General features: G+C 61.3%; 92 protein-coding genes, 1 tRNA gene, 1 other RNA gene and 2 pseudogenes (2 of these 96 only partly in view). 58 read left to right on the top strand and 38 right to left on the bottom strand.

The features are described 5' to 3' along the window. From I6L36_RS03895 to I6L36_RS03880, 4 genes are all read left to right on the top strand, one after another. The gene (locus tag I6L36_RS03895; protein ID WP_216986972.1) for an IS5 family transposase occupies window positions 1-307 on the top strand; it begins 493 nt to the left of the window's first position. Within the gene, window positions 1-307 belong to an annotated coding region that runs on past the window's edge; the region does not span the whole gene. Between the two features lie 381 nt (window positions 308-688). Then, a complete protein-coding gene (locus I6L36_RS03890; RefSeq protein ID WP_216986971.1) occupies window positions 689-1,204 on the top strand; it encodes a hypothetical protein in 516 nt (171 codons plus the stop codon). Between the two features lie 238 nt (window positions 1,205-1,442). After that, a tRNA-OTHER gene (locus I6L36_RS03885) sits at window positions 1,443-1,531 on the top strand. A 52-nt stretch (window positions 1,532-1,583) separates the two neighbouring features. After that, window positions 1,584-1,713: non-coding RNA, RtT sRNA (locus I6L36_RS03880), on the top strand. A gap of 91 nt (window positions 1,714-1,804) precedes the next feature. Here the strand turns inward: I6L36_RS03880 and alr are convergent. Further along, window positions 1,805-2,917, bottom strand: a complete 1,113-nt coding sequence (alr, locus tag I6L36_RS03875; protein ID WP_175429500.1) for an alanine racemase — start codon at window positions 2,915-2,917, stop codon at window positions 1,805-1,807. 1,064 nt (window positions 2,918-3,981) lie between these two features. Here alr and hybO point away from each other — a divergent pair. The 11 genes from hybO (at window position 3,982) to I6L36_RS03820 (ending at window position 15,029) form a co-directional block, all read left to right on the top strand. Beyond that, window positions 3,982-5,115 carry a hydrogenase 2 small subunit gene (gene hybO, locus I6L36_RS03870; protein ID WP_109112820.1) on the top strand — a complete coding sequence of 378 codons (1,134 nt, stop codon included), beginning with the start codon at window positions 3,982-3,984 and terminating at the stop codon, window positions 5,113-5,115. A gap of 2 nt (window positions 5,116-5,117) precedes the next feature. Continuing rightward, a complete protein-coding gene (gene hybA / locus I6L36_RS03865) occupies window positions 5,118-6,155 on the top strand; it encodes a hydrogenase 2 operon protein HybA (protein WP_109112819.1) in 1,038 nt (345 codons plus the stop codon). Continuing rightward, window positions 6,148-7,335 carry a Ni/Fe-hydrogenase cytochrome b subunit gene (hybB, locus tag I6L36_RS03860; protein ID WP_109112818.1) on the top strand — a complete coding sequence of 396 codons (1,188 nt, stop codon included), beginning with the start codon at window positions 6,148-6,150 and terminating at the stop codon, window positions 7,333-7,335. Before hybA ends, hybB begins: the two co-directional genes overlap by 8 nt. Then, window positions 7,332-9,035 carry a hydrogenase 2 large subunit gene (hybC, locus tag I6L36_RS03855; protein ID WP_109112817.1) on the top strand — a complete coding sequence of 568 codons (1,704 nt, stop codon included), beginning with the start codon at window positions 7,332-7,334 and terminating at the stop codon, window positions 9,033-9,035. Before hybB ends, hybC begins: the two co-directional genes overlap by 4 nt. Further along, entirely contained in the window at window positions 9,035-9,565 is a 531-nt protein-coding gene (locus tag I6L36_RS03850) for a HyaD/HybD family hydrogenase maturation endopeptidase (protein ID WP_109112816.1), read from the top strand. Before hybC ends, I6L36_RS03850 begins: the two co-directional genes overlap by 1 nt. After that, window positions 9,547-10,071: a hydrogenase-2 assembly chaperone gene (gene hybE / locus I6L36_RS03845; RefSeq protein ID WP_109112815.1), complete on the top strand. Its 525-nt coding sequence runs from the start codon at window positions 9,547-9,549 to the stop codon at window positions 10,069-10,071. Before I6L36_RS03850 ends, hybE begins: the two co-directional genes overlap by 19 nt. Window positions 10,072-10,192: 121 nt before the next feature. Beyond that, window positions 10,193-11,812 carry an ABC transporter substrate-binding protein gene (locus I6L36_RS03840; protein ID WP_201920259.1) on the top strand — a complete coding sequence of 540 codons (1,620 nt, stop codon included), beginning with the start codon at window positions 10,193-10,195 and terminating at the stop codon, window positions 11,810-11,812. A gap of 11 nt (window positions 11,813-11,823) precedes the next feature. Beyond that, window positions 11,824-12,801, top strand: a complete 978-nt coding sequence (locus I6L36_RS03835; protein WP_162540612.1) for an ABC transporter permease — start codon at window positions 11,824-11,826, stop codon at window positions 12,799-12,801. After that, a complete protein-coding gene (locus I6L36_RS03830; RefSeq protein ID WP_109112794.1) occupies window positions 12,791-13,606 on the top strand; it encodes an ABC transporter permease in 816 nt (271 codons plus the stop codon). The genes I6L36_RS03835 and I6L36_RS03830 overlap by 11 nt, the downstream gene beginning before the upstream one ends. After that, window positions 13,600-14,388: an ATP-binding cassette domain-containing protein gene (locus tag I6L36_RS03825; protein WP_109112793.1), complete on the top strand. Its 789-nt coding sequence runs from the start codon at window positions 13,600-13,602 to the stop codon at window positions 14,386-14,388. Before I6L36_RS03830 ends, I6L36_RS03825 begins: the two co-directional genes overlap by 7 nt. Continuing rightward, window positions 14,388-15,029 (top strand): ATP-binding cassette domain-containing protein, encoded by a 642-nt coding sequence (locus tag I6L36_RS03820; RefSeq protein WP_109112792.1) that lies wholly within the window; start codon window positions 14,388-14,390, stop codon window positions 15,027-15,029. Before I6L36_RS03825 ends, I6L36_RS03820 begins: the two co-directional genes overlap by 1 nt. A 340-nt stretch (window positions 15,030-15,369) precedes the next feature. Here the strand turns inward: I6L36_RS03820 and hypB are convergent, their stop codons facing one another. Further along, on the bottom strand, window positions 15,370-16,254 hold the full coding sequence (gene hypB, locus I6L36_RS03815) for a hydrogenase nickel incorporation protein HypB (protein WP_254052410.1): 885 nt from the start codon (window positions 16,252-16,254) through the stop codon (window positions 15,370-15,372). On the opposite strand from hypB, the gene I6L36_RS21875 reads away from it, so the two are divergent. Next, on the top strand, window positions 16,141-16,491 hold the full coding sequence (locus I6L36_RS21875) for a hypothetical protein (protein ID WP_254052409.1): 351 nt from the start codon (window positions 16,141-16,143) through the stop codon (window positions 16,489-16,491). The genes hypB and I6L36_RS21875 overlap by 114 nt on opposite strands. Here I6L36_RS21875 and hypA read toward each other — a convergent pair. The 5 genes from hypA to hypF form a co-directional block, all read right to left on the bottom strand. Then, on the bottom strand, window positions 16,469-16,810 hold the full coding sequence (gene hypA, locus I6L36_RS03810; RefSeq protein WP_109112790.1) for a hydrogenase maturation nickel metallochaperone HypA: 342 nt from the start codon (window positions 16,808-16,810) through the stop codon (window positions 16,469-16,471). The two genes, I6L36_RS21875 and hypA, sit on opposite strands and share 23 nt — an antisense overlap. A gap of 69 nt (window positions 16,811-16,879) precedes the next feature. Beyond that, on the bottom strand, window positions 16,880-17,884 hold the full coding sequence (hypE, locus tag I6L36_RS03805; RefSeq protein ID WP_109112789.1) for a hydrogenase expression/formation protein HypE: 1,005 nt from the start codon (window positions 17,882-17,884) through the stop codon (window positions 16,880-16,882). Further along, entirely contained in the window at window positions 17,881-18,999 is a 1,119-nt protein-coding gene (gene hypD, locus I6L36_RS03800; RefSeq protein ID WP_109112788.1) for a hydrogenase formation protein HypD, read from the bottom strand. Before hypD ends, hypE begins: the two co-directional genes overlap by 4 nt. Next, window positions 18,993-19,244: a HypC/HybG/HupF family hydrogenase formation chaperone gene (locus tag I6L36_RS03795; RefSeq protein ID WP_042648489.1), complete on the bottom strand. Its 252-nt coding sequence runs from the start codon at window positions 19,242-19,244 to the stop codon at window positions 18,993-18,995. Before I6L36_RS03795 ends, hypD begins: the two co-directional genes overlap by 7 nt. 5 nt (window positions 19,245-19,249) lie before the next feature. Then, window positions 19,250-21,661, bottom strand: coding sequence for a carbamoyltransferase HypF (gene hypF / locus I6L36_RS03790; RefSeq protein WP_109112787.1), 2,412 nt, complete (start codon window positions 21,659-21,661; stop codon window positions 19,250-19,252). 753 nt (window positions 21,662-22,414) lie between these two features. Here hypF and recR point away from each other — a divergent pair. From recR to I6L36_RS03745, 9 genes are all read left to right on the top strand, one after another. Continuing rightward, a complete protein-coding gene (recR, locus tag I6L36_RS03785; protein WP_010674419.1) occupies window positions 22,415-23,017 on the top strand; it encodes a recombination mediator RecR in 603 nt (200 codons plus the stop codon). Between the two features lie 498 nt (window positions 23,018-23,515). After that, window positions 23,516-25,429 carry a molecular chaperone HtpG gene (gene htpG / locus I6L36_RS03780; protein WP_039038912.1) on the top strand — a complete coding sequence of 638 codons (1,914 nt, stop codon included), beginning with the start codon at window positions 23,516-23,518 and terminating at the stop codon, window positions 25,427-25,429. A 238-nt stretch (window positions 25,430-25,667) separates the two neighbouring features. Next, window positions 25,668-26,312: an adenylate kinase gene (adk, locus tag I6L36_RS03775; RefSeq protein WP_010674422.1), complete on the top strand. Its 645-nt coding sequence runs from the start codon at window positions 25,668-25,670 to the stop codon at window positions 26,310-26,312. Window positions 26,313-26,431: 119 nt separating this feature from the next. Next, window positions 26,432-27,406: a ferrochelatase gene (gene hemH, locus I6L36_RS03770; protein WP_042017278.1), complete on the top strand. Its 975-nt coding sequence runs from the start codon at window positions 26,432-26,434 to the stop codon at window positions 27,404-27,406. A 64-nt stretch (window positions 27,407-27,470) separates the two neighbouring features. Next, window positions 27,471-27,863 (top strand): MAPEG family protein, encoded by a 393-nt coding sequence (locus I6L36_RS03765; protein WP_109112961.1) that lies wholly within the window; start codon window positions 27,471-27,473, stop codon window positions 27,861-27,863. A gap of 175 nt (window positions 27,864-28,038) precedes the next feature. Then, entirely contained in the window at window positions 28,039-29,343 is a 1,305-nt protein-coding gene (locus tag I6L36_RS03760) for an inosine/guanosine kinase (RefSeq protein WP_109112960.1), read from the top strand. A 162-nt stretch (window positions 29,344-29,505) separates the two neighbouring features. After that, window positions 29,506-31,134, top strand: coding sequence for a methyl-accepting chemotaxis protein (locus tag I6L36_RS03755; protein WP_039038910.1), 1,629 nt, complete (start codon window positions 29,506-29,508; stop codon window positions 31,132-31,134). 123 nt (window positions 31,135-31,257) lie between these two features. Continuing rightward, on the top strand, window positions 31,258-31,620 hold the full coding sequence (locus I6L36_RS03750) for a DUF2750 domain-containing protein (RefSeq protein WP_010674427.1): 363 nt from the start codon (window positions 31,258-31,260) through the stop codon (window positions 31,618-31,620). A gap of 147 nt (window positions 31,621-31,767) precedes the next feature. Then, entirely contained in the window at window positions 31,768-32,262 is a 495-nt protein-coding gene (locus I6L36_RS03745) for a hypothetical protein (RefSeq protein ID WP_010674428.1), read from the top strand. Here I6L36_RS03745 and I6L36_RS03740 read toward each other — a convergent pair. Then, on the bottom strand, window positions 32,225-33,862 hold the full coding sequence (locus I6L36_RS03740; protein WP_109112690.1) for an EAL domain-containing protein: 1,638 nt from the start codon (window positions 33,860-33,862) through the stop codon (window positions 32,225-32,227). The two genes, I6L36_RS03745 and I6L36_RS03740, sit on opposite strands and share 38 nt — an antisense overlap. Before the next feature lie 188 nt (window positions 33,863-34,050). On the opposite strand from I6L36_RS03740, the gene glgC reads away from it, so the two are divergent. After that, window positions 34,051-35,325: a glucose-1-phosphate adenylyltransferase gene (glgC, locus tag I6L36_RS03735; protein ID WP_039038908.1), complete on the top strand. Its 1,275-nt coding sequence runs from the start codon at window positions 34,051-34,053 to the stop codon at window positions 35,323-35,325. 58 nt (window positions 35,326-35,383) lie between these two features. Here glgC and I6L36_RS03730 read toward each other — a convergent pair whose 3' ends face one another. Together I6L36_RS03730 and I6L36_RS03725 are read right to left on the bottom strand one after the other, a co-directional pair. Continuing rightward, window positions 35,384-37,384, bottom strand: coding sequence for a hypothetical protein (locus I6L36_RS03730; RefSeq protein WP_109112691.1), 2,001 nt, complete (start codon window positions 37,382-37,384; stop codon window positions 35,384-35,386). A gap of 146 nt (window positions 37,385-37,530) precedes the next feature. Beyond that, complete coding sequence (locus I6L36_RS03725) at window positions 37,531-38,082, bottom strand: lipoprotein (RefSeq protein ID WP_039038906.1); 552 nt, start codon at window positions 38,080-38,082, stop codon at window positions 37,531-37,533. A 320-nt stretch (window positions 38,083-38,402) separates the two neighbouring features. Here I6L36_RS03725 and I6L36_RS03720 point away from each other — a divergent pair, with 320 nt between their 5' ends. Genes I6L36_RS03720 through amoH form a run of 7 tightly spaced genes read left to right on the top strand, consistent with a single transcriptional unit; the run spans window position 38,403 to window position 53,866 of the window. Next, window positions 38,403-39,596 carry an isochorismate synthase MenF gene (locus tag I6L36_RS03720; RefSeq protein ID WP_109112692.1) on the top strand — a complete coding sequence of 398 codons (1,194 nt, stop codon included), beginning with the start codon at window positions 38,403-38,405 and terminating at the stop codon, window positions 39,594-39,596. Then, window positions 39,593-41,269: an amonabactin biosynthesis (2,3-dihydroxybenzoyl)adenylate synthase AmoE gene (gene amoE, locus I6L36_RS03715; RefSeq protein ID WP_109112693.1), complete on the top strand. Its 1,677-nt coding sequence runs from the start codon at window positions 39,593-39,595 to the stop codon at window positions 41,267-41,269. Before I6L36_RS03720 ends, amoE begins: the two co-directional genes overlap by 4 nt. Window positions 41,270-41,273: 4 nt before the next feature. After that, complete coding sequence (gene amoB, locus I6L36_RS03710; RefSeq protein WP_216986970.1) at window positions 41,274-42,182, top strand: amonabactin biosynthesis bifunctional protein AmoB; 909 nt, start codon at window positions 41,274-41,276, stop codon at window positions 42,180-42,182. Further along, a complete protein-coding gene (amoF, locus tag I6L36_RS03705) occupies window positions 42,179-45,268 on the top strand; it encodes an amonabactin biosynthesis non-ribosomal peptide synthetase AmoF (protein WP_216986969.1) in 3,090 nt (1,029 codons plus the stop codon). Before amoB ends, amoF begins: the two co-directional genes overlap by 4 nt. Window positions 45,269-45,288: 20 nt before the next feature. Beyond that, window positions 45,289-46,038 carry an amonabactin biosynthesis protein AmoA gene (gene amoA / locus I6L36_RS03700; protein ID WP_109113223.1) on the top strand — a complete coding sequence of 250 codons (750 nt, stop codon included), beginning with the start codon at window positions 45,289-45,291 and terminating at the stop codon, window positions 46,036-46,038. Between the two features lie 14 nt (window positions 46,039-46,052). After that, window positions 46,053-52,325 carry an amonabactin biosynthesis non-ribosomal peptide synthetase AmoG gene (amoG, locus tag I6L36_RS03695; RefSeq protein ID WP_216986968.1) on the top strand — a complete coding sequence of 2,091 codons (6,273 nt, stop codon included), beginning with the start codon at window positions 46,053-46,055 and terminating at the stop codon, window positions 52,323-52,325. After that, entirely contained in the window at window positions 52,322-53,866 is a 1,545-nt protein-coding gene (gene amoH, locus I6L36_RS03690) for an amonabactin biosynthesis glycine adenylation protein AmoH (RefSeq protein WP_201920121.1), read from the top strand. Before amoG ends, amoH begins: the two co-directional genes overlap by 4 nt. Before the next feature lie 82 nt (window positions 53,867-53,948). Here the strand turns inward: amoH and I6L36_RS03685 are convergent, their stop codons facing one another. Beyond that, window positions 53,949-54,887 carry an iron-siderophore ABC transporter substrate-binding protein gene (locus I6L36_RS03685; RefSeq protein ID WP_069652597.1) on the bottom strand — a complete coding sequence of 313 codons (939 nt, stop codon included), beginning with the start codon at window positions 54,885-54,887 and terminating at the stop codon, window positions 53,949-53,951. Between the two features lie 185 nt (window positions 54,888-55,072). Here I6L36_RS03685 and I6L36_RS03680 point away from each other — a divergent pair, with 185 nt between their 5' ends. Further along, window positions 55,073-55,804: a 4'-phosphopantetheinyl transferase gene (locus tag I6L36_RS03680; RefSeq protein ID WP_109112708.1), complete on the top strand. Its 732-nt coding sequence runs from the start codon at window positions 55,073-55,075 to the stop codon at window positions 55,802-55,804. A gap of 90 nt (window positions 55,805-55,894) precedes the next feature. Here I6L36_RS03680 and I6L36_RS03675 read toward each other — a convergent pair whose 3' ends face one another. From I6L36_RS03675 to I6L36_RS03655, 5 genes are all read right to left on the bottom strand, one after another. Next, complete coding sequence (locus I6L36_RS03675; protein WP_010674442.1) at window positions 55,895-56,713, bottom strand: amonabactin ABC transporter ATP-binding protein; 819 nt, start codon at window positions 56,711-56,713, stop codon at window positions 55,895-55,897. A gap of 43 nt (window positions 56,714-56,756) precedes the next feature. Continuing rightward, window positions 56,757-57,806 (bottom strand): amonabactin ABC transporter permease subunit 1, encoded by a 1,050-nt coding sequence (locus tag I6L36_RS03670; RefSeq protein WP_109112707.1) that lies wholly within the window; start codon window positions 57,804-57,806, stop codon window positions 56,757-56,759. A gap of 12 nt (window positions 57,807-57,818) precedes the next feature. After that, window positions 57,819-58,835 (bottom strand): amonabactin ABC transporter permease subunit 2, encoded by a 1,017-nt coding sequence (locus I6L36_RS03665; RefSeq protein WP_010674444.1) that lies wholly within the window; start codon window positions 58,833-58,835, stop codon window positions 57,819-57,821. Between the two features lie 78 nt (window positions 58,836-58,913). Next, window positions 58,914-60,887, bottom strand: coding sequence for a siderophore amonabactin TonB-dependent receptor (locus I6L36_RS03660; RefSeq protein ID WP_109112706.1), 1,974 nt, complete (start codon window positions 60,885-60,887; stop codon window positions 58,914-58,916). Between the two features lie 60 nt (window positions 60,888-60,947). After that, window positions 60,948-62,183 (bottom strand): MFS transporter, encoded by a 1,236-nt coding sequence (locus tag I6L36_RS03655; protein WP_109112705.1) that lies wholly within the window; start codon window positions 62,181-62,183, stop codon window positions 60,948-60,950. A 215-nt stretch (window positions 62,184-62,398) separates the two neighbouring features. Between I6L36_RS03655 and I6L36_RS03650 the strand changes: the two genes are divergently transcribed. Then, a complete protein-coding gene (locus I6L36_RS03650) occupies window positions 62,399-63,148 on the top strand; it encodes a hypothetical protein (RefSeq protein ID WP_109112704.1) in 750 nt (249 codons plus the stop codon). Window positions 63,149-63,157: 9 nt separating this feature from the next. Here the strand turns inward: I6L36_RS03650 and I6L36_RS03645 are convergent, their stop codons facing one another. The 3 genes from I6L36_RS03645 to I6L36_RS03635 form a co-directional block, all read right to left on the bottom strand. Beyond that, a complete protein-coding gene (locus tag I6L36_RS03645; RefSeq protein ID WP_043155869.1) occupies window positions 63,158-63,619 on the bottom strand; it encodes a DUF2919 domain-containing protein in 462 nt (153 codons plus the stop codon). Between the two features lie 144 nt (window positions 63,620-63,763). Continuing rightward, window positions 63,764-64,711: a magnesium/cobalt transporter CorA gene (corA, locus tag I6L36_RS03640; protein ID WP_005301617.1), complete on the bottom strand. Its 948-nt coding sequence runs from the start codon at window positions 64,709-64,711 to the stop codon at window positions 63,764-63,766. A gap of 415 nt (window positions 64,712-65,126) precedes the next feature. Next, complete coding sequence (locus I6L36_RS03635; protein WP_042863730.1) at window positions 65,127-66,770, bottom strand: electron transfer flavoprotein-ubiquinone oxidoreductase; 1,644 nt, start codon at window positions 66,768-66,770, stop codon at window positions 65,127-65,129. Between the two features lie 126 nt (window positions 66,771-66,896). On the opposite strand from I6L36_RS03635, the gene I6L36_RS03630 reads away from it, so the two are divergent. The 5 genes from I6L36_RS03630 (at window position 66,897) to aroG (ending at window position 72,696) form a co-directional block, all read left to right on the top strand. Beyond that, a complete protein-coding gene (locus I6L36_RS03630) occupies window positions 66,897-67,646 on the top strand; it encodes an electron transfer flavoprotein subunit beta/FixA family protein (protein ID WP_216986967.1) in 750 nt (249 codons plus the stop codon). 103 nt (window positions 67,647-67,749) lie between these two features. Further along, a complete protein-coding gene (locus I6L36_RS03625; RefSeq protein ID WP_216986966.1) occupies window positions 67,750-68,679 on the top strand; it encodes an electron transfer flavoprotein subunit alpha/FixB family protein in 930 nt (309 codons plus the stop codon). 224 nt (window positions 68,680-68,903) lie between these two features. Then, window positions 68,904-69,992, top strand: a complete 1,089-nt coding sequence (gene serC / locus I6L36_RS03620) for a 3-phosphoserine/phosphohydroxythreonine transaminase (RefSeq protein ID WP_109112919.1) — start codon at window positions 68,904-68,906, stop codon at window positions 69,990-69,992. Window positions 69,993-70,162: 170 nt separating this feature from the next. Then, window positions 70,163-71,443, top strand: a complete 1,281-nt coding sequence (gene aroA / locus I6L36_RS03615; protein WP_162540634.1) for a 3-phosphoshikimate 1-carboxyvinyltransferase — start codon at window positions 70,163-70,165, stop codon at window positions 71,441-71,443. A gap of 197 nt (window positions 71,444-71,640) precedes the next feature. Next, complete coding sequence (gene aroG / locus I6L36_RS03610; protein ID WP_041212942.1) at window positions 71,641-72,696, top strand: 3-deoxy-7-phosphoheptulonate synthase AroG; 1,056 nt, start codon at window positions 71,641-71,643, stop codon at window positions 72,694-72,696. A gap of 86 nt (window positions 72,697-72,782) precedes the next feature. On the opposite strand, the gene I6L36_RS03605 is transcribed toward aroG, so the two are convergent. Beyond that, window positions 72,783-73,505, bottom strand: a complete 723-nt coding sequence (locus I6L36_RS03605) for a TerC family protein (RefSeq protein WP_010674455.1) — start codon at window positions 73,503-73,505, stop codon at window positions 72,783-72,785. 117 nt (window positions 73,506-73,622) lie between these two features. On the opposite strand from I6L36_RS03605, the gene I6L36_RS03600 reads away from it, so the two are divergent. The 3 genes from I6L36_RS03600 (at window position 73,623) to I6L36_RS03590 (ending at window position 76,888) form a co-directional block, all read left to right on the top strand. Then, the gene (locus tag I6L36_RS03600) at window positions 73,623-74,738 is read left to right on the top strand and encodes an ATP-NAD kinase family protein (protein ID WP_109112921.1); all 1,116 of its coding nucleotides are present in this window, start codon (window positions 73,623-73,625) and stop codon (window positions 74,736-74,738) included. A 107-nt stretch (window positions 74,739-74,845) separates the two neighbouring features. After that, a complete protein-coding gene (locus tag I6L36_RS03595; protein ID WP_010674457.1) occupies window positions 74,846-75,124 on the top strand; it encodes a YfcL family protein in 279 nt (92 codons plus the stop codon). A gap of 99 nt (window positions 75,125-75,223) precedes the next feature. Beyond that, window positions 75,224-76,888, top strand: coding sequence for an AMP-binding protein (locus I6L36_RS03590; protein ID WP_109112922.1), 1,665 nt, complete (start codon window positions 75,224-75,226; stop codon window positions 76,886-76,888). A 795-nt stretch (window positions 76,889-77,683) separates the two neighbouring features. On the opposite strand, the gene cdd is transcribed toward I6L36_RS03590, so the two are convergent. The 3 genes from cdd to I6L36_RS03575 all read right to left on the bottom strand — a co-directional run bounded on the left by cdd (window position 77,684) and on the right by I6L36_RS03575 (window position 79,834). Beyond that, on the bottom strand, window positions 77,684-78,565 hold the full coding sequence (cdd, locus tag I6L36_RS03585) for a cytidine deaminase (RefSeq protein WP_010674459.1): 882 nt from the start codon (window positions 78,563-78,565) through the stop codon (window positions 77,684-77,686). A 226-nt stretch (window positions 78,566-78,791) separates the two neighbouring features. Next, on the bottom strand, window positions 78,792-79,478 hold the full coding sequence (locus I6L36_RS03580; RefSeq protein ID WP_109113256.1) for an LrgB family protein: 687 nt from the start codon (window positions 79,476-79,478) through the stop codon (window positions 78,792-78,794). After that, window positions 79,475-79,834 (bottom strand): CidA/LrgA family protein, encoded by a 360-nt coding sequence (locus tag I6L36_RS03575; protein ID WP_010674461.1) that lies wholly within the window; start codon window positions 79,832-79,834, stop codon window positions 79,475-79,477. Before I6L36_RS03575 ends, I6L36_RS03580 begins: the two co-directional genes overlap by 4 nt. 130 nt (window positions 79,835-79,964) lie before the next feature. Between I6L36_RS03575 and I6L36_RS03570 the strand changes: the two genes are divergently transcribed. After that, complete coding sequence (locus I6L36_RS03570) at window positions 79,965-81,680, top strand: glycoside hydrolase family 36 protein (RefSeq protein WP_201920133.1); 1,716 nt, start codon at window positions 79,965-79,967, stop codon at window positions 81,678-81,680. A 57-nt stretch (window positions 81,681-81,737) separates the two neighbouring features. Here the strand turns inward: I6L36_RS03570 and I6L36_RS03565 are convergent, their stop codons facing one another. Beyond that, window positions 81,738-82,244 carry a hypothetical protein gene (locus tag I6L36_RS03565; protein ID WP_010674463.1) on the bottom strand — a complete coding sequence of 169 codons (507 nt, stop codon included), beginning with the start codon at window positions 82,242-82,244 and terminating at the stop codon, window positions 81,738-81,740. Window positions 82,245-82,392: 148 nt separating this feature from the next. Then, window positions 82,393-83,808 carry an exodeoxyribonuclease I gene (gene sbcB, locus I6L36_RS03560; protein ID WP_109113198.1) on the bottom strand — a complete coding sequence of 472 codons (1,416 nt, stop codon included), beginning with the start codon at window positions 83,806-83,808 and terminating at the stop codon, window positions 82,393-82,395. 188 nt (window positions 83,809-83,996) lie between these two features. On the opposite strand from sbcB, the gene I6L36_RS03555 reads away from it, so the two are divergent. After that, window positions 83,997-85,190 (top strand): site-specific integrase, encoded by a 1,194-nt coding sequence (locus I6L36_RS03555; protein WP_109113199.1) that lies wholly within the window; start codon window positions 83,997-83,999, stop codon window positions 85,188-85,190. Window positions 85,191-85,225: 35 nt separating this feature from the next. Here I6L36_RS03555 and I6L36_RS22235 read toward each other — a convergent pair whose 3' ends face one another. Beyond that, window positions 85,226-85,405 (bottom strand): AlpA family transcriptional regulator, encoded by a 180-nt coding sequence (locus I6L36_RS22235; protein WP_109113200.1) that lies wholly within the window; start codon window positions 85,403-85,405, stop codon window positions 85,226-85,228. An 815-nt stretch (window positions 85,406-86,220) separates the two neighbouring features. Here I6L36_RS22235 and I6L36_RS03545 point away from each other — a divergent pair. Beyond that, complete coding sequence (locus I6L36_RS03545; RefSeq protein ID WP_026141181.1) at window positions 86,221-87,201, top strand: IS5-like element IS5 family transposase; 981 nt, start codon at window positions 86,221-86,223, stop codon at window positions 87,199-87,201. Between the two features lie 186 nt (window positions 87,202-87,387). Here I6L36_RS03545 and I6L36_RS03540 read toward each other — a convergent pair whose 3' ends face one another. The 3 genes and pseudogenes from I6L36_RS03540 to I6L36_RS03530 form a co-directional block, all read right to left on the bottom strand. Then, window positions 87,388-88,419 (bottom strand): IS630-like element ISAhy2 family transposase, encoded by a 1,032-nt coding sequence (locus tag I6L36_RS03540; protein WP_001809438.1) that lies wholly within the window; start codon window positions 88,417-88,419, stop codon window positions 87,388-87,390. A 115-nt stretch (window positions 88,420-88,534) separates the two neighbouring features. After that, window positions 88,535-89,200: pseudogene (locus I6L36_RS03535) on the bottom strand (efflux RND transporter periplasmic adaptor subunit); the annotation flags it as partial. Window positions 89,201-90,094: 894 nt separating this feature from the next. Continuing rightward, complete coding sequence (locus I6L36_RS03530; RefSeq protein WP_109113171.1) at window positions 90,095-91,135, bottom strand: IS481-like element ISAs19 family transposase; 1,041 nt, start codon at window positions 91,133-91,135, stop codon at window positions 90,095-90,097. 92 nt (window positions 91,136-91,227) lie between these two features. Between I6L36_RS03530 and I6L36_RS03525 the strand changes: the two genes are divergently transcribed. The 6 genes from I6L36_RS03525 to I6L36_RS03500 all read left to right on the top strand — a co-directional run bounded on the left by I6L36_RS03525 (window position 91,228) and on the right by I6L36_RS03500 (window position 99,216). Further along, window positions 91,228-92,306 (top strand): IS3-like element ISAs22 family transposase gene (locus tag I6L36_RS03525; RefSeq protein WP_216987131.1). Its coding sequence is split into 2 segments (ribosomal slippage): window positions 91,228-91,468 and window positions 91,468-92,306, totalling 1,080 coding nucleotides; the frame shifts between segments, so codons are not numbered across the junction. A 595-nt stretch (window positions 92,307-92,901) separates the two neighbouring features. Next, complete coding sequence (locus I6L36_RS03520; protein WP_161653399.1) at window positions 92,902-94,086, top strand: TolC family protein; 1,185 nt, start codon at window positions 92,902-92,904, stop codon at window positions 94,084-94,086. Continuing rightward, window positions 94,086-94,613 (top strand): hypothetical protein, encoded by a 528-nt coding sequence (locus I6L36_RS03515; protein ID WP_161653398.1) that lies wholly within the window; start codon window positions 94,086-94,088, stop codon window positions 94,611-94,613. The genes I6L36_RS03520 and I6L36_RS03515 overlap by 1 nt, the downstream gene beginning before the upstream one ends. Beyond that, window positions 94,610-95,689 carry an efflux RND transporter periplasmic adaptor subunit gene (locus I6L36_RS03510; protein WP_161653397.1) on the top strand — a complete coding sequence of 360 codons (1,080 nt, stop codon included), beginning with the start codon at window positions 94,610-94,612 and terminating at the stop codon, window positions 95,687-95,689. Before I6L36_RS03515 ends, I6L36_RS03510 begins: the two co-directional genes overlap by 4 nt. Before the next feature lie 11 nt (window positions 95,690-95,700). Further along, window positions 95,701-98,802, top strand: coding sequence for an efflux RND transporter permease subunit (locus tag I6L36_RS03505; RefSeq protein WP_161653396.1), 3,102 nt, complete (start codon window positions 95,701-95,703; stop codon window positions 98,800-98,802). A gap of 39 nt (window positions 98,803-98,841) precedes the next feature. Further along, window positions 98,842-99,216 (top strand): hypothetical protein, encoded by a 375-nt coding sequence (locus I6L36_RS03500; RefSeq protein ID WP_161653395.1) that lies wholly within the window; start codon window positions 98,842-98,844, stop codon window positions 99,214-99,216. A gap of 70 nt (window positions 99,217-99,286) precedes the next feature. On the opposite strand, the gene I6L36_RS03495 is transcribed toward I6L36_RS03500, so the two are convergent. Both I6L36_RS03495 and cueP read right to left on the bottom strand, forming a co-directional pair. Beyond that, complete coding sequence (locus tag I6L36_RS03495) at window positions 99,287-100,195, bottom strand: HNH endonuclease signature motif containing protein (RefSeq protein WP_216986965.1); 909 nt, start codon at window positions 100,193-100,195, stop codon at window positions 99,287-99,289. Window positions 100,196-100,526: 331 nt separating this feature from the next. Further along, window positions 100,527-101,066 (bottom strand): copper-binding periplasmic metallochaperone CueP, encoded by a 540-nt coding sequence (gene cueP / locus I6L36_RS03490; protein WP_161653393.1) that lies wholly within the window; start codon window positions 101,064-101,066, stop codon window positions 100,527-100,529. A gap of 409 nt (window positions 101,067-101,475) precedes the next feature. On the opposite strand from cueP, the gene I6L36_RS03485 reads away from it, so the two are divergent. Continuing rightward, window positions 101,476-102,521, top strand: a protein-coding gene (locus I6L36_RS03485; protein ID WP_216986964.1) for an IS3-like element ISAs22 family transposase whose coding sequence is annotated in 2 segments (ribosomal slippage) — window positions 101,476-101,728 and window positions 101,728-102,521 — 1,047 coding nt in all. Because the reading frame shifts where the segments join, the coding sequence is not laid out codon by codon here. 36 nt (window positions 102,522-102,557) lie between these two features. Here the strand turns inward: I6L36_RS03485 and I6L36_RS03480 are convergent. Beyond that, window positions 102,558-103,598, bottom strand: a complete 1,041-nt coding sequence (locus I6L36_RS03480; RefSeq protein WP_216986963.1) for an IS481-like element ISAs19 family transposase — start codon at window positions 103,596-103,598, stop codon at window positions 102,558-102,560. Between the two features lie 128 nt (window positions 103,599-103,726). Further along, window positions 103,727-104,023 (bottom strand): annotated as a pseudogene (locus tag I6L36_RS03475) (helix-turn-helix domain-containing protein); the annotation flags it as partial. A 184-nt stretch (window positions 104,024-104,207) separates the two neighbouring features. On the opposite strand from I6L36_RS03475, the gene I6L36_RS03470 reads away from it, so the two are divergent. Together I6L36_RS03470 and I6L36_RS21870 are read left to right on the top strand one after the other, a co-directional pair. Next, a complete protein-coding gene (locus I6L36_RS03470) occupies window positions 104,208-104,498 on the top strand; it encodes a DUF4258 domain-containing protein (protein WP_109113170.1) in 291 nt (96 codons plus the stop codon). Window positions 104,499-104,504: 6 nt separating this feature from the next. Then, window positions 104,505-104,948 carry a hypothetical protein gene (locus I6L36_RS21870; protein ID WP_234887545.1) on the top strand — a complete coding sequence of 148 codons (444 nt, stop codon included), beginning with the start codon at window positions 104,505-104,507 and terminating at the stop codon, window positions 104,946-104,948. Window positions 104,949-105,628: 680 nt separating this feature from the next. Here the strand turns inward: I6L36_RS21870 and I6L36_RS03460 are convergent. Next, window positions 105,629-106,339 carry a metallophosphoesterase gene (locus I6L36_RS03460; RefSeq protein WP_109113168.1) on the bottom strand — a complete coding sequence of 237 codons (711 nt, stop codon included), beginning with the start codon at window positions 106,337-106,339 and terminating at the stop codon, window positions 105,629-105,631. A 219-nt stretch (window positions 106,340-106,558) separates the two neighbouring features. Here I6L36_RS03460 and mprF point away from each other — a divergent pair, with 219 nt between their 5' ends. Both mprF and I6L36_RS03450 read left to right on the top strand, forming a co-directional pair. Further along, a complete protein-coding gene (mprF, locus tag I6L36_RS03455) occupies window positions 106,559-109,114 on the top strand; it encodes a bifunctional lysylphosphatidylglycerol flippase/synthetase MprF (protein WP_041211343.1) in 2,556 nt (851 codons plus the stop codon). Window positions 109,115-109,124: 10 nt separating this feature from the next. Further along, window positions 109,125-109,838: an AcvB/VirJ family lysyl-phosphatidylglycerol hydrolase gene (locus I6L36_RS03450; RefSeq protein ID WP_109113102.1), complete on the top strand. Its 714-nt coding sequence runs from the start codon at window positions 109,125-109,127 to the stop codon at window positions 109,836-109,838. A 92-nt stretch (window positions 109,839-109,930) separates the two neighbouring features. Here the strand turns inward: I6L36_RS03450 and I6L36_RS03445 are convergent, their stop codons facing one another. Genes I6L36_RS03445 through I6L36_RS03435 form a run of 3 tightly spaced genes read right to left on the bottom strand, consistent with a single transcriptional unit; the run spans window position 109,931 to window position 112,730 of the window. After that, a complete protein-coding gene (locus I6L36_RS03445; protein ID WP_041211345.1) occupies window positions 109,931-110,701 on the bottom strand; it encodes an ABC transporter substrate-binding protein in 771 nt (256 codons plus the stop codon). A gap of 53 nt (window positions 110,702-110,754) precedes the next feature. Then, the gene (locus I6L36_RS03440; protein WP_041211571.1) at window positions 110,755-111,570 is read right to left on the bottom strand and encodes a carbon-nitrogen hydrolase family protein; all 816 of its coding nucleotides are present in this window, start codon (window positions 111,568-111,570) and stop codon (window positions 110,755-110,757) included. 8 nt (window positions 111,571-111,578) lie between these two features. Beyond that, window positions 111,579-112,730, bottom strand: coding sequence for a methionine aminotransferase (locus I6L36_RS03435; RefSeq protein WP_041211346.1), 1,152 nt, complete (start codon window positions 112,728-112,730; stop codon window positions 111,579-111,581). Between the two features lie 115 nt (window positions 112,731-112,845). On the opposite strand from I6L36_RS03435, the gene I6L36_RS03430 reads away from it, so the two are divergent. Further along, a complete protein-coding gene (locus I6L36_RS03430) occupies window positions 112,846-113,736 on the top strand; it encodes a LysR family transcriptional regulator (protein ID WP_041211347.1) in 891 nt (296 codons plus the stop codon). A 71-nt stretch (window positions 113,737-113,807) separates the two neighbouring features. Here I6L36_RS03430 and araA read toward each other — a convergent pair whose 3' ends face one another. Further along, window positions 113,808-114,681: the 3' portion of an L-arabinose isomerase gene (gene araA / locus I6L36_RS03425; RefSeq protein WP_041211348.1), read on the bottom strand. The gene runs 626 nt beyond the window's last position; 874 of the gene's 1,500 nt are visible here — the last part of the coding sequence; its start codon lies off the right edge, out of view; its stop codon occupies window positions 113,808-113,810.

Here is a 114,681-nt window from a genome sequence, read left to right as displayed (position 1 = left end):
GTTAGCAGGCAAGAGAGGGCGACCACGATGTCGACCTGACAAGCTACACGCAGACAAAGGGTATGATTTTCGCCGTTGCCGAGATTATCTGAGGCGACGGGATATCAAGGTTCGTATTGCCCGGCGAGGTATCGATAGCAATGAGCGATTGGGTTGCCATCGCTGGGTTGTAGAACGCACTCATGGTTGGCTAGCAGGCTTTGGGAAGCTACGAATACGTTTCGAGCGACGGCTGGATATCCATCTCGCCTTGTTGACGCTGGCGTGTGCCGTTATCTGCCTGCGTTTTGTTGAACGGTTTTGCTAGCGGCTCTAAGTACCACGTGTATTTCAATGACGGCAAGGTTGTTAGATATGGAAACTAGGTTGCGCAAGGTGCTTGCGTCATTATTTGAGGTAAGCGAGGGCGGCACCCTTTCGGCCGACGAGACAGAAGGACTCAACATTGCACTCGCGCAAGTGGAAACTTCAGACGTACCCGAGTCACAGACACAGAACGTAAAAGACTACATAGATGCACAACTCCTACAGAATCAGGTAGATCCGCAGGTGCGTCATGCGTTGGAGAGGCTATACGAACGGCTGCAAGCTCGATAGCGTATCGCATAACCGTTCGGTCAACCGGATGCAAACCCGCCACGCGGGTTTGCATCCGGTTACCTCAAGCGTTATGAACTAGGAGAATAGATTGGACTACGCACAAGGCTTCATCATCGCGATAGTCACCTCGCTATCGACAGTTTCTGTCTTAGGAGCTATCGCTTTTATTTTGCGTTCATGGTTAATCGAACGACTGAAAGCTTCGATAAAACATGAATATGATTTGAAAGTCATAGAGATTGAGCGTCAGAAAGAAATTCGCCTAAAAGGGGAGATAGTGGCGGATTTACTTGCGCAGTGGATCAGAAAAAACGGCAAACTGGATTACCATGAGCTTAATCGGCTTTCCTTTCAGGCGTTCATCTGGCTTCCAAAAGGTCTCGCGGAAGAACTTTCTAATTCCTTAGCTCATAAGCCTGGAGCTAAAGATGTACGCGAAATATTGAAAAACGTTCGTACTTACCTTCAAGGGTCGGATGATCTGTTTCAGTCCAGAGATGTTATTGTGTTCAACGAGCCAGACATACATTCGCCAAACAATTTTAGTCAAGTTACAAGCGATGCTTTCGTCAAACCAAAACCGATACAGCAAGAGCGTTCATAACAAGCGCATGTTGTCGGTCTGGTTTTCCGCTACGCTCCAAACCAGCCGCAAATGCGGGCGTTACCGCAAAGTAGGAGTTCACGGGGACGTGAATCGACTTGTCATTCAGAGGAAACGACAACATGATTCAGATAGTCAGAAAGCATACTCATTTTCTTGACATTCCAGATTTTCTCTTTATAAAAGATGTAGAAAACTCATGGCAATAGCGTGAGTCAATCATACTGTTTTTATAATCGTCGATAACGGCGTAAGTCATTGAATGTAAAAGTTATATTTGTGTCGTGATATACAAAAGTGAGGGTTCGAATCCCTCCCTCACCGCCAAATTGCAAAAAACCGACCTTATGGTCGGTTTTTTGCTTTGGGGAAGTGTCATCAGCTCATCTCGAAGAGGGGGGTGAGAACCCTCGCCGGGTTCGAGCAGAGCAGCTTGCTGCGATGAACGGCCGCAGGCCGCCCCGAAGGGGTGAGCCACGCAGTGGCGAATCATCCCTCCCTCACCGCCAAATAAAACAAAAGGCCCCGTCGAAAGACGGGGCCTTTTGTTTATCAAGGGCTGGTTTGACACTTCTCTGTGGCCGGTCTCAGACCGCTTGCTCAGGCCAGCTTCAACATCGGCATCTGTTCGCGTTTGTCACAGTGCGTCAGATGGACCCGGCTGGTCAGGCGGGTCAGCAGCTCGTAGGGGATGGTGCCTATCTTTTCGGCCACCTGTTCCACCGGCAACCCTTCCCCCCACAGCGTCACCTCGTCTCCCACCTTGTCGCTGGCCGCCGGCCCCAGATCGACGGTGATCATGTCCATGGAAACCCGACCCACGATGGGCACCCGGCGGCCATTGATCAGCATGGGGGTACCTTCGGGCGCCATGCGGGGGTAACCATCGCCATATCCCGCGGCCACCACGCCGAGGGTAGTATTTCGATCCGCCACCCAGTGTCCTCCATAGCCGACCGCCTCGCCCTGCTGGCAGGCGCGGGTGGCGATGAGCTGGCTCTTGAGATTCATGACTGGGCGCAGGTCATGGTCGGCGGCAAGCTGACCGGTAAACGGGGAGGCGCCGTAGAGCATGAGGCCGGGTCGGATCCAGTCGCTGCGCGATGCCGGCCAGGCGAGGATGCCGGCGGAGTTGGCCATGGTCCGCTCGCCCGGCAGATGAGCAGAGAGGCGGTTGAATTCCTCGATCTGCAGCCGGGTGGCCTGGGTATCCTGCTCATCGGACTGGCTGAAGTGCGTCATCAGATGGAACGGCTGCACCACGTTGCGACAATGGCTCAGCCGCTCGATGAAGGCGGGCAGCTCCAGGGTGCGCAGCCCGAGCCGGTTCATTCCGGTATCGAGCTTGAGCCACACCTTGATGGGGGCGGGCAGACTGGCCTGCTCGAGCAGTGCCAGCTGCTCCCAGGTATGCAAGGTGGTTTGCAATTCGTGTTTCGCCAGCAGCGGCAGCGCCTCGGCACTGAAGAAGCCTCCCAGCACCAGAATGGGCTTGGTGATGGCGTTGGCACGCAGCACCAGCGCCTCCTCGACCCTTGCCACCGCATAGGCATCGGCCTGGGCGAGGGCGTGGGCCACCTGCAGCAGCCCATGGCCATAGGCATTGGCCTTGAGTACCGCGATGATCTTGCTGTGGGGGGCATGGCGGCGCACCACGGTGAAATTGTGCTGGAGTGCATCGATATCGATGCTGGCCGTAACTGTGTTCATCATGGGTCGGGTGTCTGCTCGATGAGTAGTTGGCTGATGGTTTCAATCCCGATCCGGTGATCCTGGCTGCCGGGACGAGCAAACGGGGGTCACTGAATCATGTTTTTTTATATGCTTTAAAATGTAAAAAGATGTTATCAGTTGTTTTTTTGTTGGTAAATTATGTGGCGAATAGGAATGCGTAAATGCGCAAAATACGGAATATTCCTCGGTATAAATTTCCCTGCCAACGCTTTCTCTGGCTCCCTATCGGGCAATATTTATCACTGGTTTTTCCCCTTAAAACGGGAGGGGGATCGAGCCGTTTTCGCACATTGTTGGCGGTTTTTCGCACCGGCTGCGTGCAGGTGGGGTTGCCGACCTCTGGCCAAGGTGCGGGGAGGGGCAGGTGCATGGCAGAGGAGAAAAGCAGGCTACCAGCTCCATGGGGGGTGAAGGTGGAACTGCCGGATTAAAGAGGGCATCTCGTCGAACCGGCGAGTGGTGTACGCCACCAAGAAAGCTTGTGGCCGGCTTGGTGGCGCACGCGGCCGGAGAGACAGGTCATCCGTGGCCAGGGATGGTGAAGCATGGATGTGGGCCGGTTAATTAATCAAGCGGCGAAGATCAGCCTTGAACAGCAGGGCGGGTTATTTCTTAAAAGCTGATAATAAATATCGTTTGCGCGTTCATTTTGGTTGGTGACATATAATTAAATAAAATTTAAAGGTATATATTTTTAGCTACTTTTGACGCGGAAAAAAGCCTGTAACTGGTAGCATAAATATTGGATCAAATAGTGTGACAACGCTTTCATTCTGATTATTTAACATCACGAACTAACGGGTAATTTAAATGAATTAAATTCAATAACATGCAAAAATACCCCCTAGTGGGTATTTTGGTAGCCCGCACCATGCTTTCTAAGTCTATGCTATATATGGAGTTTTTAAATCCATGATGATGAGTTTTCTATTTGAATAATGTTCCGTCACTTGATGGAGATCAACATAAAGGGGGAAGGGGAGGCATAGCATTCCCGCAATTAAGCATTTGTCAAACAATGCTCACTGACGGGAATAAGAAGAATGGTCGAGGATACTTTTTTATCGGCTCATGGAATTAATCGCCGTGACTTTATGAAATTGTGCGCCGGGATGGCCGCAACCCTTGGATTAAGCCAAAACGCCGTCGCCAAGATGGCCACCGCGCTCACCAGCCCCGAGCGGCCGCCGGTGATCTGGATAGGGGCGCAGGAGTGTACCGGTTGCACCGAGTCGCTGCTGCGCGCCACCCACCCCACCATCGAGAACCTGATCCTCAACAACATTTCGCTGGAGTACCACGAGGTGCTCTCGGCGGCCTTCGGCCATCAGGCCGAAGAGAACAAGCACAACGCCATCGAACGCTACAAGGGCAAGTATGTGCTGGTGGTGGATGGCTCCATCCCGCTTAAAGATGGCGGCATCTACTGCATGGTGGCCGGTGAACCCATCGTCGACCATATTCGCCGCGCGGCTGCCGATGCGGCCGCCGTCATCGCCATCGGCTCCTGCGCCGCCTGGGGCGGGGTGCCCGCCAGCGGCGGCAACCCGACCGGTGCCGTCAGCCTGGAGGAGGCCCTCGGCAACCTCGGCACGCCGATTATCAATATCCCGGGCTGCCCGCCCAATCCCCACAACTTCCTCACCACGGTCGCCTACTACATCACCTACGGCAAGCTGCCGGCGCTCGATGCCAAGAAGCGGCCGCTGTTTGCCTATGAACGGCTCATCCACGAAAACTGCGAGCGCCGTCCGCACTTCGATGCCGGTCGCTTCGCCAAGGAGTTCGGCGACGAGGGCCACCGTCAGGGCTGGTGTCTCTACCACCTGGGCTGCAAGGGGCCGGAGACCTACGGCAACTGCTCGACTCTGGAGTTCTGCGACGTGGGCGGCGGCATCTGGCCGGTGGGCATCGGCCATCCCTGCTACGGCTGCAACGAGCAGGGAGTGGGTTTCAGCAAGGGGATCTTCCAGCTCGCCAAGGTGGAGAATCCCACCCCGCGGGTGAACAAGCCCGACGTGGCCATCCAGGAGGGAGGACACATGTCACCCACCGCCACCGGCCTTATCGGTGGGGCGCTCGGGGTGCTGGTCGGGGTGAGTCTGATGACGGTGCGCGAGCTAGGTCGCCAGCAGAAGCGCCATGAAGCCGGGCAGCACACCTCACGGGAGGAGTGACCGTGAACAGACGCAACTTCCTCAAATTCGCCTCCGTCGGTGCGCTGGCGGCGGGCACCACCGTCTCCGGCACTGCCCTGGCGGCGGCCGAGAACAAGCCGCCCATTCCCGGCGCCCTCGGCATGCTCTACGACTCCACCCTCTGCATCGGCTGCCAGGCCTGCGTGGCGGAGTGCCAGCGCCTCAACGGCAACCCGGCCAATCCGGCCGGGGAAGCGACCTGGTCCAACAACGACAAGCTGAGCCCCTACACCAACAACATCATTCAGGTGTGGAAGAGCGGCACGGGTGAGCACAAGGATCAGCTGGTGGATGGCTATGCCTACATCAAGAAGCAGTGCATGCACTGCGTCGATCCCAACTGCGTCTCCGTCTGCCCGGTGCAGGCGCTGACCAAGGATCCCAGGACCGGCATCGTCCATTACGACCCGGACGTCTGCACCGGCTGCCGCTACTGCATGGTGGGCTGCCCGTTCGACGTGCCCAAATATGACTACGACAACCCGTTCGGGGCGATCCACAAGTGCGAGCTCTGCAACCAGAAAGGGCTTGAGCGGATTGATCAGGGGAAATTGCCCGGCTGCGTCGAGGTGTGCCCCACCGGCGCCGTCATCTTCGGCACCCGCGAGGCGCTGATGGCCGAAGCCAAGCGCCGGCTGCTGGCCACCCCGGGCAGCGAATATGCCTACCCGCGCCAGACCTTCAGCGCCAACGATCCCTACCTGCACGAAGTGCCCAACTACCAGCCTTACGTCTATGGCGAGAAGGAGGGGGGCGGTACTCAGGTGCTGGTGCTGGCCGGGGTGCCCTACACCAAGCTCGACATGCCCGATCTGCCGGAGCTCTCCTCCGGGGCGCGCTCCGAGCATATCCAGCACACCCTCTACAAGGGGATGGTGCTGCCGCTGGTGGTGCTGACCGGGCTCTCGGTACTCATTCGCCGCAATGCCAAGCAGCATGGCGGGGGAGAGGGGGATGATGCCAGCCATGGCCAGAGCAAGGGTCATGGCCAGAATACGGGAGGCAAGGACCATGAGTAATCACAAGGCACATCCGCTAGGGGGCAGGCTGGTCAGCTGGCCGGTCATGGTGCTGGCGCCGTTCGCCATCCTGTGCGGCATGCTTATTCTCAAGCGCCTCTTCTTCGGGCTGGGTTCGGTCACCGATCTGAACGGGGGTTATCCCTGGGGTCTCTGGATCTCCTTTGACCTCTTGATTGGCACCGGTTTCGCCTGTGGTGGCTGGGCGCTGGCCTGGGCGGTCTACGTCTTCAACCGGGGCGAGTATCACCCCCTGGTAAGGCCGGCCTTGCTGGCGAGCCTATTCGGCTATTCCCTGGGCGGCCTCTCCATCACCATCGACGTCGGCCGTTACTGGAACCTGCCCTATTTCTACCTGCCCGGTCACTTCAACACCTCTTCGGTGCTGTTCGAGACGGCGGTCTGCATGACCATCTACATCGGGGTGATGGCGCTGGAGTTTGCCCCCGTACTGTTGGAGAAGTTCGGCTGGAAGAGCTCCATGGCACGGCTCAACAAGATCATGTTCTTCATCCTGGCGCTGGGGGCCCTGTTGCCCACCATGCACCAATCCTCGATGGGCTCGTTGATGATAGTGGCGGGGCAGAAGATCCATCCGCTCTGGCAAAGCTACGAGCTGCTGCCGGTCTTTTCGCTTCTGACCGCCTTCATCATGGGCTTCTCCATCGTGGTATTTGAGGGCTCTTTGGTGCAGGCCGGATTGGCGGGGCGCGGCCCCAACGAGAAGTCGCTCTTCTACAAGCTGACCCAGGTGATCGACATCTTCCTGGTCCTGTTCGTGGCGCTGCGCTTTGCCGAGATCGTCATCCACGACAAGTCGGAGTACCTCTCCCAGTGGAATCGCTACGCCTTGATGTTCTGGAGCGAGATCGCGCTGATGATCTTCCCGCTGCTGGTGTTCCACTGGGACAAGAGCCGCCGGGATTCCCGCATGTTGTTCTTGGGGGCCCTCAGCATGCTGCTGGGCGCCGCCCTCTGGCGACTGGACTACTCCCTGCTCGCCTTCAACCCCGGCAATGGCTACCACTACTTCCCCTCCGCGGCGGAAGTGCTGATCTCCTTGGGCTTCGTCGCCATCGAGGTGTGTGCCTATTTGCTGCTGATCCGGCTGCTGCCGGTACTGCCATCACTTGAACGTGTTCACCAAGATTATCAGGCCCGAGGGAAAGCCAACGTATGAGCCAACGTATCACCATAGACCCCATCACCCGCATCGAGGGTCACCTGCGTATCGACTGTGAAATCGAAGGCGGCGTCGTCACCAAGGCCTGGTCGTCCGGCACCATGTGGCGCGGGATGGAGGAGATCGTCAAGGGCAACGACCCGCGCGATGCCTGGATGATAGTGCAGCGCATCTGCGGGGTGTGCACCTCCATTCACGCCATCGCCTCGGTGCGGGCGGTGGAGAACGCCATCGGCGCCAAGGTGCCGGTCAATGCCCAGTTTATCCGCAACCTCATCATCGCGGCCCACAACATCCACGATCACATCGTCCACTTCTATCAGCTCTCCGCGCTGGATTGGGTGGACATCACCGCGGCCCTCGAGGCCAATCCGCAAAAAGCGGCGGACATGCTCAAGGGGGTATCGGCCTGGTCCCTCAACAGCGCCGAGGAGCTCGCCAAGGTGCAGGAGAAGATCCGCGCCCTGGTGGCGAGCGGCCAGCTCGGCATCTTTGCCAACGGCTATTGGGGCCACAAGGCGATGAAACTGAGCCCGGAGGTGAACCTCATCGCCGTGGCCCACTATCTGCAGGCACTGGAGTGCCAGCGCGATGCCAACCGCATCGTCGCCATCCTCGGCGGCAAGACTCCCCACATCCAGAACCTGGCGGTGGGCGGGGTGGCCAACCCCATCAACCTGGATGCGCCGAGCGTGCTCAACCTGGAGCGCCTCATGTATGTGAAGAACTTTATCGATCGGCTCGGCGAGTTTATCGAGCAGGTCTACAAGGTGGATGCCGCCATCATAGCCGCCCACTACCCCGAGTGGCTGAACCTGGGGCAGGGGGCCAAGCACTACCTGAGCGTGCCGGAGCTGCCCACCGACGGTGACGGCGGCAGCTTCCTGATGCCCGGTGGCTACATCGAGAACGGCGATCTGGCCGGCTATCGCCCCATCGAGAGCCATCAGGATGCCTGGCTGATGGATGGCATTGCCGAGAGCAACAAGCACGCCTGGTACAAGGATGACGCCCCCCTCAAGCCATGGGAGGGCAAGACCGAGCCCAACTACACCGGCTGGCAGGATGACGGCAAGTACTCCTGGGTCAAATCCCCCACCTTCTACGGCAAGGTGGTGGAGGTGGGGCCGCTCGCAGACCTCTTGGTCAAGCTCGCCGCCAAGCACCCGGAGACGGTGGCGCACTTCGATCAGTTGAACGGCCTCTACAAAACGCTCACCGGCTCTGCCATCAAGACTGAACAGCTGCACTCCACCCTGGGCCGCATCATCGGCCGGGCGGTGCGCTGTTGCGTGCTCAAAGACACCCTGTCTCACCAGTGGCAGGCGCTGGTGGACAACATCGGCAAGGGGGATGTCAGCGCCTACATCAAGGCTGAGATCCCGGCGGACAAGGAGTTTCGCGGGGTGGGCTTTGAAGAGGCGCCGCGGGGCATGCTCTCCCACTGGGTAGTCATCAAGGGCGGCAAGATCGCCAACTATCAGGCGGTGGTGCCATCGACCTGGAACTCGGGCCCACGCAACTTCAACGACGAGCCCGGCCCCTACGAGCAATCCCTGGTGGGCACCCCGGTGGCCGACCCCGCCAAGCCGCTGGAGGTGGTGCGCACCATCCACTCGTTCGACCCCTGCATGTCCTGCGCGGTGCACGTGGTGGACACCCAGAGCGGTGAAACAACCCAGGTGAAGGTACTGTGATGAACACCCTGATCCTGGGCGTGGGCAACCTGCTCTTGAGCGATGAGGCCGTCGGCGTGCGGATCGTCGAGGGGCTGGAGCGCGACTACCGCTTCGCCCCCGGCATCGAGCTGCTCGATGGCGGCACCGCCGGCATGGAGCTGCTCGAAGCGATGGCCAGTCGCGACCACATCATACTGGCGGACGCGGTGCGCAGCGGCAATCCGCCGGGCACCGTGATGACCCTGAAGGATGAGGAGATCCCGACCCTGTTTGGTCGCAAGATCTCCCCCCATCAGCTGGGGCTGGCGGACGTGCTCTCGGCGCTGCACATGACGGGGGAGTCGCCAAAGCGGCTCACCCTGATCGGGGTCGAGCCCGAATCCCTCGAGCCCCGCATCGGCCTGACCCCCGTGGTGGCGGCGGCGTTGGGGGAGGCGACGGATCGGATCCTGACCCTGTTGGTCAGTCTGGGAGCTCCGGCCATTCCGCTCTCTGAGCAGGAGAAGGCCGAGCGAGCGCGGGGGGGCCTATGGCGCAATCCATTGTGAATGAGGCAGTGAACGAAGCCGCGACAGAGTCGGCGCAGGAGTTTAGCGGTTTTGCCGCGAACCCTGCCCCGCGCCTGGTGGCCCAGTACGAGCGGATCGCTCGCGAAGAGATGCAGGCGCTGCCCTTCTATCACCCGGCCATGCCCATCGTGGCCGAGTGCACCCTGTTTGAAGGGCAGTGGCTCGGCTGCGTGCTCACCCCCTGGATGCTGAGCGTGGTGGTGCTGCCGGGGCCGGATCAGCTCTGGCCGGTGCGCAGCAGTAGCGATCGGCTCGCCCTGCAGCTCCCCTGCGGCAACCTGACCTTTATGGTGGGGGAATTGCCCGAGACGGGGCAGTTGCTGGCCTGCTCGCTCATGTCCCCCATCGACCCGCATCTGGGGGCCGAGGAGGGGCGCGCGCTGGTGAGCAGCACCCTCAAGATGCTGCTTTCGCTTCCGGTGCAGCAGGGGGAGGGCGGCGTGGATCTGGGGCGCCGACGACTGTTCGGGGGACGAAAGTCCTGAGACCAAGGCGTGCCGACAACCGGGCGCGTCAGTTTGAGATAGGGGCCGGCATGGGCCCCTCACTCGCCTCATTGAGGTGGCGTTGCATCTCTGCGAGTGAATCCTGGGAACAAGAATCATGATGAAGATTGAACATGGCCGCATCGATGGCCTGCTGGGTGCGCCAGTCCTGGTGCGGGCACTGCCCCTGCTGGCCCTGCTATCGGGCGGTTTCTCTACCATGGCGCTGGCGGCCCAGCCCGTCCCCGCCGAACTCAAGCTCGCCATTGGCAGTGAGCCCACCGAAGGGTTTGACCCGCTGCTTGGCTGGAGCCACGGCAGCTACCTGCTGCTGCACAGTCCGCTGCTCAAGCAAAACGCCGACCTCAGCTGGCAGAATGTGCTCACCCAATCGGTGACCCCGAGCAAGGATGGCAAGGGGTGGCTTATCCGCCTCAAGCCGAACCTGACATTCTCCAACGGCGCGCCCCTCACCGCCGAAGACGTGGCCTTTACCTACAACAGCGCAGCCCAGGGTGGCGGCAAGATCGATATGGGCAACTTTGTCTCGGCCAAGGTGCTCTCGCCTACCGAGGTTGCCATCACTCTTAGCGCCCCCCAGAGCACCTTCGTCAACGTGTTGGGATCCTTGGGGATAGTGTCGAAGCGGGATTACGATCCCAAGGCTTACGCCCGCCATCCGGTCGGCGCAGGCCCTTACCGGCTGGTGAGCTTCCTACCCGGTCAACAACTGGTGGTGGAGGCCAACCCCTATTACGCCGGTGGCAACAATGACTTCAAACGGCTGGTGTTCGTCTTTATCGATGAAGAGAGCGCCTACGCCGCGGCCCAGAGTAGCCAGCTCGATGTGGTGCGCATTGCTCCGTCGCTGGCGCCTACCGTGCCTGCTTCCCTCAAACTCTGGGTGCGCCCGAGTGTGGAGAACCGCGGCATCGTCTTCCCCATCCCGCCAGCAGGCGGTAAGGATGCCAAGGGTTATCCCATCGGCAACGACGTGACCTCGGACGTGGCGGTGCGCCGTGCCATCAACTACGCCATCGACCGCAAGTTGCTGGCCGACCAGCTGCTGGAGGGGCACGCCATCCCCGCCTACAGCGTGGTAGAAGGCCTGCCCTGGCTAAACAAAGCCACCGCCTTCAAGGATGGCGACGCCGCCCACGCCAATGCCCTGCTAGACGAGGCGGGCTGGAAAATGGGCAGTGACGGCGTTCGCCACAAGGGCGACCTGCGCGCCGCCTTTACCCTCTGGTACACCAGTGGCGACAGCACCCGCCGGGATTTGGCGGAAGCGGTGCGCGCCATGCTCAAACCCATTGGCCTTGAGGTGAGCCTCAAGTCCGGCAGCTGGGAGCAGGTGGAGCGGGAGATGCACGCCAATCCGGTGCTGATGGGGTGGGGGAGTCTGGATCCCATGGAGCTCTATCACCACTACCAGAGCGGCTCCGGTGGGGTGGAGTTCTACAATCCGGGCTACTACAGCAACCCTGTGGTGGATGGCCACCTCAAGCAGGCGCTGGATGCCCCGAACTGGCAGGCGGCCGTGCCGTTCTGGCAGCAGGTGGAGTGGGATGGCAAGACCGGCGCCGGAGTGCAGGGAGATGCGGCCTGGGCCTGGCTGCTCAACGTGCAGCACACTTATCTGGCCAATCGCTGCATCGACCTTGGCAAGGGGGCGCCGGAAATCCACGGTAGCTGGTCACTGCTCAACAACCTGCAGGATTGGCGGTGGACGTGCCGTTAAGTTCGTCCACTATGATGACTGCCACTCTAAAAGCCCTGCTGCGTCTGGCAGGGCTGTTATGTCTGGTCTCGGTCGCCACCTTTGTGCTGCTGAGTTACTCCCCCATCGACCCCATCAAGGCCTATATCGGCAACGATCTGCTGCACGTGCCGCCCGAGCAGTACGCCCGCATCGCCGCCCGCTGGGGGCTGGATCAGCCGCTCTGGCTGCGCTATTGGCACTGGTTTAGCCAGGTGCTGCGGGGGGATCTCGGTTACTCCATGCTCTACAACGCACCGGTGGGGGAAGTCATAGGCCAGCGCTTTGCTGCCTCTTTCCTGCTGCTGGCGGGCGCCTGGCTGCTCTCCGGCTTTTTCGGGATTTTGCTGGGCCTCTGCGCCGGTCGCTATCTCAATCACTGGCCCGATCGCCTGATTTGCCGGTTTGCCTACCTGCTCGCCTCCCTGCCCACCTTCTGGGTCGGCCTGTTGCTGCTCGCCCTGTTTGCGGTGCACTGGCCTTGGCTTCCGGTCTGCTGCGCCTGGACGCCGGGGCTTGCTGCCGATGAGGTGGACTGGGCCATGCGGCTGCGTCATCTATTGTTGCCGGTGACTACCCTGGCGCTGCTCGGGGTGGGCAATATTGCCCTGCATACTCGGGGGCGGGTGGCCGAGGTGCTGGAGAGCGACTTTATCCGCTACGCCCGCGCTCAGGGGGATGGCGGCTGGCCCATGCTGCGTTTTCATGTGCTGCGCCACGCCCTGACCCCGGCGCTCTGCCTGCAGTTTGCCTCCCTCGGTGAGCTGATTGGTGGATCGCTCTTGGCCGAGAAGGTCTTCTCCTATCCGGGGCTCGGCCAGGCCACCGTGGATGCGGGGCTGCGGGGGGATATCCCCTTGCTGATGGGAATCGTGCTCTTCTGTACCCTGCTGGTCTTTATTGGCAACACGGTGGCCAGTTTGCTGCTGGCCCGCATCAATCGGGGCTGGGAGGGTAAGCATGCTGTTTAATCCGCTTCCCTCCATACTGCGGTTGGGTTTTGCCCTGCTCGGATTGGCGCTGCTGGCCGCCTATGGCTGGAACCTCTCTCATCAGGATGTGCCGATGGATCTGCTGGCGCGCCAGCAGCCCCCCTCGCTGGCTCACTGGTTCGGCACCGATCAGATGGGGCGGGATCTCTGGTTGCGGGCCTTTCAGGGCACCCTCACCAGTCTGGAACTTGGGCTAGGCACGGCTCTCTGCAGTGGCCTGCTGGCCATGGTGGCGGCAAGCGTGTCGCTCATTCACCCCAGATGTGATGCGGCGGTGCGAATGGTGATCGACGCCATGCTGGCGCTGCCCCATATGCTGCTGCTGATCCTGATCTGTTTTACCGTGGGGGGCGGCATGCGCGGGGTGATCCTGGCGGTGGCGCTCACCCACTGGCCCAAGCTGGCGCTCATTCTCTGCGCCGAGGCGCGGCGGATCGCCTGCAGTGACTATGTGGTGCTGGCCCGCTGTCAGGGGATGGGGGCGCTGCGTCGCTGGCGCATCCACCTGCTGCCGGGGCTGTTGCCCCAGTGGTTTATCGGCACCTTGTTGATGTTTCCCCATGCGGTGCTGCACAGCGCGGCCTTGAGCTTTCTCGGCTTTGGTCTGGCGGCCCACGAGGCCTCCCTTGGCCTGCTGCTGGCCGATGCCCTGCGTTATCTGGCCGGTGGCGGTTGGTGGCTGGCCCTCTTCCCGGGGCTGATGTTGCTGCTGTTGGTGTTGCTCTTTGATCAGGCTACCCGCGCGTTGCAACAGCTGTTGTGGCACAGGAGTGAACCATGCTGAGTTTTGATCAGGTGACCATAGAGGCGGCCCACTACTCCTGGCTGGGGCGGCGCAGCTGGCAGCCTTTGCTGACCGATATCAGCCTGCAACTGGCGCCGGGGGAGATAGTGGCGCTGGTGGGGGGGAGCGGTGAGGGCAAGAGCCTGCTGCTGCAAAGCGCCCTGACATTGTTGCCGGACAACCTGCGCATGCGCGGCTCCATCTCCCTCGATGGCTCGCCTCTGTGTGATGCCAGCCGGGCCCGTCTGCGCGGCCACACCCTCTGCTATGTGCCGCAGGGGGTGAGCGCCCTCAATCCGCTGCTGACGGTGGAGCGCCAGCTGGGCCGTGCGGCACGCCTCTGCGGCCAGAGCGGTTCTCGCGAGCGGCTCGGCCAGCAGCTGCTGCGCTACCAGCTGCCCGCGACCACCCTGGACAGATTCCCGCGCCAGCTCTCCGGCGGCATGGCCAAGCGCATTCTGGCCTGCACTGCGGCCCTCGGCGGTGCCCGCTACATTCTGGCAGACGAGATCACCGCCTGGCTCGACGAAGGACTTGCCTGCCTGCTGCTCGGCCAGTTGCGTGAATTGGCCAATCAGGGCAGCGGTATCCTCTGGGTGACCCACGATCTGGCGCTGGCGGCCCGCTTTGCCGATCGCATCGTGGCGCTGCATCAGGGGCAGGTGAGCGATACCTTGAGCTGCCACCATCTGCGCCAGGGGCAGGGGAGCGAGATGCTCCGCGCCCACTGGCAGGCGCTGCCGGAGTTCAACGCGCTCTTCTCTGTGCCGGAGGTTTCCTGATGTTTGAAGTACGAAATCTCACCATCGCTCAAGGGGAACGCCCTCTCTGGCAGGGGTTATCGCTGACGGTGAAAGCGGGCGAACGGCTCGGCATCTCTGCGCCGAGTGGCCATGGCAAGACCACCCTGGGGCGGGTATTGGCGAGTTGGCAACCGGTTGGGGCCGGCGGGCAGATCCTGCTGGATGGGCAGCCTGTGCCTGAACAGGTAAAAGGCTATAACCCCATCCAGCTGGTGCCCCAGCACCCGGAGCTCACCTTCAATCCCTATCGCACTACCGGCCAAGCGCTGTGGGATGTATGGCGCCCCGATGACACCATGCTGGCCCGCTTTATGGTCAAGCCTGAATGGCTCGGTCGTAAACCCGGCCAGCTCTCCGGTGGCGAGCTGGCCCGCATCGCGCTGCTGCGTGCCCTCGATCCCCGCACCCGGTTGCTGATTGCCGACGAGGTGACCGCCCAGCTGGATCCGCAGATTCAGCGCCAGCTCTGGCGGGAGTTGATGGTTGAATGCGAGCAGCGCGGGCTTGGCATGGTCATCTTCAGTCACCAGCAGGCATTATTGCGCCAGATCTGCCATCGGGTGCTGCGCTTTGGTGAGGAGACGGCTGAGCAGGAGGCGATGGCCCGTAGCGTGGCCTGAGGATTGGCTTCCCCCTCATCCCCAGCCCTTCTCCCGCAAGGGGAGAAGGGAGCAGACGGTGCCATTTCGCCAGGCTCGGGGTTTAGGGTTTGGAGAACCTCTGGGTTTGAAAATATGGCTGGTTGTTATGCTCGAAGCTCCCCTGAGGGGTTTGAGGGCGTCGTATAGTCGCGGCATCCACAAACCGGTTCCCTCTCCCTGGGGAGAGGGTCAGGGTGAGGGGACGCTGGCTACTCCGAACAGATAGCACGGCCGACAGGTTCATAGATAAAAGAAGAGGGAGGCATTAGCCTCCCTCTCTTGTTTTCTACCGTTATCAGCGGCGTTTAACCGGTTGATTTCAAGCACTGGCCAGCCAGTTCAGCCAGGCATCCATCCCTTCGCCTGTGGTGGCGCTGACCTGGATCACCTGGATATAGGGGTTGACCCGTTTGGCGTTCTCGATGCAGCGGGCCACGTCAAAGCTGACATAGGGCAGCAGATCGATCTTGTTGATCACCATCAGCTGGGCGGCGGCAAACATATCCGGGTATTTCAGCGGCTTCTCTTCCCCCTCGGTGACGGAGAGGATCGCCACCTTGTACTTCTCGCCGAGATCGAAGCTGGCGGGGCAGACCAGATTGCCCACGTTCTCGATAAAGAGGATGCCCCCTTGATTGGCGGGCAGCTGGTGGCAGGCGTCGTGAACCATTTTGGCGTCCAGATGGCAGCCCTTGCCGGTGTTGATCTGCACGGCAGGGACGCCGGTGGCACGAATGCGATCCGCATCTCTGCTTGTCTGCTGATCCCCTTCGATCACCGCGCAGGGGCGTTTGTCGGCCAGTTGGCGCAGGGTTTCGCACAGCAAAGTGGTTTTGCCTGAACCCGGGCTAGAGACCAGGTTAAGCACCAGCTGGTCTGCGGCAGTGAAGTGTTCGCGGTTGTGGGCCGCCAGCGCGTTGTTCTTGGCCAGCACATCCATCTCGATGGCGATCAGCTGGCGCTGCCCCATACCGGGCACCGACAATCCCGCTTCCCCTTTGCCATAGTGCAGATCACCCTGCTGATGGTGATGGTGATGGTGATGGTGATGGTGATGGTGATGGTCATGGTCATGGTCATGGCAGTGATCATGGGGATGCGTGTGGGAATGGCCGTGCTCATGAGATTGGGCATGATCATGATGATGGTCGTGGGGGTGATCATGGTGGTGCTCATGGGGGTGATCATGACCCTCGTGGCTTATGGGAGCTCGCACCCCGTGGTAGTGGTGATGGACATCCCCCTGATGGTGATAGTGGTGGTGAATGATCAGGGTGCGCGGCGCACTCTGCTCGTGGTCATGATGGTGATGGACGTCATGACCATGATGATGGTCGTGCTTATGGCCATGTTCATGGTCGTGCTCATCTTTATGGCCGGCGATCCGCGCCTGGCCGCATCCGCATACGCTACACATATCAACTTACCTCGATGTCGGTGATGCGCAGGCTATCACCCTGCGCGACGCGTAATTTGTATCCGCCACACTCGGGACAGGCCTGCCCGCGCTCGGTGAGGGTGACCGTCTTGTTGCAGTCGTAACACCAGGCCTCTGCCGCCTGGTGCTGAAAGTGAAGCTGGGCGCCTTGGGCCACGGTGCCCTTGGCGGCGGCCTCGAAACAGAAGGCAATGGTGTCCGGGTCGACGCAGGAGAAGCTGCCGACCTCGAGCCAGAGGGCGGTCACCCTGGTAAAGCCCCGCTGGGTGGCCTGTTCAGCCGCCAGATCGATGGCGGCCATGGCCAGAGACATTTCGTGCATGGTGGCTCCTTAACCGATATGGGGAGGAGCCGTGACTCCCCCCTGTAATTGACGGAACGGCATGGTTGCTCAACAGATCCGCGGCAGCAGCTCCCCTTGCGGCAGCTCCAGATAACGGCGGCTGCCCCAGGGGTTGTTGAGGATCACCTTGTGGCGATCGCTCGCCTGCACCACGCCGATTTGGCTGGCGGCGGGGTTGAATTGCCGCAAGATGCCCAGTGCGTCCTGCGCCTGTTCGGCAGGCAGGGCCAGCACCATGGTTCCCTCGTTGGCGAGATCATGGGGCTCGAAGCCGTAGAGCTCGCACAGGCCGCGCACCGGATCGCACACCGGAATGGCGGACTCCTCCAGTCCGATGGCCACCTGGGAGGCGCAACTCCACTCGTTGAGCACGGCGGCGAGGCCACCGCGGGTGGCATCGCGCAGGGCATGAGGGGTAATACCCGCTTTTAGCAGCGCTTCAACCTGCGGCCAGAGGGTGGTGCAGTCGCTCTTGAGATCGGAGCCCAGTTGCAGGGCGTCACGGGCCATCAGGATGCAGGCGCCGTGGCTGCCGATATCCCGCGACACCAGAATGGCGTCACCGGCCTTGAGGCTCCGCACCGAAATGCCCCTGCTCTGTTCAGGCAGCGGGAAGCTGCCGACCCCGCTGGTGTTGATAAAGATCTTGTCGGCCGCTCCCTTGGGCACCACCTTGGTGTCGCCGCAGACGATGCGGGCGCCGCTCTTGGCAAGCTCTGCTGCCATCGACTCGACGATTCGGGCCAGATCGGCGTAGGGGAAGCCCTCCTCGATGATAAAGCTGGCGCTCAGATACTCGGGCTTGGCACCCATCATGGCGAGATCGTTGACCGTGCCGGCGATGGCCAGCTTGCCGATATCACCCCCCTCGAAGAAGAGCGGCGAGACGGTAAAGCTGTCGGTGGTAAAGGCGACGGGGCCCTCTACCGGCAACAGGGCGGCATCTTCACCGCGCAGAAGGATCTCGTTACCAAAGTGGCGAAAGAAGAGCTGGTTGATCAGCTGATTCATCTCGACGCCACCGCCGCCGTGGCTAAGTTGGATTTCTCTCATTGTTCCTGGATCCCCATATATCGGTAGTAGGCATTACAGGCCCCTTCGGAGCTGACCATGCAGCTGCCCATGGGCTGGGTCGGGGTGCAGCCCCGGCCAAAGACCTTGCACTGGTTCGGCTTGGCCAAGCCGCGCAGGATGTCGGCGCACTGGCACGCCTTGTGGTCATCGATGGGGGTCTGATCAAGCTGGAAGTAGCGCTCCGCATCGCGGGCGGCGAAGGCATCGCGCAGGCGCAGGGCGGAGGCGTTGATATCCCCCAGACCCCGCCAGCGAAAGTGCTCGCGGGTCTCGAAAAAGCGCTCGACCAGCCGCTGGGCGGCTTTATTGCCGCTGGCGGTGACGGCGCGGCTGTACTGCACCTCCAGCGCGTAGCGACCCTCCACCTTCTGGCGCACCATCATCAAGAGCGCCTCCATCACGTCCACCGGCTCGAAACCGCTCACCACCACAGGCACCTGATAGCGATCGACGATGGGCAGGTAGATATCGGCGCCGGTGATGACGCTGACGTGAGAGGGGCCGATAAAGGCGTTCACCTTGGCAACGCCGTCGGCCATCACCGCATGAATGGCGGGCGGCACCAACACATGGTTGATATGAAACAGGAGGTTCAGGGCCCCTTGCTCTTCAGCGGCAGCCAGCAAGGCGGCCGTCATCGGGGTGGAGGTCTCAAAACCGATGGCGAAGAAGACCACGGATTTCTCAGGGTTCTCACGGGCGATACGCAGGGTATCGAGGGGGTCATAGACCGGGCGGATATCGCTCCCCTTAGCCCGCTGCTGGGCCAGCGTGCCTTTGGAACCCGGCACCCGGATCATGTCCCCCAGGGTGACCAGAATGACATTCGGTTGACTCGCCAGCTCGATGGCCTGATCGATGCGTTCTTTCGGCATGATGCAGACCGGGCAGCCGGGGCCGTGGACAAACTCGATGCTGGCCGGCAGCAGCTGGTGCAGGCCGTACTTCATGATGGTGTGGGTATGGCCGCCGCACACCTCCATCACCCGCAGCGGTTCGGGGAGTAACTTGGCCAGTTCGGTGATCTGGGCGGCAAGGGCGCGGATCACCCGGGGCTCACGAAAGCCCTGAAACAGATCATTCAAGGTCAGCATGGCAAGATATCCTGCGCAGGGATAAGGGCCACCATCTGGCGGAAGCTCTCGAGGCTGGCCTGCGCCTCCTCTTCGTCAATCTTGCTCATCACAAAGCCGATGTGGAGCAGCACATAGTCGCCCACCTGGAGAGGCTCTTCGAGCAGCATGCAGCTGACGCGCCGCTGCACCCCCAGGGTGTCGACGGTGACGCAGTTATCTTCGGGGTGCAGCTGCACCACCTGAGAGGGGATGGATAGACACATGGATTTCAGGACTCCGACAAGGTGGTACAACCGGCTGTGGCAGGCTGGTGCGTAGCAAGATGGTGGATGGCAAACCAGAGCTGACCGGCGGCGATGCCGCCGTCATTGAGCGGCAGGGTTTCGCTGGTCAATACCTGCCGGCCGGCGGCTTCGAGAGCGGGCACCAGCTGGTCCATCAGCACCCGGTTTTGAAAAACGCCCCCCCCGAGCGCCACCGGATAGCCGGGGAAGCGCTCGGCCAGGGCGATGACCAGATTGCTGATAGCGCGGATAAAACCGGCGGCCAGGCGGGCGGTGGAGGTGCCTTGGCGCCGCTCGATGACAAGGGTATGGATGAGCTCGGCCCACTCGATCTGCAGCGGCCCTTCCGCTGATTGGCTGAGATCAAAGGCAAGGGGTAAGGGCTGTTCATCGGGAGCAAGCTGCAAGGCGGCTGCCTCCAGCAGGAGTCCGGCCTCGCCTTCGTAATCGGGGGTGTCGATCACCCCCAAGAGCGCCGCCACCGCATCGAACAGTCGACCGATGGAGCTGGTATGGGGGGCGTTGCGACCCAGCTGCCAGAGCTGGTGCAGGTTGCTGATCCGCTCAAGGGGCAGTTGCTTGATCAGCGGAATATCGAGGGCGCAGATCTGCTCAGGGCTGTGCGATTCAAACAGCAGCCCCAGCAACTGGCGCACCGGCTCGCGAATGGCCGCCTCGCCGCCGACAAGCTTGAAGGGTTTGAGGTGGGCAACCCGCTCAAATCCCTGAACATCGGCCAGCAGCAGCTCGCCGCCCCAGAGGGTGCCGTCATCCCCAAGGCCTGTGCCATCGAAGGCAACCCCCAGCACCGGGCCCGTGATGTCGTGCTCGGCCATCACCCCCAGCAGGTGGGCGTGATGGTGCTGCACCTCGAGATGGGTGGCACCCTGATCCTGGCAATAGCTTTTGGCCCACTGATGGCTGAGGTAGCCCGGGTGGCGATCCGACACCAGCACTTCGGGCTTGAGATCGTAGAGATCGCGAAAGGTCGCCAGGGTCTGCTCGAAGTGCTCCTGCATCGGCAGGCTGTGCAGATCGCCGATATAGGGGCTGTAGATGCGCTGGCAGCTGAAGGCGAGCGCCAGCTGGTTCTTCTGCTGCGCGCCGACTGCCAGCACGGGGGCATTGATCGCTGTTTTCAGGCTGGGAGTACAGGGGGCGTAACCGCGGGCCAGCCGCAGGGTCTGGCGCCGCCCGCCGGCCCACTGCACCAGACTGTCGTCGCACGGGTGCAGGATGGGGCGGTTGTGATCCAGGATGCCGTCAATCTCGCCCCCGAGTTCCCTGACTACTGCCTCACAGTCGATGAGGATTGGGCTGCCGCGACCATTGGCGCTGGTGGCCACCAGCGGCATGGCGCAGGCATCCAGCAGCAGCTGATGGAGCGGGGTATAGGGGAGCATGACCCCAAGGTAGGGGATGCCGGGGGCGATCCCCTCGGCCAGCGGCGCGGTTGTCAGTTGGGATTCTGAGTGCCGATCATCGTTTTTTCGCTTGCGCAGCAGGGTAATGGGTCTGGCCTGAGAGGCGAGCAGCGTCCACTCTGCCTCGCAGCCGGTGACATGCAATTTGGCCTCGGCAAGGGAGCCCATCATCACCGCCAGTGGCTTGCGCGCGCGCCGCTTGAGTGTTCGCAATCTAGCAACACTCTGTTCATTGCGGGCATCGCATATCAGGTGATAACCCCCCATCCCCTTGACCGCGATAAGCTTGCCCGCTTGCAGGGCGCGGGCAGCTGCTTGCAGGGCATCCTCGTGCTCGGCCAGCGCCTCGCCATGGCCGCTGCGCCAGCTGAGATGGGGCCCGCACTCGGGGCAGCTCACCGGCTGGGCGTGGTAGCGTCTGTCCAGCGGGTTTTCATAGGCCGCAGCGCAGGTCGGGCACATGGCAAAGCCCGCCATGGCGGTATGGGGTCTGTCGTAGGGGAGGCGGCGGACAATGGTGTAGCGCGGGCCGCAGTGGGTGCAGTTGGTAAAGGGGTAGCGATGGTGGCGATCCGAAGGGTTGGCCACATCCGTGGCACACGCCTCGCACATCCCCTGATCCGGCGAGATGGCCACTGTAGCTGCGCTCTGCTGCTGGCTCGCTTTAATTCGAAACTGGCCATGAAATTGGCCATCGAAGTCGGGATCCTGATCTCGGGGCAGTTCCCGCTCGCTGAAATGATCTATACGGCTCAGCGGCGGCGCCAAGTCGCGCAGTTCGCGGGCAAAGCTGGCGAGCTGCTCAGGGGAGCCTTCGGCGCCGATTGTGACTCCATTGGCATCGTTCAAGACATAACCGGCAAGGCCGTGGCGCAGTGCCAGCCCATAGACGAAGGGGCGAAAGCCGACCCCCTGCACGATACCGTCTATATGAAATTCCCGGCGTAGTCGAAGGCGTGTCGACGTGGTCATGGCGCCATCCAAAGAGGGGCCAGCGCCCCTCCCTGATAAACGGGGGGCAGGGAACCCTCCCTCATGACAGGGGGGCTGGGGAGGGCCGACAGGGGCGGCCATCCGGCGATCATCCTGGGGGATGTCATGCGATATCGAACTCCCATCTGCAGGCCTGCCACCACGGCATGGGCCATCGGGTGCAACGAACGGGGGGCAACGGGCTGCGTCGCGATAGAAGGGGCGTAGCCTGGGCAGGGGAGGGAAGCGGGCCTCTCATCCTGCCGCGGGGGCCAAGTTTACCGGGGCCCTGTCCCCCAATACCTTGATCTCGCCCCTGTTTGAGTGCCAGATGCGGCGCTTCTTTGCGATCCTGTGAGCCTGCTCCGCCAGCGATCGGCGTGTGAGAACTGGCGGCGCCGCGCCCCCGGGGCGCTGAACCGGCCCCTGAAGGGGGCAAATCGAGGATGGCGGGGCCAACACGCAGGTTTTTTTGTTTGGTTTTATTTAACGATTGCGGACAATCGAGTAGAAAAATTGAACACCTTGGGGGCTGTTTTACCCCTTGCGGGGGCTGGCGGGGTCTGCCGGCCCTGAAAAACGGAGGTCAGCCCGGTTTCCCGGTGCGTCTCGGCGGCGAGGCGCCAGCGGGCGGGATCTGCCATTGGCGGCCCTGGGCTGGTATAGTCCTGCGCCAACAAAAGAGGTTGGAGAGACGGCTTGCCGATGCCCCTGGGGGCGGCGGCTCTCTTCGCGGCATCAAAGGATATCCCCATGAAATTCAGTCCCCTGCTCGATGAGATGATGAAGGCGCTGCAGGTCTTGCCGGGCGTGGGCCCCAAGTCCGCCCAGCGCATGGCGTTCACCCTGCTGGAGCGCGAGCGCAGCGGCGGTCTGCGTCTGGCCTCCCTGCTCAACCGGGCGCTCACCGAAATCGGTCATTGCAGCCACTGCCGCACCTTTACCGAGAACGATCGCTGCGAGATCTGCGCCAATCCCAAGCGCGAGGAGAACGGCTTGCTCTGCGTGGTGGAGAGCCCGGCGGACGTGGCCGCCATCGAGCAGACCGGCCAGTTCTCCGGCCGTTACTTCGTGCTGATGGGCCACCTGTCGCCCCTTGACGGCATCGGCCCCGAGGAGCTGGGGCTCGATATCCTGGAGCGCCGCCTGCAAGAGGAGCAGATCAAGGAGCTGATCCTCGCCACCAACCCCACCATAGAGGGGGATGCCACCGCCTGGTACATCGCCGACATGGCCCGCACCGCCGGGGTGGAGGTGAGCCGCATCGCCCACGGTGTGCCGGTGGGCGGGGAGCTGGAGCTGGTGGATGGCACCACGCTCTCCCACTCCCTGATGGGGCGCCAGCGTCTGAGCTAAAGAGGCCACGGACCCCACCCCGGCCCTCCCCTTGGCAGGGGAGGGCGCAATGGATCTTGCCTCACTCCTCTCTTTAGCAGGGGAGAAAGCAACGAACCCCACCCCGGCCCTCCCCTTGGCAGGGGAGGGAGCAATGGATCTTGCCTCACTCCTCTCTTTGGCAGGGGAGAAAGCAACGAACCCCACCCCGGCCCTCCCCTTGATAGGGGAGGGAGCAATGGATCTTGCCCCACTCCTCCCTTTGGCAGGGGAGAGCAAGGCTGACCCCGCTATTGGCTCCACGCTCGATCCCAATCTGACCCTCCTCGCCAGACAGGGGACGACGGTGCACCTCCCCCTTGTGAAGGGGGAGGCCGGGAGGGGGTTGCCTGTGTGGGCCAAGCGAGGGGCCGGTGTGCAAATTTGCTCTCAAGTTTGCACGCAAGCCCCTTGATATTTGAAAGGCCAACCCCATCTAGTTTGGGAATCTGTTCAACCCGACGTTTTGAGGACTGGTCGATGACCCAAAGTGTTCACGCCGAAACCCACGGCTTTCAGACTGAAGTCAAACAACTGCTGAGCCTGATGGCTCACAGCCTCTACTCCAACAAAGAAGTATTCCTGCGCGAGCTGATTTCCAACGCCTCCGATGCGGCGGACAAGCTGCGCTTCAAGGCGCTTTCCGATGCCTCTTTGTTCGAAAACGACGGCCAGTTGCGCGTGCGCCTGGTGGTGGACAAAGAGAACAAGACCCTGACCATTTCGGACAACGGCATCGGCATGACCCGTGACCAGGTGATCGAGCACCTGGGCACCATCGCCAAGTCCGGCACCGCCGAGTTCTTCAAGCACCTCTCCGGTGACCAGGGCAAGGATTCCCAGCTGATCGGCCAGTTCGGGGTGGGCTTCTACTCCGCCTTCATCGTGGCCGACAAGGTGACCGTGGTCTCCCGCGCCGCCGGTACCGCGCCGGAGCAGGGCGTGCAGTGGGAATCACAAGGGGAAGGCTCCTTCACCGTGGCTGACGTGACCAAAGCCGGTCGCGGCACCGACGTCATCCTGCACCTGCGCAGCGATGAAGAGGAGTTCCTGGACGACTGGCGCCTGCGCTCCGTGGTCAGCAAATATTCCGACCACATCAGCGTGCCGGTAGAGATGTTCAAGGAGGGCACGCCGGATCGGGAAGAAGACGGTGAAACCATCGTCGGCACCCCGGGGGAGTGGGAGCAGGTCAACCGCGCCACTGCGCTCTGGACCCGCAACCCGAAGGACATCAAGGACGAGGAGTACCAAGAGTTCTACAAGCACGTCGCCCACGACTTCGAAGATCCGCTCCTGTGGGGTCACAACCGGGTGGAAGGGGCCCAGGAGTACACCAGCCTGCTCTACATCCCGGCCCGTGCGCCGTTCGATCTCTACAACCGCGAACAGAAGCACGGTCTGAAACTCTATGTGCAGCGCGTCTTCATCATGGACGATGCCGAGCAGTTCATGCCGACCTACCTGCGCTTCGTGAAAGGGGTGCTGGACTCCAATGATCTGCCGCTCAACGTCAGCCGTGAAATCCTGCAGGACAACAAGGTGACCGCCTCCCTGCGCAAGGCCTGCTCCAAGCGCGTGCTCACCATGCTCAACAAGCTGGCGAAAGAGGATGGCGAGAAGTACGCCAAGTTCTGGAGCGAGTTCGGCAATGTGCTCAAAGAGGGTCCGGCCGAGGATTACGCCAACCGGGAAGAGATCGCGAAGCTCTTGCGCTTTGCCAGCACCGCCGGCGAGGGCGAAGCCCAGACCGTCTCTCTCGAGGATTACGTTGGCCGCATGAAGGAAGGTCAGCAGAAGATTTACTACATCACCGCCGACTCTTATGCCGCTGCCAAGAACAGCCCGCACCTCGAGATCTTCCGCAAGAAGGGCGTCGAAGTGCTGCTGATGTGGGAGCGGGTGGACGAGTGGCTGATGAGCCACCTGACCGAGTTCGACGGCAAGCAGCTGGTCTCCGTCACCCGTGGCGAACTGGATCTCGGGGATCTGGAAGACGACGCCTCCAAGCAGGCGCAGGAAGAGGCCGAAAAAGCCAACGCCGGTCTGGTGGAGCGGGTCAAGAAGAGCCTCGGGGAGGCGGTGAAAGAGGTGCGCGTCACCCACCGTCTGACCGACTCGCCGTCCTGCATCGTCACCGACGCCCACGGCATGAGCACCCAGATGATCAAGCTGATGCGCGCCGCCGGTCAGCCGGTGCCGGAGCAGAAGTACATCCTGGAGCTCAACCCCGACCATGCCCTGGTGAAGAAGCTCGGCACCATCGAGGATGAGAGCCTGTTTGGCGAGTGGGTCTCCCTCCTGCACGAGCAGGCCCAGCTGGCGGAGCAGGGTGGCCTCAATGATCCGGCGAGCTTCGTCTCCCGTATCAACCGTCTGCTACTCCAGGCGTGATGTGATTGTGATTGGCCCACTGCATGACAGTGGGCTTTTTTTTGGCCGTTCCCCTCTGGTGCGCTGCTGCATTTTCAATCATTTTTCGTGGTCGTCGTCTGCGTCTTTGGTCGCAGAGACGGGGCGGGAGTGTGGTGATAATCTGGCCACTCACACGGGGCGAGCTTGTTAATACGGGCGAAAACGTGTAGTTTTTTGCCTTCTCAAGAATTGAATAACCAATCAACTAGGAGCGTGTATGCGCATTGTTCTGTTGGGAGCTCCGGGCGCCGGCAAGGGTACCCAGGCTCAGTTCATCATGGAAAAACACGGTATTCCGCAGATCTCCACCGGCGACATGCTGCGTGCGGCGATCAAGGCGGGTACCGAGCTGGGCCTCAAGGCCAAAGCCGTGATGGACGCAGGTCAGCTCGTCTCCGACGACATCATCATCGGCCTGGTCAAAGAACGCATCGCGCAACCGGATTGCGCCAACGGCTTCCTGCTGGACGGCTTCCCCCGCACCATTCCCCAGGCGCAAGCCATGAAGGATGCCGGTGTGACCGTGGACTTCGTGCTGGAATTCGACGTGCCGGACGAAGAGATTGTCAAGCGCATGAGCGGCCGCCGCGTGCACTCCGGCTCCGGCCGTACCTACCACGTGGTGTTCAACCCGCCGAAAGTGGAAGGCAAGGATGACGTGACCGGTGAAGATCTGGTGATTCGTGCCGACGACGAAGAGACCACAGTGCGCAAGCGTCTGGATGTCTACCATCAGCAGACCGCGCCGCTCATCGGTTTCTACGGCAAGGAAGCGGAAGCGGGCAACACCCGTTACGTCAAGATCGACGGCACCCAGCCGGTGGATCTGGTCAGCCAGCAACTGGCCGCCATTCTCGGTTAAGCCATTCAGGGCCGGCAGGACGCAGCCGTTCGCCGGCTGGCTACGAGGGTGAGAAAAGGGTCCATACCGGGCCCTTTCTTGCATTCCATTCCCATGACACAGAACGACAGGATGCTAACGTGACCACGAAAACCGGGATCTTGCTGGTCAATCTGGGTACCCCGGCCGCGCCGACCACGGCGGCGGTCAAGGCATTTCTCAGCCAGTTTCTGCACGATCAGCGGGTCGTCGACCTGCCGCGCTACCTCTGGTGCCCCCTGCTTCACTTCATCATCCTGCCGACCCGCTCCCCCAAGGTGGCCAAGCTCTATCAGCAGGTGTGGACCGAGCAGGGTTCCCCCCTGATGGTCATCAGCCAGCAGCAGCGCGCGGCCCTGGAGCACGAGCTCAAGCGGGAAGGGGTCGAGGTGCCGGTGGCGCTCGCCATGACCTATGGCGCCCCGTCGCTGGCCGATGGCTGGCAGGCCCTCAAGGCCCAGGGGGTCAACCGGGTGATCCTGCTGCCGCTCTATCCCCAGTATTCGGTCAGCACCACCGCCTCGGTGTTCGACGCCTGGGCCAGGGCGATGAAAACCGAGCGCAATCTGCCGGTGGTGCGGCTCATCCGCGATTACCATGCCCACCCGGAGTACATCCAGGCGCTGGCCATGAGCGTGCGTCGCCACTGGGAGCAGCACGGCCAGGGGGAGCATCTGCTGATGTCCTTCCACGGCATTCCCGAGCGCTACGAGCGGGAAGGGGATCCTTATGGTCATCAATGCAGGCGCACCGCCGCCCTGCTGGCGGAGGCGCTGGGGCTGGCCCCGGAGCAGTGGACCGCGAGCTTCCAGTCCCGCTTTGGCAAGGAGGAGTGGCTCAAGCCCTACACGGACCTGACCGTGGGCGAATTGCCCTCTCGCGGCGTCAAGCGGCTCGATGTGATCTGCCCGGCCTTCTCGGCGGATTGCCTCGAGACCCTGGAGGAGATCCAGGTGCAGAACCGGGAGATCTTCATGGCCGCCGGTGGCGAGCAGTTTGAATACATCCCGGCCCTCAACAGCGATCAGGCCCATATCCGCATGATGGTTTCCCTCATCTGTCGCGAGCTGGCATGATGGCCGTTCTCATCCGGTGCCCGACGTGGCGGACGTTCGGATTCAACGATAAAGGAGTGTCCTGATGATGCATATCACGCTGATTTACGCCGGCCTGCTCGGGCTCTTGTTCCTGCTGCTCTCCTTCTGGGTGGTCAAGCGCCGCGCCCAGTTCAGGGTGATGATAGGGGAGGGGGAAGCCCCCGAGATGCTGGCCGCGATCCGCGCCCACGGCAACTTTGCCGAGTACGTGCCCCTCACTCTGCTGCTGATGGCCCTGTGCGAACTGGTGGAGGTCGGGTCGCTCTGGCTGCACCTGGGCGGTGTGCTGCTGCTGGTGGGTCGCATCCTGCATGCCATCGGCATCCAGATCCCCCGGGCTCCCAACATGCCGCGCCTCTTCGGCACCCTCTTCTTCTGGCTGTCGCTGGGGATGTTTTCGGTGCTGGCCCTGGTGCAGGGGCTCTCGGCAAGCTGAATGTCATCCCGCAACACCACCCCGCCACGGGGTGGTTTTTTGTGGTAGCCAAGTCAAACGTTTTCCTCGCAAACCCTTGTCTATACTGACCTCAAAATTCAATCGTGCGACTTTTCGGCGTGGTGGATTGTGTTAAAATCCCGCCCCTCTTTTCCCCAGAGCACAGAAGATTGCCATGAAATTTCCCGGTCAGCGCAAGTCCAAACACTACTTCCCGGTCGACAGACGTGATCCCCTGATCCCGCAGAACTCCCAGCTCACTGAACTGGGCAAGGCCTATGTAGTGGGCATCGATCAGACTCTGGTGGATATCGAAGCCCATGTGGACGAAGACTTCCTGAACCGGTACGGCCTGAGCAAGGGCCACTCCATGCTCATCTCCGACGAGGTGGCGGAGCTGGTCTACGACGAGCTCAAGGCCAACAACATGGTGGTGAGCGAATTTGCCGGCGGCACCATCGGTAACACCATGCACAACTACTCCGTGCTGGCGGACTCCCACTCCATCCTGCTTGGCGTCATGAGCCAGGACATCCGCATCGGCAGCTATGCCTACCGCTATCTGTGCAACACCTCCTCCCGGGTCAACCTCGACTACCTGCAGCCGGTGGACGGCCCGGTCGGGCGCTGTTTCACCTTCATCACCGAAGAGGGAGAGCGCAGCTTTGGCATCAACGCCGGCAAGATGGATCACCTGGATGTGGACCACATCCCCGAGACCATCATCAAGGAGGCCTCGGCCCTGGTGATCACCGCCTACCTGGTGCGCGGCGCCGACGGCACCCCCATGAAGGAGGCCGCCATGGCCGCGGTGCGCTATGCCCGCGAGGCCGGGGTGCCCGTGGTGCTGACTCTGGGCACCCGCTTCGTCATCGACGAGAATCCCCAGTGGTGGCGCGATTTCATCAGCGAGAACGTGACCGTGCTCGCCATGAACGAGGACGAGGCGGAGGCCCTGACCGGGATAAAGGATCCCCTCGGCGCGGCTGACAAGGCGCTGGACTGGGCGGACATGGTGCTCTGCACCGCCGGCCCCATCGGCCTCTACATGGCGAGCTACACCGACGAGGACTACAAGCGCGAGACCACCCACACCCTGCTGCCCGGCGTCATCCCCGAGTTCAACATGTACGAGTTCAGCCGCCCCATGGCCCGGGACAAGTGCCGCAAGCCTGCGCGTATCTACTCCCACATCTCCCCCTACATGGGCGGCCCGGAGAAGATCAAGAACACCAACGGGGCAGGGGACGGGGCGCTGTCCGCCGTGCTGCACGACATGGTGGCGAACGCCTATCACCGCATGAACGTGCCGAACTCCGCTAAGCATCTCTCGGAATTCCTGACCTACTCCTCTCTGGCCCAGGTGTGCAAGTACGCCAACCGGGTGAGCTACGAGGTGCTGGCCCAGAGCAGCCCGCGCCTCTCCCGCGGGTTGCCGGAGAAGGAAGACAGCCTGGAAGAGGTGTACTGGGAGCGGTGATACCTCTTCCTGTCGACCACAAGAAAGGGTGCCACTGGGCACCCTTTCTTGTTTTTGGGGCTGGATCATGTTTTTGGCATCGCTTTTGCTGACATCGTGGACAGCCCGCGTCGCGGCGGCATACCTTGTGTTAAGGATATGTAGCTGCTGCGGGGCGAGGGTATGTTGAGACAATGGAGTATCGGTCGGCGTCTGTCGCTGGTGACCCTGATGGTGCTGGCGCTGCTGGGACTGCTGCTGTTCTTCTGCCTGCAGATCTATCAGCAGGGGCTGATGGGTGAGAAGAGCCGCCAGACCCAGGCCCAGGTGGAGACCGCCTACAGCCTGGTGGCGGGGCTGGAAGCCAGGGTGCGCAAGGGGGAGCTGGACGAGGCGAGCGCCAAGGCCGAGGCGCTGGCGCTGATCAAGGGGTTGCGTTACGGCAACGATGACTACTTCTGGATCAACGACAGCCACCCCACCATGGTGATGCACCCCATGAAACCCGAGCTGGACGGCAAGGATCTCTCCGGGGTGGAGGACAAGCAGGGGCTCAGGCTGTTCGTCGCCTTCGCCGATCTGGCCCGGGCCCAGGGCGCGGGGGAGGTGGCCTACTACTGGCCCAAGCCGGGGGTGGACGAACCGGTACGCAAGATCTCCTACATCAAGCGCTTCGCCCCCTGGGACTGGATCATCGGCACCGGCGTCTATGTGGACGACGTCGAGGCCCAGTACCGGGAGGTGCTGCACACCCTGCTGGGGATCGGGCTGGTGCTGGCCCTCCTGCTGTTTGCCGTGGTTGGCCTCATTGTGCGCAGCATCGTCGTGCCCCTCTCCCGCTCGGTCTCGGCCCTTGGCAACATCGCCAGGGGGGAGGGGGATCTGCGGGTACGTCTGCCGGAGTCGGGGCGTGACGAGCTGAGCCAGCTCAGCATCAACTTCAACCTCTTCGCCAGCCAGATGGCGCAGCTGGTGGCCCGCAGCCAGCAGATAGCGGATCAAAACCGGGTGCATGCCCACCAGCTGGCCGAGGTGGTGGAGCGTACCGGCGCCATCGTCACCGGCCAGGAGCAGGATACCCTGCGGGTGGCCAGCGCCATGGAGCAGATGACGGTGAGCAGCCGCGAAGTGGGCCAGCACGCGGCCCAGGCCGCCGACGCGGCGGATTCGGCCCTCAATCTGGCCCAGCATGGCCGCGAGGTGGTGGTCCAGACCCGGGAGTCCATCAGCCAGTTGGCGGACGAGATGGTGGAGACGGTACAGGCGGTGAGCCGCCTCGAGCAGGAGACTCAGCAGATTGGCTCCGTGCTCGACGTCATTCGCGGGGTGGCGGAGCAGACCAACCTGCTGGCCCTCAACGCCGCCATTGAAGCGGCACGGGCCGGGGAGCAGGGGCGCGGCTTTGCGGTGGTCGCCGATGAGGTGCGTACCCTGGCGACCCGCACCCACAGCTCCACCGACGAGATCCGGCAGATGATCCAGCGGCTGCAGGAGGGGGCCGGCAAGGTGGTCAGCGGCATCAGCCAGTTGCAGCAGCTCTCCCGCGCGACGGCGGACAGGGCCGGCGATGCGGATGTCGCCATCAATGCCATCGATGGATCCGTCCACACCATTACTGCCATGAATGGGCAGATTGCCACGGCGGCGGCGGAGCAGAGCCGGGCGGCGGAGGAGATCAACCAGCGGCTGGTGGCCATCACCCAGCTGGCGGCGGATGCCCTGGCCCAGAACCGGCTGACCGAGCAGGCATCCGGGCAACTGGCGCTGGCCTGCGACGAGCTGGGGGCCCTGGTGGCGAAATATCGCATCTGACGGCCTTTATCCCCGCTTTTTCGGGATAAGGCTTGAGTCTGGGGGGCTTTTGGGACACCATCTGCCCCATTCTCGGCCAGCCCTGGCCGACAGCCTGCCATTGCTTTGCAAGAGAGAGACCCCATGAGCAAACTAACTGACAATCTTGACGCCAATTTCCAGCTGTTCATCGAAGAAGTCCGCGAGTCGGGTCAGGTGTGGGGTCTGCGCTACGGTGAAGACTGGGTGGTGTGCCGCTCCGCCGAGTTCGAAGATGCGGACGTGATGCCGCTCTGGTCTGCCGAAGGGGATGCCCGCCTGCACTGCGTGGACGAGTGGGCGGATTACGAGCCGGAAGTGATCGAGCTCGAAGAGTTCCTGGACATCTGGATCAACGATCTGGACGAGGACGACGTGCTGGTCGGCCCGAACTGGAACGCCGATCTGGAAGGCCAGGAGCTCGAGCCCATCGAGCTGGCCAAGGCGCTGGTGGAACTGGACGCCTGAGTCTGCCGTCCTGCCGGATTGTGATGAACCGGCCCCCTTCGGGGGGCCGGTTTTTTTATGGCCGCCATGGGCCATGAAAAGGCGATTTGCCTTTGCACCCGTCCCGGGGATGGGTCATCATCAACCCTTTGCCGATCGGGAGGTGCCATGTTTGTCTTTGACGTGACCACGAAGGCGGGGGCGCAGGGGAGGATCCAGGTGCAGGCGCTGGACTGGAGCCAGAGCGGCCCGGTGAGCTTTCAGTGTGACAGCGACGAGCTGGCCCTGGTGCTGCTGAGCGGGTGTCGCTGCGATGCCGTGGGGTACTTCAATCTGCTGGGGGGCTGCAAGCCGCTCTACGTGGAGCAGTGGCTCACCTATTTGCAGGAGCGTGGCCAGCTGGAGAAGGTCACTGCCCGCCAGGAGAGCCCGTCCCAACCCGATTACCTGACCCGGGCCGGGCTGGCGGACGACGAGCTCAATGCCCTGCTCGGCCAGATCTACAAGGTGGCCGGGTTCAACCGCCTGCAGATCAACCGCTACCTCAAGCATCGCCACAACCCGACCATGCTGGCGACCCGTTACGATCAGAAGGAGCTGGAGCGTTATCGCCAGCTCAACGACATCATTCTGACCCTGTTGAAGCTGAAACCGTCTCCGTGAAGATCCCCATCTGACCGATCTCCGGTCCCAGTTCCTGGGGCCGGGCGATGAGGTAGCCCTGCAAGCCGTCCACATACATGCTCTGCAGCATCTGCTTCTGGCCTATCTGTTCCACCCCTTCCGCGATCACCAGGCAGCCCATGCGATGAGAGACGTCGACGATCATCCGCACGAACTGCTGGTTGGTGAGATCCTGCTCCAGCTCGGTGATGAGACCGGGGTCCAGCTTGATGTAGTCGGGTTTGAGCTCGCGAAACAGGCTGAAGGAGCCGATCCCCTTGCCGAAGTTGCAGATGGCCGAGCGGCTGCCGTGGCGCCTGAGCAGCTCGAACAGCCGCCTGGACCCGGTCAGGTTGCGCTCCAGGTGCTCCTCGTCGAGCTCGAACACCAGGTTGGCCCCGATGTCGGGGTCTTTTTGCAACTGGTGATCCAGCCAGATGAGAAAGGCGCTGTTTTGCAGCAGGGAGCCCGGCAGATTGAGACCCCATCGGCTGTTGTGGCCTCCGAAGGCGCGGTATTGGCGGATGACGTGGCGGATCACCATCTGGGTCAGGCGCAGTACCATGTCCAGCCGCTGCGCCATGGCGAGCAGGGTATCGCTTGGCAGCACGGTGCCGTCGCTGCTGCTGAAACGGGGATAGATCTCGTGATAGGCGAGCATGCCGCGATGCAGGGGCTGGATGGGCTGGCAGGTGAAGCTGACGCTCTCCTGCTCCAGCAGATCGGTCAGCACCTGGGTCCAGTGACGCTGACCCTGCACCTCGACCACCTCGTCGTTCTGCTGGATGGCCCAGCCATTGACCACCTCCGTCTGGGCGCGGGCCAGCGCGAGATCCGCCCGGGCCAGAATGGCCTCTATCTTCTGCTCGCTGCTCAAGCGGGTCATGCCCGAGTAGGCGGCGCTCTCGAGCTCGTGATCGTGCTGATAGCGATCGAAGGCGAGCTTCAGATCCCGTCCCAGCAGATGGGGCGGGATCTGGGCCAGGGGAGGCAGCAGGACGGCAAAATCGGCCCCCGAGATGCGATAGACCCGGTGGCCCGGGAAGCGGCTGACGGTGTGGCTGATGAGGGCGGCGATGTCCCGGATGTAGGCATCCCCGGACTGGAAGCCGCGCTGGGCGTTGAGGGTCCCGAGCTCGGTGGCGCGGATGAGCACCAGGATGGCGGTCTGGGTGTTTTCCTGTTGCAGCAGCTCGGTCAGATCGCGCCGGAAGGCGTGGCGGTTGCCAAGGCCCGTCATCTCGTCCCGGGTCGCCTGATTGTGCAATTCGGTGATCTGGCGGTGGGCATCGATCTCGGCCTCATTGAAGGACGCAAGGAGCTGGCGCAGAGCCGTTTGTGCCTGTACGCTGTCGAGCATGGCGGGATCCCGCTGCTGCAGCGCCAGCAGCCAGCGTTGCTCCTGCCTCGCCTTTTCCCCACGGCGCACGCTGTGGGTGAGAAAGAGCAGCAGGGCGAATCCCGTCAGAGTGGTCATCAGGACCAGCAGCAGGGTGAGCGGTGAGGCGGGGGGGGCGAGCAGCACTCCCTGCAACAGCAGCATGGGAATGCAGACCAGTGCGCTGACCAGCAGCAGGTTTCCCTCATGTTTATTCAACATCGTTTCATCCTTGATGATGTTCATGATGTAGAAATTCTAACCAAGTCGCTGGCGCAAAACATGAGTACTCACGCAACTCCACGATAAAGCGCCGGCGGAATGCAACTAAATGTGAGTGAAAACACTTTCATGGTCTGTAAAAAAAGCGAAGATGGGTTGAAAACAGCCCCAACAGAGCAGAGGTAGATATGTTGCTAGAACCCGTAGACACCGCCAAAGCACGGCAACTATTGAATCAGAGTATGGCCTTGGTGCTCGCAGGGGGACGGGGCAGCCGCCTGAAGCAGTTGACCGATAACCGCGCCAAGCCCGCCGTCCACTTTGGCGGCAAATTCCGTATCATCGACTTCGTGCTCTCCAACTGCATCAACTCCGGCATCCGCCGGGTGGGTGTGGTGACCCAGTACAAGTCCCACAGTCTGTTGCGCCACCTGCAATCGGGCTGGTCTTTCCTGCGCTACCAGATGAACGAGTTCATCGACTTGCTGCCCGCCCAGCAACGGGTGGACGAGGTGCACTGGTATCGCGGCACCGCAGACGCCATCTACCAGAACGTCGACATCATCCGTGACTACGGTCCCAAGTACATCGTGGTGCTGGCGGGGGATCACATCTACAAGATGGACTACGCCGCCATGCTGCTGGATCACGTGCGCCTCGGCGCCAAGGTGACGGTGGCCTGTATCGAGGTACCACGCTGCGAGGCATCGGCCTTCGGCGTGATGGACATCGACGAGCAACGCAAGATCCGCGCCTTCGTGGAGAAACCGGCCAATCCGCCCGCCATGCCGGGCTGCGAGGATCGCTCGCTGGCCTCCATGGGCATCTACATCTTCGAGGCGGAGTACCTCTACCAGTTGCTGGAAGAGGATATCCACAACCAGGAGTCCAAGCACGACTTCGGCATGGACGTGATCCCGCGCATCGTGGGGGAGGGCAAGGCCTTTGCCCACCCGTTCAACATGTCCTGTGTCGGGGCCAAGGAGGGGCAAAAACCCTACTGGCGCGACGTGGGGACCCTGGATTCGTTCTGGGAGGCGAACATGGATCTGGCCTCCGTGGTGCCCGAGCTCGACATCTATGACGAGAACTGGCCCATCTGGACCAGCCAGAACATGTCGCCCCCGGCCAAGTTCGTGCAGGACAGAAACGGCCAGCACGGCATGACCATCAACTCCATGTTCGCGGGGGGCTCCATCGTGAGCGGCTCCTTCGTGCTCAACTCGGTGTTGTTCACCAACGTGCGGGTGCACTCCTTCTGTACCCTGGATCAGGCGGTGATCTTCCCCGGGGTCGAGATCGGGGCTGGTTGCCGCTTACGCCGGGTGGTGGTGGACAAGGGGTGCAAGCTGCCAGACGGCCTGGTGGTGGGGGAGAACGCGGACGAGGATGCACGCCGCTTCTACCGCTCCGAGCAGGGCATCGTGCTGGTGACCAAGCCGATGCTGGCCAAGCTCGGCTAACCTCGTCGACACAGACAAAAAAAGGGAGCCCTGGGCTCCCTTTCTATTGGTGGTCGATTTATTTCTCGCTGACCAAGGCCTTGCCGGCCATCACCATGGCGTTGCCATGCTTGCCACCGGCGGCGGTCACTTGCGGGACGCCATCTTCGTCGGTGTCGCTGCCGGCACCCTCGATGACGTTCTCGCCGGAGTCGCCGACCCATTCGGCCATCTGCATGCCGCCGTTGACGGTGCCGCGGAACCAGCTCACGTAGCGCTGGGTCAGCTGTGCCAGCTCCAGCTCGGGTGCCTTCTCGGCCCCTTCGTTGCGCAGGTTCAGCATGGCAGAGCGCAGGGCGCCGGAGATGGCGGCCTGGGTCCAGGGGGTGTATTCACCCTGCTTGCCGGCGAGCCAGGTACCGGCCTTGGCATTGAAGTAGGCCTTGTCGGCGGCGATGAAGAGCTCGCGCGCCGCGGTGCGGTACTTGGCATCCGAGGTGGCCAGGAAGGCGGCGGTCAGGCCGCGGATGGCGGCGAACTGCGCGTCGATGGACTGACCGGCGTCAAGCTTGCCGCCCAGGGTCAGACCGTCATGGACCAGGCCGTTCTTGCCCTTGAGGTTGGCGAGGATGAAATCGGCCTGCTTGCGGACCAGTGCGATCGCCTGCTCACCCTGTGGGGTCTTGAGGTTCAGCTCGCCATTGTCACCGGCGGCGTAACCCACCGGCAGCGCATCCTGGGCGCGCTGGAAGATCTGCAGGGCGACCAGGGCGTAGGCGGCGTCGAAGGTGGTGACGTGCCCGGCCTGTTTGCCAGCCTGCCAGCTGTCGACCAGGGTGCCGGCCTTGGGCTCGAAGTGCAGGGCCAGCAGGTTCTTGAAGGTGAGGTTGGAGAGGTTCAGGGCCAGGGAGAAGGCATCGCTGCCCGCCACCGCCTTGCCCAGATCGTTGGTCTGGTTGGCAGCCGGAGCGGCGGCGAACGGGGCACCGTCAAACACGGCGTGGAAGGCCGGGTTCTGATTGGTGTTGGCCGTGCGCTGATCGCTGAAGGCGTAGAACTCGGAGAGGGGCCACAGCAGCATCCAGGCGTCGCGCAACTGGGCGGAGCCGTCCACGACCTCCAGCTTGCCGATGGCACCGGCGTCGTTCTTGCTGGTCTCGGTCACCTTCACCTGATGAGGGAAGTAGACAACCCCCTTGGCCGGATCGTACTGCGGGGTGATCTTGGCGCCCAGGGTCTTGCCGTCAAAGCCGAGCTGACCTTGCAGGATGGCGAGCTTGTCGATGGACTGCTCGGTCAGCATCATGCCGTTGAAGCCGTCGGCGGCAGAAACCCCCAGCTTGTGCTTGCCGTCCTGATCCATGGTGGCGGACGCGGCTTCCACCTCTTCATCGGTCTCGGCTACGTGCATGCCGCCCAGGAAGTCCTGGGACCACATCACTTCCTTGAGCAGGATGCCGCCCACGGCTGCCGGGACCAGCAGGTTGTCACTGCCGCTCCAGCGCAGGGTGGCGTAGTCGCGGAAGTAGGCGGGGACCTGGGTCTTGACGCTCTTCTCGTTGCCCTTGGCGGTCTTGATGGTGATCTGGTCACCGTTGACCGGGGTGGCGTTCACGGCCTGGGCGAACTCCGGGTTGGCGGAGGCGTAGGGCAGGGAGAGGGGATACATGCCCTGGGGAATTTCATCGGCGGGGAAGCCGACGGCCTCTGCCATGGCCAGTACCCGTTTGCCCAGGTCGGCCAGGGTGCCGCCACGGGCCTGGTTTTGCGGCCCGTTGACCAGATGGGGGCCCATGCCGGACTGGTAGTTGAGGGCGTACATTGCCTCTTCGGAGTATTCATAGGATTCGATGCCGGCGGCGAAGTCGAACGGGGTCGGCTCGTCGGCGCGGTTGGCGTCCAGCACATCCAGATCCAGACCGAGGGCCTCGGCCAGCGGCTCGCCGGAGAGCTCGAATTCGGTGTAGGCCAGCATGTTGGCGGCGGTGTTGAACGTCTTGTCCTCCACCTTGACGGCAGCCTGTGCGGCGCTGCTGAGGAGTGCGCAGGCGATCGCCTGCACCAGTACGGTTTTTCTCATGTCCTTCTCACCATATTGTTGATTTTATTATGACGCTTCTCATGAATCTAAATGAGAATGGTGTGCATTATGGGGCAAAGGGCGGGGCTTGAGAAGAAAAAAACCGCGCCCCGGTGGGGTGAAGAGGAGAGGCGCGGCGGCAGGTGTCACATCAGTTTGAAGGGGATGACCAGTCGGCCCGGCTCCACCTTGAGGGCTTCGACCTTCTCCTTGATCCGCGCCTCGTTCTGGCGGCTGCCATCGAGCCGGTAGACGGGGGTCTGGGAGAGGAACAGGGAGAGGGACTGGTTGAAGGTGGGCAAGAGCGGGGAGAGGGCGGTGCCCACGTCCGCCGGCTCGGTCTTGACGGAGAGCAATTCGAGATCGCGCAGATAGATGGCGCCCTGCTCGGCCACATAGTCCGGGCGTGCCCGCAGGGAGAGGCGGATCTTCATCTGCTGGCTGCCAAGGGGGCTCGCCACCTGCAGCTCGCCGGCGGCATCCAGCTCGACCTTGTCGGCCTGGCTGCGGCCGATGCGGCTTTGCATGTCATCGAGGCGGATCTTGCTCGACATGATGCCGGGGATCCCCAGCTGTTTCTCGAAGGCGACTCGCTCCTTGAGGTACTGGTTGATCTCCCCTTCGCTGACACTGTACTGGGTCAGCGAGCAGGCCGCCAGCAGCAGGGCGAAGGGAAGCAGAAGCAGGTGTTTCAACATGGGAGGGTTCCATTTTCGGGGCTGTCACAAGAGGTGGCGCCATCTTAGAGGCAAAGCGGGTTGGCCGCCAGTGGGGCCGCCCTGACCGGTTTCTGTCGCATCCCCCATATGGGGATGGCAATCCGTTTTCATTCGAGTAGCTGTTTCCCTTCACCGCCAGCAGGCCCGTCCTGGCGTCATCCCCGACATACCCACAGACAAGCTCCTGTTTTAGCGATGCAAAATCCCATTGACCCCGCGATTTCAAAGCGAGTATTTTACCGCCGCACAAAGTCAAATTGATAATCATTATCATTTTGAATCTTCTTTGAGGGTGTTACGTGAAGACTCGAGTAATGGACAATGGCACACCTGCCGAGGCGAAGATGTCGCCTGATTTCTTGTTTACCTCGGGTCAGGGCACGATCAGTGCCACTGACCTGGGGCAACCCATCACCACCCCCGCCTGCGAGTGGCCCCTGCTGGCACAGCAGATAACCCTGGCCCTCGATGCCGCCAGGGCTGCCGGCCAGACCAACCCTCTGCTGATAGGTGCTTTTGCGTTCGACCCGGCAGAGGCTTCCTGCCTCTATGTGCCCGGCCACTATGAGCGGGGCGATCGCCCCATCCCGGCAGCACAGGCGCCGGCGACAGCGGCGATGGCAGAGCAGGCCGTCGAGGCCAACCGGGTCATCTCGGTGCAGAGCACCCCGCCGGCCAGCGAATTCCAGGCCTCGGTCAGTGCGGCGCTGGATGCGTTTGCACAAGGTCGGCTCGCCAAGGTGGTGCTGTCGCGCAAACTCACCCTTACCCTGCACCAGCCCGCTGACCCTAAGCAGGTGATGGCCCGTTTGATGGCCCAGAATCCCCACGCCTTCCACTTCTCCCTGCCGCTCGGCCAGGGTCGCCGACTGCTCGGTGCCAGTCCGGAGCTGCTGCTGCGGGTCAGCGGGGGAGAGGTGTTCACCCACCCGTTGGCGGGTTCCGCCCGTCGGGCGAGCGAACCGGCGCAAGACGAAATGGTGGCCCGGGATCTGCTGGCTTCTCGCAAGGATCAGCATGAGCACCGCCTGGTGATCGACGAGATCCGCCGGGTGCTGACGCCCCACTGCCGCGAGCTGGCCATTCCTTCCCTCCCTTCGCTGATGAGCACGGATACCCTCTGGCATCTGGGCACCCCCATCGCCGGGCGGCTCAATGGTGGCGAGGCGTCGGTGCTCTCCCTGGCCTGCCAGCTTCATCCCACCCCGGCCCTGTGCGGCTATCCCACCGATCTCGCCCGCCAGTTCATCCGTGAGCAGGAGCCCTTCCGACGCGCCCTGTTCAGCGGCATCGTCGGCTGGTGCGACAGCCAGGGCAACGGTGAGTGGGCCGTGGTGATCCGCTGCGGCGTGCTCGACGGCCATCAGGTGGAGCTGTTCGCCGGCGCCGGTATCGTCGCGGGCTCGGATCCCGCCATGGAGTGGGCCGAGACTGGCACCAAGCTGGGGACCATGCTCAAGGCACTGGGTCTGGATTTGGAGGTCGCGCAATGACCCAGTCCAACCGCTTCCTGCCCTATACCCGCTGGCCCGATGCATTGGCGGAGCGTTACCGCGCCAAGGGCTATTGGCGCGGCGAGCCGCTGACCTCCATGCTGGCGCGTCAGTGCGAGCTGGCCCCCGACGCCGAGGCCATCCTCTGCGGTGAGCGTCGCTTCAGCTATGGCGAGCTGGACGCCGCCTCGAGCCGGCTGGCCGCGAATCTGGCCCGTCACGGCCTGGGGGTAGGGGATACCGCGCTGGTGCAGCTCCCCAACGTGGCCGAGTTCTATCTGGTGTTCTTCGCCCTGCTCAAGGCCGGTATTGCGCCGGTCAACGCGCTCTTTAGCCACAACCGGCTGGAGCTCTCCTCTTATGCCGAGCAGATCACCCCCCGCCTCTTTATTGGCTCGCTGACCCATCCGCTGTTTGCGAACAAGGGGCGCGAGAGCGAGCTGCTGACAACCATAGGTGCCGAACTGGTGCTGCTGGATGGCGATGAGGGGGAGCTGGGGCTGACCCGCTGGTTGGCGAAGAGGGCTGAGAGTGAGCCGGTGAAATCTGGCCCGACCCCGGCGGACGAGGTGGCTTTCTTCCAGCTCTCCGGCGGCAGCACCGGCACCCCCAAGCTCATCCCCCGCACCCACGACGATTACCTGTACAGCGTGCGCCGCAGCAATGAAATCTGTGAATTGGGGCCCCATACCCGCTATCTGTGCGCCCTGCCGGCGCCCCACAACTTCCCTCTGAGCTCCCCTGGCGCTCTGGGGGTGTTCGAGGCGGGCGGCACCGTGGTGCTCGCGCCCGACCCCAGCCCCATCAGCTGTTTCCCGCTGATTGCCCGCCACCGGGTCAACCTCACCTCGCTGGTGCCGCCGGCGGTCTCGCTCTGGCTGCAGGCCGCGGAAGCGGACCCCACTGCGCGCACTCAGCTCGAGAGCCTCGACTTGCTGCAAGTGGGCGGCGCCAAGCTGGGGGAGGCGGTGGCCAGCAAGATAGGGCCGCTGCTCGGCTGCCGGCTGCAGCAGGTGTTCGGCATGGCGGAGGGGCTGGTGAACTACACCCGGCTGGACGACCCCGACGAGAAGGTCATTCACACCCAGGGCCGCCCTATGAGCCCGGACGACGAGGTGCGCATCCTCGATGAGGCGGGCAACCCGGTTGCCCCCGGCGAGCCTGGCGCCCTGCACACCCGCGGTCCCTACACCTTCCGCGGTTACTACCAGAGTCCGGCCCACAACGCCCGGGTGTTCGATGCCGAGGGTTTCTACTGCTCCGGCGATCTGGTGGTACAGGATGCCGATGGTTACCTCACCGTGGTCGGGCGGCAGAAGGATCAGATCAACCGGGGCGGCGAGAAGATCGCGGCGGAAGAGGTGGAAAACCAGCTGCTGCACCACCCGGCCATCACCCATGCGGCCCTGGTCTCCATGCCCGACAGCGCCATGGGGGAGAAGAGCTGCGCCTTCATCGTCAGCACGGATCCCGCCTTGAAGCCGCTGGCCTTGCGCAAGTTTCTGCGTGAGCGCGGGGTGGCGGACTTCAAGCTGCCCGACCGTTTCGAAACCCTGGACGCCCTGCCCATGACGGCGGTGGGCAAGATTGACAAGCAGGGGCTGCGGGCGCGCATTGCGCACGCCATCGCCGCCAACCAGCCTCTACAGCATAAAACTAAAAAGGAATCATGACGTTATGGCTATCCCAACCCTGAACAATTACGCCATGCCCAGCCAGTGGAAGGCCAACAAGGTCGACTGGTCCCTGGACTCCAAACGCGCCGCCCTGCTGATCCACGACATGCAGGAGTACTTCACCGCCTTCTATGGCGAAAACAGCCCGCTGATCGCGGCGCTCACCGAGCGCCTGGCCGCCGTGCGCAAGCAGTGCAAGGCCCTCGGCATCCCGGTCTTCTACACCGCCCAGCCCAAGGATCAATCCCCTGAGGATCGCGCCCTGCTCAACGACATGTGGGGCCCGGGGCTCAACAAACGGCCCGAGCAGCAGCAGGTGGTGGCAGCCCTGCGCCCGGAGCGGGACGACACCGTGCTGGTCAAGTGGCGCTACAGCGCCTTCCAGCGCTCCGAGCTCGAGCAGATGCTCAAAGCGCTGGGGCGGGATCAGCTGATCATCGGCGGCATCTACGGCCATATCGGTTGCATGATGACCGCCTGCGACGCCTTCATGCGCGACATCCAGCCCTTCTTCCTGGCGGACGGGGTGGCGGACTTCTCCCTGGCCGACCACCAGATGGCGCTCGACTACGTGGCGACCCGCTTCGGCAAGGTGATCCGCTGCGAGGAGGTGCTGGCCCTTGCGCCGGTTGCCGCTTCTGCCGTCCAGAGCAATCCGTTGCTGACGTATGAGGGGCTCAAGGCGCGGCTGCTGAGTCATATCGACGAGGACGAAGATGAGTTTGACCCCGATGAGAACCTCATCGACTACGGTCTGGATTCGGTGCGGATCATGGCCCTGCTCACCGAGTGGCGCGCCGCCGGGGTCGAGCTCGGCTTCGTGGATCTCGCCAAGTTGCCGACCCTCAACGGCTGGTGGCGCCTGATCGAGGCCAGGCTGGCAGCCCAGGCGCTGGAGGTGACCCCATGAACCGCTTCCCCTTGACCATACCTCAGCAGGGGCTCTGGTCCGGACATCTGCTGAACGACGACAAGGCGATGTTCAACACCGCCGAGTGCATCGCCTTCGACGGCAAGGTCGAGGCGGCCGTGCTGGCCGCGGCCCTTGCCAAGGCGGTAGGGGAGTGCGAGGTGCTCAAGGGCCACTTCGAAGACGATAAGGAGGCGGTCTGCTTCGTCTCGCATGAGCTGCCCCTGGCCTATGAAGAAATCTCCCTCGAGCACGATGACGAGACGCTGGCCCGCGCCTGGGCCTGGGCCGATCTGCGCCGCCCGTTCGAGCTGACCCAAGAGGCACCCTGCCGTTTCGCCCTGCTGCGCGGCCCCGGCCGCGATTATCTCTACAGCTGCGTGCACCACATCGCCCTCGACGGCTTTGGCACCACCTTGCTGTTCCAGCGCATCGCCGAACTGTATGCAGAGGGGCTGGCCGGTGAGATGAACTCCCCATCCCCCTTCGGCTCGTTGGCTGAAGTGCTGGCAGAAGAGGCGAGCCGCGAGCAGAGCGGCAAGAACGACGCCGCCCGCGCCTTCTGGCAGGAGCAGCTGCAAGGCTGGCCCGAGGTGAAGTCCTTTGGCGAGACCCGCGCACCCATCGCGGCCGAATTTATCCGCGAGAGCCGCCCACTGCCGGCGGCGCTCTGGCAATCCCTGACCGGCTTTGCCGACGAGCACAAACTGGGCTGGCCCGATCTGCTGCTGGCCGGTATCTCTGCCCAGCTGTCGATGTCGAGCGGCCAGGATAAGACCCTGCTCGGCCTGATGATGATGAACCGCATCGACTCGGCGTCGCTGACCGTGCCCTGCATGCAGATGAACATCACCCCCCTTGCTCTGGAACTCGAAGAGGGGTTGAGTCTGGCGGGGGCCGCCGGCGCCGTGGCCAAGGCCAAGCGCGGGGTGCGCAAACACCAGCACTACCGCTACGAGCTGTTGCGCCGCGACCTTGGCCTGGTGGGGGGCGACAAACGCCTGTTCGGCCCGCTGGTCAACATCATGCCGTTCGATCACGCTCGCCGCTTCGGGCCGCTATCTGCCCATATTCTCAACATCAGCGCCGGCCCGGTGGAGGATCTCACCATCGAGGTGCAGGTCGGCGTCGATGGCCAGCCCAGACTGGATCTGGACGCCAACCCCGGCTGCTACCAGCAGGGAGATCTGGCAGCCATCGCCGATACCCTGTTTGCCCTGCTGGGGCGCTGGCTGGCCGAGCCTGCTCAGACCCTGGGAACGCTCAAGGCCGACTGGCTGGCCGAGCAGCGAGCCAGCGCCCTGATCGCCGGCCCCTCCCATGAAGCTCTCCAGGTGCGGCCGGTGCTGGAGGCGCTCTGCCACTTCGCCGCTCAGACCCCGGACAAGATAGCGCTGGAGCAGGGAGAGGCCCGCTTCAGCTACGAGGCGCTGCTGGCCAGAGCCGAACAGATGGCGGCCGCCCTGCAGGCCGCAGGCGTCGCCCCCGGCGACAAGGTGGGGGTCATGCTAGCGCGCACCCCCCAGGCCATCTTCGCCCAGCTGGCGGTGCTGCTGGCGGGCGCCGTCTATGTGCCGCTCGATCCCGAGCAGCCCCTGGAGCGTCAGGGCCATATCCTGCGGCTGGGGGAGGTCAAGACCCTGATCACCCAGGCCGAGTACCGCCACAAGCTGGCCAGCCTGTTTGAGGGGCGCACCCTGCTGGCGGGGGATCTGGTGAGCGGTGATCGGCTCAACCAGCCGGCCGCCGGCCGCGCCGTCGCCTACCTGATGTTCACCTCGGGTTCGACCGGTCTGCCCAAAGGGGTGGCGGTGAGCCACGGTGCGCTGGATCACTTCGCCGCCGCCGCCTGCTGCCGTTATCACCTGGATGAAGAGGCGCGGATGCTGCAATTCGCCCCCTTCAACTTCGACGCCAGCATCGAAGAGGTGTTCGCTACCTTGAGCGCCGGCGCCACCCTGGTACTGCGCACCGACGCCCTGCTCGAATCCATGCCCGCCTTTGCGGCCGGGGTGGAGCAGATGGGGATCACCCACCTCGACCTGCCCACCGCGTTCTGGAACGAGTGGGTGGTGGCGCTGACGGCGGGTCAGGCCCACATTCCTGCCAATCTGGCTACCGTCATCATCGGCGGCGAGGCGGTCTACCCCGAGCAACTGGCCCAGTGGCAGCGCCAAGGCCGCTCCGATGTGCGCCTGTTCAACACCTACGGCCCCACCGAAACGACCGTGGTGGTGACCACCCAGGAGCTGCAACAGGAAGACCCGAGCCAGGCCCAGTTGCCCATCGGCCTGCCGCTGCCCGGCATGCAGGCGCTCATCCTGGGGGCGGGGGAGCAACCCGCCAGCGAGGGGGAGCTGGTGCTGCTCGGCCCGCAGCTGGCCAACGGCTATGTGGGGGGCGTGCAAGGGAGCTTTGGCACCCTACGGGTTGGCGCGGAGCTGATGCCCGTCTATCGCACCGGCGATCGGGTACGCCTGGTGGCCGGCCGGCTGGTCTATCTGGGTCGGCGCGACAACGAATTCAAGATAAGCGGCTATCGCATCCAGCCCGGCGAAGTGGAGGCCCAGCTGCTGGCCCTGCCCGGCGTGGACGAGGCCTGCGTGCAGGGGGTGAGCATCGGCAGCGTGCGCCGGCTGGTGGCCTTCGTGGCGGGGCCGGAGCGCGACAGCCGGGTCATCAAGGCGCAGCTGGCCAGGGTGCTGCCTGCCGCCATGATCCCCACCGACTATCGCCACTATGACCAGCTGCCCCGCACCGGCTCCAACAAGCTGGATCGCAAGGCCCTGCTGGCCGCCTACCAGGCGGGCGGCGAAGCCCTGACCCTGGGCAGCGAGACCGAGAACCGGGTCGGCGCCATCTGGCAGCAGATCCTGGGGCTCGCCACCATGGCGCCCACGGACAACTTCTTCGAACTGGGGGGCCAGTCCCTGCAGACCATCCAGATAGTCAACCGGCTCGGCGCCGAGTTCGGGGTGCAGGTCAAGGTCTCCGACGTGTTCGATCACCCGCGCCTCGACGATTTCTGCCGCTTCCTCGACGGCCTGCTTGCCGAGGATGAAGAGAGCGTGGAGATGGTGTGGTGATGGATAAGGAGCAACAAGCAATGGCCTTTGATTTCACTGGCAAGCGGGTCTGGGTGACCGGGGCCGGGCGCGGTATCGGCCGCGAGGTGGCGACGCAGTTCGTGGCGGCCGGCGCATCTGTGGTGGGGCTGGATCTGGCGTTTCCCGAAGCCGACTACCCCTATGCCACCCGGCGGCTCGATATCGGCGACTCGAAGGCGGTCAACGCCTGCTGCGCAGCGCTGCTGGCGGACGGCGGGCTCGATGTGCTGGTGAACGGGGCCGGAGTGCTGCGCCTCGGCCCCACCGAAACCTTAAGCGATGACGACTGGCACGACTGCATGACGGTCAACGCCAGCGGCGTCTTCTATCTGCTGCGGGCCCTGGTGCCCCACTTCAAGGGGCAGCAGCGCGGCGCCATCGTCACCATCGGCTCCAACGCCGCCCATGTGCCGCGCATGCAGATGGCGGCCTATTGCGCCTCCAAGGCGGCGGTCACCAGCCTGACCCAGACAGTGGGGCTGGAGCTGGCCCCCTTCGGCGTGCGCGCCAACCTGGTGTCGCCGGGCTCGACGGATACCCCCATGCTGCGCGGCATGCTGCCAAGCGAGGAGGCCATGGCCCGCACCATTGCCGGGTTGCCGGAGCAGTTCAAGCTCGGTATCCCCCTGCGCAAGGTCGCCACCCCGGCGGAGATCGCCCATACCGTCCTCTTCCTGGCCTCGGATCTGGCCAGCCACATCACGCTGCAGGATCTGGTCGTCGACGGCGGCGCCACCCTGAGTGCCTGAGGCTTGAGAAACAGATGAACAATATGATTTTGCTGTTGAAACAGCTGGAACGGCAGGGAGTGAAGCTGGCGCTGAACGACAAGGGCCAGCTTATCTCCCAGTCGAGCAAGGAGGCGGTGACGCCGGCCATCGGCGCCACCATCAAGGCCCACAAGGATGAGCTGGTGCGCTGCCTGGCGGCCCGCGCCGCCTTCGAGGCGCCCATTGCCTCCGAGGGCGCCCGGCAGGGGCCGCTCTCGTCCTCCCAGAGCGGACTCTGGTTTATCGAGCAGTACGAAGAGGCCTCCCACCTCTACAACATGCCGGTCTATTTTCGCGTCAAGGGAGAGCTGGACACGGCGGCGCTGGAGTTTGCCTTCGACCACCTGTTTGCCCGCCACCCCAGCATGCGTACCCGCTTCATCAAGGACGAGGCGGGCAGGGGGGGGCAGGAGATCCTGCCCCACACGCCCTTCAAGCTGCAGATAGAGGATGTGAGCGCAGAGCCCGCTGCCGAGCGCGAAGCCTATGTGGCCAGACGGGTGCGTGAGGAGATCGGGCGCCCCTTCTCCCTGACCCAGGGGGAGCTCAGCCGGGTGCATCTTATTCGGCTGGGCAGCCGCGAGCACGTGCTGCTGATCACCCAGCACCACATCATCTCCGACGGCTGGTCGGTCAAGAACATGTTCGCGGATCTCAAGCGTGCCTTTCTTGCCCATCAGAACCGCGAGCCTCTGCAGGTAAGCGAGCTGCCGCTCACCTACATCGACTATGCCCGCTGGTTCAACTCACCGCGTTTTCTCGATTATCACGCCGAGTTCAAGCCGTTCTGGGTCGATCGGCTAGGTGGCAGCCCCGAGGTGCACGGTCTGCCGCTCGACAAGCCGCGCCCGGCCCATCAGGACAGCGGCGGCGAGCTGGTCTTCTCCACCATCGAGAGCGACCTGTGGGAGAGCTTCAAGCGCCTGTGCCAACGGCACAGCACCTCCAACTTCATCGGTCTGCACGCCCTGTTTGCCTTGCTGATGGTGCGCCAGAGCGGCGAGAAGGAGGTGGTGATCGGCACCCCGCTTGCCTATCGCGAGCGTCACGAAATCGAGTCCCTGGTGGGCTTTTTCGTCAATACCCTGGTGCTGCGCACTCAACTTAGCGGCAAGCCCAGCTTTGTCGACTATCTGCAGCAGTGCCGTGAGGAAGATCTGGCGGCCTTCGATCATCAGCTCTACCGTTTCGAAGCGTTGGCCGAGGCCATCGGCGCGGATCGTACTACCGCCATCAACCCCATCTTCCAGATCATGCTGGTCTATCAGGCCAAGGTGGACTTCAACGATCTCATCCCCGGTTGCCAGCTGGTGGAGGAGACCTCGCCTGTGTTGCCGGCCAAGACCGACATCTCGGTCAAGGTGACCGAGCTGATGGACTCCGTCAGGGTGGACTGGCTGTTCGCCATCTCCCTGTTCGAGCGAGAGACCATCCAGGCTTATGCCGATCGCCTGCTGCACCTGATGCGTGCCGTGGTGGCGGCCCCCGAGACCGACATCTGGCAACTGCCGCTGGAGGCGGGCACCGACCAGGCCGCCCTGGCCGCCGAGCTTGCCGACTTGCCGCCTGACTACCCGAGCCGCGACACCCTGCTCTGTCATATCGAGCGGCGCGCGATTCAGTTGCCGGACGCGCTGGCGGTGAGCGACGGCGCGCAATCGTTGACCTATGGCGAGCTGGAGGTGCGTGCCAACCAGTTGGCTCACTGGCTGCTGACTCAGGGCGTTACCCCGGGCGCCGCCATCGGCATCCAGGCCAGACGCGATGTCGCCTTCGTGGTTGCCCTGCTCGCCTGCTGGAAGGCGGGGGCGGCTTATGTACCGCTGGATCCTGCCTATCCCGCCGAGCGGCTGTCCCATATCCTGGGCGATGCATCCATCAGCCTGGTGTTGGGTGGCGTGCCGGACCCGCGCCTTGGCGAGGCGCTGGCGGACACGACGGCCGAATATCACGATCTGCACCAGCTTGCGCTGGACAAGATGCCAACCAGCGCGCCGGCACTGCCTCGGGACGCCGCCATGCTGGCGCAGATCATCTACACCTCCGGCAGCACCGGCCTGCCCAAGGGGGTCATGGTGGAGCAGGGCAGCCTGGTCAACCTGATGGCGGATCACGGCGAGCGCATCGCCCTTGGGAAGGGTGGCGCCATGTTCAACTGCATGTCTCTGTCGTTTGATGCAGGCAACATGACCAGCTTGCTGCCGCTCTACTGCGGCGCGGCCCTGCACTTCGGCGAGCCGGGCGAGGGGGTGATCGGTGCCGCGATCGCTTGTGGTGCCAGCCACATGATCCTGCCCACGGCGCTGTTGGCAAATCTATTGCCCCCGGCGGAACTCGGTTCCCTCAAGGCCATCGGTTTTGGCGGCGAGGCGTGCCCGAGCAGCCTGGTGGAGCGTTGGGGGGAGCGGGTGGCGCTGTTCAACATGTACGGCCCGACCGAGTGCACCGTCACCGCGCTCTGCGCGCGGCTCACCCCGGGGGCGCCCATCACAATCGGTCGACCCGTCAACAACCTGAAGGCGCTGATCCTGGACGAGGCGGGCAACCTCTGCCCGGTGGGGGTCCCAGGCGAGCTCTGCCTGGCAGGGCTGGGGCTGGCTCGTGGCTACCTCAATCTGCCGGAGCGCACCCAGGAGGCCTTTATCGAGCTGGCCTTTGATGCAACGAATGAGGAACGTACCCATCGCCTCTATCGCACCGGCGATCGGGCCCTGCTGCGCCGCGACGGCAACATCCAGTATCTGGGCCGGATAGACGAGCAGATCAAGCTGCGCGGCTATCGCATCGAGCCGGGTGAGATAGAGACCCGGCTTGCCGAATTGTGCCCGGCCATTCGTCAGATCAAGGTGGTGGTGCAGGAGGGGCGCCTGCTGGCGTATGCCTGTTTGCAGGCCGGGGCGAACGAGCCCGACGGCGATGCCCTGCTGCAGCGGGCCGGCGAGTGCCTGCCCGAATACATGGTGCCGGCGCGCCTCTGCTGGCTGCCCGAGATGCCGCTCACCCCCAACGGCAAGCTGGACTTGCGCCGCCTGCCCGCCATCGTCTGGCAGCAGAGCAAGGGAGAGCCGCAAAACGAACTGGAGCAGACCGTGCTTGCCATCTGGCAAGGGGTGCTCAAGCAACCGCTCGGGGTGGAGGATGACTTCTTCCGTCTGGGCGGTGACTCCATCCTCAGCATCCAGCTCACCACCCGGCTGCGGGATGCGGGGCTGCACTGCAGCGTGAAGGACGTGTTCGAAGCCAAGACGGTGCGCCGCCTCTGCCGCCAGCTCGGCCAGCAGCAGGCGGTCAGCCACAGGAGCGAGCAGGGCAGCCTGACCGGCGAGTTCCCGCTCCACCCCATCCAGCAGTGGTTCTTCGAGCAGGGCTTTGCCAAATCCGGTCACTGGAACCAGGGGGTGATCCTGCGCCTGCCGGCCGGGGTGGACGATGAGGACCTGCGCGGCTGGCTGAATGCCCTGCGCCAGCACCACGATGCCCTGCGCTTGGCGGTGACCCCGACCGGCCAGCGCTACCTGGCCGAACTGCCATTGCCGCCGCTGCCGACCCTGGATGCCGCCAATCTCGATGAGGCTGAGCTGCAAGCCCGCCTGACCGAGCTGCAGGGAGAGCTCGACCCTGCCAGCGGCCACACCCTGGCCTGGGCCCGCCTGCGCAATCTCTCCTTGGAGGGGGATCGGGAGGGCGAGACGGTGGAGGGGCTCTTCCTTGCCTTCCACCACCTGGTCATCGATGCGGTCTCCTGGCGCATCCTGGCCGAGGATCTGGCCCGGGTGAGCAGGGGTGAGCCGCTGCCCGCCAAGGGCAGCAGCTATCGCCAGTGGGGTGAGGGGCTCGCGGCCTACGCCAAACGGGAAGAGGATCAGCTTGGCTTCTGGCTGGCTCAGGGGGAAGGCAGCCAGGGTCACCTGCTGATCGCTGCGCGCGCCACCGATGGCCGCGCCGCCGCCAGCCTGCTGCAACTGAGTCAGGAGACCACGGCTCGTCTCATCGACACCGCCAACCAGGCCTACTTCACTCAGGTGCCCGACCTGCTGCTGGCGGCACTGACCCGTACCCTGAGCGAGCAGGGTTACGGCAACCGTCACTGCGTGATGCTGGAAGGACACGGCCGCGAGGCCATCGATGCTGAACTCGACGTGAGCCGTACCCTCGGCTGGTTCACCAGCACCTACCCGCTGGCACTGGCGGATGCCGGTGCGTGGGATGCGCTGGTGTGCGCCACCAAGGAGCAGCTGCGCGCCGTGCCGGACAAGGGGGTGGGCTTTAACGCCCTGCGGCTGCACCACCCACGTGGCTGGGCACTGCCCGAAGCCTTGGTGGTCTTCAATTACCTGGGGGTCAGCCATCAGGGTGTTGCAAGCCAAGCCTGGCAGCCCCTGCCGCTGGCGCCGGGGGCACCAAGTTCCCCTGACAACCTGCCGCGCGAGCTGGTCAGTCTGCACGGGGGCGTGTTTGATGGCCGCCTCACCCTGCGCCAGGTGGGCGCCCTCAACCAGCAGGCGAGCGACGCCCTGATGGCGCGGCTGGCGGACAACCTGACGGCGCTGGTGGAGCACTGCTGCACCGTGAAGGTCCCACGCCATACCCCGAGCGACTTCCCGGGGCTTGGCCTCTCGCAAGCTGCGCTCAATGGGGTGCTGAGCGGGCGCGAGGTGGAGACCCTGCTGCCCATGACCTCGCTGCAGCAGAGCATGTTCCATCACAGGGCGCTGCTGCCCCGGGATCACGCCTATCACCTGCAGACCGAGATCGACTATCACCAGCCGCTGGACGTGGCGGTCTACCGTCAGGCCTGGCAGGGGCAGATCGCCCTTTGGCCGGCCCTTCGCAGCGAGCTGGTGCTGGTGGACGGGGTGGCGCTGCAGCGCATCCTCAAGCGCGCCGAGCTGCCATTCCACTATGAGGATTTGTCTGAAGTGGAAAATGCAGAGGCTCGAGTTCAAGCCTATCGTGAGCAGGATCTGGCCCGCCCGATCCCGCTGGAGCAGGCCCCCCTGCTGCGCCTTGCCTGTTTCAAATTGGCCCCCGATCACCACAAGGTGATCTTCAGCGCCCATCACGGCGTGCTGGATGGCTGGAGCGGCCCCGTGTTGCTGGGTTCCTTGCATCGTGGCTATCAGGCGCTGATGAACGGCCTGCTGCCGCAGGGCGAGCCGGATACCGCCTGGCTCGAATTTGGCCGCCATATCGCGAGCCAAGCCCGCAGCGCCGACGCCTACTGGCAGGGGCGAGGCGAGCTCTTGGCAACGCCTAACGATCTCGCCTGCCTGTTCGGAGTGACACTGGACGCGGGCTCAAGCGGGCGTCACACCCAGCAGCGACCGGCGGTGTGCGCCACGGAGCTGCCGGCCGAGGTAGCGACCTTGCTCGCGCGCCGAGCCTGCGAGCTTGGCGTGACCGCAGGCCTGTTGGCCCAATACGCCTGGCACCGTCTGCTGGCTCGTCGCTCTGGCGATGCCGTCACCCTGGTGGGCAACGTGACACCGGGCCGGGATTACCCCATCGAGGGGATCACCGCGAGCGTCGGGCTCTATATCAACAGCCTGCCGTTGGCGCTTGAGTGGCGCACCGAGCTGACCCTGGCCGAGCATATCGCCCGGTTGCAGACCGACCTGATGGCGCTCAATGAGCACGGCACCCAGTCGCTGGCGGCACTGACCAAAGGCCGGTCGCGTCTGTTCCAGAGTCTGTTCGTGTTCGAGAACTACCCCATGCCGGTGGCCCCTGTCGCCCCCGAACCTCACCAGCTGGTGCCGCGCTTTGGCACCGTGGTGGAGAAGGTGGAGCTTCCTCTGTCGCTCGTGGTCAGCAGCCGGGGCGAGACGCTCCAGCTGCGCCTCGAGTTCGATGGCGAGCAGATCCCCGAGGCCCGGGCAGAGGCGGTGCTGGCTGACTGGCTGGCCGAGCTTGGCTGGCTGGCGCAGGCGGATCTGAGCCAGCCGGCCAGCGTGGCGGCGGTACAGTCCCCGGTGATGCCGCTGGTGGTCGCCACCAGGGCGGAGCCCAGCCTGGCTCAGCCGCCGGCCGAGGCCCGCGTGCTGGTGGCCCTGTGGGAGCGTCTGTGCGGCGTGCCCGGCATCTGGCTGCAGACCCTGTGTGAACTCGGGGTGGATTCGGTGCAGCAGCTCGCCCTGCTGGCGGCCCTCAACGAGGCGTTTGGCCAGGAGCGGGCGCCGCTCACCCTGCAGACCCTCAAGGCCCATCCATCCCCCAGCCGGCTCTATGGGCACTGGCTGGTGTGCCAAACGGAGGCCGCGCTATGACGGTGACCATCAAGCATAAGGCTCAACTCGTGCAAACCCGGCCCGCCCCCCGTGAGGGGGCGGCCAACCTGGGCGCGCGGCTGGCGGCCTGTCTGGCCGCCAGCCCGCTGGCCCCTGCCATCCGTATGGGCGGGGAGGGTATCGGTGAGGGCGGATCAGATGAGCAGTGGCTCAGCTACGGCGCGCTCAATGCCAGGGTCGGCGAGATTGCCGCCCGATTGCAGGGTCTGGCGGTGGGGGAGCGGGTTGGTCTCTATCTCTCCCGCGGCCCCGATCTGGTGGCCAGCCTGCTGGCCTGCCTGCGCCTCGGTCTCACCTTCGTGCCCCTTGAACCGGATTTTCCGGTGGAGCGGCTACAGGGGATCGCCCGTCAGGCGCGCCTGTCGGCGGTGATCTGCGACGGCGACAGACCGGCTCCCGCCTTCGGCTGTCCGCTGCGCACCCTGGATGGGCCGGCAGCGGCAGGGCCGGTCTCCTGGCCCCAGGTGGATGACGCCCTGGCTGCCTACATGATGTTCACCTCGGGCTCCACCGGCGAGCCCAAGGGGGTGGTCATCAGCCGGCGGGCCCTGCTCTGCTTCCTCGACGGGATCCGCGAGCGGCTCGGATTATCACCGAACTGCCACTGGCTCTTCATCACCACCCCGGCCTTCGACATCTCCCTGCTGGAGATGCTGGGGCCGCTCTGGGGCGGTGGCCGGCTGACGGTGGCCGGCGGTGAGCACAACAAGGATCCCCTGGGGATGCTGGCCCTGCTCGAGGCCGACCCCTCCATCAACTGGCTGCAGGCCACCCCGGCCTGCTGGCGCATGCTGCTCAAGGCGGGCTGGCAGGGGCGCAATACCCTCACCGCCCTGTGCGGCGGCGAGGCGCTGGACTCAGGGTTGGCCGAGCAGCTCTGTGCCCGCACCCGGCGGCTGTGGAACTGCTACGGGCCGACCGAGGCCACCGTCTGGTCCCTGGTGAGCGAGGTGCGCTGGCCACCGACTGATGGCCAGATCACCATCAGCCACAGCCTGCCCGGCTATCGTCACTGGGTGCTGGACGAGGCGGGGCAGCCGGTGGCAGAGGGGGAGTGCGGTGAGCTCTGCATCGAGAGCCCGGCCCTGTGCGAGGGGTACTGGCGCAAGCCGGCCTTGACCAGCGCCGCCTTCCTGCGCCTTGCCACCCATCGCCTCTATCGCACCGGTGATCGGGTGCGGCGGCTGGGGACGGACCGTTTCCTCTATCTGGGGCGGCGCGACGATCAGGTCAAGCTGCGCGGTTTTCGCATCGAGCTCGGCGAGGTGGAGGCGGGACTGCGCCGCCAGGTCGGGGTGCAGGAGGCGGCGGTGCGTCTGGTGGGCGAGGGGGACGAGGCCATGCTGGTGGGCTACGTGGAGGCGAAAAGCGGGGTGACTCTCAATCGCCTCGCCCTGCGCAAGGGGCTGCAGGCGACGTTGCCGCACTACATGGTGCCGGCGCGGCTCATCCTGCTGGATGCCCTGCCCAAGACCGGCAGCGGCAAGCTCGACAGAAAGGCGCTGCCATTGCCCGAGTAGTCGCCTTGCCGGATGGTAAGAGCGATGGATAAAAAGAAGCCCGCATCATGCGGGCTTCTTGTTGGCTGTAAACCGAGGGGGCTTAGTGAGCGATGGGGGCGGCATCCGGTTTGGTGAGCAGGCGCTCGACGTCGTCGATCACCTTGAGGGCCGCCTGGGGGCCGCCGGTGGAGGTCCAGAGCGACCCGTCCACGGCGCCGAAGCGCTTGCCCTTGATGGCGCCAAGCTGCTGGAAGGCCGGGGTCTGCTCGGCCTGCTTCATGGCATCCACCGCATCCCCGCTGGTGCTGAGGGTGCCGATCACCAGCCAGTCACCGTCCAGCAGGTTGAGGGATTCGAGGCTCAGGGCCGGGGAGTGGGGGCTCTTGTCGCCAATCTGGTGGGAGGGGCGGGTGAGCCCCATCTCGGTGACCACGCTGCTGGCAAAGGTGCCGCCGTGCATGTAGCTCGGCCCCTTGGGGTTCCAGCGCACTATGCTCATCTGTTCCCCCTGATGCTGGGCGAGCTTGCTGCGGGCCTCTGCCAGGCGGGCCTCATACCGGGTGAGGAACGCCTTGGCCTCGGCCCCCCGGTTCATCGCGTCGGCGCTGCGACCGAATACGGTTTTCCAGGGCTCGCCCCAGTTGCCGGTGACGACGGTGGGGGCGATCTCCTTAAGCAGGGCCAGGAGCTCGGGCTTGGTCTGGCCGGTGAGGATGAGGTCCGGCTCCAGATCGATGAGGGTCTCCAGATTGGGGTTGTCCAGATCCCCGACCACGGCGATCTCCTTGCCCGCCTTGTCCAGCAGATAGCGGGGCAGGGTGGACTGGCCGCGCCCATTGACGGTGCCCACCGGCTGCACCCCCAGAGTCAGGGCGCTGTCGAGATCGAGTTCGCTCAACACGACGACCCGCCGGGGCGCATCGGGGACGCTCTGGGACTGGCCGTTGGCATCGATGACCTGGCGGCTGCCCGCCTGGGCCTGGAAGCCCGTCAGGCTGGCCAGCATGAGCAAGGTGGCCAGCGGGGAGAAGATCTTCATGGTGACATCCTTATGGGTGAAATCGGTGGGCCGGAGTCTGTGGAAAGTGCCTGAGAGCCGCCCGGCCAGCCCCGAATGGGCGGGGACATGCTACCACAAAGCAAGTGAGAAGCGTTGTCATTTGTATTTGTAGCATGACCTCGGCTTGCTTTGGTACCATCGCAGGCCCCTGTCAGGAGCCTTGCATGTTGCCTCGTTGTCCCTCACTCGATGGATCCTTTGTCCGTCAATTCGATGCCTTGTGCCTGCCGGGCCTGGAGACGCTGTCTCTTCATCGGGTCAGTTTTGATCCCGCCGCCTTCTCGCCGGAGTGCTTTGGGGCCCAGGGCATCATCCTGCCTGCTTCATTGCAGGGGGCTGCCCCCAAGCGCCTCGGGGAGTTTCTGGCAGGGCGTCTCGCAGCCCGTGAGGCCCTGCGTCCCTTCGGTCTTGCAGGATGCAGCGTGGCCATCGGAGCGGCCCGGGAGCCACTCTGGCCTGAAGGGGTGGAGGGGAGCATCAGCCACAGCCGGCTGGCGGGAGAGGGGGTGGCCCTGTGTGCGGTGCGCCCGGGCCAGGAGGGAATAGGGCTGGATCTGGAGGCCTGGCTCGATGGCGACCAAGGGGCGCAGCTCTGGCCCGGCATCATGGATGGGGAGGAGTGGGGACGGCTGGAGGCGGGGGTTCACGACGCCCAGCTGAGCCTGGCAGAGGGACTGACTCTGGTGTTTTCCGCCAAGGAGAGCCTCTTCAAGGGGCTCTATCCCCGGGTGGGGCGCTACTTTGACTTTCTCGATGCCCGCTGGCTCGCCATGACGGCGCAGACTCTCACCCTGGAGCTCAAATGCCCGCTGACGCCGGCCCTGCCAGCTGGCTGGCGCGCCACCCTGCACTGGCAAGCCCTGCCGGGGGGCGTGCTCACCGTCTTGCTGCTGTGAGCACGATGCCAGCGCCCGGATAACGCCAGCGCAAAGCCCAGAGAAAGAAACCGCCATCAGGCGGTTTCTTTCTCTGGCACAGGGTATGGCTCAGGCCGACACGCCATGGTCGGCGCGCAGGCGAGGCACTTCGTCAGCGCGTCGGCGGGGCACGATGACAGGGGCCCCGTCGCCGGGGGCGTGCAGTATGTCCACATCGGTCTGGTAGAGGCGATCGATGAGGGGCTTGGTTACCACCTCCCGGGCCGGGCCCATGGCCTGGATGGCGCCATCCCCCAGAGCAATCAGCTCGTCGCAGTAGCGGGCGGCGGTGGCGAGATCGTGGATGACGATAAGCACCGTCTTGCCCTCGGCGGCGACCCGATGGATGGCCTCCATCACCTCGGTCTGGTGGCCGATGTCCAGCGCGCTGGTGGGCTCGTCCAGCAAGATGATGTCCGCATCCTGGGCCAGCACCATGGCGAGCCACACCCGCTGGGCCTGACCGCCGGACAGCGAACTGGCGCTCTGGTGCCAGATGGCATCGAGCTGCATCCGCTCCCGGGCCCAGTCCACCATGCGGGCATCCTCCTCGCTCCACTGATTGAACCAGCCCTGGTGGGGATGGCGGCCATATTGCACCAGCTGCTCCACCAGGATGCCGGGGGGGACCAGGGGACGCTGGGGCAGATAGGCGAGCTCCCGAGCCAGGGCTTTGGCGCCATAGGCACCGAGTGGCTTCTCCTTGAGCAGGATCTCCCCGGACCGGGGCTGCTCCTGTCCCGCAAGGAGCTTGAGCAGCGTGGATTTGCCGCCGCCGTTGGGGCCGACGATCCCCACCAGCTTGCCCCGGGGGAGGGAGAAGGAGATCTCCTTGAAGATGGTCTTTTGCGGGTAGCCGAACTGGAGTCGGTTCACGGTGAGCGTCATCGGGCAGCCCTCGGTCTGTATTGAAAATGGATGAATGCCATGGTCAGTCGGCCTTCTGGCGATCTTTGAGCAGGATGAAGAGCAGCAGCAGGCCGCCGAGAATGCGGGTCATGATGCCGGTGGCCACCTCGTGGGGGCTGGCCAGCACCCGCACCAGGGTGTCGCTTGCGAGCAGCATCAGGGCGCCGCACAGGGCGGCAATCCAGAGCGGCACGATGCGATCCCGGCTGAGCCAGGAGGCAAGGATGGGGGCCGCCATTGCGATGAAAACCACGGGGCCGCCGATGGCGGTGCCAAGGGCTGCGACGATGATGGCCTGGGCCAGCACCCCGAGCTGCACCCGGTTCACGTTGACCCCGAGAGTACGGGCGGTGATCGGTCCCAGGCGCAGCACGCCGAGGGAGCGGGAGAGACAGACGGTCCAGGGACAGATGAGCAGGAGCAGCAGGCTTACCGGCAGCAGGGTGCCATAGCCCTGACCGACGAAGTTGCCCATGTTCCACAGATAGAGGCTGGTGAGGTGCACCAGGGACTGGGTGGACATGACGAACTGGCCGAGGGCGTTCATCAGCTCGGAGACGCCGATGCCGATCACCACGAACAGGTAGCCCTGCTCCCCCGGCTTGTTGCACAGGGCATAGAGCACTGCGGCGGCAAACAGGGCGCCGAAGGGGGCGGCCCACCAGGGCCAGGTACCCAGGGTCAGATAGAGGGAGAAGATGATGATGGCCAGGGATGCTCCCTCGTTGACCCCTATCATGTCCGGGGTGGCGAGGCGGTTTCGCACCAGGGTCTGCACCAGGCAGCCCGAGAGTCCCATGGCGGCGCCGGCCACCAGCACCGCCAACAGGCGCGGCAGTCGGATCTTGAAGACGGTTACTTGATCGAGTCGGCTTCCCTCCCCGAGCAGGGTCTGGATCACCCCCATCATGGTGATCTTGCCGGAACCCAGGGTGAGGGCCAGCAGGGAGAGCAGGGTGAGGGCGAGCAGGAGCCCCAGGGTGATGAGCCAGGCGCGGCGGTGCAGCAACAGGGTGTGGCTGCCAAGGCGAAGGCAGAGGGTGCCGCTCGGGAGTGAGAGAGAGTTCTTCATGGGCGTGGCACCTTATTTGACGGCCAGCAGGGAGCGGAAGCCGCCGCTGCGCACCACCAGGATGAGCACGGGCGCCCCGATGAGCGCCAGAATGACGCCGTTGGGCAGCTCGTAGGGCTGGATTAGCCAGCGTGCCAGCACATCGGCTCCGAGCAGAAAGAGCACCCCGAACAGGGCGGAGAAGCGCACCTGGATGGCGAGGCGAACCGGCTCCACCAGGCGGGCGCAGTAGGCGGCGAGGAAGCCGACAAAGCCGATGGGACCGGCGATGGCGATGGCGCAGGCGGTGAAGAGCGTTGCGGCCAGGAGCACACCGATGCGCACCCGGGTGGGGCGGATACCGAGGGCCCTGGACTGGTGGTCCCCCATCTGCATCAGGGTGAGAGGGCGACAGAGCGCCAGGGTCAGCAGCAGGGCGGCCAGGGCGAAGGGGACCACGGTGAGTACCGCTTCCAGACTGGAGGCGGCAAGGGACCCTAAGTTCCAGAAGCGGAACTGCTCCAGCACCACCCGGTTGGAGAGCAACAGGAAGTTGGAAAGACCGCCGAAGGTGGCGGAGAGGGCGACCCCTACCAGGATGAGCTTGAGGGGGTTGGAGCGCCCCACCATGAGGCCGAGGCCCAGCACGATGAGGTTGCCGAGCAGGGCCCCCATGCCGGACCAGAGCAGATACCCGTAGGCGGATTCGACGCCAAACCAGGTGAGGCCGATCACCAGAGCAAAGACGGCGCCGGCATTGACCCCGAGCAGGCCGGGTTCGGCCAGAGGGTTGCGGGTGGCACTTTGCAGCATGGAGGCCGCCAGGGAGAGTGATGCCCCCACCACCAGGGCTGCCAGGGTACGGGGCAGGCGCAGGGTATGGACTATCATGGCGAGCTTTTCATCGGCCACGAAGGCGGGATCGCCCATCAGGAAACCGGCGACCTCGCGGCCACCATAGACACCGGCCCCGGTGGCCAGTGACAGACAAATCAGCAGGAAGAGGAGCAGCACGCCGAGCCAGAACAGCCGAGCTTGGTATCTGAGCACTCAATGACTCCTTGAATTCGGGGAGGCAGAAACGCAAAAAGGGAGCCCCGCGACCGGGGCTCCCGCAGACAGGATGGATTACAGCTTGTAATCGACCCCTGCGTAGACGGTGCGACCTTCCAGGATGAAGTCGGCGTCGGTCGCCACCTCGTCACGCTGGGTGTTGGTGAGGTTGGTGATGCCGAGCTTGAAGTCCAGGGCCGGCGTGACGGTCCACTTGGTGTTCACGTCCAGGGTCTGGTAGTGCTTGGAGGTGAATGCCTGGGCGTTGCGGGCCGGCACCTTGATCACCTGGCTGCCGACATACTGCCAGGCCAGGTTGGCTCTGACCACGTCGCTCGCCTTCCAGTCCAGGCCGATGTTGCCGGTGTGATCCGGGGTCTTGGCCAGATCGTCACCCGTGCTCTTGTCTTCGGAGTCCAGCAGGGTCAGGTTGCCGGTCAGCTGCACGTTGTCCAGCACGTCGAACCAGCCGGTCAGCTCCAGCCCCTTGATACGGGCCTTCTTGACGTTGAGGTAGGTCATGACGGTCGGACGGTAGCCCGGGCCCCACTGATCGCTCTGGATCAGATCCTCGATCTCGTTGTGGAAGCCGGTCACCCCTGCGCCGAAGCGATCGGCGTTGTAGGCGGTGCCAAGCTCGTAGCTGACGGAGGTTTCCGGCTTCAGATCCGGGTTGCCTATCACCTTGCAGGCGCCGCGGCAGGCGGTGGTGGCGAATCCTTCGCTGGACTGGGCCAGGGTCGGGGCCTTGAACGCCTTGCCAGCGCCGCCCTTGATCACCCACTCGTCACTCAGGGAGTAGAGGGCGTAGGCACGGGGGCTGAACTCGTTGCCATAGGTCTCGTGGTGATCCAGACGGCCGGAGAGCGTCAGGGCCAGATCCCCAAAGCCGAACTCGTCTTGCAGGTAGAGGGCGCTCTGGCTCGCATCCACGCTGCCGTTCTGGATGCTGCGGCTGTGCTCCAGCTCGGTCTTGCGGAACTCTGCACCCGAAGTCAGCAGGTGATCCCCGAGGTAGCCGCTCAACTGGCCATCCACCGTGTTGTTGGTCTGGGTGATGTCGGCGGCACCACCGTTGAGCTGGGAGTCATCCATCAGATCGGTCTGCTCGAAGTAGTAACGAGCGCGGCTGTCGAAGTGTTCCCAACGGCCGTTATGGGTCAGCCCCAGGCTCAGGCGATCGAGTTTCTGCACGTTGTGGGGGGTGGCCGGTGCGGTCGGGGCACGGGGCACGTTGTTGAAGTAGCTGTCCATGTCGTTCTGGTTGTAACCCAGATCGAAGTCGATGTCCTGGTTGTCGGCCACCAGCCACTTCAGGCTGGAGAGCACGTTGACCACTTCCCGTTTCTCCAGGGCGTCGGCATCCGGGTTATTGGACTGATCGCTCTTCCAGCGATCCCGCTGATAGCCTTCCACCACCACGCTGCCCAGCAGCTTGTTGTCGATCAGGGCGCCGGAGACGAAGGCGCTACCCTGGTTGGCATCCCCGCCATCCCCCTTGGTGGGCATGGTGTGGGTGTAGCCGACGGCCGCTTCGGTGTTCTCCTTGGCCTGGCGCAGGATCACGTTGACCACGCCGCCGAGGGCATCGGCCCCGTACAGGGAGGAGACGGGACCGCGGATCACTTCGATGCGCTCGATGGCGGCCATGGGGATGGAGCTTAAGTCGAAGTCGTTGCCAAAGGAGCTGCCCAGGGTCTCGCGGGCGTTGACCCGCTTGCCGTTGACCAGCAGCAGGGTGTAGTCACCGCCCATGCCGCGGATCTTGATCTCGTTGCGACCCGTGGGGTTGGTGCCGATGATGTTGACACCGGGCACGTGCTTGAGGGCATCGCCGATGTTGTTGACGTTCATCTTGTCCAGATCGGCGCGGGTGACCACGGAGACGCTGGCCGGGGCGGTCAGCTCGGTGTGCTTGGTCTGGGTGGCGGTGACCACCACCGTCTCGTTGGCCTTGACGGACTCGGCCTGGGCCAGGCCCGGTACGGCCAGCAGACCAAGGGAGAGCAGAATGGGGTTCAGTTTAAAGAGGCCGTGCTGCAACTGCATTGTCAAAAACTCCATGGATATAACTGAGGTTATGGGGTCCGGATTCTTCTGATCCGGTGCTCACTGACTTCCTTGTCTGGCGGTGCCAGAGGCAGGATTATTGTTATCTCTTGTGCTCTTCAGGCCCCGGATGAGGAACCAGACACCGGCGCAGGCCACCAGGGTGCACGCAATGTTGATCCAGGCCAGGGTGGGGAAACCGTGCAGGGCGCCCCCCTCGTCGGAGACCAGATATCTGGCGGAGAGCAGGCTGCCGAGGCCCGCCGCCACATTGGTGACTGAGCCCTGGAAAGACATGAAGGCGGCGCGCTGATGAGGGGCCGGAATGGCCGCCGTGACCGCGAGGGTGGTGCTGGCACGGGCGGAGCTCAGGGCCATGAAGAGGGTGAACAGCAGATAGAGAGGCAGGCCTGCCGGCAAGGCAAAGCCCACCAGGGTGATCAGGGCCAGGGCCAGGCTGGTGAGCAGGATGGCGCCCTGGGCGCGGCCCTGATCGATCCAGCCGCCGCACAGGCGCATGGTGGCCATGCTGGCAAGGCCGCCGCACAGATAGAGGCTGGCGATCTGCTCGCGCGGGAAACCCAGGTTGAACTGGAAGTAGTTGGCAAAGTGCGGAATGAGCAGGAAGTGGCCGAACATCTGCAGGCAGAGGATGAAGAGGGCTCCCTGGCAGAGCGGTGATCCCAGCAACTGGCGCATCCCCTGGCCTGCCGGGGCCCGGTTGACCGGCAGGGACGGCAGCCAGATGGCACACAGCAGGGCCAGCAGCAGGCCGCCAGCACCAAACAAGAGGAAGGGGCTCTGCCAGCCAGACCACTGGGCCAGCACGAGGGCCGCGGGCACGATCAGAATGGCGGCCAGGGAAAACGCCATGCCCACGTAGGCGAGACGGCGGCCCCGCTCGGCGGGCGGTACCAGATCCAGCACCGCCGCCATCAGGATGGCCCCCAGGGGGCCGGCGACGCAGCCGGACAGGATAAAGAGCAGCAGCAGGGTCTGGCTATCCTCGGCCAGGGCGCAAGCCATCAAGAGCAGGAAGCGCAGGACCAGCAGTACCAGCAGGGCGGGTTTGCGGTTGACCCGATCGAGCCAGGGGGCGGCCAGGAGGCCCAGCAGGGCGGCTCCCAGGGTGGCGCCGCCGCTGAAGTAACCTGTCTGCTCCGGCAGCATCCCCAGGTGGGTTACCAGTTCCGGGCCAAGGGGCATCACCATCATCATGCAGCCCATGGAGAGCATGTTGATGAGCAGCGCCAGGTGGATGGCGGCAGGGGTGGATGCGATGGATTCTGGCTTCATCAGAGGCTGACTCGAAAAAATGAGTCCGAATTGTATCCGAGGGTTTTTGTTGTGACAACAAATGATAACCATTTTTATTTGTATTGATTGGTATCTTAACGAGTCTTTATCAGGTGCCTCTGTGTGGGGTTGCATACCAGGCCCGTTGCAATCGGGGCGCCATGGACCATGATGGCAGGAAGCGAGAGGGTGGCGGTGAACGCCGGGAGGAGAAGATGCGCGCTGGATCAGGGTATTGGGGGCTGGGGTGCTGCCTGTTGCTGGCATTGCCCCTGAGGGCCGAAGTGAAGGTCATACCGGTATTCGAGGCGGATGCCGCGGTGCAGACGCTCAAGGAGATCTACCCGGATCTCGGGGTGAGCGCCATGGGCAACCAGCTGGTACTGAGCGGAACCCCCGCCCAGTTGCAGGAGGCCGAGCGTACCCTGGCGCAAGTGAACCAGCCGCCCCAAAGCCTGCTCATCGAGTGGCGGGTGGATGGCGCCTCCAGCAGTCAGCAGGCCGGAGTGGGGCTGGGCCTGGATGCCAAACGGCAGTGGCTGCTGGAGGGGGATGCCCGGCACTATGAACGCAGCCAGAGTGACAACTGGCAGGTGCGTGGCCTCTCCGGGCGGCCCGTGTTGTTGCAGATGGGGTCCTATCAGCCGGTCACCTTTTACCAGTGGCAGGGGGGAAGGGTGGTGGGCATGATGCCGCTGATGAACGGTCTCTACGCCACCGCGACCCTGATAGGGGACAGGGTGCAGGTGGCCCTCAGCAGTGAACAGGCAAGAGTGGAGCGGGGCAACATACACACCGGCCAGAGTGCCACCGAGGTGAGGGGTGCCCCGGGCCAGTGGCTGACGGTGGGGGAGCTTTCCACAACCCAAGGCAGCCGGGAGGCCGCGATCGCCAATCCATCAGGCATGGGCAGGGCCAGCGGCAGCGAGCGCCAGACTCTGCAGATCCGGGTCACGCGCCAGTGAACCAGCCTGTCAGTGGGGCTGATCCAGGGCGTAATCCCGCAACTGGCGGCTTCTTAGCAGATACCAGAGCGCCCAGAGGCTGGCGATGAGCACCAGGGCGGTGGGCCAGTTGAACGACCACTGCTGCAGATTGAGGCTGTGCAACTGCATGACCAGGCCGCTCGCGGTGGAGCAAAGCAGCAGGGCGCGGCTGTGGCGTCTGAGCCAGGCTCTGGCACTGTGGGTCTGGCGATGGGTGCCGCCGCAGGCGAGCAGCGCCAGCATGGCGGGCACGTCCGTCAGCAGGCTGATATAGAGGGTGAGCTTGTCCGGGTAGAAGAGGGTCAGGATGGCGCTGCCACTCTCCCGGGTGACCCCCGCCATCAGAAACAGCCAGACCGAGCGGGTCAGCAAGAGGGCGATGGGCCAGAACCAGAGCGGGGGGCGCAACTGGCCGTGATCGTCGTAACGGTGTTCGGGGTAGAGGGTCATGGTGGACCGGTATCCATTCATGCAGTGCGAGTGATGAAGGGGATATGGGGCACAGGGCAGGCCATTGCAAGGCCGGCAACGGCCGGGAATTAATCGGGGGGCCAGGCCCCCCAATCCGCAGTCTTTAGTTGCCGGGTTCCGGCGTCACAGCCAGCCTTTTCGCTTGAAGAAGAGACCGGTGCCCAGCGATGACATCACCATCAGCACCAGGGAGAGGGGGTAGCCGTATTCCCAGGCGAGCTCCGGCATGCGGCCAAAGTTCATGCCGTAGATGCTGGCGATAAGGGTCGGCGGCAGGAAGATCACCGCGGCTACCGAGAAGATCTTGATCACCTTGTTCTGCTCCAGATTGGTCACCCCCATGGAGGCCTCCAGCTGGAAGTTGATCTTGTCGAACAGGAACTGGGTATGGGGCAGCAGGGATTCCACGTCGTGCAGCATCTCGTCGATCCACTTGTTCTGCTCCCCCGTCATGCGCTGGCGCAAACTGCGTTTGAGGAAGCGCAGGGCGCGGCGGGTATCGTGCAGGGAGAGACGGATCTGGCCGTTGGCCTCTTCCTGGGCCATCAGCTCCTTGAGCATGGGGTTGATCTGGTCCGGCTCGAAGATCTGATCGGCGGTGTTCTCCAGGGTCTTGTACCCATCCTCGATCAGGTCTGAGAGGTACTCCACCTTGAGGTTCTGCACCTCCAGCAGGATGTCGAGGGCGTCTTCGACCTCCAGTCTGTCCTGGCGCATGTAGTGGCGCAGCAGACGCACCAGGCCGATGTCGTCCTCGCGGATGCTGATCAGCAGGTTGTTGCGCAGGGTAAAAGAGACGTGCACACCCTTGGTGTCGCGACCGATGCGCTGGGGAAACAGGGAGTGGATGTGCAGACCGTCGGTGTCCCAGTAGAAGCGGGCGGATGCCTCGATGTCATCGAGCTCCTCCTTGTCCGGCACCTCCTCCAGGAACAGGCCCGTCAACCATTCTCGCTCCGCTGTGTCCGGCTTGTAGGCATCCAGCCAGACGGTGTTGTCGGGAACGATGTCATCCGGCCCGAGCGTGACTATGTCCAGCACCTTGTTGTTGAGAATGTAGGCGGTGATCATCTGTCCCCCCTTAAGAAGTCATGGGTAATCAGGGATGGTTGCACAGGTTCATGCGGCCTTAGATCGCACGGAAAGCGATCCCATGAAATAGCATAACGAGGCCGATGGACAACCTGAATGCGGCGAACTATACAGGGGCGGGACCCGCTTGTCAGGGCCTATTCATCAGGGGTTCAGCCTGTTCGCTCAAAAAATCGGCGAGGTCGGATCAGCCGTGGCGACCCCGATGCGGGCGATCCCGGCGTCGCCTTCTTTGTTCGCCCTGGTGTGGGGGAGGGCCCGGGCTCACCGGCGGGAATGGCGGGTTGCTGGTCGCCCTGCGACAGCCCCCGGCCAAGCGCAGGAAACGGTCTCCGGGCGGTGTTCCGGGGCTGCGTCTCCTTGTTATCTGCTCTGGTGTGCGTGGGCAAGCCTGTTACAGATTGGGATAGTTGGGGCCCGAGCCGCCCTGGGGCGGCGTCCAGACGATATTCTGGCTGGGATCCTTGATGTCGCAGGTTTTGCAGTGAATGCAGTTGGCGGCGTTGATCTGCAGCCTTGGCCGGGTATCCCCATCAAGGATCTCGAACACCCCCGCCGGGCAGTAGCGCTGGGCGGGTTCGGCCCAGGTGGGCAGGTTGACCTCGACCGGAATGCGCGCGTCCTGAAGGGTCAGGTGACAGGGTTGATCCTCGTCGTGGCTGGTGCTGGCCAGATAGACGGAAGAGAGCTTGTCGAAGCTGAGCTTGCCGTCGGGTTTGGGGTAGTCGATGGGCTGGCAACGGCTGGCCAGGCGCAGCTGGCGGTAATCCGGCTCCTTGTCCAGCAGAGTAAAAGGAGAGGTCAAGGCAAAGAGTCGCTGCTCCAGCCAGTTGAAGGCGCCGCCGAGCCAGGGGCCGAAGCGGTGCAGGGCGGCCCCGACGTTGCGGGCCCTCTTCAGTTCCCGGGTCAGCCAGCTTTGCAGCAGCGCGTCCTGAAACTCGGCCAGATCCCGTCCCCCTTCATCCCCTCCTCGCAGTGCCATGGCGACCGTTGCGGCCGCCACCATGCCGGACTTCATGGCGGTGTGGATCCCCTTGATGCGGGAGAAGTCGAGGGTGCCCGCGTCACAACCGATGAGCAGACCGCCGGGAAAGTGCATGCGCGGCAATGAGTGCCAGCCCCCCTTGGTGATGGCCCGCGCGCCGTAGCTGATGCGCTCGCCCCCCTGCAACGTTGCCGCGATGAGGGGGTGGTGCTTGAGACGCTGGAATTCGTCAAAGGGGCTGAGCCAGGGATTCTGGTAGTTGAGATCGACGATAAGGCCGACCGCCACCTGATCCTGGGCCAGATGATAGAGATAGAAGCCCCCCTGACTCTTGTTGCCCTTTCCCTCCCCAAGGGGCCAGCCGCTGCCATGGAGCACCCGCCCAGGATGGGATTGTCCCGCAGGCACCTGCCACACCTCCTTGAAGCCGATGGCGTAATGCTGCGGCTGGGCGGTATTTTCCAGATGGAATCGGGCGATCAGCTGTTTGCCGAGGTGGCCGCGCGCCCCTTCGGCAAACAGGGTATAGCGGCCATACAGGGCCATGCCGGGCACGTGATCCGGCTTGGGGTTGCCCTCCTTGTCGAGGCCCAGATCGCCGGTCACCACCCCGCGCACCCGGCCCTCCTCCACGATGAGGGTGCTCGCCGCAAAGCCCGGGTAGATCTCGACACCGAGGGCCTCGGCCTGCTTGCCGAGCCAGCGGCAGAGGGTGCCGAGGCTGATGATGTGGCTGCCGTCGTTGTGCATGCGGGGTGGCACCGCCCAGTGGGGCAGTTGCAGGGAGCGGCTGTCGCTTTGCAGCAGATGGACCTGATCATCCGTCACCGGCACGCCGAGGGGGGCCTCCTGCCAGCTCTCTGGCAGCAGCTCCCTGAGGGCGACGGGATCGAGCAGGGCGCCGGAGATCAGGTGGGCGCCTATCTCGGCACCCTTCTCCAGCAGGCAGACCGAGAGGGCCGGGGCCTGCTGCTTCAATGCGATGGCGGCGCTCAGGCCTGCCGGGCCGCCACCGACGATGACGACATCAAATTCCATTGCTTCGCGTTCCATCTTGCCTCTGCGCTCGACTTGGCTTAGGGTAGTGCTGGTAGTTTACGTAAACGTAAACCACTTTGTCAGCAGAAAAGTGAGTGACGACAAGGTGGACCCACACAACAGGTATGAGGGATGACCGCCATGAAGCTGCTGGTCGCAGTCAAACGGGTCGTTGATTACAACGTCAGGATCCGGGTCAAGGGGGATGGCTCCGATGTGGAGCTCGCCAATGTGAAGATGGGCATCAACCCGTTTTGTGAAATCGCGGTGGAGGAGGGGGTCAGGCTGCGGGAAGCCGTCGTGGCATCCGAGCTGGTGGTGGTGACCTTCGGCCCCGAGGCGGCGGCCGAGCAGTTGCGCCATGCCCTGGCGCTGGGGGCGGATCGGGCGTTGCACTATGTCACCGGCGAGACCCTGACCCCGCTCACCGTGGCCCGGGCCCTGCAAACGGTGTGCGGGCAGGAGCAGCCCGATCTGGTGCTGCTCGGCAAACAGTCCATCGACTCTGACAACAATCAGGTAGGGCAGATGCTCGCCGCCCTCAATGACTGGCCACTTGCCACTTTCGCCTCCGCCATCAGGCTGGTGGAGGGGGAATTGCAGGTGACCCGCGAGATAGACGGTGGCCTCGAGACCCTCGGCATGGCGCTGCCCGCCGTGGTGACCGTGGACTTGCGCCTCAACGAGCCGCGCTTCGCCTCCCTCCCCAACATCATGAAGGCCAAGCGCAAGCCGCTGGAGAGCCAGCCGTTCGCCGCCCTCGGGGTAGTGCCGGCCGGCCAGACACGGCAGCTCGGAGTGATGGCGCCGCCGGTGCGCAGCGCCGGCATCAGGGTGGGCTCGGTGGACGAGCTGCTGGACAAGCTCAAGCACGAAGCCCGGGTGCTCTGATGGGTAGGGGCATGAGAGGGATGCCTCCCGCAGGCGTGAGCGCCATGCATGGGGCAACGGCCCCGGGGAGCAAGGGATCAATGGATGACATGAAGGTGCTGCCATGAGCGTACTTGTGATTGCGGAACATCATCAGGGGCGGATCGCCGACAACCTGGCCCAGCTGGTCACGGCGGCGGGGCGCCTGGGGGGCGAGGTGCATCTCTTGCTGCTGGGGCAGGGGCTGACGGAGGCGGGGGAGCAGGCCGCCGCCCTCACGGGGGTAAACCGGGTGCTGCTGGCAGAACATCCCATGCTGGCGGAGGGGCTCAACGACGGGGTCGACAGACTGCTCGCTGAGGTGGCCAGGGACTACCAGCACTGCCTGATGGCGGCCAGCAGCCAGGGCAAGGATCTGCTGCCGCGGGTGGCGGCCAGGCTCGGAGTGGAGATGATCGCCGAGGTGACCGGCATCGAGGGGCCCGACACCTTCCTGCGTCCCATCTATGCGGGCAACGCCATCGCCCGGGTGGCGAGCAGCGCCCCCGTCAAGGTGCTCACCGTGCGGCCCACCGCGTTCGCCAAGGCCGGGTCCGGGGAGGAGCGTGCCGTGATGGAATCGCTGCCGGTGGCCGAGGTGCGCTGCCGTACCCGGCTCATCGAGCGGCGTGCGGTGCGCTCCGCCAGACCCGAGCTCGGGGCGGCCCGGGTGGTGGTCTCCGGCGGGCGGGCGCTCGGCTCGAAAGAGCACTTTGCCCTCATCGACGCTCTGGCGGACAAGCTGGGGGCTGCCGTCGGGGCATCGCGGGCCGCCGTGGATGCGGGCTTTGTCGCCAACGACCTGCAGGTGGGGCAGACCGGCAAGGTGGTGGCCCCCGAGCTCTACATCGCGGTGGGCATCTCGGGCGCCATCCAGCATCTGGCGGGGATGAAGGAGTCCAAGGTGATCGTCGCCATCAACAAGGACGCGGAGGCCCCCATCTTCCAGGTGGCAGACTACGGTCTGGTGGGGGATCTCTTCACTCTGCTGCCGGAGCTCACCGCCAAGCTGTAAATTTGCCACAAAGGGGCGAACAAAGCCGTCCGTGCTGTCTCGCCCCCGTTTCCATGCATATTCTCTGCAAGCCCTGGCCCGTTCAGGGCTTTTGTCTGATGGGTGCCCGGTGGCGCCGGGGCAAAAGGTTGCGCTGGATCCCAAAAAGCCTTTGCCCCCACGGGGGGCTGTCGTGTAAAAACGTTCGAGTCACCGATCACACACATCCATTCACGGAAAGCGTCATGAGCAAACAGATTTACAACTTCTGCGCCGGCCCCGCCATGTTGCCGGTTGAAGTCATGGAGCGCGCCCAGCGCGAATTTTGTAATTTCCAGGGGCTGGGAGCCTCGGTCATGGAGCTTTCCCATCGCGGCAAGCCCTATATGGCGGTCGCCGAGAAGGCCGAAGCGGACCTGCGCGACCTGCTGGCGGTGCCGGACAACTACAAGGTGCTCTTCATGCACGGTGGCGGCCGGGGCCAGTTCTCCGCCGTGCCCATGAACCTGCTGGGCGGCGCCAACAAGAAGGCCGATTATCTTGTGACCGGCGTCTGGGCCCAGAGCGCTGTGGATGAGGCCCAGAAATATGGCGACATCCAGACTTATCAAGGGGTTGCCAAGAACGAGCAGGGCGTGTCGCACCTGCTGCCGACCCCGGCGTTTCGCGCCGATGCCGCCTATGTGCACTACTGCCCGAACGAAACCATCGACGGCATCGAGATGTTCGACATCCCGGCCACCGGCGACGTGCCCCTGGTGGCGGATCTCTCCTCCACCATCCTCTCCCGTCCCCTCGACGTGAGCCGCTTCGGCATCCTCTATGCCGGCGCCCAGAAGAACATCGGCCCCTCGGGCCTGGCCATCGCCATCGTGCGCGACGACCTGCTGAACCAGGCTCGTGCCGACGTGCCGTCGATCTTCGATTACCAGCTCACCGCCAAGAACGAGTCCATGTTCAACACCCCGCCCACCTACGCCTGGTATCTGGCCGGCCTGGTGTTCGAATGGCTGAAAAAGCAGGGGGGCCTGGCGGCCATGGAAGCACGCAACAAGGAGAAGGCCGACTTCCTCTACGGCTACCTCGATCAGTCCAGCTTCTATGGCAACAAGGTGGACGCGGCCTGCCGCTCCCGCATGAACGTGCCGTTCCAGTTGAAGAACGAGGCCCTGGACAAGCTGTTCCTGGCGGAATCGGAAGCGGCCGGCCTGCTGGCGCTCAAGGGGCACCGCATCGTCGGCGGCATGCGTGCCAGCCTCTACAACGCCATGCCCATGGAAGGGGTCAAGGCGCTGGTCAGCTTCATGGATGACTTTGCCAAACGCCACGGTTGAGGCGTGTCTCCCCATTGCCAGACGCCGGGGACTCCCCGGCGTCTGTTTTTCAGGCCTATCCTGACCCCGGCGCCCGGGTCCCGCAGTTGTACCACCGCCGAACTTGCCGTGCGGGGCGCGGACTGTTAACGTCCGGTCAGGTGATTTACTTGAGATCGTACAGGAAGTCTATGAATTCGTTGCGTTTGGAACCCATTTCTAGCGTGGCCGGGGTAGTCAATCTGCCTGGCTCCAAGAGTGTCTCTAACCGGGCCCTGCTGCTGGCCGCCCTGGCGCGCGGCACCACCCGGCTGACCAACCTGCTCGACAGCGATGACATCCGCCACATGCTGGCGGCGCTGACCCAGCTCGGCGTGAAGTACAAGCTCTCCGCCGACAAGACCGAGTGCACCGTGCACGGACTGGGTCGCAGCTTCGCGGTGAAAGAGCCGGTCAATCTGTTCCTCGGCAACGCCGGCACCGCCATGCGCCCCCTCTGCGCAGCCCTTTGCCTGGGCTCGGGCGAGTACACCCTGGGGGGCGAGCCGCGCATGGAAGAGCGCCCCATCGGCCACCTGGTGGATGCCCTGCGCGAAGCGGGTGCCCATATCCAGTATCTGAAAAAAGACGGCTATCCGCCCCTGGTGGTGGATGCCAAGGGGCTCTGGGGTGGTGACGTGCACGTGGACGGCTCCGTCTCCAGCCAGTTCCTGACGGCGTTTTTGATGGCAGCCCCCATGGCGGCCGGCGACACCCGCATCCACATCAAGGGCGAGCTGGTCTCCAAGCCCTACATCGACATCACCCTGCACATCATGAAGCAGTTCGGGGTGGTCATCGAGCACGACGACTACAAGGTGTTCTACATCAAGGGCAACCAGACCTATGTCAGCCCGGGGGACTTCCTGGTGGAAGGGGATGCCTCCAGCGCCTCCTACTTCCTCGCGGCGGGTGCCATCAAGGGCAAGGTGCGGGTTACCGGCATCGGCAAGCACAGCATCCAGGGGGACATCCACTTCGCCGACGTACTGGAGAAGATGGGGGCCCGCATCACCTGGGGCGATGACTTCATCGAGGCCGAGCAGGGGCCGTTGCACGGCATCGACATGGACATGAACCACATCCCGGATGCGGCCATGACCATCGCCACCACGGCGCTGTTTGCCGAGGGCACCACTACCATCCGCAACATCTACAACTGGCGGGTGAAGGAGACCGACCGCCTGCACGCCATGGCGACCGAGCTGCGCAAGCTGGGTGTGGAAGTGGAGGAGGGGCACGACTTCATCACCGTGATCCCGCCCGCACAGCTGACCCACGCGGCCATCGACACCTACAACGATCACCGCATCGCCATGTGCTTCTCCCTGGTGGCACTCTCCGATACGCCGGTCACCATCAATGATCCGGGTTGCACCTCCAAGACCTTTCCGGACTACTTCGACAAGCTGGCCAGCGTCAGTCAGGCCTGAGCCCTTTCGGCCCGCTTCGTGCGGGCCTTTTCATCTCTGCCCCCCGCTTTTTTCATGCCTCGTAGCAGCATTATGCAAACTTGCAAGGTGCGATAATAAAATTCCTTGCCGAAGAATGTAATTTTCTATTTACACCGACCCGGCACAGGGCTAGATTGAGATCTCTTTATCGCAGTCATCTAGCAGGAAACTTGGTCATGCAGCATCAAACCGACGACGTTCGTATCAGTGAAATCAAAGAGTTATTGCCCCCGGTTGCGGTGCTTGAGAAGTTTCCGGCGACCGACACCGCCTCGGCCACCGTGTTTGAATCCCGTCAGGCCATCCACAACATCCTGGCCGGCGACGATGATCGCCTGCTGGTGGTGATCGGCCCCTGCTCCATCCACGATCCGGTCGCCGCCCTGGAATACGGCAAGCGCCTCAAGGTGCTGCGCGACGAGCTGAAAGATCAGCTGGAGATCGTGATGCGGGTCTACTTCGAAAAACCCCGTACCACAGTGGGCTGGAAGGGGCTGATCAACGATCCCTACCTCGACAACAGCTGCCAGATCAATGACGGCCTGCGCCTGGGTCGCAAGCTCTTGCTGGATCTCAACGACATGGGGCTGCCGACCGCCTCCGAGTTCCTCGACATGATCACCCCGCAATACGTGGCGGATCTGATGAGCTGGGGTGCCATCGGCGCCCGTACTACCGAATCCCAGGTACACCGCGAGCTGGCCTCCGGTCTCTCCTGCCCGGTGGGCTTCAAGAATGGCACCGACGGCACCATCAAGGTGGCCATCGACGCCATCGGCGCCGCCAGCGCCCCGCACCACTTCCTGTCGGTGACCAAGTACGGCCACTCCGCCATCGTCTCGACCGCCGGCAACCCGGACTGTCACATCATCCTGCGCGGTGGCCGCGAGCCCAACTACAGCGCCCGTCACGTGGATGAGGTGGTGAGTGGTCTGGACAAGGCGGGTCTGCCCCAGAAAGTGATGATCGACTTCAGCCACGCCAACAGCAGCAAGCAGTTCAAGAACCAGATGCTGGTGGCCGAGGACGTGGCCGGTCAGCTGCGTGCCGGCAGCAAGGCGGTGTTCGGCGTCATGGTGGAGAGTCACCTGGTGGAAGGGCGTCAGGATCTGGTGGACGGGTGCGAGCTCACCTTCGGCCAGAGCATCACCGACGCCTGCATCGGCTGGGCCGATACCGAGGTGCTGCTGCGCAACCTGGCGGACGCCGTGGCCGCTCGCAACGCCCTCTGAGCCCAAGGCGCCCCGTTGGCGGGACAATAAAAAAGCGCGACCCTGGGTCGCGCTTTTTGTTTGGCCATCTCTCGGCAGGTCGCAGTTTACTTGGCCCGCTCCTGGTGGCCGCGCAGGCGGATGTTGATCATCTCCACCACCAGCGAGAAGGCCATGGCGAAGTAGATGTAACCCTTGGGAATGTGCAGATCCAGCCCTTCGGCCATCAGCGCCACCCCGACCAGGATAAGGAAGGAGAGGGCCAGCATCTTGATGGTGGGGTGGGTATCGACGAAGTCGCCAATGGCCTTGGCGGCAAACATCATGACGCCGACGGCGATGATGATGGCCAGCACCATGACAGGGACATGATCCGCCATGCCCACGGCGGTGATGACGGAGTCCAGGCTGAAGATGATGTCGAGGATGGCGATCTGCACCAGGGTGGACAGGAAGCCCGCGGTCTTGCTCACCACACCCGCCTCTTCGGCGGCCCCTTCCAGGCTCTGGTGGATCTCGTGGGTGCTCTTGGCGATGAGGAACAGACCCCCCACCAGCAGGATGAGATCCCGTCCCGAGATGGCTTCCCCCAGCACGGTGAAGAGGGGCTCGGTGAGGCGCATCACCCAGGCCAGGGAGAGCAGCAGCAGGATGCGGGTGCCCATGGCGAGCCCCAGCCCCAGGATGCGCGCTTTCTGGCGCTGGGCTTCCGGCAGGCGACCCACCAGGATGGAGATGAAAATGATGTTGTCGATGCCGAGCACGATCTCGAGCAGGGTCAGGGTGGCGAGCGCGACCCAGGCGGAGGGGTCAGCAATCCATTCCAGCATGATTGAACCTTGGTTGAACAGTGATTGAGGTAGAAGCCGCGCATTTTAGCAGGGGGTCATGGCTTGTCCCAGTGGCGGGAAAAGATAAAAATGGCGGCGATCCAACAGGAGGGAAACATGTTTCGATTAGGGCTCATCATCAACCCCGTCGCCGGCATCGGCGGGGCCGTCGGTCTCAAGGGCAGTGACGGTATGGTCGCCGAGGCGCTGGCGCGCGGGGCCGTCCCCAAGGCCCGGGAGCGGGCCCGCCAGGCCCTGTTGCCCCTGTGCGAGCTGACCACGTCATTCGAGCTGCTGACGGTGGCCGGTGAGATGGGGGAGACGCTTGCCGCAGAGCTCGGGCTGCCCCATCGCATCGTCCATCGGCCTGCCGGGGCGCAGACGAGCGCCGAGGATACCCGGGCCGCCGCCCTGGCCCTGCGCGATGCCGGGGTGGATCTGCTGCTCTTCGCCGGTGGCGATGGCACCGCCCGTGACATCTGCGCGGCGGTGGGGGAGTCCTGCCATGTGCTCGGCATCCCGGCGGGGTGCAAAATCCACTCCGGGGTCTACGGGGTGACGCCGGCGGCAAGCGGCCGGGTGGCGGCCAGAATGATCGCAGGGGAGCTTCTGAGCCTGGTGGATGCGGAGGTGATGGACATCGACGAGGAGGCGTTTCGCGCCGGCAAGGTGCGCGCCCGCCACTACGGGCAGCTGCTGGTGCCCGGGGATCTGCGCTACGTGCAGGCGGTCAAGCAGGGGGGGCGGGAGTCCGAGGAGCTGGTGCTCGCCGATCTTGCCGCCGGTGTGGTGGAGCAGATGGAGCCCGATACCCTCTACCTGATGGGGTCGGGGAGCACGGTGGCCGCCTGCATGGGTGAGCTGGGTCTGGAAAATACCTTGCTCGGTGTGGATCTGGTGGAAAATGGCCAACTTATCGGGCAGGATCTCAGCGCCGCCGAGATCCTGACCCGGATCTGCGGCCGTCGCTGCCGTCTGATCATCACCCTGATCGGCGGTCAGGGACATCTGTTCGGGCGCGGAAATCAGCAATTGAGTCCAGACGTGATCCGGGCCGTCGGGCGCGAGCATATCCAGGTGCTCGCCACCAAAGCCAAGCTGGCGGCGCTAGAAGGCCGTCCGCTGCTGGTGGACACCGACGATCCGGCACTGAACCGGTCGTTGAGTGGTTATCTGCGCATAACCACGGGATACAAGGATCAGGTCATCTACCCGGTGGCCAACCCGGAATAGGACATCAAGGATGCGGCTGGCCTGGCGCCAGAGAGCCGCGATCAACCGGATCGCGGTTCCACTCCCCGAATTTTTTGCCGGCAACCCCGGAAATGAGGCTGCGTTAAATGACGATTCACGATTTTGAACACAAGTTGTTGGGACTGATCGACGCCATGGTCGCCACGGCCAGCGAAGACGAGCTGTTTGCGGGCGGCTATCTGCGAGGGCACATCTCCCTTGCGGTGGCGCGCGCCGAGCTGGAGGGCAAGACCCTGGTGCGGGACGTCAAGAGCTATGTGCTGCGCAGCCTGAACGAGGCCATCTTGCAAGGTGAGCTCTCCGAGCAGGACGAGGTGCTGGTGCAGGAGATGTGGAAGCGTCTGCAGGCCCAGGCGGAAGCTTGATCCCATTCGCAGTTCAAACACAAGTTTAAGTAATCTGCTTCCCTGAGTGTTATCAAAAGGTTAATAATGAGGCTCGCCTTTTGTTTCAGGGATTAAACCATGGCCTCCACCTCACGCATTGCCACCAGACTGCCGCTCGAGATGCTCTATCACTGGGAGCGGCAGTGTCCCGACCGAATCTATCTGCGTCAGACCATCCACCGCGAATACGTCGACTTCACCTGGGGTGAGGTCGCCGACGAGGCGCGGCGCATGGTGACGGCACTGCGCGCCCTGGGCCTGGTGCCCGGTGACAAGATGGCGCTGCTCTCCAAGAACTGCGCCCAGTGGTTCATCGCCGATCTGGCGATGCAGATGGGGGGATACGTGAGCGTGCCCATCTACCCCACCGCCAACGTCGACACCATCGAATACGTGCTGCGCCACAGCGAAACCAGGGCGATCTTCGTCGGCAAGCTGGACGACTGGAAGAGCCAGGAGGCGGGGGTGCCCGGGGATCTGCTGCGTATCGCCCTGCCTTACGACACCATGCCGGCCGCCCACCAGTGGGACGATCTGCTGGCGCAATACGACCCCATCCCGGACAGCCCGGTGCAGGCGCCGGATGCCCTGCTGAGCCTGGTCTACACCTCCGGCAGCACCGGCAAGCCCAAGGGGGCCATGCTGAGCGTGGAGCGCTACGCCTGGTCCTGCGAGAAGCTGGTGGAGGCGGTCTCCCTCACCGCCGAGGATCGCGGCTTCTCCTACCTGCCCCTTGCCCACATCACGGAGCGGGTCTACATCTACGGCGGCAGCCTGTTCAGCGGTGCCACCATCGCTTTCCCCGAATCCCTCGACACCTTCATCGAGGACGTCAAGCGCTGCCGTCCCACCGTCTTCATCTCGGTGCCGCGGCTCTGGGCCATGTTCCGCATCAAGATCCACGAGAAGCTGCCCCAGAAAAAGCTGGCGCTGCTGCTCAAGATCCCCCTCGTCTCCAGCCTCATCAAGAGCAAGCTGCAAAAGGGGCTGGGGCTGGATCAGGCGCGGGTGCTGGGCTGCGGCTCGGCGCCGGTGGCCCCGGCGCTGCTGGAGTGGTATCACAGCATCGGCATCCATATCACCGAGGCCTGGGGCATGACCGAGAACCACGCCTACTCCACCCTCAACTACCCGTTCCGGGCGGACAAGATAGGCACCGTCGGCAAGGCCGGGCCCGGGGTGACCATCAAGATCTCCGACGAGGGGGAGATCCTCTGTCGCTGCGACGGCATGATGCTGGGTTACTACAAGGATCCCGAGCACAGTGCAGAGGCCATCGACGCCGAGGGCTGGCTGCACACCGGTGACATGGGCAAGCTGGACCGGGAGGGTTACCTCACCATCACCGGCCGCATGAAGGATGTCTTCAAGACCGCCAAGGGCAAGTACGTAGCCCCGGTGCCCATCGAGGGGATGCTCGGGCAGGAGCCCATCATCGAGCAGCTCTGCGTCATCGGCTACGGCATGCCGCAGCCGGTCGCCCTGGTGCAGCTCGCCGAGAGCGCCATGAAGGGGGACAAGGCCGGGGTGGAGGCCCAGCTGGAGGCTGCCCTCAACCGGGTCAACGACAAGCTGGAATCCCACGCTCGCCTGCGGGGCATCCTGGTGGTCAAGAGCCCCTGGAACATCGAGAACGGGGTGCTGACCCCCACCATGAAGATCCGCCGCCACCTGCTGGAACAAAAATACGCGGACATCGGCGAGCGCTGGTCCGGCAGCCAGCGCATCCTGTGGGAGTCCTGACAGGGGCTGGTGCCGCCATATGGGCCACATCAATGACAGTCGGGGGAGCCAGTGGCTCCCCCGCTGTATTTCAGGGGGAAGCAGCCGACAGGGGGCGGGGCTGGGGCATTGACCCCTTCCCCGAGGTTTCCCGCCGCTGCCATGCCGCCCCTCATCGAGGGAATCGGCAGGGAAAGGCATTTGCAAAATCCATGGAAAGGCGGGATCCCAGTGGCTTGGTGAATGCATCTCGGGGTCACACACGGGGGTCGCAAGAGGCGGGGGCAGGGCATTGACCCCTTCCCCGACGTTTCCCGCTGCCGCCATGCCGCCCTGCGTCGAGGGAACAAGCAGGGAAGGTATTTGCAAAATCCATGGAGAGGCGGGATCCCAGTGGCTTGGCAAATGCATCTTGGGGTCACACACGGGGGTCGCCAGGGGCGAGGGCGGGGCATTGACCCCTTCCCCGACCTTTCCCGCCGCCATACCGCCCCGCGTCGGGGGAATCGGCACGGAAAGGTATTTGCAAAATCCATGGAGAGGCGGGATCCCAGTGGCTTGGCAAATGCATCTTGGGGTCACACACGGGGGCCGCAAGGGGCGGGGGGAGGCATTGGCCCCTTAACCTGGGCTTCCCGCCACCGCAGAGGAGGTCTGCCAATAAGGTCATCGGAGGGAGACCGCCCTCACATGGGGCAGGGGGGCATCTGATGCACGGCGCCAGAGGCGCAGAGAAAGGGGGTGAGGGGCAGGATGAGAGCCGCAGAGAGCAAGAAGGGGAGCCGCAGCTCCCCTTCCCGTTGGCGGATGCCGGGGTCAGACGGCTTTGTACTCAAGCTCGACCGAGCCCAGCGCCTTCAGGGTGGACTGGGCCGAATCCCGCTGGCTGATCTGGCCATCCTTGCTCTCCAGCAGCACGGCGCGGCGCACGGTGGCGAGATCCTCGCCACCCAGCACAGCGTGGGCGCAGGCCATCTGCATCGGCGGCAGGCTCGGGTTGAAGGCGGCGTTCTCGGCATAGCGGCCGCAGAAGATGCGCCCGTCCTCGAACTGCAGCGCCACCGCGGCATAGCCCTGGCTATAGGGGGCATAGCTCTGGCGGGCGGCGGCGAGCGCAGCCTGCCACAGGGGGTCGTCGCTCTCGAGCACCAGCTCGTCGTGAGCCTGGGGGCTCATCAGGGCATCGGTGATCTCGAGATCGGCGGGGCCGAAGGAGTGGGGCAGGAAGGATTGCAGCTCGCTGAGATCGTCCGGCAGGGAGACCTTCAGGGTCTTGGCGGTGCTCAGCTCGTTCATGAACTGGCGGCAGTGGCCGCAGGGGGTGTAGTTCACGGTGATCTCGGAGATCCCGGTCTCGCCACCCAGCCAGGCGTTGGAGATGGCGGACTGCTCGGCGTGGACCGAGTGGAACAGCCCCTGGCCCGCGAACTCCATGTTGGCGCCAAAGTACCAGGTGCCGCTCAGGCCGCAGGCGATGGCGCCGACGAAGAACCTGGAGATGGGGGCCACCGAGCAGGCGGCCGCGAGCGGCAGCAAGGCCAGACGCAGGGCCCTGTCATCCAGCCCGGTGGCGGCTTTCAGGGTCGCGACCTGGTCCGGGGTGAAACGGGCCTGGAAATCGTCCCCCAGCATGGGCAGCAGGGCGGCCTGGAGCGGGGCGGAAAGGGTCTCGAATGGCTTGGCAAAGCGGGGATGCATACTGTGTCCTCAAAGGCCAATTGGGGGGCCATTGTAGGGAGCAAGCGCGGCGAATTGTGTGAGCGCGCTCACGCCTTGATGGGCAAAGGGGCGGGGATGGTAAAGGAAACGTTTGTCTTTCGCAATCTGTGCGCCAGCTCCCGGCATCAGGGAGGCGAGGGTATCGGATGGAAACGGTGAAAGGGCACAGAGGCCATGGCCGCAGGGGCGGCCATGGCAACGGGGATCAGGTCAGCCAGTGGTAGAGGGCGAACAGCAGGGGGGCGATGGCCGCGGTCAGCACACCGCACACCACCATGGCCAGCGACGAGAAGGCGCCCTGGGTCACTCCCTGCTCGGCGGAGGCGGCGGTGCCGATGGCGTGGGCGCAGGCTCCCATGGCGAGCCCCTGAGCCTCGGGGTCGGTGACCCGCATCAGCTTGAGCAGGGGGTAGCCCACCAGGGCCCCCAGGATCCCCACCACCACCACCACGGCGGCGGCGATGGCGGGAATGCCGCCGAGGGACTGGCTGACGCTCATGGCGAGCGGCGTGGTGATGGACTTGGTGGCGATGGAGGCGAGCAGCGCCGGATCCGCCCCCATCAGGTGGCCGACCCCCAGGGTGGTGCAGACCGAGATGAGCACCGCGGTGAGGGTACAGGCCAGGATGGGTGTGAGCTTGTCGCGGATCTGGCGCGCCTGCTGGTACAGCGGCAGGGCCAGGGCCACCACGGCGGGTTCCAGCAGGGCGGTCAGGGGTGAGGCCCCCTGCTGGTACTGATCCAGAGGCAGATCGAGCCAGAGCAGCAGGCCGATGATGACGGCGGTGGGGATCAGCACCGGATTGATGACGGGCCAGGGCAGGCGGCGGTAGAGGGCCCGGGTCATGAAATAGAAGGCCAGGGTGAGGGGCAGGGCGAACCAGAGGATCATGGCTTGTTCATCCTTTGATAGAGGTGGCCGACCGCGCCCAGGATGAGCACGATGCCGAGCACGACGCAGAGCATGATGAGACCGAAGGATTGGCGCAGGGGCTCGAGCCAGGCCACCAGGCCCACCGCCACCGGCACGAACAGCACCCCCATGTGGCGCAGCAGCAGGCCGCCCCCCAGCTCGACCCAGGAGAAGCGGACGATCTGCAAGGAGAGCAGCACGAACAGCAGCAGCATGCCGATGATGCTGCCGGGGAAGGCGAAGGGCAGGATGGCCGCCACGGCCTTGCCTGCCAGCAGACAGGCGATGATGACCAGAAAATCACGAAGGTAGCGCAGGGTGCGTTGCAGCAGCACGGGGGCCTCATCTTGGCAAGTGTGAGCGAGGTCGCAGTTTAACAGGCACGGGGGGGAGGGAACAGGGTCAACTGGCCCGCAGGGGATACAATGGCCCCGGCTTCATCCCCATTCACAAGAAGGAGTTCCCATGTCGACCCCCTCTCTCCTGGCCCGGTTGCGCCAACTGCCCGCCGATCCCGCCCTCCCTGACACCCTGCTGCAAACCCGCCAATGGGAGGGGCCGCTTTGCCGGGTGAGGCTCGACAACACCGGGAGGCAGTCCGAGGCCGTCCACCACTGGCGGCTGTTTGAGGGGGATCTCGGACTTGCGCCCGACGCGGCCATCTACGGAGAGGGGTTCCAGATGCTGGCCCAGACCGGGGGACGCTGGAATGCCCCCGAGCACCTGGGCCGCTGCCCCGATGCGTCTGTCTATCGCATCACCGCCGACCATGGCTACCACACGGTGCACAACCTGCTGCTGGTGGCGCAGGAGGGGGGCTGGCTGCTGCTGGCCTTTGCGAGCTGCCAGCGCTTTGGCGGGGAGTTTCGCCTCCATCCCGACGGGCGCCTCGAGATCGTGATGAACACCGAAGGGCGCACCCTGGCGCCGGGTGCGCACTGGCAGAGCGAGGCGCTGATCTGCCTGGAGGGGCCGGACAGGGAGGCCCTGCTCGCGACGCTGGCGCAGCATATCGCCGCCGAGCACGGCTCCCTGGTGGGGGAGGTGCCCACGCGCCCGAGCGGCTGGTGCTCCTGGTATCACTACTACGCGAACGTGAGCGCGGCGGACATTCGCGAGAACCTGGCGGTGCGGGCCGAGCGTTTCCCGGCCCTGCGCTACGTGCAGATAGACGATGGCTATCAGGCCAGGATGGGGGACTGGCTCACCCCTTCCGCCAAGTTCGAGGAGGGGGTGGCGGCCCTGGCAGGGGAGATCCGCGCCGCCGGTTGCGAGCCTGCGCTCTGGGTCGCCCCCTTTATCGCCGAGCCCGGCTCGCAAGTGTTCCAGCAGCACCCTGACTGGTTCGTGAAAGGGGAGGATGGCCTGCCGCTCCCCTCGGAGCGAGTCACCTACGGGGGCTGGCGCTGCACCCCCTGGTACGTGCTGGATGGCACCCACCCCGAGGTGCAGACGCACCTGGAGCAGGTATTTCGCACCCTGCGTACCCAGTGGGGCATTCACTACTTCAAGCTCGATGCCAACTTCTGGGGGGCCATCCACGGTGGTCGCTTCCACGACCCCGCCGCCACCCGGGTGGAGGCCTATCGGCGCGGTATGGCCGCCATCCTGCGCGGCGCCGGGGAGGGGGCCTTCCTGCTCGGCTGCAATGCGCCGCTGTGGCCGAGCCTCGGCCTGGTGCATGGCATGCGGGTGAGCGATGACGTAGAGCGCCAGGGCCCCCGTTTTCGCCAGATAGCGCGAGAAGCCTTCTGCCGCGCCTGGCAGCACGAGCGGCTCTGGGTGCTGGACCCCGACTGCGTCTGCCTGCGGGATATTCCGGGCCAGCACGGGAGCTGCGCCGAGTACGACTTCCACCTGGCCGCCCTGGTGGCGAGCGGTGGCATGGTGCTGGCGGGGGACAGATTGCAGGATCTGGACGCGGCGCAAGGGGCGCGCCTTGGCAAGCTGCTCGCCCTGTGCGCCGCGCGCACCCCGGCGGCCCGCTTCGAGGGGATGGCATTCGAGCGCGGGCGGGTGGCGCTGCCCGGGGGCGGCGAGCTGCTCTGCCTGTTCAACTGGGGGGAGCACCCCTGCGAGTTCCCGTTGGCGCCGGGGGGCACGGACTTCTGGGACGAGACGCCCCTGGGGAGCACCCTGGTGCTGCAAGGGGGGCAGGGGGCGGTGATCCGCTACCCCTGATGGCGTTGCACTGCAAAAAGGCTCCCTCGGGAGCTTTTTTACGTGGCGAAATGGTCTCTAGAAGTGCCACTCCATCCCGATGGCGTAATTGGCGGAGCCATAGCCCGGGATCTCGTTGCTGGAGGCGAGTGCCTTGACGGTGAGGCGGGTTGTCAGGGGGATGCCGAGCCCCATGCCGATGGCGATCTCGTCGCTCTGATCCCCCATCATGTCCACCCGCAGGGTGCGATAGAGGGAGAGATCCTGGCTCATCTGGGCATAGATCTGGGACGACTTGTTGTAGAGCTGGCCGAACACCTCCATCTGGAAGCCGTTTTGCGGCGTGATGGCCAGGGGAATGCCGGCGAAGCGGTAGAGATCCGAGTGGTTGAAATAGCTGTTGGTGATTTGCGGGGTGAAGTCGGTCTGCTGGTAGAGGGTGCTGAAGTTGTGCTCGATGAGCCGGTAGGTCTGCTCCGGCAGGCGCAAGAGGTAGTCTGGCACCTCGAACCGGGCGCCAGCGAGGGCGGCCTGGGGTAGCAGGGCACAGGCGACGAGTGTCAAAGCAGGCAGAGCTGAACGCATAAAACGAGAGTTCCCCAACAGTCGAAAGCACGGCATCCATGCCGTCAGCGCATCTAAATATTCACACTATCAGGAGCTTGGGCTCCCTGCCCATTATGTCGCGAGCCGGGGAAACGCATCGGTTTTTAACTGTGAAACGGCTCACATCTCACAGATTTTCAAGGTAGTGATAGAGACTCTTTAGAATCGCAAAGTTCCGTTCGTTCCCCTGGTTCTGTTCCGCCAGGGCTTCCAGGCGCGGCACATAATCCGGCAGGCGGCGGCTGAAGTAGTCGCTGCAGTGCAGGCGCCAGCGCTTCTGCTCCGCTTCGCTCAAGGTGTGGGGCCAGTTGCGGGCGCGGTAACGGAACAGCATCTCGGGCAGACGGGGATCCGTGAAGGCAAACTCCCGCTCCCCCAACAGATCCGCCGGGGTGGCGCGCACCAGGTCCATGGTGGACTTGTCGCCGTGGCCGAAGAAGCCGGCGTAGAGCTGGGTGTCGGGGTCGCCGTCGTTGCTGCCGGCAAACTCCTGGTTGAACACCTCCACCAGTTTTTCCCGCACCTCGGGGTGGGCCCGCAGCAGATCCAGGCTCTTGCGGCACTGAGCCCGATTGATGCCCAGTTCGTCCGCCCGCTCCGGGGTCAGGGTGGCGGCCGGGGCCAGTACCGGGCACTTGTTGATGTGCACCAGTTTGACCGGAATGCCGGCCAGATCCCCCAGCTCCTCTTTTTTGGTGTAGAGGCGCTCGCGGATCTCCTCGCAGGAGAGCTCGATAAGCGGAGTCGGGTCACGGGTCAGATCCACCATGATCACCGCGTTTTGGTTGGTGGGGTGCCAGGCGAGCGGCGACACCCAGCTCGCACACCCCTGCCAGGGGGAGAACATGCCGGAGACGTGCACCAGGGGTTTCATGGTCACCACGTCGATGAGGGCCTTCACCTTGTTCTTGTTGCGAAGATCAAAGAGGTACTCGAAGAGCTTGGGCTGGGCTTTTTTCACCAGCCTGGCCATCTCGATGGTGGCCAGCACATCCGAGAGCGCATCGTGGGCGTTGGCGTGGGCCACGCCGTTGGCCACCGTCAGCTTCTCCAGCCTGAAGCTCGGCTTGCCCTCTTCATCGACGGCCCACTCTATCCCCTGCGGGCGCAGGGCGTAGCAGGCCCGCAGCATGTCGAGGATGTCCCAGCGGGAGTTGCCGTTCTGCCAGGCGTAGGCATAGGGGTCATAGAAGTTGCGATAGAGGGTGTAGCGGGTCACCTCGTCATCGAAGCGGATGCTGTTGTAGCCGAGCACGCAGGTGCCCGGGGTGGCGAACTCTGCGTGGATCTGGCGGATGAAGTCCGCCTCGCACAGGCCGTCCTTCATCGCCTTTTGCGGCGTGATGCCGGTGATGAGGCAGGCTTCCGGCTCCGGCAGGTAATCCGCCGGCGGCTTGCAGTAAATCACCAGCGGCTCGCCGATGACGTTGAAATCCGCGTCGGTGCGAATGCCCGCAAACTGCGACGGCCTGTCTTTGGCCGGACTGATGCCGAAGGTCTCGTAGTCGTGGAAATAGAAGGTAGGATTTGTCTGCTGGTTCATTTCGTGGTTCTGAATTGTGTCTATATGCTTGAAAAACAAGTCGTTATACGGAGTGTTATCTCAGATTGTCTCACTTTGTCCGATCTTGATTCAGTCCGTTTCAGACCAGTTTGGTACATATCTGTGTACACGTTAGGACGCGTTAATGTGTCAGTGAAAAATCAGATGACCAGTCACAGGAGAGTCATATGCCACTTACTGATACGAAGCTACGGGCCCTCTATGGTAAGCCCTACTTTGGCAAGACGGAATTGTCAGACCGTGATGGATTGTCAGCTCGGGTCACCGAGCGAGGCACCATCTCGTGGCAATATCGCTATCGCTGGCAAGGAAAAGCGGCGAGACTCAAAATTGGACGCTATCCCGACCTTAAACTCGCTGATGCCAGGGCGTTGATCCCTGCAATCCGTGGTGCACTTGAGCGTAATGAACATCCCAGAGTTTTCTGGGATAAGCTCCACCAGAAGCATGATGTCACACTTAAACAGTGCTGCGAGCATTTTCGTGAACACCATCTGCCCAAGCTGCGGCCTCGTACGGTCATGCTCTATGAGCATACCATGCAGCGCTATTTCGAACCTCTGTTTATTGGTATTCCGGTTGAACAGATCCCGTTTTCGAGCTGGCTGGAGTGGTTTGATAAGATTGGCAAGAAAAAGCCGAAAAACGCAGGGCATTTATTGCGCAGGTTAAAATCCATTCTTAGTTTTTGTATTCGGCGTAATCTCATTGGCGGCTCCCCGGTGCTGCAATTACGCACCGAAGATGTGGGCTCTCAACCTGAGAGAGGCACTCGTGTGTTGACCATGCGTGAACTCGCTCAGATTTGGATTGCATTTGAACAGAGCAGGGCCAGCCGCGGATTAAAATTGGCAGCCAAATTGGTGATCCTGCTTGGCTGTCGTAGCGGCGAGGCATTGGGTGCGCAGTGGAGTGAGTTCAATATGGAGGAGCAAATTTGGACGGTTCCCGCTGCTCGAGCCAAATGTGGTGCGCCAATACGTCGGCCTATTCCTACGAGAGTGATGATGTTGTTGCAAGAAACGGCAGCGAGATCTCGGCTAAAGGGCGGCCCTGTATGTCGCTCGCCAGTGAATCCGAAAAGGTCATTGAGCAGTGCATCTCTCATCCAGTTAGCAGAGCGTGTGCGAGATAAACTGGATCTGCCGTATTGGCGTATGCATGACATGCGTCGAACGTTGAGTACGCGACTATCGGAAGAGCGTGTTATGCCACAGGTAACCGAAAAAATGCTTGGCCACCGAATGGCTGGAGTGATGGCCATCTACAATCTGCATGACTGGATTGATGAGCAACGTGAGGCATATGAGTTATGGGATACAAAATTAATGGAAGCAGTAAAATCCTTGCAGGATATTTAAATATAATTGAACCATAAGATGGTGTGATTCATCATCTAAGATGAGTGCTTTTCCCTTGATATCCAGCTATTTATCACTGCGACAGAATAAAAGCCCTTATTGATAGGTGGTGGGAATTTGTCTTCTTTAATCCATCTGTACAGCGTCGATCTGGATATGCCAAGTTTTTTTAATAGTGTTTTTGTTCTTATTAGTGCTGGTTCATTGTTGTTCATATAGCCTCCTATTTTTTAGGAGGTTAAACATGATTGGCATATGTGTCAATTTACCATATTTTTAGACGACTTGCTTTTATGATATAGAAAAACTAGTCGTCATTTTCATACTGCTAAAATCAATTTAATAATTGTTTTTGTATATTATAAAAGCAATGAAAATGGCTATGGAACAATATGGCTTATGGTCATGACATGTAAATTTCAATAACAATTATGGCTCGTGTTAGGGAAGGTGCGAATAAGTCATATGGCACGAGAGCATTTACTGGTAACCCATTGATATTAAATGACTAAAATTTTCATTTTTTGTTCGTGGGATACTTGTTCGCACTTTCCCTAGGCAGGGATGAGCGAGTGCGGCTTGTTTATGGTCTGCTGGTTGGTGCTTTCTACATAGGGAGCATTTCAGGCTCGAGTGAGGTTGTTTGAATTATTCAGTAAGTGATTTAAATATAACAATAAAATGAACTTCTGCAGTTTATGTATACGAACTTCTGCATGTGGTGTTTCAAATATGAAACAGCTGGACAGGTCTGGCTTGGCACTATTACGGCAAAAACGGATGAAGTCCTGTCGGTTAAATTGCTCAGACTGTATGGAGATGGTATTCACCTGACAGTTGCCCACAAAAGGGTGTGGTTATACTGCTTCAGGCCAGATAACACAGAATCAAACTAACTGTCGTTATTTTGGGGGCGCCGATGGATATAAAACTATTTTTGATAATGCTTTACATATGTTTAGGGAAGGTGCGAACAAGTCCCTGATATGAGATCATGTTTGTCATCTGGAGCCATGAAAAAGGGTTCATCATGAGTCATCAGCTCACCTTCGCCGACAGTGAATTCAGCAGTAAGCGCCGTCAGACCAGAAAAGAGATTTTCTTGTCCCGCATGGAGCAGATTCTGCCATGGCAAAACATGGTGGAAGTCATCGAGCCGTTTTATCCCAAGGCTGGTAATGGCCGGCGACCTTATCCGCTGGAAACCATGCTACGCATTCACTGCATGCAGCATTGGTACAACCTGAGCGATGGCGCGATGGAAGATGCTCTGTACGAAATCGCCTCCATCCGTCTGTTTGCCCGGTTATCCCTGGATAGCGCCTTGCCGGACCGCACCACCATCATGAATTTCCGCCACCTGCTGGAGCAGCATCAACTGGCCCGCCAATTGTTCAAGACCATCAATCGCTGGCTGGCCGAAGCAGGCGTCATGATGACTCAAGGCACCTTGGTCGATGCCACCATCATTGAGGCACCCAGCTCGACCAAGAACAAAGAGCAGCAACGCGATCCGCAGATGCATCAGACCAAGAAAGGCAATCAGTGGCACTTTGGCATGAAGGCCCACATTGGTGTCGATGCCAAGAGTGGCCTGACCCACAGCCTAGTCACCACCGCGGCCAACGAGCATGACCTCAATCAGCTGGGTAATCTGCTGCATGGAGAGGAGCAATTTGTCTCAGCCGATGCCGGCTACCAAGGGGCGCCACAGCGCGAGGAGCTGGCCGAGGTGGATGTGGACTGGCTGATCGCCGAGCGCCCCGGCAAGGTAAGAACCTTGAAACAGCATCCACGCAAGAACAAAACGGCCATCAACATCGAATACATGAAAGCCAGCATCCGGGCCAAGGTGGAGCACCCATTTCGCATCATCAAGCGACAGTTCGGCTTCGTGAAAGCCAGATACAAGGGGTTGCTGAAAAACGATAACCAACTGGCGATGTTATTCACGCTGGCCAACCTGTTTCGGGCGGACCAAATGATACGTCAGTGGGAGAGATCTCACTAAAAACTGGGAATAACGCCTTAAATGGCGAAGAAACGGTCTAAATAGGCTGATTCAAGGCATTTACGGGAGAAAAGATCGGCTCAAACTGAAAAAATGAAATGACTGAGTCAGCCGAGAAGAATTTCCCCGCTTATTCGCACCTTCCCTAAGGAGGCGATAGTGACTAAATAACTGATCCCAATAGTGCTACACCTTCGCTGTGCCATAGCCATTCCCCGGGAAAGGAGACACGGTATCCATGAAGTGTTTCACTCGGGCCAGCAGGTTTGCCATCCCTCTGCATTGATGATTGCGCGTGATGGTTTCATGTAACTTGTGCCATAGCCGTTCTATGTGATTAACCCAAGGGCTGTAAACTGGCTGGAACACCAGGCAGAACTTGGGATTCTTCTTCAACCATCGCTCGGTCTGTTTGCTTTTGTGAATGATGTAGTTATCGAGGATCAACGTGATGGTTTTGGCTCGTCGGTAGTGGTGGCGCAGCTTTTCCAGCATGGCAATAAACAGCGATGAGTTTTTCTTGATCCCGCTGACGTAAAGTACCCTTCCGTTGCCTGCGTGGAGAACGCCTGCCAGATAATGCTTGGCATTCTGCCCCGGTGTGACAACCCGCTTTTGCTGCGCTCTGAACATCCAGTCGGCTCCTAATTTGGGATTGAGGTCTATATCGACTTCATCCTCATAAAACACCGGATTATCGGCATCACAGCGGGCCAGCGCGGCGTCGATATTCGCCATTTTTTCCTGATAGGCTGGGTCTTTTATCCGCAAGGTCGGCACGGGCCTGCGCCAGACAATGCCCATACGAGGTAACCATCGGCGGAGCGTGGAGGCTGCCACATTGAGCCCTGTTAACCGATTGATTTTTATAGCCAATAGTTCAGTACACCAACGGCTGCGCTGATAACCAAAATCTTGCGGAGAAAACTGCATGAGCAGCACCAGTAGGGTGACAATCTTGGCGATAGGTAAGACTGGGGCACGGCCAGCCGGTAAGGCTTCTAGCGCATCTATGCCTTCATCTCGATACCACCGAAGCCAACGACCGATGGTCGAGCGCGCAGCGCCGGTAAGGTGATGAACATCGGTGATCGTGCGTCCTTCATGTAACAGCAAGATGGCCATCAAGCGACGAGCATGTCCTTTATCACGGGTGGCATGGATGATTTTGTGAATGCGGCGCCGTTGTGGTCGTGGCAGAGGTGGTAGGATAGGCATCAACTCAGTCCTTTGGGTGTGGCTTGTTTTGTTTAGCGACTAATCAGATCGCACAAACTGGACTGAGTTCCCTTCCTCCGGTGATCTACTATTCGGAACAGCTATTTAGCGGGTTAGCCGGGTCTATGTATTGCCCCTCACGCACCTTGAGGTCGTAGAGGTAGCCGCTGCGTGGAGAATGGATGCGGATAGTCTCTTGCACCTTGCGGCTACGGCGGATCTGATCGATCTGGGATTGGGGTACATCAAGGGCGAGCAACTTGTTTTCGCCAGCACGGATGATGGATTGGCTGTCGCTGCTAAGCGCTAACAGGAACTCCTTTTGAGCATTAACCAAGTCAGGAGAGTAAAGGTCATAGAGGGGTTCTCCGGCGCTGATCGCCTCTCCCTCGCTCTTGACATGTAAGCGGCGAATCCAACCGCTCATGCGCGAAGTGACAGTTTCGAGACGTTCTTCGTCGTAACCCACGTAGCCTACCGTCTCGATACTCTGTTGCCAGGGAGCCTGGGTGATTTCGGTTAGACGAACCCCCATGTTCTGCTGGATTTCAGGGCTGATGGTGACGGTACCTGGTGATCCTGCCTGGCTCTCCTCATAGACCGGGATGAAATCCATCCCCATGTTGTCTTTGGCAGGGCCAGGCCGTTTGTCAGAGGGGTCCATGGGATTGACCCAATAGAGGGGTTGTTTTTCGACTGGGGCGGAAACTCGACCGCTGGCCAACCAGTAGCCAATACCTGCGCTACTAGCCAAAGCTGCGACCAGTAAAATACCCTTCAAGGGGTGAAGCTTGTGAGATGACATAATAACTCTCTTGCACGAAAACGAAGATGTGCCAGTACGGAACTGGCAGTTATCGGGGCAAAAGAGAAATCAATTACGCAGAACGCATAACTCCAAGTGAAGCCTTGGCCAAGATGGAGGAGGTGAGCCTCTTTCGCGACGGAAACACCAACGAAAAATAGCACCGCCCCATAGGATCGGTGCAAAGAGGCTTAAGCAAAACAACAGGGGAGACAACAACCAAGGTAGGCCTGCAGCCAACTGAGCTAAGGAACCGGCGAGTCCAGTCGAAAGGGAGCAATCACTACCACTTCCATCCGACATCTCGTCCCCTTGATTGTGGCAGGAGGACATAACAGCAGGAGTTTCGAACATAGCGGTGAAGACTGAAACGCAGAATGTCAGATTGCAGACGAGCAACAGCACCAGCGTTAGCTGAGCTATCAATCTCGTAGGCAATCGCTTATTTAGCATTACTTTGTCCACATTACAGGCTGTAAAAATAAACCTTACCACTGCGGCAAGGTCAAGGGATTTTAAAGGGAAATATTTGAAAGCAATGATAGTTGAATATATGTAAAAACATAAACTTGTGTGCAAGCTGGTCTATGGGTTTGTTCAACCGAGCGATGAGTACGTACACTTGAAATGAGTTCGGATACACTCCCAACATTGGTAATCCCCCCGAAAAACTGAGGTGCTCATAAGTAGAATTTTCTCGTATCTTGAACGCAGGAGGGGTAATCCCCCCGAAAAACTGAGGTGCTCATAAGTAGAATTTTCTCGTATCTTGAATGCAGGAGGTTCTACATGAAAACATCACGCTTTAGCGATGCACAGATTGTACAGATCTAGTTATCACCTGACACCGGCCTCAAACCGGTGTCTTGTTTACGCTACTTTAGTGCGCACTTCCTTCGGTATCAATTTCAGACCCTTCTTGAACATGCTGTAGGGGGTCTGACCCTCCATCATCCTGCCCTGATGTGGCCGCTGGGTGTTGTAGTGTTCCAGGTAGCTATCCAGGTCTGTCTGCATCTGTTCTACCGACTCATACCAGGTCGTTCTCCCCTTGATACGGAAGTGTTCATCCAGCAGTGTGCGATGCAGTCGCTCGATAAAACCGTTGCTCTGCGGCCTGCGTACCTTGGTTGTCCGGTGTTCAATTCTCTCCAGTTGCAGAAACAGCTCGTAGGGATGATGGTCTGGGCGCCCACAGAACTCGCGCCCGTTATCTGACAGGATGGTATAGACCCGAGCCTCATGGGCTTCGAAGAACGGCAGTACCGTTTCATTGAGCACATGAACCGAGGTCACCGGCAGCTTGCTGGTGTAGAGCCGTCCCCAGGCATGGCGACTGTAGCAGTCCAGCACGGTTTGCAGATACACCTTGCCAACCCCCTTGAGCGCGCCGACGAAGAAGGTGTCAACCGCCACCAGTTCTCCGGTGTAGTGGACCTCAATCTGGCGTTCGCGAAACTCGGGGCTGAAGCGTTCTAACAGGCGGATCTGCTCGTCATTGAGCTCAATGGTCTGCTCCCGGTGGGTTTTCTCGAGGCGCAACAAGCGGTCGTGTTTGGAGAGCAAGTCGTGACGTTGCCACACGCCACGCACACCACCCGCACTGACATTGATGCCTTGCAGAGCCAGTTCTTGGGCGACCCGCAGCGGGCCATGAGTTGGTCTGGTGAGGGAGTAATCGAGGATGGCCTGTTCAATCTCAGGAGCGACCCGATTGGGATGAGCCCCTTTACACCCGGGCAATTTGTCGAGCAATCCCTCGGCGCCATAGGTCTGGTAGTTACGGCGAATTTCGTAGAACTGCTGACGGCTGTAGCCGATGAGCTTGCAGGCTTTGCTGACATTATTGAGCTCTTTGGCGAGCTCTAGCAGGCTGAGTTTGCGACGTGCTACTTTCTCGTTGGTGGTCATACGGTGACTCCGGATAACACGGTAGGGGTACCGTTTTGTTATCCGGTTTGAAGCCGTATGACCACTCCCTTTTGTGGGCAACTGTCAGGTGAATACCATCTCCATACACACAGATCATCGCCATCCTCAAGCAGGCCGAGTCTGGTTCACCCGTCCCTGAGCTCTGCCGTGAGCATGGCATCAGCTCCGCCACCTTCTACAAGTGGCGCTCCAAATTCGGTGGCATGGATGCCTCTCTCATGGCGCGCCTCAAAGAGCTGGAAGAGGAAAATCGTCGCCTTAAGAAGATGTATGCCGAGGAGCGCCTAAAGGCTGAGATCATCTCCGAGGCGATGGCAAAAAAGTGGTGACGCCATCTGCCCGCAGGGAGATGGCGACCAAGGCTGTGGCTCATTACGCCATTTCTATCCGTCTGGCTTGCCAGGTGTTCAAGGTGAGCGAGGGTTGCTACCGTTATCAGCCCGTGCTGGCTGATGAAAACCAGGAGATTGCCGACTGGCTACTGCGCCTCACCGCCAACCAGCGCAACTGGGGTTTCGGACTGTGCTTCCTGTACCTGCGTAACGTCAAAGGCTTTGGCTGGAACCACAAGCGGGTCTACCGGATCTATCGGGCGCTAGAGCTCAATCTGCGGATAAAACCCAAGAAGCGGCTAGTACGCGCCAAGCCGGAGCCGTTGGCAGTCCCTGACCAACCGAATCACTGTTGGTCGATGGACTTTATGCATGACCAGCTCAGCGATGGTCGTTCGGTGCGGTTGTTTAATGTGATCGATGACTTCAATAGCGAAGCACTGTGCATCGAGGTGGATTTTTCCTTGCCTGCCTCGCGAGTCAAACGGGTGCTGGAGCAGGTCATCGAGTGGCGGGGCAAACCAGCCGCAATCCGCTGTGATAATGGTCCGGAATACATCAGCGAAGAGCTCAAGCAATGGGCGCAGCAGAAGAGGATTGCGCTGAGGTATATCCAGCCAGGCAACCCGCAGCAGAATGCCTACATAGAGCGATTTAACCGCACTGTGCGTTACGACTGGTTGGGCCATTACCTGTTTGAGTCACTGAATGAGTTACAGGAATTTGCCACGAACTGGCTGTGGGTTTATAACCATGAGCGGCCCAATATGGCGCTGGGCGGCTACACGCCGAAACAGCGCTTGGCACAGGCCGCATGACCTCTACTTTTGAGTGCACCAAAAAATGGGGGGATTACCATTGCAACTATGCAGCACTTCGTCGTAACATAAAAAATCGTACAACTGCCGAGTTGAATCCGTGCCCTTTTTCAGGAAGTTTCTTAGAGTGCTGCTTGCGCTAGCCGTAGTCATGAACGTGACTGCGGGAGGGCTGCTTGTGCCTCATAACGAGACTCACGCTGAACTTCATGAAAAAGGAGTGGCACAGGTTGGCTCTACGCAAGACAAGTCTGAGTATCACTGCGTCCAAAATGTAGCCAACACTTCAACCAATCATTGCGGTACTGGTGGTTATGCATTGACGAATTCATCGATGTCTTCATTTTATGCCCACGTGGGCGTAGACGTCGTGTTGTTCGTGGATCAGCCATGGTCCACACTGAACTTTCCTCCCCCCCTACGCCCTCCTATGCGCCGAGCCTGATTCTGGCGCAGTCAATTTAAGCTCCAAATAGAACATCGAAATATGCATTTAAGCCTCATGTTTCGAGATGTCTATCAATTTACAGAGCCTGTATTGTTATCCTGATTGCGCTGGAATGAATTTTATTCATTTACAGACAAGGATAGATTTATGACTACTTTCAACGTAATGAAAGTCGGGTTGGCGTTGGCTTATTTCTTTTTGGCCAGTGCAAATGCGGCTTCTTTGCAGCAGGTGTTGGATCATGCATGGTCTGCACAACAAAACAAATGGCGTTCAGAAGCTGATAGCCATCGTGCCGAAATTGAACTCAGCCAGTCCTGGACGCCTGAGCCCCCTAAATTCGGGGTTTCACATACAAGCGATCAATTGAATGACAACAACGGGCGCCGTGAATGGGAGGTTGGTGTTGATATTCCTCTTTGGCTTCCAGGGCAGCGGGACAATTCCATCAATGCCGCCGTTGTGGAACAGCGTGCATTCTTGGGGCGACAGGCATTCGAAAAATGGAAGCTTGCCGGCGAGCTGAGAGATGCGTGGTGGGCGGCTCGTCTGAGCGAAGCGGAGGTTGCCAGTACAACCAAGAAACTAAAGCTTCTTGAGCGATTAACGGCCGACACAGCCAAACAGCTCAAAGCAGGCGAAGTCGCGCCACTGGAGATGAATCAAGCAAAGCTTGCTGAACTGGATGCTCGTAGAGAGTTGGCTTCGGCTCGTTCCGCTTATGAGCAAGCTCTCCAAACATTTCAGCTAATCAGTCAAGGTGCCGAACTGCCAGAGCAAGCCGAAGAATTGCGACAGAACAACGCTGAGCACCCCGCTTTGGTCAATGCATCTCAGGAAGCAGGGGCGATGAATGCTCAAGTAAAAAAAACAAGCAATTCAATTTTTGGTACGCCAGAACTGGGGCTCTCTTATACCTCTGAACGTGATGCCTTTGATGAGTCCTACAGCGGAACTATTAAAGTAGGTATGAATATTCCTTTTGGAACGGGAGCCCAGAATCGCGCTCAAATTGCAGCAACCAACACATTGCTTAGTGAAGCTCTTATTAATAAAGAACAGACAAGCAAAGCGGTGATGATGCAGCAGCGTATGGCGGCCACTGAACTACAACAGGCTCGAAATAACGCCGACAATGCCGCAATTCAAATGGAACTCGCCAAAGAGAAATCCGTATGGGTTCAGAAGGGATACCAAAAAGGCCAGTTTGATCTTGCTATGTATCTGAAAACACTACAGGAAGAGTGGCAATCTCAATCTTGGCTGACACGTTCAAGACTTGAAGTCGCTCGTGCCATTTCACGCAGCAATCAGGCCGCTGGAGTTTATTAATGAAAAATAGAATCGCATATACCTCTTGGCTGCTGATCGCTATATCAACCCAAGTCTATGCTCACGGCGATGAGGACCACGGCCCTAAAACAGCGGCTCCCGCTGTACAAAGCCAACCCTTTGCTGAAACTCATTCTCCTGACTTTGAACTGGTTTTGTCATTGGCTGGTACCCAAGCCACTCTTTATCTAGATCGGTATACAGACAACCAGCCCATTGATGGTGCTCAAATCGAGATGGACTATGCAGGTCAATCACTCACATTCCAGCAGGTCCTCCCTGGTGAATATACAGCATCAGCTAGCGCCTTGGCCCAGCAAGGTCAGCACTCTGTAAGCTTTACCATTATTGCAGGCGACATGTCTGACTTACTGGAAACGACCTTACTCGTACCCTCAGCTCCTGCCGACCATGACAGTTTTGTTAAAAGCAAAAAATGGTATGGAGTGGCAATTGGTGCCGCTACTTTCTTGCTCGTTGGTGGTGTTTATTTATTCCGTCGTCGTTCCTCCGGAGCTAAAGCATGAAAACGACCAAATTACTCTCCCTTCTTTTATGTATGGTCGTCACTCCACTATGGGCACATGGTGGTGAAGATCATGGTGACGTGCCCCAGGTTGCTGTGTCGGCGGACAAGCCGCAGCGTTTACCTGACGGACGGGTGCTACTACCTAAATCTTCGCAACATCGACTTTCCATTCAGACCACGGTTGCAGAGGAAGCATTTTATCCCAGAGCTTCGGAGCTCAGTGGGCATGTGGTGATTGATCCCAATAAAGGAGGTTGGGTGCAGTCAAGTGGTGCCGGGAAAATCCAAGCACCGACCTCTGGATTCCCTCAATTAGGATCCGTTGTTCACAAGGGCCAAATCCTTGCAATTGTGTCCCCGGCAACCAACTCCTTCGAGCTGGCTCAGCAACAAATGGAGTTATCAGATGCAAATAGTGAGCTCCGCTTGGCTGAGAAAACGTCGGCTCGTTTAGCTGATTTGACGGGCAGTGTGCCTCATAAGGATATTGAGGCCGCAGCGATTCAACTCAAAGCAGCCAGAGCAAAAGTGGTTGCTTTGAATGCAGGCACTGCAGGAGAGATTTTGCGTGCTCCCGTGAATGGTGTCGTTGCCACCAGTAATGTGGTGAACGGGCAGATGGTTGATGCGGGAACCTTGCTCTTCGAAATTGTCGCCGATGACGGTATGCAAATCGAAGCACTTTCCTACGATGCCTCAATTGTAAATGACATTGACAGCGCGACCTTGAATGGCAAGCCATTACGTTATCTCGGTGGCGCACTCTCTTTGCGCGATGGGGCCTTGCCAATGCGTTTCAAGCCTGAAGTAACCATGTCGCTCGCACTGGGTCAGTCGGTCAAAATTGTGGCACAACACAAGGAACAAACGAAAGGAATGAAAGTACCAGCTAGAAGCGTTGTCAAAAATGCATCCAATGAATCGGCCGTCTGGTTGCATGAGAGCGCACTACTGTTTCGCGCTATTCCTGTGCAGGTCTCCCCTCTTGATGGGGAATCCGTACTTGTCCTTGGCATCCCAGCCAAGGCTCGTGTCGTGACTCAGGGTGCGACCCTGATCAATCAAATCCGCTAAAGAGGTGAAGCATGTTTAGCTGGATTGTGAATCACAGCCTAAAAAACCGGCTGTTTGTTAGCGCAATAGCGCTGATCTTGATGGTCTGGGGAGGGCTAGTTGCTAGCCGTATGCCTGTCGATGTTTTCCCCGACCTTAACAAACCGACAATCACCATCATGACCGAAGCCGGGGGAATGGCGCCAGAAGAGGTAGAGCAACTGGTTAGCTTTCCTCTGGAAACGTCGCTCAATGGAATGCCGGGTGTGACACGGATCCGCTCCGTTTCCGGAGTTGGATTATCAATTATTTATGCCGAATTTGACTGGGGGTCAGACATCTATCGGAACCGGCAGTTGGTTGCTGAACGCTTAGTTGAAGTCAAGGAAAGCTTACCACCGAGCGTAAACCCAGTGATGGGTCCGATTTCGTCAGTTATGGGCGAAATCATGCTAATTGCTTTTCCGGCTGACCCCGACAAGGCTAGCCCAATGGCTGTCAGGGAATATGTAGATTTCGTGTTGCGTCCACGTTTGCTCTCAATTCCTGGGGTTGCACAAGTCATTCCTATTGGAGGTGAAGTCCGACAGTTCAGGGTTGAACCTAATACTACGTTAATGGCACAACTGGGCGTCAGTTACAGCGATGTTGAGGGTGCACTTCAAGGGTTTTCGAGTAATACCAGCGGTGGCTATCTAGAAGCGAACGCACGAGAATATCTGATCCGCAACATGGGACGCACTACACGACTGGAAGATATGCAAAATCTGGCCGTGAAAGATGCTAATGGCCAGCCTATTTTGCTCAAGCAAGTCGCTGAGGTTAAGTTCGCCCCGGCCTTTAAGCGAGGCGATGCGGGCTTTGGCAGCAAACCTGCTGTGATCGTCAGCGTACAGAAACAACCAAATGCTGATTCAGTGAAACTCAGTACAGAAATTGAGCTAGCCTTGGAGAGCTTGACCAAAAGTTTGCCTGCTGGGATCAGTACCCCGCAAATTTCGTTCCGCCAAGCTGATTTTATCGATGCCTCCATCGATAACGTCAAAGAAGCGTTGCGAGATGGGGCCATCATGGTTGCGGTGATATTGTTTCTTTTCCTGATGAACATGCGAACAACATTCATCTCACTTACTGCTATCCCTCTATCTCTAGCTGTTACATTCCTCATCTTCAACTCGCTTGGTTTGTCTGTGAATGTGATGACGCTCGGGGGCTTGGCAATTGCCATCGGTGAGTTGGTTGATGATGCATTGGTCGATGTCGAGAACGTTCTCAGACGGCTCAAAGAGAACAAACCGGTTGGTATAAAAAATACTATCCGAGTGATCGCAACTGCTTGCAATGAAGTGCGATCAGGCGTGGTAGTGGCGACGCTAGTGGTGGTATTGGTATTCGTGCCACTCTTTGCATTGCCAGGTATTGAAGGGCGGCTCTTTGCTCCGTTGGGGGTTGCCTATATCACGTCAATTCTGGCAAGTCTTGCAGTCGCTCTCACCGTCACACCAGTGATGTGTTATTTCCTGCTGCCACGGATGAAGCAGATTGAGCATGGCGATTCAACACTGGTACGCTGGTTAAAGCATTGGGATAAACGCATTCTCCAGGCATCTTTCAACCATGCACGGATTGCTCTGGTGGGAGCCGCTATTTTGCTGGTTGCTAGTTTGGCAACGGTACCTCTCCTTCCTAGAGCGTTTTTGCCAGCGTTCAATGAAGGCACATTGACCATCAGCTTACTGCTAAATCCAGGAACTTCACTGACGGAAGCCAATCGGGTAGGAAGCTTGGCTGAGAGCCTGATAGCTCAGGTTCCGGAAGTAAAAAGTGTCGGCCGCCGTACTGGCCGCGCAGAATTGGATGAACATGCTGAAGGGGTGCATTCTAGTGAAATCGATGTTGATTTAAATCCATCGGACCGCAGCCGTGAAGAAGTGATGGCTGATATTCGTAATCGGCTTGCACCTCTTCCTGCGACAACGACGGTTGGCCAACCTATTTCGCACCGCTTGGATCATTTATTGTCAGGGGTCAGGGCACAGATCGCACTCAAGGTTTATGGGGATGATCTGGATACACTGCGTGGTCAAGCGGCTCTTTTGAAAGATCAATTATCCGAGATCCCTGGTTTAACAGATCTGCAGGTGGAAAAGCAGGTATTGATTCCTCAGTTGAAAATCCGTCTGGATTACGACCGAGCAGCCAGTTTAGGGGTTGCACCTGGAACCTTATTGAATATACTCGAAACTTTCACTGAAGGAGATACGATCACTCAAATTATTGATAGCAACAAACGTTTCAACTTGGTGATCCGTCTACCCGATAGCGCACGGACGCAGCAAGGATTGAGCAATGTATTGATCAATACCCCTCATGGTAGCGTTCCACTAAGTCAGATCGCTACCATTGAAGAGAGTGATGGGCCAAATCAAATTGGCCGTGAAAATAGTCGTCGCCGGATCGTCGTCTCTGCTAACACTGATGGTTCAGACATGGCCAATATTGTGGCTCAGATCCGCACTGTGATTGCAGCCAACAAACTGCCTGATGGTTATTTTATTAGCTTAGAGGGACAATTCCAGGCTCAGGAGGCAGCTAGTAAACTGATTGCTGGGTTATCTTTAATATCGTTAGCATTGATCTTTATGGTTCTTTACAGCCGATATAAGTCCGTCACGCTGGCTACGATGATCATGGGTAACATTCCTATGGCCTTAATTGGAAGCATAATTGCCATGTGGCTGGCTGATATTACTCTTTCAGTAGCATCGCTTGTTGGTTTTATCACTCTGACAGGTATCGCTACTCGAAATGGCATACTGAAGGTCAGCCATTACATCAATTTGTGTAAATTTGAGGGCGAAACATTCAGCCAGTCGATGATCATTCGAGGTTCGCTGGAGCGGCTTACCCCCGTGCTCATGACGGCATTGACTGCCGCCCTTGCGCTCACGCCATTGTTATTTGCCGCAGATGCACCAGGCAAGGAAATTTTACACCCAGTAGCCGTAGTGATATTTGGAGGATTGGTCAGCTCAACACTGCTGGATTCATTATTAACGCCACTGATGTTCTGGCTGTTCGGAGAAAAGCCCCTCAAACGGCTTTTGGATGACTCAAGCCAAGATATGTTCTAAGCAACCCGTATGGGTATTTTTCATCAAAAGGAAAAAATCATGAAAAAAATTCTTGTAGCAACTCTGCTTTCTTTGGCTTCTGCAGCTGTGTTGGCAGATGGTGAAATGAAACCTATGCACAATGGCATGATGTCTGAAGCCACTTCGGGTACTCGGGCCGAATTTTCCACTGAGGGCAACATGGTTATGCTTTTTCTGACCAGCCATCATGGAGAAGCCATTGCTACAAAAGGTGCAACCGGTGAATTGACTTTACTTACCGGAAAGAACAAAAAAGTGCTGCAACTGCAACCATCTGGCGACAATTCATTCATGGCTAATGAACAGCTCAACCTGACCTCAGGAGCTAAAGCAATAGCGAAGGTGACACTACCAGGAAAATCTACGGAGCAATTTCGATTTGATCTGAAATAATACCTAAATGTAGAGAGGGTAGGTGTAGACAAGCGGATACGTGGCCATGTAATTAACGCCCGCTTGAAACTCACCTACCTTCATTTTTGTAAAATTGAATCAAATCCGCTATCGATATATCAATGTCAACAGTTTTTAATAAACCCTCTCGCTCAGCATATATTTTCTCTAGCATATCCTCAAACCCTTGACCGAGATGGATTTTCTTATGACAGTTACAACATAGAGAAATTATGTTTTCCTCCACATCAAGCGAAATCTCAAAATCATCTTGCTTCGACATCGGGATAATGTGGTGTGGTTCTGTATAATCTAAGGATGAGTTTAGCCTCTTGAATGTCGGATGATTATTGTCGACTTCACACCTGTAACCTGCTTTACTTAGTGCATTTCTGGAGACAACCGTACTTCTTGGATATGAACGACCATTTTTAATTTCAATCGGACTTTTTTTAGGTTTAGCTATTCCACTATATTCAAACACCTTGTTATTGCTAGATAACTCATCTTCTTCAATAGAATTTATCAACTCATCATCAGAGTAAACTATATTTTCTGTGCATTTATTTATGCCAAAATAATCTAATTCTTTGATTGCTTGAACTAGCTCTTCACGAATTGTCCATAAATTTCTCTTTGGTTTTTCATCACTTTCTTTACTTTTCATGACTGTAATAAATTTTGTTCCGGCCGCTATATTTCCGACACCTTTAACCTCGAACCTTCCGAGTTCTTTTTGAACTCGCCCACCTAGCCCATTAATAACGCCATTAGCGCTCATGCTGTGCAAATCGTACTTCTTGCCGATATCGAAACAAGTGCAAGAATGATTTGGTTCAATAAACCATTTTTTTAACGCAGCAATACTTTTTTCATCAAATACCTTGGGGTTATTCAATAACCCCTTCCATTCATCGACACTTATATCAATATCACAGATGTACTCTCCGTCAATGACCCTGCATATTTTTTCTATCATCACCAAGTCCTTTAAATAAATATTGGAAAAATTACAGCAAGCGTTTTAATCTTAACGTTTAATTGATGATTTACGGAAGATTTATTCCAATCTATCCAATTTCATAATAAATGGTATGTTTTGTAAGGCTATAAACATTAAGTGTCATTTTACATGCTAGGTAAGCACATGAATAGCTACTCCTAAAATAAAGAGATGTGCCATATAGGGTGAGACCACTCAATACATGTGAGACATCTCACCCTGTTACAATTTTCATGTCAATATCCGACTAACAGCATGGTTAACCAAAATTGTCAGAAATATGTAAAGAATATTATCTAGTTGATAATTAAATAAGTTTCAGGGTTGTCATGCATGTGGGGCTATCGGTAAAAATATTAACTGGGGCCGTTGCGCGTTTCCCTTTATAGCTAACTTCAATAGTACCTTTCATTTCTCGCGGCAACCAAACGCCAATAAAGCCATTCTGATAGCTTTGCATTGGTTGCTGCACTACAACAGCACCATCGCTATTGGTTATTTTCACATCAAACTGCGTATTTGGCATTTCGCCTGTACAACCAGATAAACTGTGGTTTTCACAGGGGTGAGTTTGGCTTTGCCAGGGGGAAAATGAAAGATAAAATTTGTCACCCAGTGGATACTCATAGGTTTTCTGATCAGCAGTAAGAATAAGACTCTTACTGGTTACCGATGCTTTGTAAGGCAGTGGGCGGGATTGTGGTGTTTGATCAATTGTATCCACCATCTGTTCTACACTTTTACCTTTCAACCCATTTTGCGCAAGAAAATCAGCCTGAGATGTATCTGCATGAGACCCCGAGCTAAAAAGTATACTTAATACTGGAATAATAAGAATTGGACGCATTATTATCACCTTATTGCGTTATTAATGGCGTTCATTTAGACCGTCTCTCAAGTAAGTGTCAATATCTTGAAAGCATCAAAATACCATTTCTTGTTCATATGTGATTCCTATCAATTATTTAACTGTTAATGATAGGGTGAAAAACGACCAGTTTTTTCCGGGAGGGGAGGAGGAGCATCTAATTCTGACTACCCCGGAGTGTGTGCAACTATCTGGTTTTTGGACCGGAATAGTTGAGGTGTTAATCATGGAAATCGAGCTCAAGATACGGCGTATGCATCAGCTCGACGGACTGTCCATCAGTGCCTTCCAATCTTGCCCGCAACACAGTTTGGAAGGGTAATCCCCCCGAAAAACTGAGGTGCTCATAAGTAGAATTTTCTCGTATCTTGAACGCAGGAGGTTCTACATGAAAACATCACACTTTAGCGATGCACAGATCATCGCCATCCTCAAGCAGGCCGAGTCTGGTTCACCCGTCCCTGAGCTCTGCCGTGAGCATGGCATCAGCTCCGCCACCTTCTACAAGTGGCGCTCCAAATTCGGTGGCATGGATGCCTCTCTCATGGCGCGCCTCAAAGAGCTGGAAGAGGAAAATCGTCGCCTTAAGAAGATGTATGCCGAGGAGCGCCTAAAGGCTGAGATCATCTCCGAGGCGATGGCAAAAAAGTGGTGACGCCATCTGCCCGCAGGGAGATGGCGACCAAGGCTGTGGCTCATTACGCCATTTCTATCCGTCTGGCTTGCCAGGTGTTCAAGGTGAGCGAGGGTTGCTACCGTTATCAGCCCGTGCTGGCTGATGAAAACCAGGAGATTGCCGACTGGCTACTGCGCCTCACCGCCAACCAGCGCAACTGGGGTTTCGGACTGTGCTTCCTGTACCTGCGTAACGTCAAAGGCTTTGGCTGGAACCACAAGCGGGTCTACCGGATCTATCGGGCGCTAGAGCTCAATCTGCGGATAAAACCCAAGAAGCGGCTAGTACGCGCCAAGCCGGAGCCGTTGGCAGTCCCTGACCAACCGAATCACTGTTGGTCGATGGACTTTATGCATGACCAGCTCAGCGATGGTCGTTCGGTGCGGTTGTTTAATGTGATCGATGACTTCAATCGCGAAGCACTGTGCATCGAGGTGGATTTTTCCTTGCCTGCCTCGCGAGTCAAACGGGTGCTGGAGCAGGTCATCGAGTGGCGGGGCAAACCAGCCGCAATCCGCTGTGATAATGGTCCGGAATACATCAGCGAAGAGCTCAAGCAATGGGCGCAGCAGAAGAGGATTGCGCTGAGGTATATCCAGCCAGGCAACCCGCAGCAGAATGCCTACATAGAGCGATTTAACCGCACTGTGCGTTACGACTGGTTGGGCCATTACCTCTTTGAGTCACTGAATGAGTTACAGGAATTTGCCACGAACTGGCTGTGGGTTTATAACCATGAGCGGCCTGTACAGATCTAGTTATCACCTGACACCGGCCTCAAACCGGTGTCTTGTTTACGCTACTTTAGTGCGCACTTCCTTCGGTATCAATTTCAGACCCTTCTTGAACATGCTGTAGGGGGTCTGACCCTCCATCATCCTGCCCTGATGTGGCCGCTGGGTGTTGTAGTGTTCCAGGTAGCTATCCAGGTCTGTCTGCATCTGTTCTACCGACTCATACCAGGTCGTTCTCCCCTTGATACGGAAGTGTTCATCCAGCAGTGTGCGATGCAGTCGCTCGATAAAACCGTTGCTCTGCGGCCTGCGTACCTTGGTTGTCCGGTGTTCAATTCCCTCCAGTTGCAGAAACAGCTCGTAGGGATGATGGTCTGGGCGCCCACAGAACTCGCGCCCGTTATCTGACAGGATGGTATAGACCCGCGCCTCATGGGCTTCGAAGAACGGCAATACCGTTTCATTGAGCACATGAACCGAGGTCACCGGCAGCTTGCTGGTGTAGAGCCGTCCCCAGGCGTGGCGGCTGTAGCAGTCCAGCACGGTTTGCAGATACACCTTGCCTACCCCCTTGAGTGCACCGACGAAGAAGGTGTCGACCGCCACCAGTTCCCCGGTGTAGTGAACCTCAATTTGGCGTTCGCGAAACTCGGGGCTGAAGCGCTCGAGCAGGCGGATCTGCTCGTCATTGAGCTCAATTGTCTGTTCCCTATGTGTTTTCTCGAGGCGCAACAAGCGGTCATGCTTGGAGAGCAAGTCGTGACGTTGCCACACGCCACGCACACCGCCCGCACTGACGTTGATGCCTTGCAGAGCCAGTTCTTGCGCGACCCGCAGCGGGCCATGGGTTGGTCTGGTGAGAGAGTAATCGAGGATGGTTTGCTCAATCTCGGGAGCGACCCGGTTGGGATGAGCGCCTTTACAGCCGGGGAGTTTGTCGAGCAAGCCCTCGGCGCCATAGGTCTGGTAGTTACGGCGAATCTCGTAGAACTGCTGACGGCTGTAGCCGATGAGCTTGCAGGCTTTGCTGACGTTATTGAGCTCTTTGGCGAGCTCTAGCAGGCTGAGTTTGCGACGTGCTACTTTCTCGTTGGTGGTCATACGGTGACTCCGGATAACACGGTAGGGGTACCGACTTGTTATCCGGTTTGAAGCCGTATGACCACTCCCTTTTGTGGGCAACTGTCAGGTGAATACCATCTCCATACAATATGACTTATTCGCACCTTCCCTTGCAGAGCCAGTTCTTGCGCGACCCGCAGCGGGCCGTGAGTAGGCCTGTTGAGGGAGTAATCGAGGATGGCCTGTTCAATCTCGGGCGCAACCCGATTGGGATGAGCCCCTTTACAGCCGGGCAGTTTATCAAGCAAGCCCTCGGCGCCATAGGTCTGGTAATTACGGCGAATTTCGTAGAACTGCTGACGGCTGTAGCCGATGAGCTTGCAGGCTTTGCTGACGTTATTGAGCTCTTTGGCGAGCTCTAGCAGGCTGAGTTTGCGACGTGCTACTTTTTCGTTGGTGGTCATACGGTGACTCCGGATAACACGGTAGGGGTACCGTTTTGTTATCCGGTTTGAAGCTGTATGACCACTCCCTTTTGTGGGCAACTGTCAGGTGAATACCATCTCCATACATATGTAACCAGTATTGGCATGAGTGTACAGGCTACATATAATGAGTCCATCGAAATGAGCGCCAAATGACCATGTCATGAACGGTAAGCTGGACAGTGCATACAGCCATCACGCCGCGTGTCGGATGCAGCAGCGCGGTATTGCTCCCGAGCTGGTGGAGCTGCTGCTGAGCATCGGGCGTTCTGCTTATCACCAGGGGCGCGAGCTGGTTTATCTCGACCGCAAAGGATTGACTATGCTGCAAGCCGGATGTGGATTGCCAGCGGAATGTTGCCAGCGGCTGCGCCGTCACTATCTGGTCCTGCAAGACGGTGAGGTTGTCACCGTCGGTCATAAAACCACCCACTTCAAACGGGATCGTCACTGAGGCGCTATGAACTCAAGACTGTTATCAGGTCAGGCGGCCATGCCCCTGATCAGGGGGATCTATTACCTGCTGTCAGCCGAGCGAGCTAGGGAGCTGACCTGTCTGCTTGCCAAAGGCGCGTGTCACGAAGAGGGTGAGACTTCACCACTGGCGGTGGTGACGGCATTGGCTATCCATGTCGAGCAACATCGGATGGATCGCACGTCACGGCCCATCTATTTGGGGCGTGAGCAACTGATGACCGGTGCAGCCGATTTGCTGGGGGAGGCTGCCCGCTTTGAAGATCAGGATGTATTTCGCCTGTTGGCGTTACTGCTAGACAAGTTACTGCGGGGAGAGGGGGCAGTCGTCAGCCAAGCTGGATGGACTCACGGTAAGCGTGATGGAACAGCGGGCGCTGGCGGCGCAAGTCACGCAATCAGCTGGGCCATGCCAGCTGGCTGGATGTAGTAGAGGCAGCCCTCTGGTGCTTCTGGCATGGTGACGATTTGGCAAGCGGCGAAGTGCTACTCGGTGTGCTGCTGGGCGGGATGAGCGAGTGCGGCTTGTTTATGGTCTGCTGGTGGGTGCTTTCTACATGGGGGAGCCTTTCCGGCTCGAGTGAGGTTGTTTGAATTTTTCAGCAAGTGATTTAAATATAACAGGAAAATGAACTTCTGCAGTTTATGTCCACGAACTTCTGCATGTGGTGTTTCAAATATGAAACAACTGGACAGGTCTGGCTTGGCTTTATTATGGCAAAAACGGATGAAATCCTGCCGGTTAAGTTGCTCAGTCGAAGAGTGTTACTATCTGTAGCAATGCCCCTCAAATTTCACCACGTCCCAATTGTGTACCACTCTCATCAGCGTTAGAGCCATAAACCTTTATAAATCAGGCCATTAAAAAAGACATATTGCAAAACGTGGAAGTAGAACGTGGGCCCGCTGGCCGGGTGCGCTGATGTGCTCATGTTGCTCGAAAGGAGTATCCGATGACGGCGGCGCCTGGCGCCTGGGTGGGGGTGCCATGCACCGCAATTGCCTGCATGGTAAACCATCGCGCTGGCAGAGCGAAGTCCGGGGCGTTCGCCTGGCGCTTTAATGGGCAGTGGGCGTTGTCCGTGAGCCTGGTCATCCCATCGGTCCGGCTCAGGGCTGGGGAAAGTGAGGAGTCAGGGTATTGAGGTCCAGCAGGGTGAAGTAGCCGCCCTCCTCGGGATACCAGCCGCCGGTGTCGATGTAGTGGACGTTGCCAAGGCGCACCGGCACCCTCACCGGGGTGTGGCCCACCACCAAGGCGGCGAGATCCGCGACCCCGCTCTCGTCCAGCCGTTCGATACGGCGCCTTGACCAGAGGCAGACGTTCTTGATGGCCCGAAGCCGTCCGCCGCTCACCCCTGCATCGAGTTGGTCCAGCAGCCCCTGCCAGGAGGAGAAGGGGCAATCGGCGTGAAGCAGCCCGACGGGGCCGGCCGTGGTGGCCACCTCGATGGCCAGGGGCAGGCTGCGGTAGTGGACGGCGAACGCCGCCTGCTCGGCAGGGGTCAGGTGCTGAAACCAGCCGCCGCCGTTTCGGATCCAGTTCTCCCGATCGCAGCTCTCGTAACGGCAGACGTAGTCGTCGTGATTGCCGCAGACCGGGTGAAACCAGGGTCTGGCCAGCCAGTGGATCACCTCGCTGCACTCGGGCCCGCGATCCGCCAGATCCCCGACGCTGAAGAGACGGTCCCGGGCGGGATCAAAATCCAGGGTGTCGAGGGCCTGCTGCAACAGGGCGAAGTGGCCGTGGATGTCGCCGACGGCCAGATCGCGCCCCTGGGCGTTTTGGGGGAAGCGTCTTATCAGGGGGGAGGGTGTCATGGCGTCTCCTGCCTCTATCCCGGACGGGGATGTTTTGTCTGTCTGTACATAAGGTTACAGAAGAAAAGTGGCGAGCGGGCAGGGCCTGGTAAATCATAAGATTGCCCCCGTGAACGTGCGGCGTCACGCGCCGCCTGTGGGGGAGTCACTCCGGGAGGGCGCCTTGTCCGCCCGCTTTCGGAGCCTCTCTTTCTCCACGCTTTTTGACAGGAATCTTGAATGCGGCGTCAGCTGTTGATCTGGATAGGCCCCCTGTGCAGCCTGCTGCTGCTGGGGGCGGCCTTGACCGTCCTCTATCATTTGACCCACCTGTGGCACTGGCACGACATCCGCCAGGCCATCTGGTCACAACCCTTGCCGCAGTTGGGGGGCGCCCTGCTGCTCACCCTGCTCAGCTATGGCTGCCTCTGCTGCTACGATCTGCTGGCCCTGAAGGTGCTGGACAAAAGCCTGCCCTGGCAGCAGGTGGGGATGACCTCCTTCATCGCCTACACCTTCTCCAACACCCTGGGCTTTGCGCTGCTCACCGGCTCCTCGGTACGCTACCGGCTCTACTCCTCCCTGGGGCTTGGCACCGGGGAGGTGGCCAGGGTAATCCTCTTTTGCTCCATCACCTTCTTCCTCGGTCTGCTGGGCTGGGGAGGCAGTGCCCTGCTGCTGGGGCAGGGGGCGGCCCTGCTGGTGGACTGGCCCCGCTGGGCGACCGGGTTGTTGCAACTGGCGGGGGGCCTGGCCCTGCTGACGGTGCTGGCGTATCTGGTGTGGCCGGGGACCGCCCTGGTCTGGCGCGGGCACCCGCTGTTCCTGCCGCGCATCAGATACCGCCTGCTGCAACTGCTTATCGCCCTGCTCGACTGGATGGCCGCCGCCGCCGTGCTCTATGTGCTGCTGCCATCGGGCAGCGTGCCCTATCCGGTACTGCTCAGTGCCTTCGTGCTCTCCAGCCTGCTCGGGGTGCTGGCCCATGTGCCGGGGGGCATCGGGGTCTTCGAGGCGAGCATGAGCCTGCTGCTCACCCACTATCTGCCGGTGGACAAGCTGCTCGCCTCCCTGCTTATCTACCGCTGCACCTACTACTTCCTGCCCTTCCTCTGTGCCCTGCTGCTGTTCGCAGGTCAGGAGCTGCTGCAACAGCGGGCCCGCCTACACCGGTTGCAGGGAGTGATGATGGCGACCCGGGAGTTTGTGCCCGCCCTGGTGAGCATGGGCACCTTCGCGGCGGGCACCCTGCTGCTCTGCTCCGGGATGATCCCGACCATGAAGGGGCGCATCGAAGCCTTCCTGCAGGTGCTGCCCCTGCACCTGCTGGAGCTCTCCCATGTGCTCGGCAGCGTCAGCGGCGTGTTGCTGCTGTTGCTGGCCCACAGCCTCTACCGCCGTCATGACGGGGCATTCAGGATCACCCAGTGGCTGCTGGGGCTTGGCATGCTGTTCTCCCTGTTCAAGGGGTTTGACTGGGAGTCGGCCCTGCTGCTCGGGGGCTTCTTGCTCATCATCACCCCCTGCCGCCCTCTCTTTTATCGCAAGGGTTCCCTGCTTCACGCCCGCTTCACCCCTTCCTGGCTGATGTCGGTGGGGGCCGTGCTGCTGGGAGCATTGTGGTTGCTGCTCTTCTCCTACCGCCATGTGGAGTACGACCCCTCCCTCTGGCTGCACGTCTCGGCCCACGGGCCCGGGGCCGCCTCCCGCGCCCTGCGCGCCATGGGGAGCGTCATCGGCGTGCTGGCGGTGGTCGGGGTGGCCCATCTGCTGGCTCCCTTGCGCCTGGCCGTCGGCAAGCCGGATGCCGAGGCGCTCTCCCGTGCCCATGGGCTGGTGATGCGGGCAGGGGGAGGCCACGGCTACCTGGCCCAGCTCAGGGACAAGTCCCTGCTGTTCCACCCAAGCGGCGAGGCCTTCCTCATGTACGGGGCCGAGGGCAGCAGCTGGATAGTGATGGGGGATCCCGTCGGTCAGCCCTCCCTGGTGGAGGAGCTGCTCTGGCAGTTTCGCGAGCGCTGTGACGAGCACGACGTCAGCCCGGTCTTCTACCAGGTGTCGGCCCGTTATCTCCCTGTCTATCTGGATCTCGGGCTCATCCCCTTCAAGCTGGGGGAGGAGGCCATCGTGGATCTGCCGAGCTTCGATCTCGCCGGCAGTCGCCTGCGCAACCTGCGCCAGAGCCACGCCAAGGGCAAGCGGGAAGGGCTGCGCTTCGAGGTGGTGGCCCCCGGTGAGATTGCCCCCCTGCTGCCCGAGTTGAAGGGGATCTCCGACAGCTGGCTGCACAGCAAGCAGGGCAGGGAGAAGGGCTTCTCCGTGGGCAGTTTCGATCCTGCCTACCTCACCCTCAACCCGATGGCGCTGGTGCGGCGGGAGGGACAGATCGTCGGGTTTGCCAACCTCTGGACCAGCGACAACAAGGAGAGCCTCTCCATCGATCTGATGCGCTACAGCCTGGACACGGGGGCGGCGCCGGTCATGGATTTCCTGTTTGTCGAGCTCCTGCTGTGGGGCAAGCAGGAGGGGTATGCCAGCTTCAACCTGGGGATGGCCCCCATGTCAGGCTTCAACGACAACCCCCTCGGCGGTTACTGGGCCCGCCTTGGCAACACCCTGTTCACCCGGGGCAGCCGTTTCTACAACTTCCAGGGATTGCGGCGTTACAAGGAGAAGTTCGGCCCAAGGTGGGAGCCCCGCTACCTGCTCTGTACCGGTCATCTGGTGCTGCCCCGCACCCTGACTCACCTCGTCTCCCTCATCAGTCGCGGCCCCTTCGGGCTCATGAAGAAATAGGAGTTGGCCCATGAGAGCCATGTTGTTGCTGTTGATTTGCTGTTTCGTCTCCTCGTTCACCTTGACGGCGGTGGCCGCCCAGCCGGGCCGGGTCGGCGCGGATCTGGGGCTGGTGGAGTTGCCGGTGGCGCAAGCATCGTCTGCCCCCATGGTGGTCTTCATGAGCGGGGATGGCGGCTGGGCGGCGCTGGACAAGGGGCTCAGCGCCCAGTTGCAGGCCCACGGCATGCCGGTGGTGGGCTGGAGCTCGCTCTCCTATTACTGGAAGAAGAAGACGCCGGAGCAGGCGACGGCGGATCTGGTGCGCATCCTCACCGAGTACCAGTCCCGTTGGGGGCGTCAGCGCTGGTTGCTGGTGGGCTTCTCCTTTGGCGCCGAGATAGTGCCCTTCGTCATCAATCGTCTGCCGCCAGCCTATCGCGACAGCCTGGCGGGGGCCGTGATGCTCTCCCCCTCGACGGCGTCGGATTTCGAGATCCACGTCAGCGACATGGTGGTGCACGACAAGGGGGGCCGCTATCCCACCCTGCCGGAGGTGATACGCATTCAGACTCTGCCGCTGCTCTGCGTGCAGGGGGCGGAGGACAACTCCCCGGTCAAACTCTGTCCGCGCTTGCAGCAGCCGAACGTGACGACGGTGACCCTGCCGGGCTCCCACCACTTCGACGACAACTACCAGACCCTGTATCAGCAGATTGCCGGGCACCTGGGCCTGGCCCAATAACGGCGAGAGGCTGGGAAAACGACACAGGGCGGCTAATGGCCGCCCTGTTGCCGTGGCCCCTTGCAACTGTCCAGGGGGCTGGCATGCCGGGATCAGAGCAGATCTTCGAGCTGGTACTTCTTGAGCAGGGTGTTGAAGGTGCCGTCGGCCTTGACGCTCTCGATGGCGGCATCGAAGCGGGCCTTGAGCTTGTCATCGTGTTTGCGAAGGGCCACCGCCACCCCTTCTCCCAGGATCTTGTCCTGGGTGCCGTTGAACTGGGGACCGACGAAGGCGAACTGCTTGCCCATCTCCTTGTCGAGGAAGCCCACCTTCAACTGCACCATGTTGCCGAAGGTGTAGTCGGCGCGGCCGGACTGCAGATCCAGCATGGGGGACTGGGCATTGACGTAGCGCTTGATCTTGGCCACCTCGCCATAGCGGGCGGTGACGAAGTTGTCCTGGGGGGTGCCCTCCTGCACCGCGATCACCTTGCCCTTGAAGTGGGCCGGATCGTCTGCAAAGTCGGCGGCCTTGTCGCTGCGCCCCACGAAGCGGTTCTGCATCATGTAGTAGACCTGGCTGAAGTCCACTTTCTGGCGCCGCTCGTCGGTGATGTTCATGGAGGACATGATGGCGTCGTACTTGCGCACCTGCAGGCCGGGCAGCAGGGCATCCCAGGGCTGGTTGATCACCTCGCACTCGGTCTTCATGGCCGCGCACAGGGCATAGGCCAGATCGACCTCGAAGCCGCCGAGCTGGCCGTTGCTGTCGACCATCTCGAAGGGGGGATAGGTGGCATCGGTGGCGATCACCAGGGGTTTGGCGGCGGCCTGGCCGGCGGTGGCCAGGGCCATCAGCATCATCAGTGTGTTGAGTTTCATGGTCAGTCCCTTGAAGTGTGGTGTCATTCCTAGCGTGCTAAAGGGTGCCGGCCTCAAGGGCCGACGGCTATCTTGCGATGGGTGAGGGCCGGCAACTGGCTGCGCACCGTGCGCTGTGCCGCCAGATCCAGGGTGGCGATGGCCATGCCCTGACCCTCCTCTACCTGGGCCAGTATCCGGCCCCAGGGATCGATGATCATGCTGTGGCCGAAGGTGCGCCGCCCACCGGGGTGGTGTCCCCCCTGGGCACTGGCGAACACGAAGGCAAGGTTCTCTACCGCCCGGGCCCGCAGCAGCAGCGCCCAGTGCGCGAGCCCGGTGGTGTGGGTGAAGGCCGCGGGCAGGGCGATGAAATCGGGGGCGGGCCCCAGGCGAAACAGCTCAGGGAAGCGCAGGTCGTAGCAGATCCCGAGGCGCAGCACGCCCCAGGGCAGGGGATGGCTCACCACCTCCCGGCCCGGGGTCATGGTCGCGGCCTCGTCATACTGCTCCTGTCCGGTGCAAAAGCCAAACAGGTGCAGCTTGTCGTAGCGGCTTGCGAGCTGCCCTTGGGGGTCGATGAGCAGGCTGCTGTTGTGCATCTTGCCGGGCTCGTGGCTGGCAAGCGGCAATGTGCCGGCCAGGATCCAGACTCCGAGCTCCCGAGCCAGCCTCTGTACCCAGGCAAGCAGGGGGTGATCGCCAACGGGGGCGGCCAGGGCCACCCGCGCCCGCTCGTCAACCGGCATCAGGTAGAAGTATTCGGGCAGCAGGGCCAGCTCGGCCCCCTCGGCCGCGGCCTGACGCAGCAGCGCCTCGGCCTGGGCCAGGTTGTGGTCAAGGTCATCCCCGGAGACCATCTGGAGGACGGCAACGCGCAGTGAATCCATGGTGCCCCCTAGACGCCGCACAGGCGCTCGGCGCCCGCCAGCAGGGTGTCGTCATCCTTGGAGAAGGAGAGACGGATGACTCTTTGATCCGTGCCGTCGTGATAGAAGGCGGAGACCGGAATGGTGGCGACCCCGTGATCGCGGATGAGCCGCTGCACGAACAGGCTGTCCGGCTCGTCGCTTACCCGCTCGTAGCTTGCCAGCATGAAGAAGCTGCCCGCCGAGGGGAGCAGGGTCAGGCGCGAACCGGCCAGGGCCGTGGCGAGCAGGTCGCGCTTGCGCTGGTAGAAGGCTGCCAGCCCCTGATAGTGGGCCGGTTGCTGCAACAGGTGGGCGAAGCCGTACTGCATGGGGGTGTCGGCGGCGAACATGGCGAACTGGTGCACCTTGCGGATCTCCTCCATCAGGGGACGGGGAGCCACGCAGTAGCCCACCCGCCAGCCGGTGACGTGGAAGGTCTTGCCGAAGGAGAAGACGGCGACGGCGCGCTCCACCAGCTCCGGATAGCGGATGACGCTCTGGTGCAGAGCGCCGTCGAACACCACGTGCTCGTACACCTCGTCCGAGAGGATCAGGATGTCGGTGCCGCGCACCAGGCGGGCGAGGCGCTCCTGATCCCCTGCCTGCCAGACGGTGCCGGTGGGGTTGTGGGGGGTGTTGAGCACTATCATGCGGGTGCGGGGGGTGATGCGGGCGGCCACCTCGTCCCAGGGAATGGCGAAATCCGGCGCCTTGAGGGCGATCACCACAGGGGTGGCTCCCTGCAACTGGATCATGGGGCGGTAGCTGTCAAACGCCGGCTCGAACATGATCACCTCGTCGCCGGGGTGAACCAGGGCGGTGATGGCGCAGAACAGGGCTTCGCTTGCGCTGGCGGTGATGGTGATCTCCTCGCCCGCATCATAGTGATGGCCGTAGCTGGCTGCAATCTTGGCTACCAGTTGTTCGCGCAGGGCAGGCAGCCCCGTCATGGGGGCGTACTGGTTTTCACCGGCCAGCATGGCCTCGTGGGTCACCCGGATGAGTTCGGGATCGCAGGGGAAGCTCGGCGCCCCCTGGGAGAGGTTGATGCTGGGGTGGCGGGCGGCCAGATCCCCGATCACGGTGAAGATGGTGGTGCCCACCTGGGGCAGTTTGCTGGAAACCTGGGGGATGGACATGGCGCCGTCACCTGCGTGTGTGAAAGAGGTCCCTTTTTAGCCCCCCCAAGGCTTGCCGGACAACGGATTATTCGGCATGGTATGCATGAGTTTTTCTCAAGCATGGAGGCTTGTCATGTTGTCCACCCAGCCGCGTACTCAGTTGCCTCTCTATGGCCTGCAGGTCTTCGAGTGTTCTGCCCGCCATCTGAGTTTTACCCTGGCCGCCGACGAGCTGTGTGTGAGCCAGGGGGCGGTGAGCAAGCAGATCGCCCAGCTGGAGGCGCGCCTGGGCCACCTGCTGTTCGTGCGTGGCACCCGTTGTCTCACCTTGACCCCCGCCGCCGAGCGGCTGCTGCCTTTCGTTCGTGAAGGGCTGGCCCGCATGGGGGAGGGGCTCAGCGCCTTGCAGGCCCTGCCCCACGAGCAGGCGATCAGCATCAAGGTGCCCTCCTGCGCCAGCCGCTGGCTGCTGCGGCGGTTGCAGGCGTTCGAGGGGGAGGCGGTGGAGGTGCGTGGCAGCCACAGCCATGGCATCGACTTCTCCCGGGAGCCCTTCGATCTCGCCATCGTCTACCAGCCCTGTCTGGGGCGTTATCCCCACAGCCAGCCCCTGTTTCGGGAACGGCTGACCCCGGTCTGCGCCCCGGCGTTTGCTGCCAAGCATCGACTGTTCGAGCGCGACCTGAACGAGCTGCCCCTGCTGCCCCTCATCCATGCCAGCGCCGATAGGCGGGACTGGCGCAACTGGTTTGCCGCCTTCCTCGACATCCCCTGGCAGCCCCAGGGGGGGCAGCTGTTCGATACCCTGGACTTGGCGATGAATGCCGCCTTGCAGGGGTTTGGCCTCTCTCTCGGGGATCCCACCATAGTGGCCGAGGAGCTGGAGAGCGGCGCCCTGGTCGCTCCCTTTGCCCCCGTGCTGGAGACGGATCACGAATACGCCCTGCTCGCCCGGCCTGACAGCCAGCGCCACGGGGTGCAGCGGGTCTGTCACTGGCTGCTGGAGGGGGAGGGTCATCCCTGAGGGGACGCGAAATGAAACAGCCCCGCGGGCGGGGCTGTTGTCATGGTGATGGCCGCTGGCCGATTAAAGGGTCACTGGCAGATCTTGTAGTAGACCTCGTTCCAGCGCAGTTGCTCCTTGAGCGCGGGGATGCGGGTGTGCTCGTCGATGACCACAAACTCGATGCCCATGATGTCGGCGAAGGTGCGCAGCTGCTCGATGTCCACCGCCTGGGTGAACACCGAGTGGTGGGCGGCGCCCGCCAGGATCCAGGCCTCGGCGCTGGTCTGCAGGTCCGGCAGGGGTTTCCACAGGGCGCTGGCCACCGGGAGTTTCGGCATGGCCTCTGGCAGGTCCACCACTTCCAGCTGATTGACCACCAGACGGAAGCGGTTGCCGAGATCGATGAGGCTGGCGTTGACCGCCTTGCCCGCCGGGGCCGCGAACAGCAGGCGGGCCGGATCGGCCTTCTTGCCTATGCCTAAATGCTGGGCGTCCAGCACGGGTTTGCCTGCGGCGATGGAGGGGCAGACTTCCAGCATGTGGGCTCCCAGCACCAGGTTGTTGCCCGCTTCCAGATGGTAGGTGTAGTCCTCCATGAAGGAGGCGCCCCCCGCAAGGCCTGCACCCATCACTTTCAGGGTGCGCAAGAGGGCCGCGGTCTTCCAGTCCCCTTCTGCCCCAAAACCGAAGCCTTGCTCCATCAGGCGCTGGCAGGCGAGGCCCGGCAGCTGGTGCAGACCATAGAGATCTTCGAAGGTGGTGGTGAAAGCGCCAAAACCACCGTCGGTGAGGAACTTCTTCATCCCCAGCTCCTGGCGCGCCGCCTCATACAAGGAGGCACGAAGCCCCCCGCCCGCCTGCACCGCCTCGGTCAGGGTGTAGGTCGCCTCATATTCGGCCAGCAGCGCCTCGATGTCGCTGTCGGGCACGGCATCGATAACCTTGACCAAATCGCCGACCGGG

Source organism: Aeromonas sp. FDAARGOS 1406 (assembly GCF_019048565.1).
Lineage (GTDB): Bacteria > Pseudomonadota > Gammaproteobacteria > Enterobacterales > Aeromonadaceae > Aeromonas > Aeromonas caviae.
This window is presented reverse-complemented; position numbering and strand designations above follow the sequence as displayed.

What these genes read in the sequence shown, in the direction of transcription:
- alr (WP_175429500.1), bottom strand. Translation starts at nt 2,917, where the DNA reads ATGATGAACACAGTTACGGCCAGCATCGATATCGATGCACTCCAGCAC.
- hybO (WP_109112820.1), top strand. Translation starts at nt 3,982, where the DNA reads ATGGTCGAGGATACTTTTTTATCGGCTCATGGAATTAATCGCCGTGAC.
- hybB (WP_109112818.1), top strand. Translation starts at nt 6,148, where the DNA reads ATGAGTAATCACAAGGCACATCCGCTAGGGGGCAGGCTGGTCAGCTGG.
- hybC (WP_109112817.1), top strand. Translation starts at nt 7,332, where the DNA reads ATGAGCCAACGTATCACCATAGACCCCATCACCCGCATCGAGGGTCAC.
- I6L36_RS03850 (WP_109112816.1), top strand. Translation starts at nt 9,035, where the DNA reads ATGAACACCCTGATCCTGGGCGTGGGCAACCTGCTCTTGAGCGATGAG.
- hybE (WP_109112815.1), top strand. Translation starts at nt 9,547, where the DNA reads ATGGCGCAATCCATTGTGAATGAGGCAGTGAACGAAGCCGCGACAGAG.
- I6L36_RS03840 (WP_201920259.1), top strand. Translation starts at nt 10,193, where the DNA reads ATGAAGATTGAACATGGCCGCATCGATGGCCTGCTGGGTGCGCCAGTC.
- I6L36_RS03835 (WP_162540612.1), top strand. Translation starts at nt 11,824, where the DNA reads ATGATGACTGCCACTCTAAAAGCCCTGCTGCGTCTGGCAGGGCTGTTA.
- I6L36_RS03830 (WP_109112794.1), top strand. Translation starts at nt 12,791, where the DNA reads ATGCTGTTTAATCCGCTTCCCTCCATACTGCGGTTGGGTTTTGCCCTG.
- I6L36_RS03825 (WP_109112793.1), top strand. Translation starts at nt 13,600, where the DNA reads ATGCTGAGTTTTGATCAGGTGACCATAGAGGCGGCCCACTACTCCTGG.
- I6L36_RS03820 (WP_109112792.1), top strand. Translation starts at nt 14,388, where the DNA reads ATGTTTGAAGTACGAAATCTCACCATCGCTCAAGGGGAACGCCCTCTC.
- I6L36_RS21875 (WP_254052409.1), top strand. Translation starts at nt 16,141, where the DNA reads ATGGGGATGCGTGTGGGAATGGCCGTGCTCATGAGATTGGGCATGATC.
- hypA (WP_109112790.1), bottom strand. Translation starts at nt 16,810, where the DNA reads ATGCACGAAATGTCTCTGGCCATGGCCGCCATCGATCTGGCGGCTGAA.
- hypE (WP_109112789.1), bottom strand. Translation starts at nt 17,884, where the DNA reads ATGAGAGAAATCCAACTTAGCCACGGCGGCGGTGGCGTCGAGATGAAT.
- hypD (WP_109112788.1), bottom strand. Translation starts at nt 18,999, where the DNA reads ATGCTGACCTTGAATGATCTGTTTCAGGGCTTTCGTGAGCCCCGGGTG.
- I6L36_RS03795 (WP_042648489.1), bottom strand. Translation starts at nt 19,244, where the DNA reads ATGTGTCTATCCATCCCCTCTCAGGTGGTGCAGCTGCACCCCGAAGAT.
- hypF (WP_109112787.1), bottom strand. Translation starts at nt 21,661, where the DNA reads ATGACCACGTCGACACGCCTTCGACTACGCCGGGAATTTCATATAGAC.
- recR (WP_010674419.1), top strand. Translation starts at nt 22,415, where the DNA reads ATGAAATTCAGTCCCCTGCTCGATGAGATGATGAAGGCGCTGCAGGTC.
- htpG (WP_039038912.1), top strand. Translation starts at nt 23,516, where the DNA reads ATGACCCAAAGTGTTCACGCCGAAACCCACGGCTTTCAGACTGAAGTC.
- adk (WP_010674422.1), top strand. Translation starts at nt 25,668, where the DNA reads ATGCGCATTGTTCTGTTGGGAGCTCCGGGCGCCGGCAAGGGTACCCAG.
- I6L36_RS03765 (WP_109112961.1), top strand. Translation starts at nt 27,471, where the DNA reads ATGATGCATATCACGCTGATTTACGCCGGCCTGCTCGGGCTCTTGTTC.
- I6L36_RS03760 (WP_109112960.1), top strand. Translation starts at nt 28,039, where the DNA reads ATGAAATTTCCCGGTCAGCGCAAGTCCAAACACTACTTCCCGGTCGAC.
- I6L36_RS03755 (WP_039038910.1), top strand. Translation starts at nt 29,506, where the DNA reads ATGTTGAGACAATGGAGTATCGGTCGGCGTCTGTCGCTGGTGACCCTG.
- I6L36_RS03750 (WP_010674427.1), top strand. Translation starts at nt 31,258, where the DNA reads ATGAGCAAACTAACTGACAATCTTGACGCCAATTTCCAGCTGTTCATC.
- I6L36_RS03745 (WP_010674428.1), top strand. Translation starts at nt 31,768, where the DNA reads ATGTTTGTCTTTGACGTGACCACGAAGGCGGGGGCGCAGGGGAGGATC.
- I6L36_RS03740 (WP_109112690.1), bottom strand. Translation starts at nt 33,862, where the DNA reads ATGTTGAATAAACATGAGGGAAACCTGCTGCTGGTCAGCGCACTGGTC.
- glgC (WP_039038908.1), top strand. Translation starts at nt 34,051, where the DNA reads ATGTTGCTAGAACCCGTAGACACCGCCAAAGCACGGCAACTATTGAAT.
- I6L36_RS03730 (WP_109112691.1), bottom strand. Translation starts at nt 37,384, where the DNA reads ATGAGAAAAACCGTACTGGTGCAGGCGATCGCCTGCGCACTCCTCAGC.
- I6L36_RS03725 (WP_039038906.1), bottom strand. Translation starts at nt 38,082, where the DNA reads ATGTTGAAACACCTGCTTCTGCTTCCCTTCGCCCTGCTGCTGGCGGCC.
- amoE (WP_109112693.1), top strand. Translation starts at nt 39,593, where the DNA reads ATGACCCAGTCCAACCGCTTCCTGCCCTATACCCGCTGGCCCGATGCA.
- amoB (WP_216986970.1), top strand. Translation starts at nt 41,274, where the DNA reads ATGGCTATCCCAACCCTGAACAATTACGCCATGCCCAGCCAGTGGAAG.
- amoF (WP_216986969.1), top strand. Translation starts at nt 42,179, where the DNA reads ATGAACCGCTTCCCCTTGACCATACCTCAGCAGGGGCTCTGGTCCGGA.
- amoA (WP_109113223.1), top strand. Translation starts at nt 45,289, where the DNA reads ATGGCCTTTGATTTCACTGGCAAGCGGGTCTGGGTGACCGGGGCCGGG.
- amoG (WP_216986968.1), top strand. Translation starts at nt 46,053, where the DNA reads ATGAACAATATGATTTTGCTGTTGAAACAGCTGGAACGGCAGGGAGTG.
- amoH (WP_201920121.1), top strand. Translation starts at nt 52,322, where the DNA reads ATGACGGTGACCATCAAGCATAAGGCTCAACTCGTGCAAACCCGGCCC.
- I6L36_RS03685 (WP_069652597.1), bottom strand. Translation starts at nt 54,887, where the DNA reads ATGAAGATCTTCTCCCCGCTGGCCACCTTGCTCATGCTGGCCAGCCTG.
- I6L36_RS03680 (WP_109112708.1), top strand. Translation starts at nt 55,073, where the DNA reads ATGTTGCCTCGTTGTCCCTCACTCGATGGATCCTTTGTCCGTCAATTC.
- I6L36_RS03675 (WP_010674442.1), bottom strand. Translation starts at nt 56,713, where the DNA reads ATGACGCTCACCGTGAACCGACTCCAGTTCGGCTACCCGCAAAAGACC.
- I6L36_RS03670 (WP_109112707.1), bottom strand. Translation starts at nt 57,806, where the DNA reads ATGAAGAACTCTCTCTCACTCCCGAGCGGCACCCTCTGCCTTCGCCTT.
- I6L36_RS03660 (WP_109112706.1), bottom strand. Translation starts at nt 60,887, where the DNA reads ATGCAGTTGCAGCACGGCCTCTTTAAACTGAACCCCATTCTGCTCTCC.
- I6L36_RS03655 (WP_109112705.1), bottom strand. Translation starts at nt 62,183, where the DNA reads ATGAAGCCAGAATCCATCGCATCCACCCCTGCCGCCATCCACCTGGCG.
- I6L36_RS03650 (WP_109112704.1), top strand. Translation starts at nt 62,399, where the DNA reads ATGCGCGCTGGATCAGGGTATTGGGGGCTGGGGTGCTGCCTGTTGCTG.
- I6L36_RS03645 (WP_043155869.1), bottom strand. Translation starts at nt 63,619, where the DNA reads ATGACCCTCTACCCCGAACACCGTTACGACGATCACGGCCAGTTGCGC.
- corA (WP_005301617.1), bottom strand. Translation starts at nt 64,711, where the DNA reads ATGATCACCGCCTACATTCTCAACAACAAGGTGCTGGACATAGTCACG.
- I6L36_RS03635 (WP_042863730.1), bottom strand. Translation starts at nt 66,770, where the DNA reads ATGGAACGCGAAGCAATGGAATTTGATGTCGTCATCGTCGGTGGCGGC.
- I6L36_RS03630 (WP_216986967.1), top strand. Translation starts at nt 66,897, where the DNA reads ATGAAGCTGCTGGTCGCAGTCAAACGGGTCGTTGATTACAACGTCAGG.
- I6L36_RS03625 (WP_216986966.1), top strand. Translation starts at nt 67,750, where the DNA reads ATGAGCGTACTTGTGATTGCGGAACATCATCAGGGGCGGATCGCCGAC.
- serC (WP_109112919.1), top strand. Translation starts at nt 68,904, where the DNA reads ATGAGCAAACAGATTTACAACTTCTGCGCCGGCCCCGCCATGTTGCCG.
- aroA (WP_162540634.1), top strand. Translation starts at nt 70,163, where the DNA reads ATGAATTCGTTGCGTTTGGAACCCATTTCTAGCGTGGCCGGGGTAGTC.
- aroG (WP_041212942.1), top strand. Translation starts at nt 71,641, where the DNA reads ATGCAGCATCAAACCGACGACGTTCGTATCAGTGAAATCAAAGAGTTA.
- I6L36_RS03605 (WP_010674455.1), bottom strand. Translation starts at nt 73,505, where the DNA reads ATGCTGGAATGGATTGCTGACCCCTCCGCCTGGGTCGCGCTCGCCACC.
- I6L36_RS03600 (WP_109112921.1), top strand. Translation starts at nt 73,623, where the DNA reads ATGTTTCGATTAGGGCTCATCATCAACCCCGTCGCCGGCATCGGCGGG.
- I6L36_RS03595 (WP_010674457.1), top strand. Translation starts at nt 74,846, where the DNA reads ATGACGATTCACGATTTTGAACACAAGTTGTTGGGACTGATCGACGCC.
- I6L36_RS03590 (WP_109112922.1), top strand. Translation starts at nt 75,224, where the DNA reads ATGGCCTCCACCTCACGCATTGCCACCAGACTGCCGCTCGAGATGCTC.
- cdd (WP_010674459.1), bottom strand. Translation starts at nt 78,565, where the DNA reads ATGCATCCCCGCTTTGCCAAGCCATTCGAGACCCTTTCCGCCCCGCTC.
- I6L36_RS03580 (WP_109113256.1), bottom strand. Translation starts at nt 79,478, where the DNA reads ATGATCCTCTGGTTCGCCCTGCCCCTCACCCTGGCCTTCTATTTCATG.
- I6L36_RS03570 (WP_201920133.1), top strand. Translation starts at nt 79,965, where the DNA reads ATGTCGACCCCCTCTCTCCTGGCCCGGTTGCGCCAACTGCCCGCCGAT.
- I6L36_RS03565 (WP_010674463.1), bottom strand. Translation starts at nt 82,244, where the DNA reads ATGCGTTCAGCTCTGCCTGCTTTGACACTCGTCGCCTGTGCCCTGCTA.
- sbcB (WP_109113198.1), bottom strand. Translation starts at nt 83,808, where the DNA reads ATGAACCAGCAGACAAATCCTACCTTCTATTTCCACGACTACGAGACC.
- I6L36_RS03555 (WP_109113199.1), top strand. Translation starts at nt 83,997, where the DNA reads ATGCCACTTACTGATACGAAGCTACGGGCCCTCTATGGTAAGCCCTAC.
- I6L36_RS22235 (WP_109113200.1), bottom strand. Translation starts at nt 85,405, where the DNA reads ATGAACAACAATGAACCAGCACTAATAAGAACAAAAACACTATTAAAA.
- I6L36_RS03545 (WP_026141181.1), top strand. Translation starts at nt 86,221, where the DNA reads ATGAGTCATCAGCTCACCTTCGCCGACAGTGAATTCAGCAGTAAGCGC.
- I6L36_RS03540 (WP_001809438.1), bottom strand. Translation starts at nt 88,419, where the DNA reads ATGCCTATCCTACCACCTCTGCCACGACCACAACGGCGCCGCATTCAC.
- I6L36_RS03530 (WP_109113171.1), bottom strand. Translation starts at nt 91,135, where the DNA reads ATGACCACCAACGAGAAAGTAGCACGTCGCAAACTCAGCCTGCTAGAG.
- I6L36_RS03520 (WP_161653399.1), top strand. Translation starts at nt 92,902, where the DNA reads ATGACTACTTTCAACGTAATGAAAGTCGGGTTGGCGTTGGCTTATTTC.
- I6L36_RS03515 (WP_161653398.1), top strand. Translation starts at nt 94,086, where the DNA reads ATGAAAAATAGAATCGCATATACCTCTTGGCTGCTGATCGCTATATCA.
- I6L36_RS03510 (WP_161653397.1), top strand. Translation starts at nt 94,610, where the DNA reads ATGAAAACGACCAAATTACTCTCCCTTCTTTTATGTATGGTCGTCACT.
- I6L36_RS03505 (WP_161653396.1), top strand. Translation starts at nt 95,701, where the DNA reads ATGTTTAGCTGGATTGTGAATCACAGCCTAAAAAACCGGCTGTTTGTT.
- I6L36_RS03500 (WP_161653395.1), top strand. Translation starts at nt 98,842, where the DNA reads ATGAAAAAAATTCTTGTAGCAACTCTGCTTTCTTTGGCTTCTGCAGCT.
- I6L36_RS03495 (WP_216986965.1), bottom strand. Translation starts at nt 100,195, where the DNA reads ATGATAGAAAAAATATGCAGGGTCATTGACGGAGAGTACATCTGTGAT.
- cueP (WP_161653393.1), bottom strand. Translation starts at nt 101,066, where the DNA reads ATGCGTCCAATTCTTATTATTCCAGTATTAAGTATACTTTTTAGCTCG.
- I6L36_RS03480 (WP_216986963.1), bottom strand. Translation starts at nt 103,598, where the DNA reads ATGACCACCAACGAGAAAGTAGCACGTCGCAAACTCAGCCTGCTAGAG.
- I6L36_RS03470 (WP_109113170.1), top strand. Translation starts at nt 104,208, where the DNA reads ATGAACGGTAAGCTGGACAGTGCATACAGCCATCACGCCGCGTGTCGG.
- I6L36_RS21870 (WP_234887545.1), top strand. Translation starts at nt 104,505, where the DNA reads ATGAACTCAAGACTGTTATCAGGTCAGGCGGCCATGCCCCTGATCAGG.
- I6L36_RS03460 (WP_109113168.1), bottom strand. Translation starts at nt 106,339, where the DNA reads ATGACACCCTCCCCCCTGATAAGACGCTTCCCCCAAAACGCCCAGGGG.
- mprF (WP_041211343.1), top strand. Translation starts at nt 106,559, where the DNA reads ATGCGGCGTCAGCTGTTGATCTGGATAGGCCCCCTGTGCAGCCTGCTG.
- I6L36_RS03450 (WP_109113102.1), top strand. Translation starts at nt 109,125, where the DNA reads ATGAGAGCCATGTTGTTGCTGTTGATTTGCTGTTTCGTCTCCTCGTTC.
- I6L36_RS03445 (WP_041211345.1), bottom strand. Translation starts at nt 110,701, where the DNA reads ATGAAACTCAACACACTGATGATGCTGATGGCCCTGGCCACCGCCGGC.
- I6L36_RS03440 (WP_041211571.1), bottom strand. Translation starts at nt 111,570, where the DNA reads ATGGATTCACTGCGCGTTGCCGTCCTCCAGATGGTCTCCGGGGATGAC.
- I6L36_RS03435 (WP_041211346.1), bottom strand. Translation starts at nt 112,730, where the DNA reads ATGTCCATCCCCCAGGTTTCCAGCAAACTGCCCCAGGTGGGCACCACC.
- I6L36_RS03430 (WP_041211347.1), top strand. Translation starts at nt 112,846, where the DNA reads ATGTTGTCCACCCAGCCGCGTACTCAGTTGCCTCTCTATGGCCTGCAG.